At 69.6% G+C, this 115343-nt stretch carries 95 protein-coding genes, 1 tRNA gene and 9 pseudogenes (2 of these 105 cut by a window edge); 47 read left to right on the forward strand and 58 right to left on the reverse strand.

Annotated elements, in window-relative coordinates:
- Positions 1 to 822 carry the 3' portion of an NADP-dependent oxidoreductase gene (locus OG747_RS50830; RefSeq protein WP_331743622.1) on the forward strand. 129 nt of this gene lie to the left of the window's left edge, so only the last 822 of its 951 coding nucleotides appear in the window; the start codon falls outside the window, past its left edge; its stop codon occupies positions 820 to 822.
- Positions 823 to 1209: 387 nt separating this feature from the next.
- On the opposite strand, the gene OG747_RS50835 is transcribed toward OG747_RS50830, so the two are convergent.
- Positions 1210 to 1707, reverse strand: coding sequence for a MarR family transcriptional regulator (locus OG747_RS50835; RefSeq protein WP_331743619.1), 498 nt, complete (start codon positions 1705 to 1707; stop codon positions 1210 to 1212).
- Between the two features lie 207 nt (positions 1708 to 1914).
- Here OG747_RS50835 and OG747_RS50840 point away from each other — a divergent pair.
- Positions 1915 to 3399: pseudogene (locus OG747_RS50840) on the forward strand (FAD-dependent oxidoreductase); the annotation flags it as partial.
- A 731-nt stretch (positions 3400 to 4130) separates the two neighbouring features.
- Here OG747_RS50840 and murJ read toward each other — a convergent pair.
- Positions 4131 to 5807, reverse strand: a complete 1677-nt coding sequence (gene murJ, locus OG747_RS50845; protein WP_331765173.1) for a murein biosynthesis integral membrane protein MurJ — start codon at positions 5805 to 5807, stop codon at positions 4131 to 4133.
- Positions 5808 to 6083: 276 nt separating this feature from the next.
- Between murJ and OG747_RS50850 the strand changes: the two genes are divergently transcribed.
- On the forward strand, positions 6084 to 7259 hold the full coding sequence (locus OG747_RS50850; RefSeq protein WP_331765175.1) for an alpha/beta hydrolase: 1176 nt from the start codon (positions 6084 to 6086) through the stop codon (positions 7257 to 7259).
- A gap of 55 nt (positions 7260 to 7314) precedes the next feature.
- On the opposite strand, the gene OG747_RS50855 is transcribed toward OG747_RS50850, so the two are convergent.
- Both OG747_RS50855 and OG747_RS50860 read right to left on the reverse strand, forming a co-directional pair.
- Positions 7315 to 7890, reverse strand: coding sequence for an RICIN domain-containing protein (locus tag OG747_RS50855; RefSeq protein ID WP_331743613.1), 576 nt, complete (start codon positions 7888 to 7890; stop codon positions 7315 to 7317).
- A gap of 700 nt (positions 7891 to 8590) precedes the next feature.
- Complete coding sequence (locus OG747_RS50860; protein ID WP_331743610.1) at positions 8591 to 8989, reverse strand: hypothetical protein; 399 nt, start codon at positions 8987 to 8989, stop codon at positions 8591 to 8593.
- A 386-nt stretch (positions 8990 to 9375) separates the two neighbouring features.
- On the opposite strand from OG747_RS50860, the gene OG747_RS50865 reads away from it, so the two are divergent.
- From OG747_RS50865 to OG747_RS50890, 6 genes and pseudogenes are all read left to right on the forward strand, one after another.
- On the forward strand, positions 9376 to 10725 hold the full coding sequence (locus OG747_RS50865) for an NAD(P)/FAD-dependent oxidoreductase (RefSeq protein ID WP_405886372.1): 1350 nt from the start codon (positions 9376 to 9378) through the stop codon (positions 10723 to 10725).
- Between the two features lie 50 nt (positions 10726 to 10775).
- Positions 10776 to 12164 carry an IS1380 family transposase gene (locus OG747_RS50870; RefSeq protein ID WP_331743605.1) on the forward strand — a complete coding sequence of 463 codons (1389 nt, stop codon included), beginning with the start codon at positions 10776 to 10778 and terminating at the stop codon, positions 12162 to 12164.
- Between the two features lie 542 nt (positions 12165 to 12706).
- Positions 12707 to 13081, forward strand: a complete 375-nt coding sequence (locus OG747_RS50875) for a DUF317 domain-containing protein (RefSeq protein WP_331743598.1) — start codon at positions 12707 to 12709, stop codon at positions 13079 to 13081.
- A gap of 69 nt (positions 13082 to 13150) precedes the next feature.
- Complete coding sequence (locus tag OG747_RS50880) at positions 13151 to 13441, forward strand: hypothetical protein (RefSeq protein ID WP_331743596.1); 291 nt, start codon at positions 13151 to 13153, stop codon at positions 13439 to 13441.
- Positions 13442 to 13504: 63 nt separating this feature from the next.
- Positions 13505 to 14385, forward strand: a pseudogene (locus OG747_RS50885) (IS982 family transposase).
- A gap of 69 nt (positions 14386 to 14454) precedes the next feature.
- Positions 14455 to 14619, forward strand: a pseudogene (locus tag OG747_RS50890) (recombinase family protein); the annotation flags it as partial.
- A gap of 83 nt (positions 14620 to 14702) precedes the next feature.
- On the opposite strand, the gene OG747_RS50895 reads toward OG747_RS50890, so the two are convergent.
- The 3 genes from OG747_RS50895 to OG747_RS50905 form a co-directional block, all read right to left on the reverse strand.
- Positions 14703 to 15584, reverse strand: a complete 882-nt coding sequence (locus tag OG747_RS50895; RefSeq protein WP_331743594.1) for a recombinase family protein — start codon at positions 15582 to 15584, stop codon at positions 14703 to 14705.
- Positions 15585 to 15738: 154 nt separating this feature from the next.
- Complete coding sequence (locus tag OG747_RS50900; RefSeq protein ID WP_331743591.1) at positions 15739 to 16890, reverse strand: HAMP domain-containing sensor histidine kinase; 1152 nt, start codon at positions 16888 to 16890, stop codon at positions 15739 to 15741.
- Positions 16887 to 17549, reverse strand: a complete 663-nt coding sequence (locus tag OG747_RS50905; protein ID WP_331744987.1) for a response regulator transcription factor — start codon at positions 17547 to 17549, stop codon at positions 16887 to 16889. Before OG747_RS50905 ends, OG747_RS50900 begins: the two co-directional genes overlap by 4 nt.
- 184 nt (positions 17550 to 17733) lie before the next feature.
- Between OG747_RS50905 and OG747_RS50910 the strand changes: the two genes are divergently transcribed.
- Genes OG747_RS50910 through OG747_RS50920 form a run of 3 tightly spaced genes read left to right on the forward strand, consistent with a single transcriptional unit; the run spans position 17734 to position 20950 of the window.
- Entirely contained in the window at positions 17734 to 18669 is a 936-nt protein-coding gene (locus OG747_RS50910; protein ID WP_331743589.1) for an ATP-binding cassette domain-containing protein, read from the forward strand.
- Complete coding sequence (locus tag OG747_RS50915; protein ID WP_405886376.1) at positions 18666 to 20192, forward strand: ABC transporter permease subunit; 1527 nt, start codon at positions 18666 to 18668, stop codon at positions 20190 to 20192. Before OG747_RS50910 ends, OG747_RS50915 begins: the two co-directional genes overlap by 4 nt.
- Positions 20189 to 20950 (forward strand): ABC transporter permease, encoded by a 762-nt coding sequence (locus OG747_RS50920; protein ID WP_331743587.1) that lies wholly within the window; start codon positions 20189 to 20191, stop codon positions 20948 to 20950. The genes OG747_RS50915 and OG747_RS50920 overlap by 4 nt, the downstream gene beginning before the upstream one ends.
- Here the strand turns inward: OG747_RS50920 and OG747_RS50925 are convergent.
- The 3 genes and pseudogenes from OG747_RS50925 to OG747_RS50935 form a co-directional block, all read right to left on the reverse strand.
- Positions 20947 to 21141 carry a hypothetical protein gene (locus OG747_RS50925; protein WP_331743585.1) on the reverse strand — a complete coding sequence of 65 codons (195 nt, stop codon included), beginning with the start codon at positions 21139 to 21141 and terminating at the stop codon, positions 20947 to 20949. The genes OG747_RS50920 and OG747_RS50925 overlap by 4 nt on opposite strands.
- 16 nt (positions 21142 to 21157) lie before the next feature.
- Positions 21158 to 21286, reverse strand: a pseudogene (locus OG747_RS50930) (AAA family ATPase); the annotation flags it as partial.
- Positions 21287 to 21367: 81 nt separating this feature from the next.
- Positions 21368 to 22987 (reverse strand): amidohydrolase, encoded by a 1620-nt coding sequence (locus tag OG747_RS50935; RefSeq protein WP_331765180.1) that lies wholly within the window; start codon positions 22985 to 22987, stop codon positions 21368 to 21370.
- Between the two features lie 187 nt (positions 22988 to 23174).
- Between OG747_RS50935 and OG747_RS50940 the strand changes: the two genes are divergently transcribed.
- On the forward strand, positions 23175 to 24167 hold the full coding sequence (locus tag OG747_RS50940) for an Lrp/AsnC family transcriptional regulator (RefSeq protein WP_331743579.1): 993 nt from the start codon (positions 23175 to 23177) through the stop codon (positions 24165 to 24167).
- Between the two features lie 294 nt (positions 24168 to 24461).
- On the opposite strand, the gene OG747_RS50945 is transcribed toward OG747_RS50940, so the two are convergent.
- Both OG747_RS50945 and OG747_RS50950 read right to left on the reverse strand, forming a co-directional pair.
- A complete protein-coding gene (locus OG747_RS50945; protein WP_331743576.1) occupies positions 24462 to 25316 on the reverse strand; it encodes an ABC transporter permease in 855 nt (284 codons plus the stop codon).
- Positions 25313 to 26233 (reverse strand): ATP-binding cassette domain-containing protein, encoded by a 921-nt coding sequence (locus OG747_RS50950; RefSeq protein ID WP_331743573.1) that lies wholly within the window; start codon positions 26231 to 26233, stop codon positions 25313 to 25315. Before OG747_RS50950 ends, OG747_RS50945 begins: the two co-directional genes overlap by 4 nt.
- A gap of 207 nt (positions 26234 to 26440) precedes the next feature.
- Here OG747_RS50950 and OG747_RS50955 point away from each other — a divergent pair, with 207 nt between their 5' ends.
- From OG747_RS50955 to OG747_RS50970, 4 genes are all read left to right on the forward strand, one after another.
- Positions 26441 to 27616 carry a sensor histidine kinase gene (locus OG747_RS50955; protein WP_331743570.1) on the forward strand — a complete coding sequence of 392 codons (1176 nt, stop codon included), beginning with the start codon at positions 26441 to 26443 and terminating at the stop codon, positions 27614 to 27616.
- Complete coding sequence (locus OG747_RS50960; protein WP_331743567.1) at positions 27613 to 28275, forward strand: response regulator transcription factor; 663 nt, start codon at positions 27613 to 27615, stop codon at positions 28273 to 28275. The genes OG747_RS50955 and OG747_RS50960 overlap by 4 nt, the downstream gene beginning before the upstream one ends.
- A 341-nt stretch (positions 28276 to 28616) precedes the next feature.
- Positions 28617 to 29555 carry an ATP-binding cassette domain-containing protein gene (locus OG747_RS50965; RefSeq protein WP_331743563.1) on the forward strand — a complete coding sequence of 313 codons (939 nt, stop codon included), beginning with the start codon at positions 28617 to 28619 and terminating at the stop codon, positions 29553 to 29555.
- Between the two features lie 35 nt (positions 29556 to 29590).
- Positions 29591 to 30313 carry an ABC transporter permease gene (locus OG747_RS50970; protein ID WP_405886551.1) on the forward strand — a complete coding sequence of 241 codons (723 nt, stop codon included), beginning with the start codon at positions 29591 to 29593 and terminating at the stop codon, positions 30311 to 30313.
- Here OG747_RS50970 and OG747_RS50975 read toward each other — a convergent pair.
- Both OG747_RS50975 and OG747_RS50980 read right to left on the reverse strand, forming a co-directional pair.
- Positions 30297 to 33440, reverse strand: a complete 3144-nt coding sequence (locus OG747_RS50975) for a BTAD domain-containing putative transcriptional regulator (RefSeq protein ID WP_331743558.1) — start codon at positions 33438 to 33440, stop codon at positions 30297 to 30299. The genes OG747_RS50970 and OG747_RS50975 overlap by 17 nt on opposite strands.
- Positions 33441 to 33666: 226 nt before the next feature.
- Positions 33667 to 34950 (reverse strand): phosphatase PAP2 family protein, encoded by a 1284-nt coding sequence (locus OG747_RS50980; protein ID WP_331743555.1) that lies wholly within the window; start codon positions 34948 to 34950, stop codon positions 33667 to 33669.
- A 359-nt stretch (positions 34951 to 35309) separates the two neighbouring features.
- Between OG747_RS50980 and OG747_RS50985 the strand changes: the two genes are divergently transcribed.
- Positions 35310 to 35975, forward strand: coding sequence for a hypothetical protein (locus tag OG747_RS50985; protein ID WP_331765183.1), 666 nt, complete (start codon positions 35310 to 35312; stop codon positions 35973 to 35975).
- On the opposite strand, the gene OG747_RS50990 is transcribed toward OG747_RS50985, so the two are convergent.
- From OG747_RS50990 to OG747_RS51000, 3 genes are all read right to left on the reverse strand, one after another.
- The gene (locus OG747_RS50990) at positions 35972 to 36154 is read right to left on the reverse strand and encodes a hypothetical protein (RefSeq protein WP_405886379.1); all 183 of its coding nucleotides are present in this window, start codon (positions 36152 to 36154) and stop codon (positions 35972 to 35974) included. The two genes, OG747_RS50985 and OG747_RS50990, sit on opposite strands and share 4 nt — an antisense overlap.
- Before the next feature lie 96 nt (positions 36155 to 36250).
- Entirely contained in the window at positions 36251 to 36517 is a 267-nt protein-coding gene (locus OG747_RS50995) for a hypothetical protein (RefSeq protein WP_331743546.1), read from the reverse strand.
- Positions 36518 to 37043: 526 nt separating this feature from the next.
- Positions 37044 to 37139 (reverse strand) — tRNA-OTHER (locus tag OG747_RS51000).
- Between the two features lie 53 nt (positions 37140 to 37192).
- Here OG747_RS51000 and OG747_RS51005 point away from each other — a divergent pair.
- Genes OG747_RS51005 through OG747_RS51015 form a run of 3 tightly spaced genes read left to right on the forward strand, consistent with a single transcriptional unit; the run spans position 37193 to position 38295 of the window.
- Positions 37193 to 37492 carry a DUF1778 domain-containing protein gene (locus OG747_RS51005; RefSeq protein ID WP_331743543.1) on the forward strand — a complete coding sequence of 100 codons (300 nt, stop codon included), beginning with the start codon at positions 37193 to 37195 and terminating at the stop codon, positions 37490 to 37492.
- On the forward strand, positions 37489 to 37875 hold the full coding sequence (locus OG747_RS51010; protein ID WP_331765184.1) for a fic family toxin-antitoxin system, toxin component: 387 nt from the start codon (positions 37489 to 37491) through the stop codon (positions 37873 to 37875). The genes OG747_RS51005 and OG747_RS51010 overlap by 4 nt, the downstream gene beginning before the upstream one ends.
- A gap of 57 nt (positions 37876 to 37932) precedes the next feature.
- Complete coding sequence (locus OG747_RS51015) at positions 37933 to 38295, forward strand: hypothetical protein (RefSeq protein ID WP_405886564.1); 363 nt, start codon at positions 37933 to 37935, stop codon at positions 38293 to 38295.
- Here OG747_RS51015 and OG747_RS51020 read toward each other — a convergent pair.
- From OG747_RS51020 to OG747_RS51035, 4 genes and pseudogenes are all read right to left on the reverse strand, one after another.
- Positions 38240 to 38443: pseudogene (locus tag OG747_RS51020) on the reverse strand (RNA-guided endonuclease TnpB family protein); the annotation flags it as partial. The gene OG747_RS51015 and the pseudogene OG747_RS51020 overlap by 56 nt on opposite strands.
- A 208-nt stretch (positions 38444 to 38651) precedes the next feature.
- On the reverse strand, positions 38652 to 39227 hold the full coding sequence (locus OG747_RS51025; RefSeq protein ID WP_331744982.1) for an ABATE domain-containing protein: 576 nt from the start codon (positions 39225 to 39227) through the stop codon (positions 38652 to 38654).
- Between the two features lie 402 nt (positions 39228 to 39629).
- Entirely contained in the window at positions 39630 to 40394 is a 765-nt protein-coding gene (locus OG747_RS51030; protein WP_331743537.1) for an SDR family NAD(P)-dependent oxidoreductase, read from the reverse strand.
- An 881-nt stretch (positions 40395 to 41275) separates the two neighbouring features.
- Positions 41276 to 42334, reverse strand: coding sequence for an alpha/beta hydrolase (locus OG747_RS51035; protein WP_331765185.1), 1059 nt, complete (start codon positions 42332 to 42334; stop codon positions 41276 to 41278).
- A 460-nt stretch (positions 42335 to 42794) separates the two neighbouring features.
- Here OG747_RS51035 and OG747_RS51040 point away from each other — a divergent pair, with 460 nt between their 5' ends.
- A complete protein-coding gene (locus OG747_RS51040; protein WP_331743528.1) occupies positions 42795 to 43382 on the forward strand; it encodes a TetR/AcrR family transcriptional regulator in 588 nt (195 codons plus the stop codon).
- A gap of 36 nt (positions 43383 to 43418) precedes the next feature.
- Positions 43419 to 43574 (forward strand): annotated as a pseudogene (locus tag OG747_RS51045) (SAM-dependent methyltransferase); the annotation flags it as partial.
- Here the strand turns inward: OG747_RS51045 and OG747_RS51050 are convergent.
- Positions 43559 to 44521, reverse strand: coding sequence for a hypothetical protein (locus OG747_RS51050; protein WP_331765186.1), 963 nt, complete (start codon positions 44519 to 44521; stop codon positions 43559 to 43561). The pseudogene OG747_RS51045 and the gene OG747_RS51050 sit on opposite strands and share 16 nt — an antisense overlap.
- 327 nt (positions 44522 to 44848) lie before the next feature.
- On the opposite strand from OG747_RS51050, the gene OG747_RS51055 reads away from it, so the two are divergent.
- Positions 44849 to 46015, forward strand: a complete 1167-nt coding sequence (locus OG747_RS51055) for a trypsin-like serine protease (protein WP_405886381.1) — start codon at positions 44849 to 44851, stop codon at positions 46013 to 46015.
- Between the two features lie 157 nt (positions 46016 to 46172).
- Positions 46173 to 47405 (forward strand): FAD-dependent oxidoreductase, encoded by a 1233-nt coding sequence (locus OG747_RS51060; RefSeq protein WP_331743519.1) that lies wholly within the window; start codon positions 46173 to 46175, stop codon positions 47403 to 47405.
- Positions 47406 to 47602: 197 nt separating this feature from the next.
- Here OG747_RS51060 and OG747_RS51065 read toward each other — a convergent pair whose 3' ends face one another.
- The 7 genes from OG747_RS51065 to OG747_RS51095 form a co-directional block, all read right to left on the reverse strand.
- Positions 47603 to 49021, reverse strand: coding sequence for a DEAD/DEAH box helicase (locus tag OG747_RS51065; protein WP_331765188.1), 1419 nt, complete (start codon positions 49019 to 49021; stop codon positions 47603 to 47605).
- Positions 49022 to 49258: 237 nt separating this feature from the next.
- Positions 49259 to 50128: a carbohydrate ABC transporter permease gene (locus OG747_RS51070; protein ID WP_331765189.1), complete on the reverse strand. Its 870-nt coding sequence runs from the start codon at positions 50126 to 50128 to the stop codon at positions 49259 to 49261.
- Entirely contained in the window at positions 50125 to 51084 is a 960-nt protein-coding gene (locus OG747_RS51075) for a sugar ABC transporter permease (protein WP_331743510.1), read from the reverse strand. The genes OG747_RS51070 and OG747_RS51075 overlap by 4 nt, the downstream gene beginning before the upstream one ends.
- Positions 51078 to 52448, reverse strand: coding sequence for an ABC transporter substrate-binding protein (locus OG747_RS51080; RefSeq protein WP_331743506.1), 1371 nt, complete (start codon positions 52446 to 52448; stop codon positions 51078 to 51080). Before OG747_RS51080 ends, OG747_RS51075 begins: the two co-directional genes overlap by 7 nt.
- A complete protein-coding gene (locus OG747_RS51085) occupies positions 52445 to 53425 on the reverse strand; it encodes a GNAT family N-acetyltransferase (RefSeq protein WP_331765190.1) in 981 nt (326 codons plus the stop codon). The genes OG747_RS51080 and OG747_RS51085 overlap by 4 nt, the downstream gene beginning before the upstream one ends.
- Positions 53426 to 53593: 168 nt before the next feature.
- Positions 53594 to 54790, reverse strand: coding sequence for a DUF1343 domain-containing protein (locus OG747_RS51090; RefSeq protein WP_331743500.1), 1197 nt, complete (start codon positions 54788 to 54790; stop codon positions 53594 to 53596).
- A gap of 258 nt (positions 54791 to 55048) precedes the next feature.
- Entirely contained in the window at positions 55049 to 59131 is a 4083-nt protein-coding gene (locus OG747_RS51095; protein WP_331765191.1) for a discoidin domain-containing protein, read from the reverse strand.
- A 281-nt stretch (positions 59132 to 59412) separates the two neighbouring features.
- Between OG747_RS51095 and OG747_RS51100 the strand changes: the two genes are divergently transcribed.
- The 11 genes from OG747_RS51100 (at position 59413) to OG747_RS51150 (ending at position 72206) form a co-directional block, all read left to right on the forward strand.
- A complete protein-coding gene (locus OG747_RS51100; RefSeq protein ID WP_405886382.1) occupies positions 59413 to 61575 on the forward strand; it encodes a glycoside hydrolase family 27 protein in 2163 nt (720 codons plus the stop codon).
- A gap of 35 nt (positions 61576 to 61610) precedes the next feature.
- A complete protein-coding gene (locus tag OG747_RS51105) occupies positions 61611 to 62894 on the forward strand; it encodes an extracellular solute-binding protein (RefSeq protein ID WP_331743494.1) in 1284 nt (427 codons plus the stop codon).
- 1 nt (position 62895) lies between these two features.
- The gene (locus tag OG747_RS51110) at positions 62896 to 63831 is read left to right on the forward strand and encodes a sugar ABC transporter permease (protein WP_331743491.1); all 936 of its coding nucleotides are present in this window, start codon (positions 62896 to 62898) and stop codon (positions 63829 to 63831) included.
- The gene (locus OG747_RS51115) at positions 63831 to 64694 is read left to right on the forward strand and encodes a carbohydrate ABC transporter permease (RefSeq protein ID WP_331743488.1); all 864 of its coding nucleotides are present in this window, start codon (positions 63831 to 63833) and stop codon (positions 64692 to 64694) included. The genes OG747_RS51110 and OG747_RS51115 overlap by 1 nt, the downstream gene beginning before the upstream one ends.
- The gene (locus OG747_RS51120; protein WP_331743485.1) at positions 64691 to 66796 is read left to right on the forward strand and encodes an alpha-galactosidase; all 2106 of its coding nucleotides are present in this window, start codon (positions 64691 to 64693) and stop codon (positions 66794 to 66796) included. The genes OG747_RS51115 and OG747_RS51120 overlap by 4 nt, the downstream gene beginning before the upstream one ends.
- Positions 66797 to 66862: 66 nt before the next feature.
- Positions 66863 to 67636 (forward strand): glucose 1-dehydrogenase, encoded by a 774-nt coding sequence (locus tag OG747_RS51125; protein ID WP_331743483.1) that lies wholly within the window; start codon positions 66863 to 66865, stop codon positions 67634 to 67636.
- A gap of 31 nt (positions 67637 to 67667) precedes the next feature.
- Positions 67668 to 68405, forward strand: coding sequence for a FadR/GntR family transcriptional regulator (locus OG747_RS51130; RefSeq protein WP_331743480.1), 738 nt, complete (start codon positions 67668 to 67670; stop codon positions 68403 to 68405).
- Positions 68402 to 69547 carry a galactonate dehydratase gene (gene dgoD, locus OG747_RS51135; protein ID WP_331743478.1) on the forward strand — a complete coding sequence of 382 codons (1146 nt, stop codon included), beginning with the start codon at positions 68402 to 68404 and terminating at the stop codon, positions 69545 to 69547. Before OG747_RS51130 ends, dgoD begins: the two co-directional genes overlap by 4 nt.
- A complete protein-coding gene (locus tag OG747_RS51140) occupies positions 69544 to 70362 on the forward strand; it encodes a hypothetical protein (RefSeq protein WP_331744977.1) in 819 nt (272 codons plus the stop codon). The genes dgoD and OG747_RS51140 overlap by 4 nt, the downstream gene beginning before the upstream one ends.
- Positions 70363 to 70393: 31 nt before the next feature.
- Positions 70394 to 71026 carry a bifunctional 4-hydroxy-2-oxoglutarate aldolase/2-dehydro-3-deoxy-phosphogluconate aldolase gene (locus OG747_RS51145; RefSeq protein ID WP_331743474.1) on the forward strand — a complete coding sequence of 211 codons (633 nt, stop codon included), beginning with the start codon at positions 70394 to 70396 and terminating at the stop codon, positions 71024 to 71026.
- Between the two features lie 91 nt (positions 71027 to 71117).
- Positions 71118 to 72206 (forward strand): sugar kinase, encoded by a 1089-nt coding sequence (locus OG747_RS51150; RefSeq protein WP_331743471.1) that lies wholly within the window; start codon positions 71118 to 71120, stop codon positions 72204 to 72206.
- A gap of 420 nt (positions 72207 to 72626) precedes the next feature.
- Here OG747_RS51150 and OG747_RS51155 read toward each other — a convergent pair whose 3' ends face one another.
- The 7 genes from OG747_RS51155 to OG747_RS51185 all read right to left on the reverse strand — a co-directional run bounded on the left by OG747_RS51155 (position 72627) and on the right by OG747_RS51185 (position 81459).
- A complete protein-coding gene (locus OG747_RS51155; RefSeq protein WP_331743465.1) occupies positions 72627 to 73385 on the reverse strand; it encodes a PIG-L family deacetylase in 759 nt (252 codons plus the stop codon).
- A 441-nt stretch (positions 73386 to 73826) separates the two neighbouring features.
- Positions 73827 to 74534: a hypothetical protein gene (locus tag OG747_RS51160; protein WP_405886386.1), complete on the reverse strand. Its 708-nt coding sequence runs from the start codon at positions 74532 to 74534 to the stop codon at positions 73827 to 73829.
- Positions 74535 to 74962: 428 nt separating this feature from the next.
- A complete protein-coding gene (locus tag OG747_RS51165) occupies positions 74963 to 75580 on the reverse strand; it encodes a malonic semialdehyde reductase (RefSeq protein ID WP_331765405.1) in 618 nt (205 codons plus the stop codon).
- Between the two features lie 147 nt (positions 75581 to 75727).
- Positions 75728 to 77746, reverse strand: coding sequence for an acetoacetate--CoA ligase (locus OG747_RS51170; protein ID WP_331765193.1), 2019 nt, complete (start codon positions 77744 to 77746; stop codon positions 75728 to 75730).
- Positions 77747 to 77762: 16 nt separating this feature from the next.
- Positions 77763 to 79385 carry a bifunctional 3-(3-hydroxy-phenyl)propionate/3-hydroxycinnamic acid hydroxylase gene (locus tag OG747_RS51175; protein ID WP_331743456.1) on the reverse strand — a complete coding sequence of 541 codons (1623 nt, stop codon included), beginning with the start codon at positions 79383 to 79385 and terminating at the stop codon, positions 77763 to 77765.
- A complete protein-coding gene (locus OG747_RS51180) occupies positions 79382 to 80320 on the reverse strand; it encodes a fumarylacetoacetate hydrolase family protein (protein ID WP_331743453.1) in 939 nt (312 codons plus the stop codon). The genes OG747_RS51175 and OG747_RS51180 overlap by 4 nt, the downstream gene beginning before the upstream one ends.
- A complete protein-coding gene (locus OG747_RS51185; RefSeq protein ID WP_331744973.1) occupies positions 80317 to 81459 on the reverse strand; it encodes a VOC family protein in 1143 nt (380 codons plus the stop codon). The genes OG747_RS51180 and OG747_RS51185 overlap by 4 nt, the downstream gene beginning before the upstream one ends.
- 137 nt (positions 81460 to 81596) lie before the next feature.
- Between OG747_RS51185 and OG747_RS51190 the strand changes: the two genes are divergently transcribed.
- The gene (locus OG747_RS51190) at positions 81597 to 82232 is read left to right on the forward strand and encodes a TetR/AcrR family transcriptional regulator (RefSeq protein ID WP_331743450.1); all 636 of its coding nucleotides are present in this window, start codon (positions 81597 to 81599) and stop codon (positions 82230 to 82232) included.
- Between the two features lie 151 nt (positions 82233 to 82383).
- Complete coding sequence (locus OG747_RS51195) at positions 82384 to 83034, forward strand: TetR/AcrR family transcriptional regulator (RefSeq protein ID WP_331743447.1); 651 nt, start codon at positions 82384 to 82386, stop codon at positions 83032 to 83034.
- A gap of 254 nt (positions 83035 to 83288) precedes the next feature.
- Here OG747_RS51195 and OG747_RS51200 read toward each other — a convergent pair whose 3' ends face one another.
- Both OG747_RS51200 and OG747_RS51205 read right to left on the reverse strand, forming a co-directional pair.
- Entirely contained in the window at positions 83289 to 84335 is a 1047-nt protein-coding gene (locus OG747_RS51200) for a zinc-binding dehydrogenase (RefSeq protein WP_331743445.1), read from the reverse strand.
- Positions 84336 to 84468: 133 nt separating this feature from the next.
- Entirely contained in the window at positions 84469 to 87684 is a 3216-nt protein-coding gene (locus OG747_RS51205) for a cytochrome P450 (RefSeq protein ID WP_331743442.1), read from the reverse strand.
- Positions 87685 to 87929: 245 nt separating this feature from the next.
- Between OG747_RS51205 and OG747_RS51210 the strand changes: the two genes are divergently transcribed.
- On the forward strand, positions 87930 to 88643 hold the full coding sequence (locus OG747_RS51210; protein WP_331743439.1) for a TetR family transcriptional regulator: 714 nt from the start codon (positions 87930 to 87932) through the stop codon (positions 88641 to 88643).
- 865 nt (positions 88644 to 89508) lie between these two features.
- On the opposite strand, the gene OG747_RS51215 is transcribed toward OG747_RS51210, so the two are convergent.
- From OG747_RS51215 to OG747_RS51225, 3 genes are all read right to left on the reverse strand, one after another.
- Positions 89509 to 89838, reverse strand: coding sequence for an NIPSNAP family protein (locus OG747_RS51215; protein WP_331743436.1), 330 nt, complete (start codon positions 89836 to 89838; stop codon positions 89509 to 89511).
- Between the two features lie 144 nt (positions 89839 to 89982).
- Positions 89983 to 90384: an SsgA family sporulation/cell division regulator gene (locus OG747_RS51220; protein ID WP_405886390.1), complete on the reverse strand. Its 402-nt coding sequence runs from the start codon at positions 90382 to 90384 to the stop codon at positions 89983 to 89985.
- A gap of 432 nt (positions 90385 to 90816) precedes the next feature.
- Positions 90817 to 91119 carry a hypothetical protein gene (locus tag OG747_RS51225; RefSeq protein WP_331743429.1) on the reverse strand — a complete coding sequence of 101 codons (303 nt, stop codon included), beginning with the start codon at positions 91117 to 91119 and terminating at the stop codon, positions 90817 to 90819.
- A gap of 330 nt (positions 91120 to 91449) precedes the next feature.
- Between OG747_RS51225 and OG747_RS51230 the strand changes: the two are divergent.
- From OG747_RS51230 to OG747_RS51245, 4 genes and pseudogenes are all read left to right on the forward strand, one after another.
- Positions 91450 to 91593 (forward strand): annotated as a pseudogene (locus tag OG747_RS51230) (glycoside hydrolase family 15 protein); the annotation flags it as partial.
- Between the two features lie 122 nt (positions 91594 to 91715).
- Positions 91716 to 91925: a ferredoxin gene (locus OG747_RS51235; RefSeq protein WP_331743426.1), complete on the forward strand. Its 210-nt coding sequence runs from the start codon at positions 91716 to 91718 to the stop codon at positions 91923 to 91925.
- The gene (locus tag OG747_RS51240; protein ID WP_331743423.1) at positions 91915 to 93282 is read left to right on the forward strand and encodes an FAD-dependent oxidoreductase; all 1368 of its coding nucleotides are present in this window, start codon (positions 91915 to 91917) and stop codon (positions 93280 to 93282) included. The genes OG747_RS51235 and OG747_RS51240 overlap by 11 nt, the downstream gene beginning before the upstream one ends.
- A 31-nt stretch (positions 93283 to 93313) precedes the next feature.
- Positions 93314 to 94498 (forward strand): cytochrome P450, encoded by a 1185-nt coding sequence (locus OG747_RS51245; RefSeq protein WP_331743420.1) that lies wholly within the window; start codon positions 93314 to 93316, stop codon positions 94496 to 94498.
- A gap of 181 nt (positions 94499 to 94679) precedes the next feature.
- Here the strand turns inward: OG747_RS51245 and OG747_RS51250 are convergent, their stop codons facing one another.
- Together OG747_RS51250 and OG747_RS51255 are read right to left on the reverse strand one after the other, a co-directional pair.
- The gene (locus OG747_RS51250; RefSeq protein WP_331743417.1) at positions 94680 to 95885 is read right to left on the reverse strand and encodes a cytochrome P450; all 1206 of its coding nucleotides are present in this window, start codon (positions 95883 to 95885) and stop codon (positions 94680 to 94682) included.
- Complete coding sequence (locus tag OG747_RS51255) at positions 95885 to 96883, reverse strand: DUF1259 domain-containing protein (protein WP_331743414.1); 999 nt, start codon at positions 96881 to 96883, stop codon at positions 95885 to 95887. The genes OG747_RS51250 and OG747_RS51255 overlap by 1 nt, the downstream gene beginning before the upstream one ends.
- A 332-nt stretch (positions 96884 to 97215) precedes the next feature.
- Here OG747_RS51255 and OG747_RS51260 point away from each other — a divergent pair, with 332 nt between their 5' ends.
- Positions 97216 to 97548 (forward strand): transposase, encoded by a 333-nt coding sequence (locus OG747_RS51260; protein WP_331743411.1) that lies wholly within the window; start codon positions 97216 to 97218, stop codon positions 97546 to 97548.
- Positions 97549 to 97690: 142 nt separating this feature from the next.
- Here OG747_RS51260 and OG747_RS51265 read toward each other — a convergent pair whose 3' ends face one another.
- From OG747_RS51265 to OG747_RS51315, 11 genes are all read right to left on the reverse strand, one after another.
- Positions 97691 to 97945 (reverse strand): hypothetical protein, encoded by a 255-nt coding sequence (locus OG747_RS51265; RefSeq protein WP_331743409.1) that lies wholly within the window; start codon positions 97943 to 97945, stop codon positions 97691 to 97693.
- 98 nt (positions 97946 to 98043) lie between these two features.
- On the reverse strand, positions 98044 to 98181 hold the full coding sequence (locus OG747_RS51270; protein ID WP_331743406.1) for a hypothetical protein: 138 nt from the start codon (positions 98179 to 98181) through the stop codon (positions 98044 to 98046).
- Positions 98182 to 98559: 378 nt separating this feature from the next.
- Complete coding sequence (locus OG747_RS51275) at positions 98560 to 99765, reverse strand: transposase (RefSeq protein ID WP_331765194.1); 1206 nt, start codon at positions 99763 to 99765, stop codon at positions 98560 to 98562.
- Between the two features lie 304 nt (positions 99766 to 100069).
- Positions 100070 to 100645, reverse strand: a complete 576-nt coding sequence (locus OG747_RS51280; RefSeq protein ID WP_331765195.1) for a hypothetical protein — start codon at positions 100643 to 100645, stop codon at positions 100070 to 100072.
- 3 nt (positions 100646 to 100648) lie between these two features.
- Positions 100649 to 100846 carry a hypothetical protein gene (locus tag OG747_RS51285; RefSeq protein ID WP_405886394.1) on the reverse strand — a complete coding sequence of 66 codons (198 nt, stop codon included), beginning with the start codon at positions 100844 to 100846 and terminating at the stop codon, positions 100649 to 100651.
- 251 nt (positions 100847 to 101097) lie between these two features.
- Positions 101098 to 101352 carry a hypothetical protein gene (locus OG747_RS51290; RefSeq protein WP_331743393.1) on the reverse strand — a complete coding sequence of 85 codons (255 nt, stop codon included), beginning with the start codon at positions 101350 to 101352 and terminating at the stop codon, positions 101098 to 101100.
- 78 nt (positions 101353 to 101430) lie between these two features.
- Positions 101431 to 104787 (reverse strand): ALF repeat-containing protein, encoded by a 3357-nt coding sequence (locus OG747_RS51295; protein WP_331743390.1) that lies wholly within the window; start codon positions 104785 to 104787, stop codon positions 101431 to 101433.
- 16 nt (positions 104788 to 104803) lie between these two features.
- Positions 104804 to 105019: a hypothetical protein gene (locus OG747_RS51300; RefSeq protein ID WP_331743388.1), complete on the reverse strand. Its 216-nt coding sequence runs from the start codon at positions 105017 to 105019 to the stop codon at positions 104804 to 104806.
- A gap of 169 nt (positions 105020 to 105188) precedes the next feature.
- Entirely contained in the window at positions 105189 to 106769 is a 1581-nt protein-coding gene (locus OG747_RS51305; RefSeq protein WP_331743385.1) for a S1 family peptidase, read from the reverse strand.
- A 53-nt stretch (positions 106770 to 106822) separates the two neighbouring features.
- Positions 106823 to 107347: a hypothetical protein gene (locus OG747_RS51310; RefSeq protein ID WP_331743379.1), complete on the reverse strand. Its 525-nt coding sequence runs from the start codon at positions 107345 to 107347 to the stop codon at positions 106823 to 106825.
- A gap of 352 nt (positions 107348 to 107699) precedes the next feature.
- The gene (locus OG747_RS51315) at positions 107700 to 109373 is read right to left on the reverse strand and encodes a trypsin-like serine peptidase (protein ID WP_405886398.1); all 1674 of its coding nucleotides are present in this window, start codon (positions 109371 to 109373) and stop codon (positions 107700 to 107702) included.
- 1046 nt (positions 109374 to 110419) lie between these two features.
- On the opposite strand from OG747_RS51315, the gene OG747_RS51320 reads away from it, so the two are divergent.
- Together OG747_RS51320 and OG747_RS51325 are read left to right on the forward strand one after the other, a co-directional pair.
- A complete protein-coding gene (locus OG747_RS51320; RefSeq protein WP_331743373.1) occupies positions 110420 to 110581 on the forward strand; it encodes a hypothetical protein in 162 nt (53 codons plus the stop codon).
- A 120-nt stretch (positions 110582 to 110701) separates the two neighbouring features.
- On the forward strand, positions 110702 to 111418 hold the full coding sequence (locus OG747_RS51325) for a transposase domain-containing protein (RefSeq protein WP_331743370.1): 717 nt from the start codon (positions 110702 to 110704) through the stop codon (positions 111416 to 111418).
- A 173-nt stretch (positions 111419 to 111591) separates the two neighbouring features.
- Here the strand turns inward: OG747_RS51325 and OG747_RS51330 are convergent, their stop codons facing one another.
- From OG747_RS51330 to OG747_RS51345, 4 genes and pseudogenes are all read right to left on the reverse strand, one after another.
- Complete coding sequence (locus OG747_RS51330) at positions 111592 to 112434, reverse strand: alpha/beta hydrolase (RefSeq protein ID WP_331743367.1); 843 nt, start codon at positions 112432 to 112434, stop codon at positions 111592 to 111594.
- A 4-nt stretch (positions 112435 to 112438) separates the two neighbouring features.
- The gene (locus OG747_RS51335; RefSeq protein WP_331743364.1) at positions 112439 to 113050 is read right to left on the reverse strand and encodes a dihydrofolate reductase family protein; all 612 of its coding nucleotides are present in this window, start codon (positions 113048 to 113050) and stop codon (positions 112439 to 112441) included.
- A gap of 148 nt (positions 113051 to 113198) precedes the next feature.
- Positions 113199 to 113465 (reverse strand): annotated as a pseudogene (locus OG747_RS51340) (M23 family metallopeptidase); the annotation flags it as partial.
- A 266-nt stretch (positions 113466 to 113731) separates the two neighbouring features.
- Positions 113732 to 113863: pseudogene (locus tag OG747_RS51345) on the reverse strand (TetR/AcrR family transcriptional regulator); the annotation flags it as partial.
- 381 nt (positions 113864 to 114244) lie between these two features.
- Between OG747_RS51345 and OG747_RS51350 the strand changes: the two are divergent.
- A protein-coding gene (locus tag OG747_RS51350) for a SpoIIE family protein phosphatase (RefSeq protein WP_331743361.1) crosses the window boundary here: on the forward strand, positions 114245 to 115343 show its beginning. 1361 nt of this gene lie beyond the right edge of the window; the window shows 1099 of its 2460 coding nt (coding positions 1-1099); its start codon is at positions 114245 to 114247; its stop codon lies off the right edge, out of view.

The raw sequence follows: 115343 nt of genomic DNA on the forward strand, positions 1-115343 counted from the left end.
GTGATCGTCCGCGCCGGGGAGTTGAAGATGGTGTCGGGACGCCGGTTCCCGATCGGTGTGGGGCTGGACTTCGCCGGCACCGTCGCCGCGACCGGCACCGATGTCACGGGTTTCCGAGTCGGGGACCGGGTGTGGGGCATGGTGCACCCCCGGCAGCGGCACACCACCGGTGGCGCGGCCGAGTACGTCGTGGTGTCCGCGGACCGCATCGCGCCCGCCCCGGCCGGTCACTCCCCGGTCGACGCCGCCTCCCTGGTCGTCGCGGGCGCCACGGCCCTGATCGCGCTGCGCGACAGCGTGCACCTCACGAGCGGCGAACGGGTCCTGGTCCGGGGCGCGGCCGGCGGAGTCGGCACAGCCGCCGTGCAACTGGCACACGCGATGGGCGGCCATGTGACCGCGCTGGCCCGCGACCGCCACGCCCGGCTCCTTACCGGCCTCGGTGCCGACGAGGTCCTCGACTACGGCTCCACCACCTCGGACCGGATCGGACCCTTCGACGTCATCGTCGACACCGTCGGCTCGGAACTGAACTGCTACCGAAGCCGGTTGGCCAAGGGGGGCCGGATGGTCACCGTGGGACTGTCCGCGTCGGCCCTGGCCGCGATCGCCGCGTCGAGCGTGTACGGTGCCCGCCGCATCCGCACCTTCAGCGCCAACCCCGACACCGCCGTGCTCCGCGACCTGGCCGGCCATGTCACGTCGGGTGCGCTGCGCCCGGTGGTCGACAGCGTGTATCCGCTCGCGGACATCGCCGCAGCGCACGAGGCGTTCGAGCGCGGCGGCGTCGTGGGCAAGCATGTGGTCGCGGTGGCCGCGTAGCTCCGTCGTTCTCGTGAGTATCCGGTTTCACGGGCGATCGGGCAGCCCGTGATGCTGACGGCCGGCTGTCCGGGGCCTGCGAACGGACCTCCTCGATCTGCGGGGGCAGCAGCGACAGCACGATGAGCAGTCCGGTCGCCGGCTGAGAGAGGTGTCGGTGCTGCGCTCGATCATGGATCACGACGTAATCGGGCGAGCGGACATCACGAGTTCAACCTGAGTCATGGTGACGCGCGGGCCGGACGACCGTGCCCTCAGTCGATGTTCGGGTCCGGCGAGGTCCGGGACGAAGAGGCCGTGGGTTCACCTGCCGCCATCGCGACCGCGTTGCAGCGGGCCAACCCGTGACTCGCCGCCGTGGATCACGGTCTTGCGGAGGGGGTCCGGTCAGCGGGGAGTGGTGCGCAGGTCGATGCCGCGGCCATGGGCGTCGGCGGTCACGATCCGGGTCGCCAACCGTGACAGCCGCTTCCGGTCGGTTTCGGTCAGCGGCGCGGCAGACCTCTCGATCTGCTCGGCGAACTGTGCGGCGACCTGTTCGACGAGCTGCCGGCCGGCGTCGGTGATCGATACCTGAAACGAGCGGCGGTCGATGGCGCTGGTGGTGCGGGTGACCAGGCCGCGCCGCTGCGCGCGGTCGACCAGGCCCGTGATCGAGGACTTGTCGAGGCCGAGGTGTCGGCCGAGCTGGTTCATCGTCGGCTCCCGGTCCCGCAGTATCCCGAGCAGCCGTGTTTGCGTGACCGACAGGTCGTGCTGCCCTGCGATCTCGGCCAGGGTGTTCTGCACCAGAAACGACAGCTGGGCGAGGGCATCGACCAGCCCGAGATCCTCGCTTGTGGGTGACGGCGCCTGCGGGGGCGGCGCGTCATGGGGTGACGTCATATCCGGATTCTACTTGCAAAGGTACGTGGCACCCACTAATTTAATTTGTGCCACGTACCAAATCCTTTGCGTCACGTACCAAGTCCGACCGAGGTCCCGGGCGTGCGCACCGTCCTTGTGCCCTGACCCCGGCAGGGCCGTTTGTACACGATGACGTCCGGGTGCGATGAGCCGCTCGGACGGCTGTTACCGAAGGAGAGCTGAGTCATGACCCGTACCACGGACACTGACGTGATCATCTGCGGAACCGGTGCGGCGGGGTTAGCCCTTGCCATCGACCTCGCCCGCAGAAATGTCGGATTCCTGCTGATCGACAAGGCGCCGCATCCGTTCATCGGCTCCCGCGGCAAGGGCATTCAGCCCCGCAGCCAAGAGGTGTTCGAGGACCTCGGCGTGATCGACCGGATCGTCGCCTCCGGGGGTGAATACCCCGTCCAGCGCATTTACACCGACGACGGGCCGGTCGACAAGGCTGCCGTAGAGATGTCGGAGCCGACGCCGGACGAGCCGTACCAGATTCCGCTGCTCGTCCCGCAGTTCCTCACCGAGCGCCGACTGCGCGAACGGCTGGCCGAGTTCGGCCACGCCCCGCACTACAGCCACGAACTCGTCGGCTTCGACCAGGACGCCGACGGTGTGTCCACGCGGATCGCCACCCCGGACGGCGAACAGACCGTGCGGGCCGCGTATCTGATCGGCGCCGACGGCGGATCGAGCTTCGTCCGCAAGGCCCTCGGCATCGGCTTCCCCGGCAAGACCCTCGGCGTGCGGGCGATCGTGGCCGATGTACTGGTCGACGGTGTCTCGTCAGATGCCTGGCACCGCTGGGGCGAGGACACCGCGGCGCAGGTGTCGATGTGCCCGCTCTACGGCACCGACATGTTCCAGCTCCAAGCCCCCGTCCCCTTCGACGTCGACCTGGACCTTTCGGCCGAGGGGCTCACCGCGTTCCTCCGCGAACGCACGGGCCGGGCCGACGTCGTGATCCGCGCCGTGAACTGGGCGTCCGCGTTCAAGATGAACGCCCGGCTGGCCGACACCTACCAGCGTGGGCGCGTGTTCCTGACCGGGGACGCGGCGCACTGCCATCCGCCGACCGGCGGGCAGGGCCTGAACACGAGCGTCCAGGACGCCTACAATCTCGGCTGGAAGCTCGCCGCCGTGCTCGACGGCGCCCCGGAATCCTTGCTGTCGACCTACGAGAAGGAACGCCGGCCGATCGCCCAGGCCGTCCTCGGCCTGTCCGAAAGGCTGCTCGAAGCGGCCAGGAACCGCAACACCCACCGCGGCCGCGAGGTCAGCCAGCTCGATCTCGGCTACCTGGACTCGCCCTTGACGCTGACCAACCCGGAGCGCGACAACGGTGTCCTGGCCGGCGACCGCGCGCCCGACGCGCCCGTGACCGGCGCGGGCGGCCTCCCCACCCGGCTGTTCAGCCTGTTCCAAGGGCCCCACTGGACCCTGCTCGGCTATGACGTCGACGACGCCTCGGCCCCGGCGCCACGCCGCGGCCTGCGCATCCACACCATCGGCGCCCGAGGCGACATCCTCGACACCGGCGGCTACGTCCACAGCGCCTACGGGCTGTCCTCCGAGCAGTGGGTGCTCATCCGCCCGGACGGATACGTCGCGGCCGTGGTCAGCACAGACGATCTCGGCACCGTCGAAACCTATCTCGACACCGTCGGTATCCGCCCCCTCGCAGCGACGCGACCGCCCACCGCAGAACCGAGCACCGGCATGCCCACACCCAGTTCGTCCGACAGCACCGGCGCACCCCGCACCCGACGAGAGCACCGGCAGATCCGCACCGCCGCCGAGCAGCGACTCGCCACCGCCCAACGCGAGCTCCATCAACTCTCGCGCCAGGTCCAGCGCGACCTGCGCACCGTCCGCCGAGACGGCGAGACCACCGCCATCGTCGCCCGCTCGAACTTCGCCGAACTCGCGGTCCAGAGCATCACCCGGCTGGCGGCCAACCTCCGCACCGACCGCACCGACCAGTAGCACCTGCAAGAAGGATCGGCGGACGGCAGCCAGTCGGCCTTCCTCGGCAGGTTTGTCGGCTGCGGTGTGAACGCGTTCGAGCAGGTCGCGGTGACGACAGAGGAAGCGGCGGGCGGCTCGGGCGGCTCGGGCAAGACCGGAGACGGTGATGTCGCCTCCGGTCCGCAGGGCCCCATCCCAGGGCCTTGATCACTCGCTCCCGGCGCCGTGCGGAGTCGGCTCACCTTCCTTCGAGCATGCTGGAGATCATGCGGTCCTCCCGGGGCGGAGATCGGGCAGGGGCTGCCTCACCTTCGGGCTGCCGAGCGGGACAACGCCCGCCCGCGTTCCGCGGACGACAGTGATGGCCTGCTGGATCTGGGACCGGCCTCTTGCTGGAGCCGAGGGCAGCATGGTGTGGAGGGCGGGAGCCAGGTTCACCCCAGCCCCGGCAGGCTGCGCAACTCTCCGATCCGCAAGAGCCTCGCAAAGAGCAGGAACAGCAGGACCATCGCGATGCCGCCCGCAGCCAGCGAAAGCGCCGGCGTCCAAGAGGCTGCTACCAGGCTCTGGCCGCAGGCGCGGGCGATGAGCCACCCGGCACCCCCGGCAGCGATGGCGGCCGCAGTCAGTCTTGCGTAGGTGCGGCAGATCCGCCGGCCGTCGAGCAGCCCCTCTGTGCGGCGCCGCAGCCGCGGGGCCGTCAGCAGCAGGCCGATCGCGTAGGACAGAGCGTAGGCGGCGGCCATCCCCGTGACCGCCCAGCGCGGGGAGAGCAGAAGGTGGCAGGCCGTGGCGAGAGCGATGTTGATACTGCTGATCCACACCGCCATCCGGAACGGCGTGCGGGTGTCCTCGAAAGCGTAGAAGCCGCGCAGCAGGAGGTACTGGGCGGAGAACGGGATCAGTCCCAGGCCGAAGGCTTGCAGCATGTGGCCCAGGGGGACGGTGGCTGCGGCATCGGCGGCGCCGTGGGCGAACAGCAGCCGAGCTGTCTGCGGTCCGAAGGCGAGGAAGAAGAAAGCGGCTGGGACGATGATGACGCCGCTGACCCGCAGTGCGCGGGACAGGTCCGCGCGCAGGTCGTCGACACGGTGCTCCGTCACTGCCCGGCTCATGCGCGGGAGCAGGGCTGTCACAAGGGAGACGGTGACGATCGACTGGGGCAGCATCCAGATCTGCTGGGCGTAGCTGTAGGCGGTGTAGCCGACGCCGTCGTGAGGCAAGGCAGCGTCGGCGGCGGAGGCCATGCGGGTGACGACCGTGCTCGCCACGAGGTTGGCCAGCACGAACAGCAGGGTCCAGCGGGCTGCGTTCACGCTCTTGCGCAGGCCGGTGCCTCGCCAGTCGAAGCGCGGCCGGAAGCGGAAACCGGCTGCTCTGGCGTAGGGGATCAAGGCGAGTGCCTGGAGGGCCAGGGCGAGTGTGGTCCCGATCCCGAGCAGCCTGACCTGGGCGCCGGTGATGTCCGAGACCTGTTCGGGAGCGGTTATCAGGCCGAGGTAGAGGCCGAACATGGTGATCAGGACGAGATTGTTGAGGACCGGGGTCCACATCATCGCACCGAACCGGTTCCGGGCATTGAGGACTTGACCGAAGATGCTGAATACGCCGTAGAAGAAGATCTGCGGGAGCAGGAAGCGGGCGAAGACCACGGTCAGCTCGAACGCGTTGTGCGTGGCGGGTGTGTCGTGCTGGTAGATGCTGATGATCTCAGGGGCGGCCCAGGTGGCCAGCGCGGTCCCCACGCCGAGGACGCACAACACCAGGGTGACCAGGCGTTGCTCAAAGGCTGCGCCGCCGTCGGGGTATTCCGCGCGGGCCCGGACCAGTTGGGGGACCAGGACAGAGTTCAGCGCGCCGCCGATCAGCAGGAAGTACAGACTCGTCGGCACTGTGTTGGCCAGGTTGTAGGTGGTGGCCAGCAGCCCGGTGCCCAGCGCGGCGGCCTGCAGCACCTGCCGTACCAGTCCGGTGGCGCGCGAGACCACGGTGCCCGCCGCCATCAGCGCGGACGAACGCAGCAGTCCGCCCCCGCCTTTCGCTTTCTTTGGGGCGGCGTGCCTCCGTCTTGTGGACTGCTCTAACCGCTCGGGCGACGTCTCCTCAATCATGGGCACAATCTACGATCCAGACCTCACCTGCTTGGAGGGGCCTCGGCCTTCGAGGCCCAGGACGAACCACCCTGGGAGGTGCGGTGGGTGAACCGGTGCGGGTGTGAAGGCCGACCTGTCGCCGAACCGGCCCCCCGGGGCAAAACCCCCTGGCCAAAGCACCACCCCTAGGGCCCGTGTCCTCCTGCGAGATGATGGCCCGTAACTCCTCCGGGCGACAGCACGTCCTCCACTGAGGGGACGCCGGCTACGACGCCGCGTTCTAGCGTGGCCGCCATGACCAGAATCCGCCGCACTGCCGTTGCTGCAGTGCTCACACTCGTCCTGCCGCTGCCCGTGATCGCAGCGGGTACGGCATTAGCCGCACCCGTTTCCGAACACTCCGCCGCGGTCTCGGACCCGTACGGGCTCCATCCGGAGCTCCCCCGCCCGACCGGTCCGCACGCGGTCGGCCGCGAAATCCTGCACCTCGTCGACACGCACCGTCAGGACCCCTGGGTACCGTCGGCGGGGCTGCGGCAGCTGATGGTGTCGATGTACTACCCGGCCCGGCCCGGGACGGGCCGACCAGCTCCGTACATGACCGTCGAGGCAGCCCAGGACATGCTCCAGTTGAAGCTGCCGGGTACCACCATCCCGGCCGAGGCGGTCAGCGGGACCCGCACCTGGGCGCGCTCCGACGCACGCCCGGAGCACGGCCGCTTCCCGCTGGTCATGCTCTCACCCGGTTTCACCATGCCGCGCACCGAGCTCACCAGCCTCGCCGAGGACCTGGCCAGCCGCGGATACGTCGTCGCACTCGTCGACCACACCTACGAGAACTCCGGCACCACCTTCCCCGACGGGCAGACGCTCACCTGCACCATCTGCGACACACCCCCCGCCGGTGGTCCCGGGGTCATAGCGGAGAGCCGGGCGAAAGACATCTCCTTCGTGATCGACCAGCTGACCAGCCGCCACCACCCTGCCTGGCAGTACGCCCGCATGATCGACGCCAGGCGGATCGGAATGGCCGGGCACTCCCTCGGCGGCGACGCGGCCGTCACCACCATGGCAGCGGACAAAAGGGTGCGAGCCGGGGTGAACCTCGACGGCACCATGTTCGCGCCGGTACCCGCCACCGGCCTCGGCGGTCGCCCCTTCCTGCTGGTCAGCCACGACCAGGGCGGCGGGGAGGATCCCACCTGGACGAGCGGCTGGGCGAACCTGGACGGCTGGAAGCGCTGGCTGATCGTCTCCGGTTCCAACCACGCCAGCTTCACCGATGTGCCGGTCCTCGCCGAGGCGCTGGGCATTCCCGAGCCTCCCGGTACGACGATCTCCGCCCAGCGGTCGGTGCAGATCACCCGCACCTACGTCGGGGCGTTCTTCGATCTGCACCTGCGCGGCATCCCGGAGCCGGTCCTCGACGGGCCCTCCGCGGCAGACCCTGAGGTCAGCTTCCACCCCTGACGGCCCCGCACGCACCGACGCGGCTGACACTCCGTCTAGGGCGATGGGCGATGGGCTACGCGGCGGTGGCGGTGAAGTACTGGTTGTCGGCGCCGTTGGGGGTCCAGCCGTCGATGGGAGTGCCCTCGGAGCGGCCGTCGCCGTAGACGTCCATGACGAGCCCGGAGTTGGGGTTGGTGATCTTGTAGGCGTAGAGGCTGCCGGGGGTGAGGCCGGTGCTCCACACCTGGCTGACGTTGCCGACGCAGGCGAACTGGTACAGCGTGTGGCCGGCGACGCCGTCGGTGGTGAGGCACATGCCGCTGTTCTTGTTGATGATGTTGTAGCCGCCGCTGACCGGCGAGAAGGTCCAGATCTGGTTGGCTCCGCCGTTGCCCGACCACACGTCCACCGTGTCGCCCAGGCTCTTGCCCCCGCCCAGGACCTCGACGGTGAGGAACGGGTTGGTCAGCGGGATGATGCGCACGGTGAAGCCGGCGGCGTTCGCGGTGCCCGCCGTCGCGGCCAGCGCCCCGGCGGTCAGTGCCCCGGTGGCGAGGAGGGCGCCGAAGGCTCGGCGCACGCGTCGTGCGCCGAGCTTCCTGGTCGTCGTGCCGGCCCCGGCTGCCAAGCCTGCGGGGTTGAGGTTCATTGCGGCTCCTTCGGATTGTTCGTCCTGTGCTCAACCTGGCAGGTGGCGATCAATTTTCACTAAACATCCGCTTGTCGCTCACAGAAGGATCATCACGGGAGATGTTCCCGGGCGAGGACCAGTGGCGCGAGCGCGCAGTGTGGCCCGAAGACGGCCCGGAACGGGCGGAACTCGCGCGGCTGCGCGCCGAGTCGACGCGCTGATGGACCGGATCCGCGAGCACCCGACGATGGTGCAGGCCCGGGCTGAGGGCTGCGCGAATGAGACCGGCTACGCGCTGCAGAAGGCCGCCCGCCAGGCCATGGCCGCTGGGGACGGGACCGAGACCGCGCGGCCATAGCGCGCGGCGCGCCTGCAGGTGCGCGTGGCGCGCGGCTCCGCGCGGTGCGATGCGCGCGGGACCGCACCTGGTGCGCGCGAGCGCCTCGATTGGATGACAAATGTCCGCTGTCATCCAATCGAGGCGTTTGACAGCGAACCCAGCCGTTTCGTTGTGCGGGGTGAGCGCGCTGGGGGCGTTGCATGGCTGTACTGGCTGGGGTGGAAGGTGCCGGGCCGTACGTCGAGGTGTCGTACGCGGATGCTCTTCATCGAGCCAGTGCGGACGGCGCGGGCGGGCGGGGAGCGGTGCCGCCTTCCCCGGAACGGCCGTGTCGTTCTGGGGAAGGCGGTCGATCAGCGTGGGGTGCTCTTGCGTCGGCTAGCGGACGACGTGGACGGTCACTGGCGTGGAGGTGCGGTCCGTCTTCGCGTGCCGGTGGTGCTTGTCGGTCGAGTACAGCACTGAACGGAACTGCAGCTCGCCCGTGTGCGTGGCCTTGACGTTTGCGCGCGCATCGCCGTTGAAGCTCCGCGTGACGGCGTGCCAGTGGCCCCAGTGGCCGGGTTTGCCGGACCGCTCCTGTATGACGAGTATGGTGTACTGCTCGGCGTCGTCGTCACCCTGGCCGTGTACCTTCACGACGTGGCCAGCATGCACGGTGTGGGGGGTGGCCTGAATCGAGATGTCGCTCTTCGCGAACGCCGGGGATGCCGCCAGTGCTGCTGAGGCCACACCCAGCGCGCCGACTACCGCGAGCCGCTTCATACCAAGCTTCATGCTCAGGTCTCCTTGGATTTCTTCGTTCCCTTTGCATCAACTAGGGTTCATAGCTGCCTAATTGGCGCGCTTTCACCGAAGAAGAGCAGTTGGCGCGCTGAGAAGTTGGCCCCCGATTGTCACTACCTCGTAACTGGTGTCGGGTGACCACCGCGCTGCCTCACCGTGCACATACCGAGATGGGCTGTTTGACAGCCAACCCAGTCGTCCCAGGTCAGAGGCACTGCCTCCGACTAACTTCGTTGTCAAAGGACAACAAAACTGTCCTGTCTCAATGAAGTTAGTCGTCCGCATGCTGCTGACCTGCATGGACTGGATTGAGTGAGACACGTGGGCTCGGTTGGTTGAGACAGACTGCAGGGAGTGTCGCCGCGCCGTGTTCGCCGATGCCGCTCCAACTTGAAGCCGCTCGGCAGAGGTTGCGGCTGTGGACCGAGCCTGACATCGCCGCTCGACACACGCTCATCACCGAACGGGGCGAGGGCATGCTAAGGGTGGGAGTTGGGCCGCGACCCTGGAAGGGGGCGTTCGTGAGCGTCGGGTGCGTGCAGCGGTCTGAACGTGTTGCTGTCATCGGAGTGGGCATTCTCGGAGCCAGCGTGGGCTGGAACCTGTCGCAGCATGGAGCCGAGGTGGTCTTCATCGACGCCGGCCAGCCAGGCGAAGGGGTCACCAACTGGTCTTTCTCGTGGGTCAACGCCAGCAACAAGACCGGGCGCAGGTCCTACTTCGACCTGAACGTTGCGGGCATGGCGGCGTACCGTGAGCTTGCAGAGACCATCGGGCCAGACTCATGGTGGCATCCCAGCGGCCACCTGCGCTGGGCTGGGGACCCCGCAGCGGAGGCGAAGCTCCTGGAAACAGCCGAGCTGCTGGCTAGTTGGGACTACAGGGTCGAGGTGTGCACGGGGGCCGAGGTGCGCCGCCGCCTCGAACCTGCTCTCACGGTGCCCGGCAAGACTCCGGTCCTGTTCTATCCCGACGAGGCATGGGTGCACGGACGGCAACTCGTCGGCCGCCTGGTCGGCCGAGCCGTTGAGTCCGGCGCCGAACGCAGGTCCGGCACCGCGGTCTGCGACATCGGCATCGGCATCGGCATCGGCGCCGACGGGAGCATCCGGACCGTGACTCTGTCGGATGGGAGCTGTCTCGACGTCGATGCCGTCGTGAACGCGGCAGGGCCCAGCGCTTCCCGGGTCGCCGGGCTCATTGCTCGGCACTTGCCGATGCGCCGGGAACCCGGAGCCGTCACCCGGATCGACTGTGCTCGGGTCCCGGTTCGCCGAGCCATGCACGCGCCCCACGTCGAGATCCGTCCTGACGGAGATGCGTCGGTGGTCCTTCACAGCCGCGAGATCGACGCACTCATCGACACCGGTGAAGAGCCAGCGGAACTCGCACGGCTGCTCCACGAATCGGCGAAGCACGTCGTTCCGGAACTCGGCAACTCCCTCATCGCGCAGACACGGGTAGCCCACCGGCCCATCCCAGCCGACGGATTCCCCTCAGTGGGTGCGGTGCCTTCTGTGCCGGGCTACTACGAGGCTGTCTCCCACAGCGGCATCACGCTCGGGCCGGTGATCGGCCGGCTGCTTGCTTCGGAGATCCTCAGCGGGAAGAGGGACGAGATGCTTGCGGACTTCCGCCCGGAACGGTTCCCTCAGCCCGGATCCACCGGCTTGATGCCTGTGGATAGTTCTTCCGGAAACGAAGAAGTGCCCTGTGACCTGCGATGATGGGGTTTCTCTAGGACCACATCAGGCACGATCGACAAGGCACTTCCGAGATGCAATCCTCCCATGCCGCGGCGGCGGTCTCTTCCACGTTCGATGATCCGAACCTGGTCGCGTACGGCGGGCTGGAGCCGGTGGTGCGGCTGGCCGAACGGTGCGGTCTGCCCGCGCTGGCCGGGGAGCACATCAGGCTGCCGGTCTCGAAGGACGGCACCGGCGCCTTCCCCGCCGCGAAGCTGATGTCGCTGGTGGGCGGTATGGCCGCGGGCGCCGACAGCATCGAGGACATGGACCGGCTGCGGCACGGCGCGATGGGCCGCCTGTTCTCCGGAGTGCGGGCCCCGTCCACGCTGGGGTCGTTCCTGCGCTCCTTCACCCACGGGCATGTGAAGCAACTGCATGCCGTGGCCCGCCGGTTGTTGCCCGAACTGGCCCGTCACACCCCGTTGCTGCCCGGCGCGGACCAGGTGGCCTACGTGGACATCGACGACACCATCCGACGCACCTACGGTTACGCCAAACAGGGCGCCGGCTACGGATACAGCAAGGTCAAGGGCCTGAACGCACTGCTCGGCATCGTCTCCACACCCCTGGCCGCCCCCGTGATCGCCGCCACCAGGCTGCGTAAAGGGCCCTCGAACTCCGCGCGCGGGGCGGCAGCGTTCGTGGCCGAGACCATCCGCACCGCCCGCGCCTGCGGCGCGAGCGGCCTGCTGGTGATGCGGGCGGACTCCGCGTTCTACGGCGCCGACGTCATCAACACCTGCCGGGCGCTGGGCGCGCGCTTCTCCGTCACCGTGCGGATGAACGCCTCCGTCAAGGCCGCCATCGCCCACATCGACGAGACCGCCTGGACGCCGATCAAGTACCCCAAGGCTGTCTGGGACGAGGAGGGCCAGTGCTGGATCTCCGACGCCGAGATCGCCGAGGTCCCCTACACCGCGTTCACTTCCAAGCCGAAGAAGCAGCAGGTCACCGCCCGTCTGATCGTGCGCCGCGTCAAGCGCCTGAACCCTGACGCCGTCCCCGCCGGGCAGGGCACCCTCTTCGACACCTGGCGCCACCACGCCGCGTTCACCGACTCCCCGCTCGCCTTGAAGGACGCCGAGCGTGATCACCGCCGGCACGCTGTCGTCGAGCAGGTGATCGCCGATGTCAAGAACAGCGCCTTCGCCCACGCACCGTCCGGTCATTTCCAGGCCAATGCCGCATGGCTCGCCCTGGCGGCCCTGGCACACAACCTGACCCGCGCCGCCGGCGCCCTGGCCGGAACATTCCATGCCAGAGCAACCACCGCCACCATCCGTGACCACCTGATCAACGTGCCCGCCCGCCTGGCCCGATCCGCCCGCCGCCTCACCCTGCACCTGCCCGAACGCTGGCCCTGGAGCGAGGACTTCACCCAGCTCTTCAACACGGTGCATGCACCGCCAGTCCTCTGACTCCCTGACCGACCCGCCCGAAAGGGCCCGAGACCTGTGGAAAAAGTGGAAGAGCTGGGCAGACCAGCGGCCACCCCATGCCCGAATCCGCAACTCAGCCCCGACACGGCCTGCGCGACCCCGAAACGATCAACCGGGAATCAAGCCGGTGGATCCGGGCTCAGTGACAGCGTGGGGAGACGCCAGTACCGAACAGGCAGATGCGTCTCCGTGCGTCCGAATCATGCTCGTGACCTGCAGCGGATGCCGACGACGCCCGCCTGCCGCATCCACGTACGACGAGTCGACGCACAGCCCCGCCTGATTCACCCGAGCCGGTACAGCCATCCAGCGCCCCCAGCGCCCTCAACCGCGCGACTAGGTTCGCTGAGACAGAAGCCCGGAAGACTCGGTTCGTTGAGAAAGCCACTCGATTGTGTGAGACGGGACAAAAAACGCCGGGGGGCAGACAGGAAAGATCACGGAAAGACTGGCCAACGCGGGCGGGGCATGTCAACGTAGACGACCTTGCAAGAAACCCCAGGTCAGAGAGGTGATTGCCCGTGACCGTAGCGCCTGTGAGCCCCGGTTTCTCCACCGCGATCGAGTCCCTGCGGCTCCGGGAATGGCAACTCGGCCCCGGCCAGCCCACGCTCGTGACCGATCAGTTCTCCGCAGACGACTTCCACCTGATTGTGGACGACCACGCGGACGCGCACGTCAGCTCGAAGGATGGCCGCTTCTACCTCGGCTGGTTTCCGAACGGCCGTCCCGGCACGGAGGGTGAGGGATGGACGATCGCCGTCACCGGCACGGCCAAGGTTCCCGGCTACCGCCTGTCGTTCGACACCGAGACGCCGGCCGACATCGTCGCCGCCGCCGTGGCATGCGTACTGGAGACCTCACGTCACGTACGACAGCCGGACGCCCACGAGTAGTCCCCCCAGACGGCGGTCGGCTGGCTGCCGCTCACCGCTCACCGTTCCCCTCACCCCAGGAGGCTGCTCGTGACGTCCCAGGAGATGACCGTCGGCGATCTCATCGACTTGCTGTCCGCCTGCGACCGAGATGTTCCGGTCCGCCAAGCCGTGAACCCGTTCTTTCCGATGGCACGCCGCCTGGCGCAGGTCGTGCAGTCGGTGGACGAGACCGGCCGGACCGTCGTCTACCTCGCCGAAGGGCGGGACGAGGACGCGCAGCTTGGCCATTTGCCGCCCGAGGTCGCTGTCGCCCTGACGTGGCAGGGCCCCGTCCAGGCGCCCCCGCGCCGCCCCCGCCGCCGTGCCGGCGGCAACTAGACGAGTCATTCCGAATGCTGACGGTGTGTCCGGGAACGCAGACAGGGCGTCCAAGATCGTTGTGTGACGAACAACCTGGACGCCCTGCTGACCGCACTGTACGTGAAGATCGATGACGAGATCGGAGGTACCCGATGGCTGGGTCGGCCGCCGCAGCTGACCGATTCCGAGCTGGTCACCCTTGCCGTCGCGCAGGCTCTGCTGGGCTTCACCTCGGAGTCGCGCTGGCTGCGGTTCGTGGACTCCCGACTGGGAGCGATGTTCCCGTACGTGCCCAGGCAGCCGGGCTGGAACAAACGACTGCGGGCAGCGTTGCCGCTGGTCAAAAAGGCAATACGGCTGCTGACTTCTGGTTCGACAACCACTGGATCGTCGACTCCACGCCGGTGGAGTGCGGTCGCTCGCGGCCGACGGTGAAGCGGTCGGACATGGCCGGCTGGGCCGGATACGGGTACTGCGCCTCGCACTCCCGGTTCTTCCGGGGCCTGCGCCTGTTCCTGGTGTGTACTCCGACCGGCATGCCGATCCTGTGGGCCCTGGCGAACCCGAAGATCGGCGAACGTGAAGTGCTGACCGCAATGCTTGACCGTGAACCGGAGACAGTCACGGACCGGCCAGGGCTGCTGGTGATCTCGGACAAGGGCTTCGCCTCCAAGGAGTTCGAGGCCGATCTGGCCTTCCGGGGCGCGGAGTTGCTGCGACCGACGTTCAAACGCGAGAAGAAGCGCAAAGGCGAGAGCCTCCTGAAGTCGGTGCGGCAGTTGATCGAGTCGGTCAACGACACCCTCAAGGGCCGGCTCGACCTGGAACAGCACGGTGGCCGGACCTTCGAAGGTGTCGCCGTCCGCGTCGCCCAGCGCATCCTCGCGATGGCCGCCGCGATCTGGCACAACCACAAGACCGGCCAGCCCGTCACGCGGTCCTTGATCGCTTACGACCACTGACCACATCGGAATGACTCGTCTAGGGGCTTCAACAACCTCCGGACACCGTTTCCTGAAAGGATTCGGGGCATGCACACGCCCTCGGAGCCGTCCCAACTCCTCACCCCAGAGCCGCTGGTGCTCACCGACATCCGGATCGGGTACGCCCGGGTCTCGACCGGCGGCCAGAACCTCGACCGGCAGTACGACGCTCTCAAGGCCGCCGGGTGCCGCAAAATCTTCGCGGACAAGAAGGTGTCCGAGTAGGAACGGAACAGAAAACCGGCGTAGCTGTCAAATCTTTTGACGATTCGCGAGGCGGGCTTTCGCTTCTGTGCTCACGAGGCCGCCTCCGTCACCTGCTCGGCTTCGGCGAAGGCGCGGTACAGCGAGGCGACCGACGGGCTCGTGCCCGCGTTCTTGCCGGCCTTGATGGTGAGCTTCTTCGCGATGTCGGGGACGGGGACGCCCTTGCCCTTGAGTGCGAGGGCGAGGGCGAAGGCGAGCATGTCGTCGTCGATGACCTTGGGGCGTCCGCCGTGGTTGCCCTTCCTCGCGGCGGTGACCTGACCTTCAAGGGTCTTCTCCCGGATGTAGTTGCGCTCGATCTGCCCGGCGAAGAACATGGCGCCCATGCCGTTGGGGTCGTAGATGCCGGTGAGCGGGCCGGTGAGGAGTTCGAGCTGGATGCCGCCGGCCTGGAGCTCGGCCGACAGCGTCATCAGCTCGGCCGCGTTCCGCGCAAGCCGCTTGAGCTCGTGGACGGTGAAAATGACTGGGGTGTCCGGGGCAGCCTCCTTGAACTGGTGGGCCAGCGCGAGCGCCTTCTCCAGCTCGGGCCGCACCTTGACGCGAGTGCTGATCTGCTCCTGGAAGACCTTGTGGCAGTCCGCCGAATGGAGAGCTTCGAGCTGGCTCGCCAGCTCTTGGCGGGCAGTCGATGTACGGGCGTACCCGATTCTGATGGGCTTCTCGGTGCGCTGTGCAGGCATGGCGGCGGGCGCCGGTCCCTGCTTCCAGGGACGGCCGGGGCCGCGGTCAGCAGGGATGAGGACTTCGAGTTCCTCGCGCAGCGCGGCGATGAGGACGAAGCGGGGGGTGTGGTACTTCGTCGCGGTCTTCCCGCCGCGCGTGCGGCAGGCACTCCCGGCGGGTACTTCACACTTGGGGCAGTCGTTGTGTTCTACCGCGTTTGCGGCTTGATTGGGCGTCAGATCCACGCGATCAGTGGGTCAGAAGTTTCTCGCAGAACGCCCGGGTTTTGAGAGGACTTCTGCGAACAGTGACCTGGGGAAACGTGATCGCGTCCGGGGCTGTCGCAGAACTCGCACAGATGCGCGCATGCATGGGGGTTTGGCGAAGCCTCGATATGCGTTAGGTCGCGAGTTCTGCGTAGTTGTCCTTCTGGTGTGGGGGGTTTGGGTGAGATGGGTGTGCGAACCGTACGGTGATGGCCAGGCCCCCTTCGGGGCGGGCGCTGGTGGTGAGGGTGGCGTGGTGGGCTTGGGCGACGGCGTTGACGATGGCGAGGCCGAGACCGTAGCCGTCGCGGCGGCTGTGACGGTCGGGCGCCAGCCTTTGGAAGGGCTGGAAGAGGCGCCGGATCTGGTTGTCGGGGATGACTGGTCCGCTGTTGGTGATCGTCAGGGTCGCCTGCGTGCCGGAGGTCTGAGTGGTGATCTCTACGTGCCCGTCTGGGTGGTTGTGGCGGATGGCGTTGTCGATGAGGTTGGCGATGAGGCTTTCGACCAGCCTCGGGTCCCCGGCTGTCACTGCGGGCGCTAGGTGTTCGGCGAGGTCGATACCTCTCTGTGTTGCTTGGTCGCGGCGGGGGGCGAGCACTCCGGTGGCGACTTGGGCGAGGTCGAGGGTGTCCCTGCGGGTGAGGCCGCGCTCGCTGGTGGCCAGGGCGAGCAGTGCTTGGACGAGCCGTTCTTGGTGTCCGCCGAGGGCGAGGGCCTCCTGGCAGGCCGAGCGCAGGGTGTCGGCGTCGGCGTCGGGGTCGGCGAGGGTGACTTCGAGGAGGGTGCGCAGGCCGGCGAGGGGGGTGCGTAGCTCGTGGGAGGCGCTGGCGACGAAGTGTCGGTGGGCGTCGAAAGAGGCTTGGAGGCGGGCGAAGAGGTCGTCGAGGATGTAGCCCAGTTCAGTCAGCTCGTCGGCGGGTTCGCCGAGGTTGAGGCGCTGGTGGAGGTTTCCGGCGGAGATGGCGGTGGCGGTGGCGGTGATGGCCCGCAGGGGCCTGAGGAAGCGGCCGGCGACGAACCAGCCGGCAGCGAGGGCGATGGGGATGTGGATGGCGAGCGCGACGGCGGAGCCGACGAGGAGCTGGTGCGGGCCGATCCCGTCCCCGGTGCCGGTGACTGTGGCTGGCGCTGAGCTGTGGGCGGGAATGGTTGACTGGATGCCGGCCAGCGGGACGGTGACGATGGCGAGAACCACGATCCCGGCGACGTAGATGCCTGCGGCGTAGAAGAGCGCGAGCCGGGCCTGGAGGGATCGTCTGGGGAGCGGCTGGGGGTTGGTCATAGTGGCCCGATCCGGTAGCCGCCTTCGCGGATGGTCTCGATCGCCGGCGGGTCGCCGAGTTTGGCTCGCAGCCGGTGCATGGTGTGCTTGACCGCAGACGTGAAGGGGTCGGCCGCTTCGTCCCAGACTCGTTCGAGTAGTTCCTCGGCGGGCAGGACCAGGCCAGGCGAGCCCAGCAGGCATTCAAGGAGCGCGAACTCCTTCGGGCTGAGCTCAAGACGTCGGCCGGCGCGGAACGCCACCCGGCGAGCCGGGTCCAGGGTGATGTCCCCGCAGGAGAGGGTGGGAGGAAGCGGCGGGGTGGCCCGGCGGGCCAGGGCCCGGACACGGGCGACCAGTTCGGCGAAGGCGAACGGCTTGGGCAGGTAGTCATCCGCGCCGAGACCGAGCCCGTCGACGCGGTCTTCGATCGTGTCGGCCGCGGTCAGCATCAGCACGCGGGTGTCGCAGCGGTCGTTGGCGAGTCGTCGGCAGATCTCGTCCCCGTGGACGCCGGGCAGGTCGCGGTCGAGGATCACCACCTCGTAACGGGTGACGGCCAGGCGGTCGAGGGCGTCGGTTCCATCCAGGACGACGTCGACGGCCATTCCCTCGCGGCGCAGCCCGGTTCCGATGGAGCGGGCGAGGACTTCGAAGTCCTCGACGACGAGGACCCTCACCGCCACTCACCGCTGGTCGTTGTGCGGGCGGGCCGGCCGAGCCGGCCGCCGGGTCGAGGTGCCATGCGTTTAACGATGCCAGACTCCAGGTTGCAGCAGGGTCGCAGCCGCTGCGACCGGGCTGGAACCGGGTGCCGCGTACAACTGCCGGCATGAGTCCATTTCCAACCTTGAGCTCGCTGCGATGAGCGCCCCGGGGATCGTCGTCGCCGGACTGCGCAAGCGATACGGGGCCGCCCTGGCCCTCGACGGCATGTCCTTTACCGTCCGTCCGGGTGTGGTGACCGGCTTCGTGGGGCCGAACGGGGCCGGGAAGTCCACCACGATGCGGGTGATCCTGGGCCTGGACGCGGTCGAGGAGGGCACCGCGCTTATCGAGGGGAAGCCGTACCACAGACTTCGGCACCCGCTGAGCCACGTCGGTTCACTGCTGGACGCGGCGGCGCTGCACCCCAGCCGGAGTGCTCGTAACCACCTGCTCTGGCTGGCGCATTCACAGGGCCTGGCCGCGCGGCGGGTGGACCGGGTGCTCGATCTGGTCGGCCTGACCTCGGCGGCCCGGCGCAAGGCCGGCGGCTACTCGCTCGGCATGCGCCAGCGGCTCGGGATCGCCGCGGCCCTGTTGGGCGACCCGCCGGTCATCATGCTCGACGAGCCGTTCAACGGCATGGACCCCGACGGCATCATCTGGATGCGGGGATTCCTGCGGTCGCTGGCCGCTCAGGGCCGCGCCGTCCTGGTGTCCAGCCACCTGATGAGCGAGGTGCAGGACACCGTCGATCATCTCGTCGTGGTCGGGCGCGGCAAGGCCATCGCCGACGCCGACGTGGCCGACCTGATCGCGGCCGCCTCCTCGGGCAGGGTGGCCCTGCGGACCACGGCCGGCACGCACGCGATGACGGTGCTCGCGCACGCCGGCGCGACCGTGGCGGCCACCGGCCGCGACACCATCACCGTCTCCGGCCTGCCCGCGGATCGGATCGTGACGCTGCTCAGCGAGAGCGCGGTGCCGTTCTCCGAGGTATCAGCACACCGCGCCACCCTTGAGGACGTCTACCTGGAGCTCACCCGCGAGGCGGTCGAGTTCCGCGCCGCGACGCCCACGGAGGTATCACGGTGACCCCGATCGTTACGCCTTACCGATCCAGCCAACGGGTCGGGCGAGACGGCTTCCTCCAGTTGCTGCATGCGGAATGGACCAAGTTCCGGACGGTCCTGGGCTGGGTGACCGGCATGGTGGTGGCGGCACTGATGGTGGTGCTGGTCGCCCTGCTCGCCGGGGTCAGTAGCAATCAGAAGGGCTCACCGCCCGTTCCGATCGGGCCGGGCGGTGAGCCGGTTACCGACAGCTTCTACTTCGTGCACCAGCCGCTGACCGGAAACGGCAGCATCACTGTCTCCGTTTCCGCGCTCGAGAGCAGCATCCCCAAGGGCCTCGGGGACCTGCGGCCCGGCGTCGTGCCGTGGGCGAAGGCCGGGCTCATCGTCAAGGAGAGCACCCGCCAGGGATCACCCTACGCCGCGATCACGGTTACCAGCAGCCACGGCGTGCGGATGCAGGACAACTACGTCAACGACACCGCCGGCCTCCCCGGCCCTGTCTCCGCCGCGTCGGTTCGCTGGCTGCGGCTGGACCGCTCGGGCGACGCGATCACCGGCTACGCCTCCGCCGACGGCACGCACTGGACCAAGGTCGGCACCGTGCACGTGGAGCTCGGACCGATCGCGCAAGGCGGGCTGTTCGTCGCATCTCCGCAGGCCGTGGAGGGCCTGGGCACGACCGGCAGCGTGTCGACGGCCGCCTTCGGGGACCTTCGTTTCCAAGGGGGCTGGACCGGTGGCAACTGGACAGGCGATCAGGTGGGAGCCGAATCTCCCACCTTCGCCGGCTACCCGCCGCCCGCGTCGGGTTCGTTCACAGAATCCGACGGCAGCTTCACGGTGACCGGCGCCGGCGACATAGCGCCCGCCGTCCGCTATTCCTTGCCGGCCGCCGGCACCCTCAGCAACATCCTCACCGGCACGTTCGCCGCGCTGATCGCGGTGATCGTCGTGGGGGCGCTGTTCATCACCACGGAATACCGAAAGAAGCTGATCCACGTCACCCTGACCGCCGGCCCGAGACGGGGCCGGGTGCTGCTGGCCAAGTCGATCGTGCTGGGAGCCGTCACCTTCGTCGCCGGGCTGGCGGGAGCGGTCGTCGCGGTTCCGCTCGGCGTGCGGCTCTCCCGGGCCAACGGCGTGTACGTGTTCCCGGTGACGTCCTCGACCGAACTACGAGTGGCGCTCGGGACCGCGGCGCTGCTCGCGACCGCCTCGATCCTGGCCCTCTCCGTCGGCGCCATCTTCCGCAGCAGCGCCGGCGCGGTCACCACCGTCATCGTAGCCATCGTGCTGCCGTACCTCCTGGTCGCCAACCCGTTCATGCCCGCGAGCGTGGCGAACTGGCTGACCCGGGTAACGCCGGCCGCGGCCTTCGCCGTTCAGCAGACGCTTGTGCAGTACCCCCAGGCCGCAAGCCCTTACACGCCATACAACGACTACTACCCGCTGGCGCCGTGGGCCGGGCTCGCCGTTCTGGCCGGCTACGCGGTGGTAAGCCTGGTCGTAGCAGCCGTCCTTCTCCGCAGGAGGGACGCATGAGACCGGCCCTGCACGCGGAATGGACGAAGCTACGGACCGTCGCCAGCCCCCTGTGGCTGCTGCTCGGCATGATCGCGGCGACAGTGGCCCTGAGCGCCGGGGCGACCTCGGTGGTGACATGCACGTCCGCCGGCTGCGGCGGCGACGTGACCAGGCTCAGCCTCATTGGCGTCCAGCTCGGCCAGGCGCTGGTCGCCATCCTGGCGGTGCTGGTCATCAGCGGCGAGTACAGCTCGGGCATGATCCGCACCACACTCGCGGCGATGCCGCGTCGGGCCACCGTCTTCGCGGCCAAGGCCATCACTCTCGCCGGCGTCGTGGCTGCGGCTGGAAGCATCGCGGTTCTCGGGTCGCTGCTGGCTGGGCGGCTCATCCTGCCCGCCACCCGCGGCTACCCCGCCCTGTCCTTGTCCGCCGGGCCAACGCTACGCGCGACCGCCGGGTCGATCCTCTACCTGACCCTGATCGCCCTGCTCAGCCTCGGCATCGCTGCCATCGTGCGGGACTCCGCGACCAGCATCGGGGTCATCCTTGGCCTGCTCTACCTTCTCCCCACCCTCTCCCAGGCGATCGGCAATCCGCACTGGCAGCGCCTGCTCCAGCAGATCGGGCCGATGAGCGCCGGGCTCGCCATCCAGGCCACCACCAATCTCCACAGCCTGCCCCTCAGCCCTTGGGCTGGTCTTGGCATCACCGCCGGGTGGGCCGCCGCCGCGCTCGTGGCCGGCGGCCTACTGCTACGCAAACGCGACGCCTAGGTGTATTGGCCCTGCGACCGTCCGGTTCGCCGGGTTGGTGGTCGTCGCGGTTGGACGGAGTCCAGGCCCAGCTCGGCGGCGATGTCCCGGTAGACCTGGACGTCGGAGAGGCCCCGGCCGTCGACGTACCAGGCGCGCTGCATGGCGGCGGCTGCGTCGACGAGAACGCTCGCTCCGGGCTGGCCGGTCATTCATGCCGCGCCGGCGCCCCGCCGTCTCGATTTCGAGCAGGTCGACGCGGCCGTCGCGGGCGATGGTCTTGCCGAGCTGCTTGTCGTCGGCGGCTTCGACGAGGTCGTTCACCAGACTGGCTGCGGCGGTACGCGGTCTCCTACCGGGCGTCGTGCTCGCCCGGTCGCTGTGGTTGCTGCGTGCCGGGCGAGTCGCGCGTTTCTTCCATCTGCGGTACGCGGTCTCCTACCGGGCGTCTGCGGGTGTGACGAGGAGGCCGCCGACGATGGTGTGGGTGGGGTTGAGGTCGCGCAGGGCGTCGCTGGGGCAGTGTGCGGGGTCCTGGTCCCAGATGGTGAGGTCGGCGAAGCAGCCCGGGGTGAGGGTGCCGCGCAGGTTCTCCTCGCCGCACAGGCGGGCGGCGTTGATGGTGTGCAGGGCGAGGGCTTCGTGGTAGGTGATGGCGTGCTCGGGGCCCTTGACGCCGATGACGGTCTGCCGGGTGGTCATGCCCCAGACGGAGCGCATGGCGCCGAACTGGCCGACGGGAAAGTCGGATCCGGCGCTGACCTGAGCGCCCAGGTCGAGCCAGCCGCGGGCCGGGAAGAGGCGTGCGACGCGTTCCGGGCCCCAGAAGCCCTCCTCCACCTCGGCGGTGTCGTGCAGCAGCGGCTGCTGGATGGTGACGGGGATGCCCAGGGCGACGGCGCGGGCGCGCTGTTCGGGACCGGCCAGGCCGCCGTGCTCCATCACCAGCATGCCGGCGGGCAGGCCGGGGTTGCGGGCGAGGACGCGTTCGTAGACGTCCAGGAGGATGCGGACCGCACGGTCGCCGTAGGCGTGGGTGCCGACCCGCCAGCCGCGGCGGACCACGGCCTCGACGGCCTCGACCAGTGCGTCGGGCTCCCAGGTCAGCGTTCCGGAGAAGGCGTGGTCGCAGGCGTACGGCTCTTCGGTGGCCCCGGCCTCCAGGCCGCCGTCGAGCCCGAACTTCACTCCCCACACCCCGAGCCAGGGGTCGGAGCTGTGGCGCCAGTCCTCCATGACGTCGAGCAGGTCCTCCACCTGGGCCGCGCTGGTCATGCCGAGCGCTGAGATCAGGGCCCGCACCCGGGTGCTCAGCGCCCCCGCCTCGCGGGCGGCCAGGAGCATCGCGTAATCGTGCGGGGTGACCGCGCAGTCGCGCACGGTGCCGATACCGGTGGCGGCGTACTGGCTGCCGGCCAGACGCAGCCCGTCGATACGCCCGGCCTGGTCCGGCGCCGGGACCAGATGCTCAACCAGGCCCAGGGCGTTGTCGATCAGCCGGCCGTCGAGCCTGCCGTCGGCGTCGCGGCCGATGACGCCGCCCGGCGGTACGGGGGTGTCCTCGGTGATGCCCGCCAGGCGCAGCGCGTAGGTGTTGACGACGTCGTTGTGGCCGCCGCGCTTGACCAGGACCGGGTGCCGGTCGGTGGCCTGGTCGAGTTCGGCCGCGGTGGGCATGCGGCGCTCGGCCAGGTTGAGTTCCTGCCAGTTGGTGGTGGTGCGGATCCACTCGCCCTCGGGGGTGGCCTCGGCCCGTTGCCGGATCAGGTCCAGGAACTCGGGGATGTCGTGGGCCTGGTGGACGGGAACGTCGTGCGCGCCGAGCGCGGCGAAGATCTGGTGGGTGTGGGTGTCGTCGAACGCGGGCAGCACCGTGGCACCGGGCAGGTCGTGCACCGTGGTGCGCGGACTCACCCAGTCGTCGAGGCCGTTCGGGTCGGGGGACAGGGCCGCGATGCGGTCGCCTCGCACGGCCAGCGCCCGCTGCGGGGCCTGGCCGGGCGCCAGTGTGTGCACCGCGTCGGCCCGGATCACCAGATCGGCTCCGTGATCAGTCATGGTCTTCTCCACCACCATCTGAAAGTCGTCGTTCGGGGTGTGTCAGGGGCCTCGGGTGACCGGGTCCGCGCCCGGCAGACCGGTCGTCCACCACGTCCGCTGACCAGACCGTTGTACGGACTCTCCGCTGATTCACGTACATTCGAATGCCAGAAGCACAGGAAGTACGCCAATCCTGCGGTCTACCATGCCGATCATGCGCCACACTCTCGACGAGACGGACCGTCGGATCGCGGCTGCCCTTCTCGCCTCGCCACGTGCCTCCTGGCGCGAGGTGGCCCGCTGTCTGGGCCTGTCCGAGCGCACCGTCGTACGCCGCGCCACACCGCTGTACGCCGACGGCACCCTGCGCGCGACGGTCGTCCGCAACCCGGCGCGTTTCCCGCACCTGGTTCCCATCGCCCTGCGCATCCGCTGCCGACCCGACAAAATCCGTCAGGTCGCCGACGCACTGGCACGCCGCACGGACACCGTCTGGGTCGACATCCTCGGCGGCGGCGACGAGATCTCCACGATCTTCTTCCTCGACGGCCCCGACGCCCGCAACACCCTGCTTCTGCGCGACCTGCCCGCCACCCATGCCATCGGCTCCTGGACCTCCCACACACTGCTGCGCGTCTTCCCCACCGCGTTCCGCTGGACCGCCGGTCTGCTCTCACCCGAAGAGCTGGCCCAGCTCGCCCCCGACCCGGCGCCACCGACAGCGCCTCCCCCGCCCCTCGGCATCGACACCGCGCTGATCACGGCGCTCACCGAGGACGGCCGGACCACCTACACCGACCTCGCCCGCCGCGCCGACACCACCGCGCTCACCGCCCGCCGACGCCTCGACGCACTCGTGCGCGGCCAGGTCCTGCGCCCGGCGACCGAGCTCGACCTCGCACTGCTCGGCGCGTACGCCGAAGCCCTGCTGTGGATCGCCGTGCGGCCCGGCGCACTGCACCAGACCGCGCAGACTCTCAGCGGCCACCCGCACGTCCGCTTCTGCGCCGCCACCACCGGCCCCGCCAATCTCGTCGTCGCTCTCGCCGCAACGGACCTCGACGCCCTGTACGCCTTCCTCACCGACTCCATCGGCCCCCTCGACGGCATCGCCGCCATCGACACCACACCCCTCCTGGCGACCGTCAAACGCACGGGCCTCATCCGCCACGCCTCTCGGGCTCCCGGACCCCAGTAGCCGGTTCGCGGCCTGTCCTGTCGGCCCGGCAGGCCCCAGAGGCCACATCCGGTGTGGAATAGCGCAGGTTCGCAATACTGCCCCCCTTCACCAGTACAAAAAAGTGGGGAAAACGCCCGGGCCCGGCCGCCAGGTTGCCGCCGGCATCGCCGTCCTGGCCCGGGCAGCCCTGTCCAGCCCGGCGCTGCGCGGCCTGCGTTTCTCCCGCGGTCGCCTTCGTCCACGCTCGCGTGCACAACCAGGCACCCCCGCCCCTGAGGTGGCGGTCCGCGCGGAGATCCACATGCCGCGGGTTCACACGTCGCGGCGCCGCACGACGACCACCGCGAGCACGACCGCGACGAGCGGCCAGACAGCGTACACGATCCAGGAGCCGGCGACCGTGGCGGTGTAGCCGAGGGATCCGGGATCCGGCGGCCAGTTCTGGACCAGGCGCTTCCAGGCGGTGATGACCATCGCGTGGTTGACGTCGGCGGACCAGCGCTTGGTCTGCGAGAAGATCGTGGACAGCATCAGCAGCGTGAAGACGCTGGTGACCATGGTCGCGGCGCTGTGCCGGATCAGGACGCCGAGCCCCAGGCCGACCAGTGCGCAGACCGGGGCCAGCAGCGCGGATGCCGCCAGCGCCCGGAACACCCCGGGATGGGTGATCGAGACCCCTGCGTGCCGCCCGTTCAAGATGGCCTGGGAGACCAGGAAGGAACCGGTGGAGATGGCCGTGCCGACGGCGGTCCACACGCCGGCGGTGACGACCGCTTTGGCCAACACCACTGAACCGCGGGCAGGGACGGCCACGGTGGTGGTGCGGATCAGGCCGCTGCTGTATTCGCTGACGACGGTGATCGCGCCGATGCTGCCGGCGACGAGCATCAGCGTCATGTAGCCGGCCGCCGGATAGGCGTCGTAGGGCAGGAAGCCGGGGGGCTGTCGCATGCTCGCGCTGGAGGCTTCGAAGTTCTTGTAGTCCGCCAGTGCCGCCACGGCTGCGGACCCGATGACGAACAGGACAGTGAGTGCGATCGTCCACGGAGTGGAACGCAGGGACCGCATCTTGATCCACTCGGCCGCCAGGAGGTCGCGGAAGCGGGCGGGCGACTCGGCGACGGGCGCGTCCGAGGTGGTCGAGGGGACGGAGGTGATCGTGGTCATCGGGATTGTCCTGCCAGGTATTCGACGCTGTCGGCGGTGAGTTCCATGAACGCCTCCTCCAGTGAGGCGGTTCGGGTGGTCAGCTCGTTCAGCATGATCTTGTTCTCGAAGGCAAGCGCTCCGATCCGCTCCGCCGGCAGCCCGGTCACGGCGAGCTTCTCGGTGCCCGTCGAGCCCTGCGGCTCGACCGATGCGCCTGCGGCGGTCAGCACCGCTGCCAGCGCGGCAGCCTGCGGGCTGCCCACCACGACGCTGCGGCGGGTGCTGCGGGCCGCGAAGTCCCCTACCGACTCTGCGGCGATGAGCCGACCCCGGCCGATGACGACGAGCTGGTCGGCGGTGTTCTCCATCTCCGACATCAGGTGGCTGGAGAGGAAGACGGTGCGCCCTTCGGCGGCCAGGCGCCGGAACAGGCGGCGCACCCAGAGAACGCCTTCCGGGTCCATGCCGTTGATCGGCTCGTCGAACATCAGCACGGGCGGGTCGCCGAGCAGGGCGGTGGCGATACCGAGCCGCTGCTTCATCCCGAGCGAGAACCCGCCGATGCGGCGGGTCGCCGCATCGGCCAGCCCCACCTCCTGCAGCACCTCGTCCACCCGGCGCAGCGGAATGCCGTTGCTGCGGGCCAGAGCGGACAGGTGGGCGGCGGCGCTGCGTCCGCCGTGGACCTGGGTGGCGTCGAGGAGGGCGCCGACGTGCCGCAGTCCACGGGGGTGGCTGTGGAAGGGGACGTTGTTGACGGTGGCGGAGCCGGCGGTTGGCCCGTCCAGGCCGAGGATCATCCGCAGGGTGGTGGTCTTGCCGGCTCCGTTGGGGCCGAGGAATCCGGTGACCTGGCCCGGCCGCACGGTGAAGGACAGATGGTCGACGGCGGTTTTGCTGCCGTAGCGTTTGGTGAGTTCGTGGACTTCGATCACACGGCCCACCCTGCCGAGAAGTCCCCGGCCGGGCATGGGGCCCAGGGCGGCAATCGCGCCGACGGGTCAGCCCGCGGGCGTACGTCCCGGGGCCGATGTCGCGCGGGCAGCGGCTGGTTAGTCTCGCGGCATGGACGCCACATCGACCTCCCCGTCGCCTGCCTGGGTTTGGCATCGCAACCTCCCTCTCGAAAGGGCACACCGGCGGTGACGAGGACGAAGGTCACGGCCTGGGTCGGGGGTGTCCTGTACCTCTTCATGCTGCTTCTGCTGCTGGGGGGCGCGCCGCGCGCTTCGGGCACGGTCCACGGTGTGGGGTCGCTACTGGCGGTGAGCCTGCTGGCCGGTGTGCTGCCACGGATGCCGCTGCTGGCTCTGGCCATGACGCTCTTCGGCGCCACCGCCGTGGTGGTGATCCCACCCCGCCACCCGCATGCGAGCCTGGCGGTGTCGTATCAGGGCGAGTTCCTGTCGTATCTGGCGGTGGACCTTGTCCTGGGCTTCATCGTCGCCACCCGCACGCGACGGGCTTCGATCGTCGCCGTGGCCGTATCCCTCACCGTGCAGCTCCTGCTGGTCGGCGGTTTCGCGCACGGGGACAGCCTGACGGCCAACAGCGTGATCGCCCTGCTGGCGATGGCCGCATCCTGCACGGTGGGGCTGCTCGGTCGCGAGCGCCGCGAGCACGCGGTGGCGCTGCGCGCGCAGGAGGTGACCGAGGCCGTGACCGCCGAACGGCTGCGGATCGCAAGGGAGTTGCACGACATGGTCGCGCACAGCATCGGCATCATTGCCATCCAGGCCGGGGTGGGCAGCCGGGTCATCCGGACGCAGCCCGCGGAGGCCCGCGAGGCATTGCGAGCCATCGAGGCCACCAGCAGAGAGACCTTGTCGGGCCTTCGGCGCACGCTGGTGGCGCTTCGTCAGGCCGACCTGGAGTCAGCGTCCTCGGGGCAGGCATCTCTCGGGCCCTCGCCGGGTCTTGCGGACATCGAGCGGCTCACGGCGGCGACCGCGGACGCGGGGGTACGCGTCGACGTGCGCTTCAGCGGGGAGCAGCGGCCCTTGCCGGCCGACATCGACCTGTCCGCCTACCGTATCGTGCAGGAGGCGCTGACCAACGTGGTCCGTCACGCGGGCACCGGGCACTGCCGGGTGAGCGTCGACTACGGGAGCGAGGAGCTGTCCGTGGAGGTCGTCGACGACGGGTGCGGCGCCACCGAGAACGGCTTGGCCCATGGCTTCGGCCTCGTAGGCATGCGGGAGCGGGTCGGCCTGCTGCACGGCCGACTCAGCGCCGGGCCGCGTCCCGAGGGCGGCTTCCGGGTGGCGGCGCGCCTGCCGCTGCCCCGACCCATCGGAGTTCCGGTGGAGGCCCGGTGACTGTCCGCGTCGTCCTCGCCGACGACCAGCCGCTGGTGCGGTCCGGTCTGCGCGTGCTCATGGCCGATCACCCCGACCTGGAGGTCGTCGGTGAGGCCGCCACCGGCGCCGAGGCGGTCCAACTGGTCAGGGATGTCAGCCCCGACGTCGTGGTGATGGACATCAGGATGCCCGGCATGGACGGGATCGAGGCCACGCGCCAGATCACGGCCGGTCCGGCGACAACCCGCGTCCTCGTGCTGACCACCTTCGACGAGGACGACCATGTCTACGGCGCGCTCCGGGCCGGCGCGAGCGGCTTCGTGGTGAAGGACATGGCGTTGGACGACATCCTCGCGGCGATCCGCGTGGTCGCCGTCGGCGACGCACTGATCGCGCCGGGTGTGACACGCCGTCTGATCGCGGACTTCGTCAGGCGCCCCGCCGCTGCACCCGAGCGCTCCCCACGGCCCGTCGAGGGCATCACCGAGCGGGAACGTGAAGTGCTGACCCTGGTCGGACGCGGCCGGTCGAACACGGAGATCGCGGAGGATCTCTTCATCACGGTGGCCACCGCCAAGTCGCACGTGTCCCGGCTGTTCGCCAAACTGGGCGCCCGGGACCGGGTTCAGCTCGTGATCACCGCCTATGAGACGGGGCTGGTCAAGCCGCCTCGCTGAGCACGTCGCCGGGCCCATCGCGAAGTCGCAAAGCACGTGTACCCCCGCATCAGCGTCCTTGGGCGCTTCGCCCCCGTCGCCTCCCACCCCGTCTGCCCGCCCATGCTCGGAGTCGGACGCGCGCGTCGGAGATGAATAGCGCACGGTTGGAATACTGACTCTTCACCAGCAGTTCGGAGTGGCCGCTCGGACGCCGGCCTCCGCGCATCGGCCTCGGGGAAGGTGTCCGCCCTGCGGGCTGTGCGCTGCTCCGACCAGGGGCGATGTGGTGGAACGCCGTGTCAGTGGTCGTGTCAGGGGCGTGACAGGTGGGTGACAGGCCCGGTGGGGACGGTGGGGGCATGAGAAGTACGGGAATTGCAGTTTCAGGGCTGCGCAAGGCATATGGCGACAAAGTCGTGCTCGACGGCATCGACTTCGAAGTTGCCGCGGGATCGGTCTTTTCCATGCTCGGCCCGAACGGGGCGGGCAAGACCACGACGGTGAACATCCTGACGACGCTGATGAAAGCCGACGCCGGGACGGTGCGCGTCGGCGGGCACGACGTGATGACCGGGACCAAGGAGATACGCGCGGTCATCGGCGTGACCGGCCAGTTCGCCGCGGTGGACGAGCTGCTGTCGGGCCGGGAGAACCTGCAGCTGATGGCGGACCTGAAGCGCGTGCGCTCCGGTGACCAGGTGGTCACGCGGCTGCTGGAGCGGTTCGAACTGGCCGAGTCGGCGGACAAGTTGGCGTCGACCTACTCCGGCGGTATGCGCCGGAAGCTGGACCTGGCGATGACGCTGGTCGGCAACCCGCAGATCATCTTCCTGGACGAGCCGACGACGGGGCTGGACCCGCGCAGCCGGCGCACGATGTGGGGGATCGTCCGCGAGTTGGTGGCCGACGGCACCACCATCTTCCTCACCACCCAGTACCTTGAGGAAGCCGACCAGCTCGCCGACCGGATCGCGGTGCTCGACCAGGGCCACCTGGTCGCCCAGGGCACCCCCGAGGAGCTCAAGCGCCAGGCCCCCGGCACCCACGTCCGGCTCCGGTTCGCCGACGGCGCCGAACTCGACGCGGCGGCGCGGGTCCTGACCGGGTCCACGCGGGACGACCAGGAGCTGACCCTGCGGGTGCCCAGCGACGGTGCGTCGAGGTCGCTGCGGGCCCTGCTGGACCGGCTCGACGAGCACATGATCAATGCCCAGGAGTTCTCCGTGCACACACCGGACCTCGACGACGTATTCCTCGCCCTGACCGGGCGCACGAACAGGGAGGCGGTCGCACAGTGAGCAGTGTCTCGACGTCGTTCGGCGACTCGGCGATCATGCTGCGTCGCAACTTCAGGCACACGGTCCGGAATCCGGTCACGGTGTTCAACGCGGTCCTGTTTCCCGTCGTGATGATGCTCATGTTCGTCTACGTGTTCGGTGGCGCCTTCAACGTCAAGGGCAGGTACATCGATTACGCGGTGCCGGGCCTGATCGTGATGGCCATCAGTTACGGGCTGGGGGCCACCGCGACGGCCGTGAACGACGACATGACGAAGGGCATCATCAACCGGTTCAAGGTCATGGACGTCTCCCGCGGCGCCGTGCTGACCGGTCATGTCGTCTCCACGACGGTGCGCAGTCTGATCGCCGATGCGGTCATCATCGGCGTCGGCTTCGCGATGGGATTCCGTCCGCATGCGAGCTTCCTCGACTGGCTCGCCGCGATCGGCATCATGCTGTTGCTCGGTTTCGGGGCCAGCTGGCTCACGGTCGCCATGGGGTTGGCCGCGAAGACCGTGGAGTCGGCGGGCTTGGGCACCGTGCCGCTGATCATGCTGCCGTTCCTGAGCAGCGCGTTCGTCCCCGCGGACACGATGGGGACCGGCATGCGGCAGTTCGCGGAGTACCAGCCCTTCACCCCGATCATCGAGACGCTGCGCGGGCTGCTGGAGGGCAGCCCGTCGAGCGGCGACACGATCGCGGCCGTCGCCTGGTGCGTCGGGCTCGCGCTCGTCGGATACGTGTGGGCGGTCTCCACGTTCAAGAAGCGAGCGTGACCTCGACCAGCTGAGACCAGCCGGCCCGCGTCCCCTCCCGAGTCGCCTCGGCGAACCGCGCGTCGCCGAGGCGGCGGCGCGCGGTCTGCTCGATCCGAGCCACGTCCGGATGGGAGCGGTCCTGCAGCCCCCGCACGCCCGTGCTCGCCGCGAGCAGCCGCGCGGCCTGCTCGTGCTCGTCGCGGCGCAGGGCCAGGTCCGCCACCCCGACGAGCACCTGAGCGATCAGCGGCGCGTATCCCGCCTCGGACGCCGCCTCGCAGGCCGCCGCGCGGTGCGCCCGGGCCTCGCCGAGGTCGTCGGCGAGGTAGCCGAGCAGGTCGTGCGTCAACCCGCGGATGGTCGCCTGCTCCGCTTCGTCGCCCAGTACGGCCGTCACGACGCCGAGTTGCCTGTATGCCTCCTCGATGTCGCCGCCCCACCGGGCGAGTTCCGCCTTCGCGAGGGCCAGCTCGGCCAGCGCGTCCGGCCAGGCGACCCGTTCCGCGTACCGCTGTGCCTCGGCGATGGCGACCGCGCTGGCGTCCTCGTCGCCAAGGAGCCAGTACAGCTGCGCCTGCAGCGACCGCATCCGGATGACATCCTCGGTGGCACCGACCTCGGTGACGACCGCGATCGCCTGCTCGTAGTACGCGCACGCACCGGCGAACTCGCCGCGCACGGCGATCCGGTCCGCCAGCTCGGTCAGGGCGAACGAGATCCCGAACCGCTCGCCGAGCGCCCGGAACTCGGCAAGCGCCCTCTCCAGGTACGCGTCCGCGTCCCGCCCCTCGTGGCCGAGCGTGATCCGCGTCTTGCCCAGGTGCAGCCGGGCCAGCGCGCGCACCCACGGATCCTCGGAGTCGAGCAGCGATTCGAACGCGGGCAGGAACGCGTCGGGCCCCTGCAGCATGCGTTCCATCGCGGCGACGAGCCCCAGCAGCGGGTTACGGCGCCGGCTGCGCTGACCGAACCGGTGCGCCTCGCGGATCCAAGCCTCCGCCTGGTGCGCGTCGCCCCGCCCGGAACTCACGAACAGCACGACCATCGCGTACGCCATGGCCCGGACCTCGTCGGTCGCCTCGCCGGGCGCCCTGGTGGCCGCGGTGAGCAGCTCGAAGCCCTCAGTCCTGTGCCCGCCGAGCCACCAGTACCAGCCCGCGCCCGCCGCGAGCCGCATCACCGCCTGCGCCTCGCCCGCCGCGAGTGCGCCGCGCATCGCCGCACCGATGTTGTCGTGCTCGGCCTCGAGCTTGGCCAGCCAGTCCAGCTGCTCCGCGCGGCGCAGGTGCGGCTCCGCGGTCTCGATGAGCTCGGTGAAGTAGGCCAGGTGCGCGTGGCGCGCCCGCTCCGATTCCCCCGCCGCCGCGAGCCGGTGCCCGGCGTACTCCTTGATCGTGCCGATCATGCGGTAGCGCGGGGCGCTGTCGCCCTCGGCGAGCAGCAGCGACTTCTCGGTCAGCGCGGTGAGCAGGTCGAGCACCTGCTCCTGCCCGACCGCGTCGCCCGCGCAGACCCGTTCGGCCGCTTCCAGGCTCGCCCCGCCGGAGAACACCGAGAGCCTGCGCAGGACCATCCGCTCGGCGTCGGTGAGCAGCTCCCAGCTCCAGTCGACCACCGCGCGCAGCGTCTTGTGCCGCGGCAGCGCGGTCCGGCTGCCGCTGGTCAGCAGGCGGAACCGGTCGTCGAGCCGGCCCGCGAGCTGGTCGACGGACATGGTGCGCAACCGGGCCGCGGCCAGTTCGATCGCCAGCGGCATCCCGTCCAACGCCCGGCAGACGCGCACCATCGTCGCCAGCGTGCGGGCGTCGACCGCCAGATCCCGGCGCACCGCCCTGGCCCGGTCCCGCAGCAGCTGGACGGCGGGTGAGGACTCGATCTCGCCTGGGCCCGCGTCCTCCTCCGGCAGGGCCAGCGGCTCGACCGGCCACAGCGCCTCCCCGGTGATGCCGAGCGGTTCCCGGCTCGTCGCCAGGATCCGCAGCCGCCGGCACTCCCCGAGCACCCGGTGGGCGAACACCGCCGCCGACTCGATCACGTGCTCGCAGTTGTCCAGGATCAGCAGCGCCTCCCGCTCGCGGATCGCGGCGATGAGCCGGTCCGTCAGCTCCGCGTTCGGGGCCCCGCCGAGCAGGGCGTCCCGCAGGCCCAGCCCGGCGAGCGCCGACTGCGCCACGTCGCCGTCCGCGCCGACGGCGGCAAACTCCACCAGCCAGGCCCCGTCCGGCAGGTCGCCGAGCAGAGTGCGCGCGGTCTCCGTGGCCAGCCTGGTCTTCCCCGAGCCGCCCGGCCCGATCACGGTGGTGAGCCGGTGCTCGGCTATGAGCTCACGGACCGCGGCGACATCGGCGCCCCTGCCGACGAAGGTGGTCAGCTCGGCGCGCAGGTTGGTCTTGCGGCTCGCTTCCCCCCGCCCCAGTTCGCCGCGCAGCAGCGCAACATGTAAAGCGGACAGCTCCGGCGAGGGGTCGACGCCCAGCGCGTCGGCCAGGGCCTCCCTCGCGCGCTGGTACACCAGCAGCGCCTCGCTGTCGCGACCGGCCGCGACGAGGGCGCGCATCAGCGCGGCGACGAGCCGTTCCCGTACCGGGTGCGCGGCCACCAGGTCGGTCAGCTCCGTGACCACCTCCGCACCGCGCCCGAGGGTGACCTCCGCGTCGAACCGCTCCTCGGTGGCGGTCAGGCGCAACCCCTCGAGCCGGACGACCACGGCGTCGAACGCGGCGCTGTCCTGCAGACCGACGTCCTGCATGGCCGCACCGCGCCACAGCTCGAAGGCCTCGCGCAGCAGCCGCACCCGCCGGGAAGCATCCTCGGTGCGGGCCTGGCCCGCGATGACGAGGCGTTCGAACCGCACGGCGTCGACGGCGTCGGGCTCCACCGTCAACCGGTAGCCGTCCGTCTGCCCCTCGACCACCCCGTCCGGCAGTGCCTTTCGGAGCCGGGAAACCAAGCGCTGCAGGGCGTTCGTCGCATCGGCGGGCGGGTGCTCCCCCCAGATCCAGTCGACGAGCGACGCCTTCGGGACCGCGTGACCCGGCTTGAGCGCGAGGGCGACCAGCAGTCCGCGCAACCGCGCGCCCGGCACGTCGGCCAAGCCGCCGTCGTCCGTGCGAACCTCCAATGGACCCAGCATCCCGATCTGCACCCGCTGATTCTGTCATGGGCGTTCGGCAGCATCTTCGGGTCGATAACGCCTCGCCGACCGGTAGTTGAGCACCGATGCGGGTGCGGGTGAAGATCGAGGTCGCGCCGTGGGAACCGGTCGTGCCGCGCTCCGACGCGCGGGCGCAGCTGCTGGGCGGTCTCGGCGGCCTGAACGGCTCGGCCAGCCGGTAACCACGCGGAGCGCCCACAACCTGATGCAACAGGACTCAAACCAGTTCGGGTTGCGGTTCCGGTTGCCGCGCTGGTGCGGCCTTCGGCTCCCACGCTCCGGTGGTCCGTACGTAGCCGTGGACCACTGAGGTCATCGCCAGAATGAGAAGTGGTCCAAACACCCACGGATGTGCGGCCATCTCCATCGGCAGATAGCGATATGACACCAAGAGCGCAGCGAAGACCGTTGCGCCGTAAGCGACCAGCTGGATTCCTGACCGATCCCAGCCACGTTCGAGCGAGCGCAGCGCTGCCTCGATCGTCAGCGTGAACACCACGCCGGCAACGAGATCCGCGCCGTAGTGGTAGCCGAAGCCCAGCGTCGCGCCGAGCGTGGCAATCAGCCAGAACGCGCCTGCGAATCGCAGAATCCGTGGGCCCCTGCGGGAATGAATGAAGATCGCGGTAGCCCACGCTGTGTGCAGGCTGGGCATGCAGTTGCGTGGGGTGATCTCGTCGAACGGCATCTGGTGCGGGGCATTGATCGGCGGCGGCGTGTCCGGCCACAGGTTGGCCACCGCCCAGTGCCCGCCGTCGGTGCCGTAGGCGAAGACCGGTCCGACCACCGGGAAGATCATGTAGATGCCCGGCCCGAGGAGGCCGATGACCAGAAAGGTGCGTACCAGATGATGGCGCGGGAAGCGGCGCTCGACGGCCACGTTACGCAGCTGGTACAGCGCGACGATGACCGCGGCCACCGCAAGCTGAATGTAGACGTAGTCGAGAACATGGGCGCCGATCGGACCGGTGGCCTTGACAATCCGGCCTACCAGCCACGACGGGTTGCCCAGCGCGTGATCGGCGGTTGCCACGTACTGGTCGAGCACCGCCGGGCGGGTCTTCGACGTGATGAGTAGCCAGATATCGCCGGTCTTGCGGCCGGTCACCAGCAGCAGGCCCAGCCCGACGCCCTTCAGCAGCAGGACACGTTCCTGGCCGGTGCGGCGCGTGAGAGCGATGACCGCATAGCCCAAAATCACCCACAACGCGCCGTTGCCGAAGGTGTGGCCGCCGGCCGTCTTGGCGTCGACCGCCCACCGCACCAGCAAGAAGGCGACGTCGATGCCGATCGCGGCACCAGCCGCGAAGAACCGTTGCCGCCAGGTGAGCACCACCATCATCAACGCCATGCTGGCGTACAACAGCGGCCCCGATTTGGGGGCGAATATCACCTCTCGCGCCTGGTTGGTGATCGGCCCCGGTAGGCCGTAGCGACGCGCGGCGATCTCCAGCGTGATGAGGAATCCGAGGGCCACCACACCGGCCGTGGCCCACAGCATCGCCCGTGGTTGACGCCATGTGGCGAACGTAATTCTGCAGTTTATTCGCGAAAATACCCGTGATGCTATAGATATCAATTGTCTGGCCGATTTGTTAGTTATTAGTCGAATAGGGCACTCTTTGTGCCGGATAGCATGGTTTTCCGGTTGAAGGGCAGGCGATAAGGGCGATCGTCGTGAGTTCGATCATGCTATCGGAGCGGCGCGGGTGGGTTTCACTGGTCACCGGTGGTGCGAAGGTAAGTCGATCCTGGCTCGATGATCCAGCGTCTCGGGGATACCCATGAAACTCTCGACGCCCGGCGGGCATCGAGAGTTTCATGGGTTGCCCCGCGGCTCTACAGCGTGTGCACAAGCCCGTGAACTGGAAGCCTGGGCGGGGATGCTGGCATACCGTCAACACGCCGACCGAGCTGATCGAACAGCGGCTGGCGGCGGTCGGCCCGGCATCGCGTACCGCTCTGGAACTGCTGGCGCTGTGTGCGCCGGTTCCGCTGGCCGACCTCGACGAAACCGCGCCCCTGGAAGTCCTGGCCTCCTTGGAGGCCGCAGGGCTCATCACGGTCGTCCAGGACGGCCGGCGTACCCGGGTGTCGCTGGCCCATCCCTTGTACGGTGAAGTGCTGCGCGCCAAAGTTCCCGCCCTGCGCAGCCGTTCGGTCCTGCTGCGCCAGACGCAACGGACCCTGGCCAGAGGCCGGCGGCGCGCGGACGACGCGTTACGCATGGCCGTCTGGCAGCTGACCGCGACCGGCCGCGCCGATGCCGCACTGCTGCGCGAAGGCGCGGCGACTGCCCTGAGGGCATACGACTACTGTCAGGCCCTGCCCCTGCTGACCACCGATTGCAGAGCACCGGGCGACGCCGACGCCGACGCTCGCTGCTCGGGCGCCTGGAGTCACTGCTGCGGAGTCAGGTGCCGCGATCCGGAAATCGCGCCACCAGGTGCGACCTGGCCTGGCGGAACGCTGACCTGCGTGTTCTCCGAATCCTCGCTCAAGCTCCCATGGTCCCCGTGGGGTTAGGGACGGTAGTGGTCGGTCATGGTGGGCAAAGAGCTGTTCACTGAGGCCGCGTTGTAGAAGACCCTGTCGTTGTGCGCCTGCAGCCGCCGTGCTTGCTCGATCAGGCGACCGTCGACGTTCTCCGTGTTGCCGTTCCTTCGGCGCAGGAGCACGAAGACCAGGACCAGTACCGCTGCCACCAACAGACCAAATAGCACGCCGAGCTCGATCACAGACGATCCCCCCGAGTGAGTGTGTGATGCTCCACGACAACGATCAGCCTGAAAGGTGCCTAGCTAGGCGTGCTCGGAGGATTGGGTAGTTGTCCCACTCGCCTCGCCTGCGCGCTCGAAGGTCATCACCCAGCGCTCTTTGGGGCGTGAGGGATCTTCATGGATCCCGGCCAGTTTCCAGCCCTCTGACTCGATCACCGAGGTGTACCGGTCCTGGATCTGCTGATTCGAACTGGCCAGTCTGTGAACGTAGGTGGTTTCACCCCGTTCCCGTGCTGCGACAGCGCCTTGAGTCATGCGCTTGCGCGCCCACTTCTGCAATATCCCCATGGCTGACCCCTCCCTGCCAAGTCGGTCCCCATGGCCCAACCATGGGGACGATAACGGCAGGCCGGCCCCGCTCCTGGCCCGGGGTGGGGCCGGCGTTTTTGCTGGGCCGTACCTGTTGTGGCCGCCGACGCCGAGACGAGGCCAGGTGGTGCGACCTGGCCCGCACCCTATGGACGGTCTTGCCTGAAACTCCGTGCCCTGTGATGTGCCGGTCCTGTCGTGAAGCGCGTGCGTCTGAAGGGAACAGCGTTGATACTCCGTAACACTGCCTGGGCGGCCGATCGTGCGAGGTCGGCCGTGACGGCAGCCGGACACCTGAGATCTGGAACGCTGGTGTCGTGGGCCGACCGTCCGGGAGTCAACGTTTTCTCAGGTTCACCTGCGGCAATGCCCCAAGATCCCGTCCACGCCTCGTCCACAGACCTCGGCATACGCCCGCTCTGAGCGGCACACGCCTGCACATACGCGAAGACCCCACCCTCAGCGTTTCCGCTGGTGACGGGGTCTTTGGGCACCTCATGCAGGGTGCCCCCGGCAGGATTCGAACCTGCGCGCACGGCTCCGGCGACCGTGCCCAGTGAGCGGTCACTCCTCGTCGGGGGCATCCGACTCGCGCAGGGGCCGCAGGCCACCGGGTCTGGTCCGACCCGTGGTATCGGCGGTACCATCGGTACCATGTCGCAACCCAAAGCCATGAACCTACGTTTTCCCGATCCGGCCCAGCGCGCCGCGATCGAGGCCGCCGCGCGGCAGGAGGGCGTCAGCCTGCAGGAGTACATCCTGTCCGCCGCCTACGCTCGCGCCACCGCTGTGGAAGAGCGCTTCATCGACGCGTTCCAGGCGTCGATGAAGCGCAGCAGCGACGCGTTTACCGAGGGGGCCGGCACTGTCGATCCCAGCGCGCAGCAGCGCACGGCGGAGCTGGAGGCGCGGCGCGATCTTGAGGAGCAGCAGGAGCGGGGCCACGCCGCGTGACGCAGAACGAACCGCTCCACCCGCTTGATGTGACCTTCTTGCTGCACGCCGCCGAGTTGCTGCCCGGTGATCCGCAGGTGGACGACTATGGCCCGCTCTACGCGGCAGTCGCCCGGGTCAATGCCCGGGCCCTGGAGCGCGACATCTACGGCTCCCTGTATCTCAAGGCGGCCGCGCTGCTCCAGACACTGGTGAAGCTGCCATGTCTGGAGCACTCCAACGAGGCCTTCGCCTGGCACTCCGCAGAGGCGTACCTGGCCCTGAACGGGTGCCGGCTCGACTACCCGCCGAAGGAGGCGGTCTCTCTGGTGCGGGACGCTGCTTCTGACGCGATGGGCGTTGGTCTGATCGGCCGCCGGCTGCGCGCATGGAGCGTTTCCTGATCCGGCTGGTGTCTTGAGCGCCCCTTGGGTCTCGCCGTCCGCCGTACCCCGCCCCCAGTGCATGAGGTCGATGCCGGATACGCCACCGCCGCCCACATCCTCGACGCCCGCGACGAGCATGGCATCGACCTGGTCGGCCCTGTGGGAGCGGACGCCCATCAGACCCGCCATGGCCTGGAATTCCTGTCCCAGAGCGCGTTCCTGGTCGAGTGGGAGATACGCCAGGTCACCTGCCCTCAGGGAGCAATCAGCTCGGTGTGGTCCACCTGGCGCAAACCAGCAACGGGACTCAACCTGATCCGCCTCGACGCCTGGTGGACCGGCACACCCATCGGCTCCACCCGCACAAGCCACTTCGCCCGACGGCGAGGAACGTCGGCCGGAAGTCCTCCTCGGCGACGACGTCGTGATCACGCATGACCTTCTTCGCCCACTTGCGCCCGGTGTCCTGCCGCTGCCGGTCCACCTTCTTGTACGCCTTCGCGCGCAGGCGTTTCGCTTCGCGGTAGCCCTTCGCCGCGGGCTGTCCCCCGGCAGGTCTGCGGCGGGCCGTCATCCGGTCGTACCGAACAGGAACGCCCGTACGACGCCCACAACCGTCACGGATGGCGGCCGCCCTCACCGAACAGCACTCGCTGCTCAGCGAACGCGTCGCTCGTCGGTGTTGCAGGTGTTCTTCGTCGGGTCCGCCGCCGTGACCGTTCGCTCTTCGAGAAAGGCTCGGGGCGGATCCGCTCCGGTTGCCGTAGCGCGAAGTTGCGCTCCCGGACCGGGCCCTACCGGCTCGTCGGTGCCGCCGCGGCCGAACGCGGCTCACTCGTCCGCTTACGCGCACGATAGGCGGCCGCCTTTACCCTGTTTCCGCACGGATCCATGGCGCACCACTCCCGGCGGCCTCCATGCGACCGGTCGAGGTAGATCTGGGTGCACTCCGGCCTGCTGCACTCCTTGAGCAGCGCCGCTTCCGGTCCGCCGAGGAGTTGGACGACCTGTCGGGCGATCGAGGACAAAGCCTGCTGCCCAGTCGCCTCGATTCGGCGCCCCGCCTGGGTGAGCTGCGGGATCGCGGACGGTGTACGCGCCCTGTCGTTGACCAGCGCGAGTGCATCGGCGTCATAGGTGTCACCCGCCAGTCCGGCGGCGACGAGCAGGTAGATCGCCTCGCGCAGAGCCACCGCATCCTCCACGTCGGACGGCTCGCAGTGCGTGTCTGCGTCGACGACACCGGACTCACGGAACCAGGCGTCGAGACTCTCCGGGGACGTGAGCATCTCCATGGGCACGGCGTTGCGCCGTGCGCGCAGGGTTCCGGCGAAGTCCAGCACTGGGGCGCCGCACTTGAAGACATGCATCATGTCACCATTTTGAGCGGTGACGAACGAAGGGGCAACAAGCGTTGCCTTTCGGCCGACGAAGCCGTGGCACCGGCGGCGGGGACCGCGCGCATTTCGAGCACGCGGCGGGCACGCCAGGTAGAAACGGCAGGCGACTCATATGGTTACGCCCCGGCCCTGCCTCAGCCTCAGCCTCATCGAGTCTCCTGAGGCCAATCCCGTGCTGCCGAGTACCCTGCGCTTCGCGCAAACGGATCGGGAAGTTTGGTGCGCCGGTGAGCAAACCGACACGCGTCGGATCGGCTCACCGGCGCACCACTCGCACTTCCCCGAGCAGCTCGGCGAAGGATTTCGGCAGCTCGAAGGGGTCCTTGACGACCGGTGAGTCCCGGCCGTCACCTCACGAGCCGGCTCGTCGCGTCACCAGGTCTGCTCGCCGGCGCGCACGAGGATCTCGTTGACGGCCACTCGGCGGTCCCGGGTGACGATGTAGGAGACCGCGTCGGCGATGTCCTCGGGGCGCAGCAGCTCCATGCCATCGATCTGGCGTTCGATCGCCTCCCGCGCGCCGTCGCGGAGGTGCGAGCTCAGCTCCGTGGCCACGGTGCCGGGCTCGACCACGCTCACCCGCACGCGCTTTTGCATGACCTCCTGCCGCAGCGCCTCGGTGAATCCGTTGACGCCGAACTTCGTCAGGTTGTAGACGGCCGTCCCGGGCCGGGCCACCCGGCCCGCGGTCGAGCTGATGTTGACCAGGTCCGCCACCCGCCGCGGGGAGTCCTCGGCGGCTCGGAGGAGGTGCGGCAGCGCGGCGTGGGTGATGTACAGCAGGCCCTGGACATTGATCTCGAGCATGCGCTCCCACTCCTCGAGCGGAGAGTCCACCGCCTGCCCGACACCCATGAAGCCGGCGTTGTTGACAACCGTGTCCAGGCGGCCCAACTCTGCGACCACACTCTCTATGGCCGCCGATGCCTGCTGCTGGTCGGTGATATCGGCCTCGACCACCAGGGCGGTCCCGCCCTCGGCCCGGATCTTGTCCGCCAACCGCTCCAGCCGTTCACGCCGCCGCGCGAGCACGGTGACCGCCGCTCCCTCCGCGGCGAGGCTGCGGGCGGTCGCCTCGCCGATACCGCTGCTGGCGCCGGTCACCAGCGCCACTGTGCCCTGCAGTCGTCCGGTCATGTTGTCATCCTCCGTGTGGGGTGTTCGCGGCCTGACAGGACGCGGTTTGTCGCGGCTCTGCAGCCGGCGGTGGTTCGCGTCGGAATGCGATTCGCCTACCTCGCGGATCCGGATCCCGAAGGCAACCCCATGGCCGCCGGGCCGGCGCCGGCGGGTGTGCAGCTCATGTGTGCTGCCCGTGGGTTTGGGCAACGTGGGCGATGGTCGTTTCGGCGACTCCATGACACGGGAGCCAGGCCGATCGGCATCGGCCGGTTCCCGGCAGCGGGTGTCCCGGTCCGAAGGCGGTGAGGCGTCGATCATGGACATCCACCGGCAGACGGTCCGAGTGCGAACCTGGCGACGAAGCCCGGAGCTGCGACAGCCCCATATCCGGAACCAGTTCCGGTTAACCGTAAGCGGAACCAGTTCCGGTTGCAAGGGCGGTGGAGATGACACAGGTGCCGGCCGACAACGACAAGGGCGGTGCAGGCCGCTTCGAGCCGATGCACAGCGCAAATGGGGGCCGAGGTCAAGGACGTCAACGACGACGCCGACGTCCGTAGCGGTACGCCGTATCGAGACTTCCTCCCCAGGGGCCGCGCCGCCCCTGGCGGACGACCCGACGGCATGGACGGAGCACTTCCCGGACCCCATGGCCACCCGCGCCCGGCCGGGTTCCACCTGCCAAGGGGCCACGGTCGCCTCAGCTCACGCCGTCGCGGCACCGGTCGCGGAGGCCCCCTCGACCGCCCACGCCGTGCCGAGGCCCAGAGGGTCCCGGCACCGCACGGCCACCGACTTCCCTGCCGTCGCCGCCTGATCCCGCACTGCATGCGCCACAGCGGCCGAAGGGCCGGTACGAGAGAGGTCGGTACCGGCCCTTCGGACGGGGGTCCGGGTCAGAGGCGGTCGGCGTCCAGGACTGCCCGGGCGAAGGCTTCGGGTGCCTCCTGCGGCACGTTGTGCCCGATGCCCTCCAGCGTGTGGTGGGCGTACGGGCCGGTGAACTTGGCGCGGTACGCGGCCCCGTCGCCCGCCGGAGTGAAGGGATCCAACGCGCCGTCAAGGGTGATCGTGGGCACGGCGACGCCCGGGCCCGCAGCGAGTTTGGCCTCGATGCCGTCGAAGCGCGGGTCACCCTGCGCGAGGCCGAGCCGCCAGCGGTAGTTGTGGATCACAATGCCGACGTAGTCCGGGTTCTCGAAGGCCGCCGCAGTGCGGTCGAATGTGGCGTCGTCGAAGTGCCAGGTCGGGGAGACGTTGTGCCAGATCAGCCTGGCGAAGTCGTGCCGGTTCTCGGCCAGGCCCAACTCCCCCCGCTCGGTGGCGAAGTAGTACTGGTACCACCATGCCCACTCGGCTGCCGGGGGCAGCGGCTGCCTGTTCTTCTCCCGGTTGGTGATGAGGTAGCCGGTCACCGAGACCAGGGCCTTGCAGCGCTCGGGCCAGAGCGCCGCGATGATGTCGGCCGTCCGCGCTCCCCAGTCGAAGCCGCCGAGCAGCGCCTTCTTGATCCGCAGGGCATCCATCAGGGCAATGATGTCCAGGGCGACCACCGCCTGCTGGGCGTTGCGGAAGGTCTTCGACGACAGGAACGTCGTGCTGCCGTAGCCGCGCAGGTAGGGAACGATGACGCGGTAGCCCTCGGCGGCCAGCAGCGGGGCGACGTCCACGTAGCTGTGGATGTCGTACGGCCATCCGTGCAGCAGGATCACCACCGGGCCCCGCTCCGGGCCGACTTCGGCGTAGCCGATGCTCAACTCACCGGCCCTGACCTGTTTCACCGAGTCGAAGGATGTATGTCCCCTCGCCCGGCCGACCGTTGGCGCCTTTCCCCCGGCAGGGGCCGCCGCCGAGGCCGACGCGGCCGAGGGGTTCAGCCAGCCGGCCAGCGACGCCGCCGCCGTCCCCGCGGTGCCTGCGCCGAGGGCCTTGCCGAAAGTCCGCCTGTTGATCACGAGAACCGTCCTGCCTGTGAGCATGTTGGAAGGTGCCGCCCCTGGAGCGCGGCCATGATCAGGCTGTGCCGCCAAGCGGCCCGGCGCCACGACAGGTTTCCTCTCTCGTGAGAGGCGCAGCCTTCTACGCCCGAGACAGGGTCTGTGGTCAGCGCCGACCCGTGAGACACGGTATCGGGGAATCCGCCGGCCGTCGCTGGTGTGCTAGGTGTGCTAGGTGTACGTGTACTCGAGGACCAACCGAATGGACGGCAACCCTCCCAGCCCTTCGGGTCGCCGAAAGCAACTGCGGCCAGGCTCCTGTCAGAAGGTTCCAGGCGGTTCCGGACGGTCAGGGCACGCCGGTGGCCATCGCTCCGAAGATCGCCGTACCCTGGTAACCGGAATCAGTTCCGTTTCAGGGCAACCGGAGCCAGTTCCGCTTCGCAAAGGTGGATGGAGCAGTGCGGAAGGACTGGTTTTGGCGGACACCACGGACGGCGCGGCACCGCAGCAGCGGCGGTTGCGCGCGGACGCGCAGCGCAACGAGGACCGGTTGCTCGAGGCGGCTGCCGCGGCCTTCGCCCTGGACGGAGCCAACGCCTCGGTCAAAGACATCGCACGCCAGGCCGGTGTCGGAATCGGCACCCTCTATCGCCGATTCCCCTCCAAGGAACTGCTCATCGAGGCCACCTACCGCCACGAGGTGCAGCGCCTGTGCCAGGCGGCGCCCGAGCTCGCCGCGTCGCTGCCACCGGTCGAGGCGCTACGGACCTGGATGGAGCGGTTCGTGGTCTTCATGGCCACCAAGCAGGGCATGGCCGAAGCCCTGCGCGTGGTGCTCACCGATGACAGCCGGCGGCTGCACACCCGTGCCCTCCTTGTCGAAGCGATCGACCACCTGCTCACGGCTGGGACGCAGCAGGGTGCGTTCCGCTCCGGCACCAGCGCCTACGACGTCTTGATGGCACTGGGCGGCATCAGCCTCATCGCCGACTATGACAACCAGCCCGAACTCGCCCACCGGCTGATCGGCCTGCTGCTGCACGGCGTGGCGACCGGAACCTGACCCGAACCAGCGGCCTGCGCGGCGACCGTGCGAGAAGCGGCGCGCCGTGAGCTGGACGACTACGAATGGGCCTGCTGGGGGTCACTGGCCTCATGGGCCCTGGACCACCCAGCCGATCCCGACAGTTCGCACGCCCTCGAGACAGCCACCACCCGACGCTCCGAATGGCTTCGGGTCTACCGGGACACCTGAGGATTCGTCTGCCTAGTCCTGCGTCGGACGTCTGATTGACCTGCGCGTGGCGGCGTCCCGGCGGTGTCCGCACGGCGGGACCGGAAGCGCTTGAGGAGGAGCGCCGTGCCCGCCGCCGCAGCAGCGAGGAGTACGCCACCCGCGGCCCAGCCCGCCACTTCGGTGAGGGATGTCCTGGAGGGACGCGCCGCCTGCTGCGCGGGGCAGGTGCTCGTTCTGGAGGCAGGGGCGATGCGCAGCCGGGCCCATGGCTGGTTCGGGTGGCTCTTGCCCTGGTCGGGAGCGTGCCGGTAGACGGGATAGAGGCCTGGCGCAGCGTCGCATCTGAGGGTGGCGGTGGCGGTCAGGACCGCTCGTGCGCCGCGCAGGACGGGCTGGTCGGCGAAGGAGGGGGACGAGAGGGTGATGACCCCGTCCAGTCCCTCGTCGTCGTTGTCGGTGATCGTGATGCGGCTGCCGGCGCGGAAAGACCGGACGTCCCATTCCGACTGGGGCCAGGTGGTGTTCGCCGCCCAGTGTTCCTCCCGGTCGGGCGGGGGCATCTTCTTGACCTTGTCCCGGCAGGCGCGACGCGCGGCCTCGTCGGCCGGTTCAACGCGTACGCGTGCCCACGGGGCCCCGTGCTCGGCCGGGCGTGCGGCTCCGGCGCTGGTCAGCGTGACAGGGTAGGTGCCGGGCCGGGCGTCGCAGGCGATGGTGACGGTGGCCGTCAGCCCGGGTGCCGTCATCCGCATCCGTCCGGCTTTCAGCAATGCCGGGGAGGTAATGGTGTCGCCGTTCGCGGCCTGTCCGCTCGCCGCGGTGACGGCCAGCGTGTCGCCGGGACGCACGGACCGGACACTGCCGAGCGGCAGCGGTGCCGGTTCGGCGGCGGAGGCGGGTGCGGCGGCCAGGAGGGGCAGCAGGAGCGGCAGTGCCACCACTGCCGCGGTGCGGAATCGGTCCATTGCCTCGCCTGTCTGTCTTGTGACGCCGCGTCAAGCCGCGTGTGACGCTACGCTGCCAACCGTCATATCGAATATGTGTGCGATTACGTGAGATCGGTATCGCCCGCCGTTCGGCTTTCTCCAAGACGGAAAGACACCTCGTTGAGTTCCAGTTCCAGATGGATTCCGGCGCTCGCGCTCGGTCTGTGCGCGGGCGTACTCGGCACGGGCCAGGCGCTTGCCGCGACCGGTACTCCGGTGCCATCGGCCCCCGCTGCACCGACGCCCCGTCCGACAGGGCCCGGGGTGGCGGCAGTGTCGCCTGCCCCCTCGGCGACACCGACACCCGTGCAGCCGAGCCGGCCGCCTGTCTCCCCGACCGCCTCCGGCGGGCCGAGCCTGAGCGAGGAGGAGAAGTACTGGACAGCCAACCGCATGGACAACGCGGTCCCCCTCGACAGCCCACCCGGCCGGGCCCCTGCAACCTCGGCGCCCGGCATCAGCGCGCGCGGCACGCCGCCGGCCGGCACGCCCGGTCCCGAGCACTTCGGCGGCCACCCGATGGTGGGCACGTTCTTCTTCGACGGCAAGCCATTGGGCGGCAAGAGCACGTACTGCACGGGCAGCGTGGTGCACACGGCCGCCCATGACATCGTCCTGACCGCCGGGCACTGCGGCCGCGGTCTGGAGAGGGCCACCCACCGCATCTTCGTACCGCAGTACCGCGACGGGCTGTCCGCCGCGAACCAGCCGCACGGCGTCTTCCCCGTGTCGCAGATGTACATCGATCCGCGCTACGCGGCGAACACCAAGAAGCCCACCTCCGACCTGGACCTGGCCTTCGCGCAGGTCGATCCCGGCAGCCGGGGCAAAGTGGAGGACGTCACGGGCGCTCTGACGTTCACGCCCACCACCAACTACACCCACAACGCCACGGTCATCGGGTATCCGAGCTCCAAAAGCGTCAATTCGAAGCACCAGGCGATCCGCTGCCCCGTCACCACCTCGCGCCTGCCCGGTTACCGGCAGATCCGCATGACCTGCACCGGCTTCTACGGAGGGGTCTCCGGCGGCCCCTGGATCGAGAACTACAACCGCACCACCGGCACCGGCAAGGTCATCGGCAACACCGGCGGGTACAACGGAGGCGGCAACGACGCCAACGACGACTGGGTGACGTACGCGCCCATCTACGGCAAGGACGCCCAGAACCTGTTCAACGACGCCGCCGCCCATCGCACCGTGGGCGCGAGACCGCCCTACCGGCCGTCGAAGGACAGCCCGGCTCTGCGGGCACCTGGCAGCATGCCAGGCTCCTGGCCTCCGGCGACTTCCGCCACGCCGGGCACAGCGACACGATCGTGGTGTGGACCGACGGCGAGGTCACGCTCCACCCCGGCAACGGACAGGGCGGCTTTGCCCCCGACCGGCAACTGCCGGCCTCCAACAGCACCTGGACACACGCACAAACCCTCACGGCCGGCGACTTCACCGGGTCCAACCAGTTCGACCTGATGGTGCGCTGGTCCGACGGCGAACTCAGCATGGTGCGCAGCATCGACTCGCGCTCCGTGACGGGCAGCCGATCGAGGAGCCTTTTTTGATGCTATATATCCCATTGGCTATATCCCATTGGCTCGGGTCGTGGATGTCACCGAAGGGAAGGGCCGCGATGGAGCGGACAACGTGCTGCGTGGTGGGCGGCGGCCCGGCGGGAATGGTCCTCGGCCTGCTGCTGGCCCGGGCCGGCGTGGTCGTCACGGTCCTGGAGAAGCACGGCGACTTTCTGCGCGACTTCCGCGGCGACACGGTGCATCCCTCGACTCTGGCGCTGCTGGACGACCTCGGTCTGGCCGAGCGCTTCGCCCGTCTGCCGCAACGTCGGGTGACCAGGGTCCAGCTGCCGCTCGGCGCGGACGGTTCGCTGATCACCGTCTCGGACATCAGCGCGCTGCCGGGCCCGTACAACTACGTGGCGATGGTGCCGCAGTGGGACCTGCTCGACCTTCTCGCCGACGAGGCCCGAAAGGAGCCGTCCTTCTCCGTGCGGATGAGCACCGAGGCGACGTCCTTCCTGGTGGAGCGCGGACGGGTCACCGGGGTGCGGTACCGCACGTCCGACGGCCGTACGGGCGAACTGCGGGCCACCCTCACGGTGGCCTGCGACGGTCGGGGCTCGCTGGCCCGGTCGCGGCCCGAACTGCGGCTGCGGCAGTTCACCTGCCCCATGGACGCCTGGTGGTTCAGGCTGCCACGGCGGGAAGGCGACCCGCACGGGCTTGTGGGAGGCGCCGGCGACCGGTTCCTCACCGCGATGATCGACCGTGGGGAGTACTGGCAGTGCGCCGCGCTGATTCCCAAGGGGACCGACGCCGAGCGCCGCGCCGCCGGTCTCGAGCGGTTCATGGCCGACTTCTCGGCCGCCGTGCCCTGGCTCGCGGACCGGGCGCATGCGCTGCGGTCGTGGGAGGAGGTGAAGATGCTCGACGTACGGCTCGACCGCCTCCGGCGCTGGCACCGCCCGGGACTGCTGTGCATCGGCGACGCGGCGCACGCGATGTCACCGGTCTTCGGCATCGGCATCAACCTCGCCGTCGAAGACGCAGTGGCCGCCGCGCGGCATCTCGTCGGACCGCTGCGCAGGGGTGTGGTCGGCCTGCGGGACGTACGCGGCGTCCAGCGGCGCCGCTGGCCGACCACGGCGGCGACACAGGCGCTGCAGCGGTTCGCTCACGCGCGGATCATCGCGCCCGTGCTCGCGGGACACCCGCCCTTCGGCGACGCCAGGCGGGCGGAGCGGGTGAGCGACCTGCTCACCGCCGCACCGTGGCTGAGGCGCGTGCCGGCGTACTTCATCGGCTACGGCGCTGTACGCGAGCGTCCGCCCGCCGAGTCGGTGCGGTGATCCGCGGCGCACGGCTCGCTGCACCGACCTGAAGCACCGTTCACACGGTTGATCGGTGGCCGGCCCGCGAGTGCGGTGCGGCAGCGGCGAGCGTTCCCCCGCCCCTCAGCCCACCCACCCGCCGCGCGCAGCGCGAGGCGGTCCCTGGGTCGACGCGGCGCGCGCGACACGTCCCGCTCCGGCGGGTCCGTCCGGCGTCAGCGGCCCTTGCGTACCCGGGCCGCCGCGCGGGCTTCCGCGATCTTTCGGGACTCGGCGGCTTTGCGGGACTCCTTGACGGGACGGCCCGGACGGGTGCCGAGGCCGCGGAAGGGGGCGTTGCCGCCGCTGGTCTTCGTCCCGACCGGCGGGCGTTTTGCCCCGGTGATGGTGGTCAGCGTTTCCTCACCGGAACGCACTTGTGTGACGGTCGGCCGGATACCGGCGTCGGACATCATCCGGTTCACATCGCGCCGCTCGCTGTGGGTGACCAGGGTGACCACGTTCCCGGACTCCCCGGCGCGCGCCGTGCGCCCGCCCCGGTGCAGGTAGTCCTTGGCGTCGGCCGGGGGGTCGACATTGACGACGAGGTCGAGCGCGTCGATGTGAATGCCCCGCGCGGCGACGTTGGTGGCCACCAGCACGGTGATCTCACCGTCCTTGAACTGGGCGAGCGTGTGCGTGCGTTGCGGCTGCGACTTCCCGCTGTGCAGGGCAGCAGCCCGTATGCCGCTGGCCCGCAGGTGACGGGTGAACTGGTCCACGCCGGCCTTGGTGTCCAGGAACATCAATACCCGGCCGTCCCGCGCGGCGATCTCGGTCGCCGTCGCGTACTTGTCGGCGGCGTGAATGTTCAGCACGTGGTGTTCCATCGTGGTGACCGAGCCTGCCACCCGGTCGACCGATGCGAGAACCGGGTCGTGAAGGTAGCTCCGTACCAACTGGTCGACGTTGTGGTCGAGCGTGGCCGAAAACAGAAGCCGCTGCCCGTCGGAGCGGACCTGGTCCAGGATTTCCGAGACCTGCGGCAGGAACCCCAGGTCGCACATCTGGTCCGCCTCGTCCAGCACCGTGATCCGCACGTGATTCAGGTGGCAGTCCCGGCGCGACACCAGGTCGGCCAGCCGCCCCGGCGTCGCGATGACCACCTCGGCGCCGGTCCGCAGCAGCGCCGACTGCCGGTTGATCGACAGGCCACCGACCACCGTCGCCAGTCGTACGTTCAACGTCTGCGCGTACGGCGCCAGCGCGTCGCTCACCTGCTGTGCGAGCTCCCGGGTCGGCACCAGGACCAGTGCGAGCGGCCGCTTGGACTCCGCTCGCATGCCTGCCGTCCGGGTGAGCAGTGCAAGCCCGAAAGCCAGCGTCTTGCCGGAACCGGTCCGCGCTCGGCCGAGGACATCACGGCCGGCCAGCGCGCCCGGCAGAGTCGCCGCCTGGATCGGGAAAGGCTCCGTCACCCCGAGGCCGGTCATCGTCTTCACCAGCTCCGGCGGCAGCCCGAGTGCGTCGAAGGACGCGGCCGGCGGCAGGTCCGTGGAGACCGCCTGCGGCGTCGAGAGTTCGCCCTGCGGCGCTGTCGCCGGCTGGTGCTCGTCGGCACGGGAGAGTCCAGGGGCTGGCGGCTTCGCGTTCATGGGGAACCTTCCTCGGTCTGGCGCCCGGAACGCGCCGGGGCCCGTACCCCTTCGGTACGGGCCCCGGCGGCGTCGAAGCGTGCCCTCATTTTACCAGCGGGCACCCGGATGCCCGCCGGTCCGGTCGGCCCGTGCGGGACGCGATACCGGGCCGTCGGCCCGCCGTGGGGCCATATCGCCGATGTGGCCGCCCGGCGAGGAGCGTCTTCGTTCTCGTGCAGGTCACGGATTCGCTTTTTACTTGAGGCCGCTGAGCATGACGCCGCGGATGTAGTACTTCTGCAGCAGCAGGAAGAGGATCAGGACCGGCAGGATGCTCAGGACGAGGCCGGCCATGACGATGGGCATCGTGCGGGTCGGGTCGACGTAGTCCTGCAGGAGCTGGATGCCGACGGGCAGGGTCATCACGTCCGGGTCGGCGGTCGAGACGAGCAGCGCCCAGATGTACTCGTTCCAGGCGTCGACGAAGGTCAGCAGCCCGAGCGTCACCATGACCGGCTTGGTCTGCGGCACCACGATCCGCCACCACACGGCGAACTCGCCGGCCCCGTCGATGCGCGCGGCCTCCAGGACCTCGTCCGGGATCGAGACCATGAACTGGCGCATCAGGAAGATCCCGAAGCCGTTGACGAGGAACGGCATGGCGAGCGCCACGATGCTGACGGTCAGGCCCGCGCCGCCGCGCCCGAACAGGTCGTTGCCGCCCGCCAGCGGCCAGTGCACCAGGATCAGGAAGTGCGGGACGAAGAAGAGGAACGGGGGGAACATCATCGTCGACAGCACAAGGCGGAAGATGAAGTTCCGGCCGGGGAAGCGGAGTTTGGCGAGCGCGTAGCCGGCGAGTGACGACGTGAGCAGCACCGACCCGGTGATCACGGCGGTGGCAATGACGCTGTTGCGGAAGAGCACCGGCAGATCGAGCTGGTCGATCGCCGCCCGGTAGTTGGACAGGTCGAACGCCTCGGGCAGGAACCGGTACGGCAGCGTGCCGGACTCGCCGGGCCCCTTGAAGGACGTCATCACCATGTCGAGGAACGGCACCACCGTGAGCACGGCGCCGGTCACGACCACCAGATACGACAACCACGGGAAACGGCGGCGGGTCATGCGTCCTCCCCCTTGCGTCGGAAGATCCACAACTGCACCAGGGTGACCACGAGGACCACCACGAACAGCACGAAGGCGGCGGCGCTCGCAGTGCCCCAGTCGCCGTAACTGAAGGCCTGCCGGTACATCTCCAGCGCGGCCACATCGGTCGCGTCACCCGGCCCGCCCTTGGTCATCACGATGATCAGCGCGAACGACTGCAGGCCGGTGATGAGCTGGGTGATGCACACGAGCAGCAGGGACGGCCGCAGCAGCGGCAGTGTGATCTTCCAGAAGACGGTGACGGGCCCGGCGCCGTCGAGTGCGGCGGCCTCGTAGTACGAGTCGGGAACGGACTTCAGCCCGGCGGTCAGGATGAGGATCGCCGTGCCGACCGAGGCCCAGGCCTGTACGACCACGACCGAGGGCAGCGCGGTGTCCGGGTCCTGGAGGAACGCCACCGAGCCGAGCCCGAGGGCGTTGAGGACGCCGTTGACAAGGCCGCCCGGCTCGTACATGTACTTCCATACGTTGCCGACGGCGACGACGGTCGTGACGATCGGCAGGAAGTACAGGGTGCGCCACAGCCCCTGGAACCGCAGGTTGTCGATGCAGGTGGCGACGAGCACGGCGCCGGCGAGCGCGAGGGCCACGGTGCCCAGGGCGAACAGCAGCGTGTTGGTGAGGATCGGCGCCAGGAACGTCGATCCGTCCGCGAAGAGGCGGGTGAAGTTGTCCGGGCCGACCGGCTCGATGTCGCCGAGGTCGAACCCGGCCCAGCGGGACATCGACAGCAGCAGCGCGAAGCCGAGCGGCAGGATCAGGAAGACCGCGAAGAACAGCAAGGTCGGCGCCAGGAAGAGATAGGCGACGACGGCCTGGCGGCGCCGGGCCCGGCTGCGGCCGCGGGCGGCGGGCCCGGCGGGCCGCGGGCTGTGCGCCCGCTCGGTCGTCGCCGGGGTCAGGGTGTTCACCATGAGCGCGACACCTCCTGATCGACCTGACGGCGGGTGGTGCGCAGCGCCTCGTCGACCGACTGCTGACCGGTCCACAACGCCTCGATGTTCTTGCGCAGCAGCGACTTGGCCTGCTGCGCGCCCGGCACGTTCGGCTCCGGCACCGCGTACGCCAGCGCGTCCAGGAACGGGCGCAGGTTCGGATCGGTGCCCTCGCCCAGGAGTGTCCGCATGTCGTCGGCGCGGCCGGTCAGGGAGCCGACCGACACCTGCAGGGAGCTCATCCGGGTCGCTGCCGCGCCCTTCCCCGCGCCCTTCCCAGCGCTCTTCCCAGCGCTCTTCACGCTCACCTTCTCGGTGTTGAGCCAGCGCAGGAACTCCCAGGCCTCGCGCGGGTGCTCACTGGCCGCGTTGACCCCCAGCATGAAGCCGGTGGAGAGCGTGGCGCGCTTGTCGTCCGCCTCGGGGACGGGCAGCGGCGCGACGCCGACATCGCCGTAGTCCTTGCCCATCAGGGTCTTCAGGCTCCCGGTCCACCAGCCGGCGCTGACCACCATGGCCACCTGCCCGGACGGGAACGCCTTGTAGACGTTGACGCCGGGGGCGCTCGCACCTTTGACGACGAGGCGGTGCTCCAGATCGAACACGGCCCGGCCGGCCGGCGAGTCGATGGCGGTGCTCCTGCCGTCCGCGGAGACGAACGTTCCGCCGGCGGCGTTGAGCAGGGCGAGCGTCTGGCCGACGGTGGTGGAGTCGTCGTAGGTCGACAGCCCGAACCCCTGGACCAGCGTGTTGCCGTACCGGTCCCGCTCGGCGGTGCGGTAGGCCGTCTCCTCCAGCTCCCGCCAGGTGCGCGCAGGGCCGTCGATGCCGGCCTCGCGCAGCAGCCGCTTGTTGTAGTAAAGGGCGTACGTCTGCACCTCGGTGGGGTAGCCGTAGACCTTGCCCCCCACCGACGAGGAGGCGACCGCGGCCTTGCCGTAGCCGTGCGTGATCTCCTCGGCGTGCTCGGAGGGAGCGGGCCGCAGGACGCCGGCCTGGACGAGCTGGCCGTTCCACAGGCAGTACGGGTGGATGATGTCGGCGCCCTGGCCCGCGGCCTGCCGAACCATGAACGTGGTCAGCAGATCCGTGAACTCGACGGCCTTCGTCCGCACCTTGACCCGGTCGTGCGTGGCGTTCCACTCGTCGACCGGGACCTGCAGCGCCACCTTGAGCGCCCCGCTCGCATAGTGGGAGAGCAGGGTGAGGACGATCGGATCCCCGGGCCGCCCGGTGCCCTGGTGCGGCGCGGCGCATCCGGAGGCGAGCAGCGCCGAGGGGAGCGCGAGCGCGAAGTGACGGCGACTCAGGCTGCCGGTGCGGCGCGACGGCGTCAGCGTCATCGGGTCGCCTCCCGGCGCATCACGCGGAACACCCGGGTCGTGGTGAAACCGGTCTTGCGGTACAGGTGGCCCGCCGGGGACTGCTCACCGGTCCACAGGAACCACGCGGAGTGCGCACGGCGCGCCCGCATCCGCTCCAGGACCAGGTGGAGGAGGACTTCGCCGAGTCCGGTGCCGCGCATCTCCTCCAGCACACCGATCGGGCCGAACCGCTCGTCCACCGAATCGAACGTGCCGTGCATCGCCCAGCCGACCAGGCGGCCCGAGGGGTCCCGGGCGACGACGATCCGGTCGAGCGGCGTGCCCGCGGCCAGACAGTCCCGGATCATGCACGCCCAGTCCGGGCCGAAGTGGTTCCCGGCGAGCGCGAACAGGTCCACCAGGTCGTCGTCGCGCGGGGTGGCGAACCGGTAGCCCCGCGCCGTCAGTTCGTCCAAGCGGCGCGCGACATCCTCCGGAATGCGATAGCCGACCAGGCCGCGGTCCATCGCCGCCGCCTCGTACAGAGTGCGAAAGCCCAGGGACTCGAGGAGCCCGGCCGCTTCCGGGTACGCCTCGGCGTCCAGGCCGGGGAGGACGTAGTTCGGGGTGTACGAGGAGAAGTCCACCCGGGTGCGGCCGTGGCCCTGCAGCCAGTCGAGGGCGTCGGTCAGCAGCCGGCGGCCGAGGCCGCGCCCGCGGGCGGCCGGGTCGACGAAGAAGAACGGGATCCAGCCCTGCTCCGGCTCCAGGTCGATGCCGGCCATAGGTGTCAGACGGCGCACCGCGTAGGCCGCCCCGACGACGCGGTCGCCGTCGACGGCGACCCGAAGCCCCTCCGGATCGAAGTTGGCGTCGAGCAGCACCAGGGAGCGGAAGCGGTCCGGGGTGATGGGGTCGGCCGGCGCACTCCGGCGCCACGCCTCCACCAACCGCGGTCCGTCGCCCGCGCGAAAGCCACGCATCTCGGCCCGGGATTTCGTCGTGCGATCGGTCATCGACGGGGTTGTCCTTCCATACGCAGGTCGCGGACGGCGTCGCACGTCGCCCGCGGCGCTGCCTCGGTCCGGTACGGAGTGCGCTGCGCCACGGCGATCAGGACGCGGTCCACGAGGGTCAGGGGCAGAGCAGCAGGTCGCAGCGGTGGGCAGGAGGGCTCAGGGATCTCAGAGGTAGAGCAGCACGTCGTCGCCGGCCCACCGGCCGGGCGGCGCCGGCGGATCGCACAGCGCCAGCGGGTCGTCGCCCGCGTCGACGGCACGCCGCAACCGGTCGGACCCCCACAGCAGGTCGACGAAGTGACGGTGGCCGGTCCCCTCCACGCCGCCGTCCGCGGTGCGCCAGGCGAAGTTGTCCGGGTACAGCCGCCGCAGCGTGGCGAGCATCGCGACGGCGGTACGTACGGGAGCGAACACCTCGCGGTCGGTGATGTGGAGCTGGACCCCGCGCAGCGGCCGTCCGGCGTGTTTGTGGAAGGTCGGTACGTACCGCAGATCACGGAAGTGCACTCCGGGCAGGGCGAGCTCGGCGAGCGAGGGCGCGAACCGCGCGTCGATGTACGGGGCCCCGACGATCTCGAAGGGCTGCGTGGTGCCACGGCCCTCGGAGAGGTTCGTGCCCTCGAACAGGCAGGTGCCGGGGTAGAAGGTGGCAGTGGCGGGCGTCGGGATGTTCGGCGAGGGTGCGACCCACGGCAGGCCGGTGGCCTCCGCGTCCATGGCGCGCTGCCAGCCGACGGCCTCGATCACCGTCAAGTCAGCGGCACTGCCCGCCACTTGGGGCACGGCCGAGGCGTTGAGATGCCGGGCGAGTTCGCCGCAGGTGAGGCCGTGCCGGACGGGTACCGCGGCGCGCCCGACGAAGCTGGCCCACGCCGGGTCGAGCAGCGGGCCCTCGCTGACGAGTCCACCGAGGGGATTCGGCCGGTCGGCGACCACGAACCGTACGCCCGTACGGGCCGCCGAGACCATCAGGTCGAACATGGTCCACACGTAGGTGTAGAACCTGGCCCCGATGTCCTGCAGGTCGTACACCAGGGCGTCGACGCCGCTGTCGAGCAGCAGTTCGTCGAGGCGCTCGCCGCCGCACCGGTATGTGTCGTGGACCGGCAGGCCGGTGGTGTGGTCCGCCTGAGCGGCCTCGCCCTCGCCGGCCTGGCCGGTCCCGTGCAGCCCGTGCTCGGGACCGAACAGGGCGACCAGCCGCGCGCCGGCCTCGAGCAGCGCGGGCGCGGCCGGGCGCAGGTCGGGGAGGACGCCGGTGTGGTTGGTCACCAGCCCGAGCCGGCCGGGCCCGGCGAGTCCGGGCGACGCGTGCAGTCGTGCGATCCCGGTCGTCACCGCGACGCGGTCGTCCGTGCTCATCCCTTACCCCCGTCTGCCGGTGACACCTCGAAGCAGCTGACGGAAATTTACTTGTATGTCCTGGAATTTCGCAATGAAGGCGCGACGAACGCCGCAACGCCTCTGGAGGAGTTCGAGCGGGACGCGATCGCGTCGGCCCGCTCCTCCGACAACAGCGGCTGCGCAGGCACACTCCGAGAGCATCCGTCCGATGGCGAAGCCGATGACCATGTCCCGCGCAGGCCCCTCGGCGTCCGCGGGCCCCGCGAACTCCACCGGTCAGTGCCGTGCGACCGCGGACACCACAGGCGCGTTGTAGGCCTCCACCCGCAGCTTCGGCTTGCCCGAGTGGAGCGCCTTTGCCGGCCAGGACAGCGTGAGCGTGCGGGACTCCCCGGGAAGCAGCCACAGGTAGTTGTCGCTGTACAGGGTCGGCAGCACCCGCTCACCGGTCGCGGAGTCGACGAGCGAGACGCGCACCATCGCCGCGACCGCCCCGCCCTTGTTACGCACTCGCGCGGTGAGTTCGCCGCGGCTGCCGGAGCGGTCCGTGTCGGTGACCTCGGCGGACAGTCTGGTCCGGTCGGCGCGGTTCAGCGCCTGCATGGCCTGGGCGTCGCGGTGGCGCCAGTAGGTGTTCTCGGCCAGCAAGCTGCCGCTGGAGTCCTCCAGGCGCAGCCGCAGCAGATGGAAGTCCGGCAGGTCGTCCGTCCAGCCCGCGGTGAACGCGTCCGCCGTGGCCGACGGAGCGATGTCGACGGACTTCCGCTGCTGCGCCGCCACCTCGCGCCCGGACAGGTCGAGGAACGTCGCGGTCACCGTGGCGCGGCTGACCCGGTTCGGGGTGTGGTTGACCGCGATCACCCGGCCGTCCCGCAGATCGGCCTGGACATGCAGGGCCTCGTTGGCCTTGCGAGCACCGTAGTACGCGCCGTTGACGTCGAAGTCGTAGTCGTACGTCTGCCAGACGGTGCTGTACCAGGCGGGGTGGGACATCCACAGCATCAGACCGGTCGCGTCGTCCCACAGCTTCGCGTTCCAGGCCTCGAACATGGCCCGGAAGTTCTCGTAGTTGACGAACTGCGCCTTGCGGCAGAAGTCGTCGAGGTCCTTGGCCGTGCCGAGCCGCGCCTCGACGGCCGCCATGTAGTTCTGCGGAGCCTGGTTACCCCGCGTGCTCCAGTCGTGGTAGTACCAGGCGCCGCCCACGGGCCACTCGGGTTCGTCGCCGACGAGCCGGCGCATGGTCTCCGCCGTCGGGAGGACGGGCATGCCTATTTCGGTGTGGAAGCCGAAGTTGCCGCTGCCGTAGGTCCCCGGCGAGTAGTACTTCTCCGGCTCCACCCAGCCGTAGGGACCGCCACCGGTGACGATGCCGCCTGCCGAGTTGTTCTGGTACAGCACGTCCGGCGCTTCGGCCCGCACCGCCTTGCGCATGCCCTCGTCGACCGGGCCGGGTGGGTTGCCCTCGTTGGCGCCGCACCACACCACGACGCAGGGGTGGATGCGGTAGCGCCGCACCGTGTCCTGCGCGGCGTCGAGGAACAGCTGGTGGTTCGGCGGGTCCATCCCCCAGGCGTTGGGGAAGTCGTTCCACACGAGCAGGCCGTGCTCGTCACAACTCGCGAAGAACTCCTCGCGGTTGCTGCACCCGACCCAGTTGCGGATCATGGTGAAGTTCATGTCGCGGTGCATCCGCACGGCCGCGTCCATCCGCTCGGCGGGCATCCGGCGCAGCAGTTCGTCCCAGCCCCAGTTGCCGCCGCGGCAGAAGACGCGGACGCCGTTGACGCTGATCTTGAGCGGTTCGATGGAGTTGTCGACGGAGGTGACGTCCGTCCACTTCTCGCCGTCGTCCGACACCTGGATGGTGAACGTCCGCGCGTACGCCTGTTCCCAGGTGATCGCCACCCGGTCGAACCCGACCGGCGAACCGAGGTCGACCTGGATCCACTGCTCGTCCTCGTAGGCCGAGGACCAGCGGGTGTCGGGGTTGCCGTCGACGGCGTTCGCCGGCCCGTTGGAGTCCTGCTCGACGGACGACGCGGTGGCCTTCTTGCGCAGGGCGAGGTCGGTGCCGGCGGCGGTGCTGTCCACGACCGACAGGCCCCACATCGACGAACCCCAGCTGCTGGCCCGCGTGTGGCAGAGCACCCGCACGTAGCGCGCGGTCCGCGCGTCGAAGTCCACGTTCTGCAGGCTCGCGGCGCCCGAGGTGTGGAACGGCAGCGGAACCGCCGTGTTGTCCACGGCCTTCGCGTCGGTCCAGGTGGAGCCGTCCTCGGACACCTGGACCGTGTACGTCTTCGCGTACGCCTGCTCCCAGGTGAGGATCACACGGTCGAACGAGAGGGAGGAGCCCAGGTCGACCTGGACCCACTGCTCGTCCTGGAACGCGGAGGACCAGCGGGTGCCGGGGTCGCCGTCCGTGACGTTGCCGGCGCCGTTGGAGTCGGTGTCGACCGTGGAGGCGGTGGCCGGCTTGTGCAGCGCGAGGTCGGTGTCGGGCGCCGCGCTGTCGGCGACGCTCAGGCTCCACAGGGAGGAACCCCAGTCCGTGGCCCGGGTGTGGCATGCGACGCGCACGTAACGGGCCTTCAGCCGAGTGAAGTCCACGGTCTGCGCGTATGCGTCGCTGCCCGTCTGGAAGACCAGCGGGACCTGGTACTCGTAGCCGAACTGGCGGATGCCGAACCGCGTGGTGCGCCGGTCGCTCTCCTCGCCGTCGACCGTTGCGGCCAGTGTCAGCCTGTGCAGCGCCGCCTCGCCGTAGCCGTTGGGCCACCACAGCCTCGGGTTGCGCAGCCGGAGTTGGGAATAGTCCGCCGGGCTGAAGACGACGTCGGCGCTCTGCCCGCCGGGGACCGTGACCGTCCTGGTCACGCGCACGTCGCCGAAGGCGGCGGAGACGGTGACGCGCCTGCTGTCCGCGTCGGCGTTGCGCACCGGCACGGTGACCGTCAGCTCGGCCGTCCGGGTGTCCGGCAGGTCCGGGAGCCGGGACTCCACACGCGGGTCGCCGATCACGGCCGCGCCGGTGGAGCGCAGCCGTACGTGGTTCCAGATGCCGGCCGCCCGGTCCCGCACCGCGGGCATCCAGTCCCAGCCCGAAGAGGCCAGATACGTGGGCGAGTTGCGGTTCATGGTGTTCGCGCCGGCGTCGACGAAGGCAAGGCCCTGCGGGCCCTTGTCGCCCGGGCTGCCGGGCACCGGCATCGGACTGATCTTCACGGCGAGGGCCTGGTCGCCGTCCGTGAGCAGCTTCGTCACGTCGAAGGCACCCCGGGCGAACGGGCTCGTGACGGTGCCCACCTCGGAGCCGTTGAGCCAGACCTCGGCCTCGTGGTTGATGCCGTCGAACTCCAGCCAGACGTGTCGGCCGGGTCCCGTGCGCAGGCCCCCCGGCAGCTTGAACGCGCGGCGGTACCACCAGGAGTGGCGGGAGAGGGCCTCGGGGACGTGCAGGTTGTTGAACCCGGCCACGGGATCGGGCAGGTGGCCGCCGTCCACGAGGGAGGTGAGGACGGTGCCGGGGACCGTCGCGGGCAGCCATCTGCTGGTGTCCACCGACGGACGGGACAGCTCGGCGCCGTCCTTGCCCGCCCAGTCGTCCATCGTCAGGTCCCAGCCGGACTCCAGTGGCACGGTGCCGTCCGCGCCGGCCGTCAGCGCCGGCGGCGTGCCGTGGTGGGTGCCCCAGTCGGTCCAGCCGGTGACGGACGGCCGCGCGGTGCGGCAGGTCCCGTACACCTGGAGACCGTTGAGCCCTACGGGGTTCGCGTTGGACCGCTTGTTGACGGTCATCCGTACCCAGCGGGCGGTGACGGGCTTCTGGAACGGGATCTCCATCACCCCGCCCTTGCCCGAGCCGGTGCGGAACGCGGCCGTCCAGGTGCGGTTGTCGCGGGACGTCTCGACGACGAAGTCGGTCGCGCAACTGGACAGGATCTCCTGGCCGGTGGTGTCCAGGCGCGGGTTGCCGCTGGTCGAGTCGGTGTACGGGGGATCGTCGAGGGTGGCCTCGAAGGTGAGCCGCAGCGATTCCACCTCGCACAGCGCCTGGAGGTCGACGGAGATCCACTGGGGGTCGCCGACCGCGGCGCGCCAGCCCGAGTTCTTCACGCCGGCGCCGGTCAGGCCGTCGACGGCGAACGCGGCCGGGGTGGGGGCGTAGTCGGTGGAGGACACCGACACCGGGCGGTTCGCCGCGAGTTCACCGTGGCTGGAAGCAGTGCCCGGCTGCCCCGCTGCGGCCGCGGCCGCCGCTGAGGGCAGGGCCATGCCGACGCCGAATCCGGCGAGCAGGGTGGACCCGGCGGAGAGAACGGCACGCCGAGAAGGAGAGGAGGACTGATTCGACATGAACCTTGGCTCCGATCAGGGATGTCGAAAGACGGGGCGCTCGACTCGATGGGGGGGTGACAACGTTGCCAATGCCCATGACAACGTTGCCGAACACTGCCCCCGTGTACGCGCCCTGTCAAGGTTTCCAGCAGATGACGAACGACTGCTTCTACTAAATTAGTAATTAATATTGACACGGTTTCGGCCGCGGTCCAGAGTCGTCGCCGTGACACCGAGGCCCCCTGCCCCGTGCGGCCCGCGTCACGCCCCTACTGCTTCCCAACCCCCGGGAGTGGCACGTGACTTCGCAAGCACCCGCACCGAGGCCCGGACTCCGCCGCCTCACCCGCCGTGGCGTCGCCGCCGCCGTCATGGTGGTCGTCGCGGCGACCACGGCACCCTCCGCCTCCGCCACCGCCTCCGCCACCGCTTCCGCCTCGCAGGACCAGGGCGCGCCCGCCTTCTACGACAGCGGACTCTCCCCCACTCCGTACATGGGCTGGAACACCTACTACGGCCTGGGAGCGCCCACCGAGAAGGAGGTACGCTCCGTCGCCGACAAGCTGGTCAGCAGCGGCCTGCGGGACAGCGGCTACGACATCGTCTGGCTCGACGGCGGCTGGCAGGCCGACAACCCCCGTGACGCGCAGGGCCGGTTGGTCGCCAGCCCCGAGCGCTTCCCCTCCGGCATCCCCGCCCTCGTCTCGTATCTGCACCAGCGCGGCCTGCGCGCGGGCATCTACACCGACGCCGGCACATACGACGGCGGGAAGAGCTGCGGACTGGGCAGCCGCGGCCACTACGACGCCGACGCACGGCAGTTCGCCGGCTGGAAGATCGACGCCATCAAGGTCGACTTCCTCTGCGGCATCGGCGCGAAGCTCGACCCGGGCCCCGCGTTCAAGGAACTCAGCGACGCGGTCGCGAAGTCCGGCCGCCGCATGCTGCTCAACCTGTGCAACCCGCTCACCGACGACTGGGGCCTGCCCCACACCCCCGAGCAGGACGCCCACAACACGTTCGTCTACGCACCGGCCATCGCCGACTCCTGGCGCACCGGCACCGACATCGCCTGGGGCACGCCGACCCCGGGCGAGTGGCCCAACATCCTGCGCAACATGGACGCCAACGCCTGGCACCCCGAGGCGCAGGGCCCCGGCCACTGGAACGACCCCGACTACCTCATCCCCATGCGCCCGACGTCCGACGGCACACCGGAGCTGACCGAGGAGGAGTCCACCACCCAGTTCGTGATGTGGGCCGAGATGGCCTCCCCGCTCGTCCTCGGCTCCGACCCGCGCACCCTGAACGCGTCGATGCTCGCCACCCTGCGCAACCCGGAGATCATCGCCGTCGACCAGGACCCCCTCGGTATCCAGGGCGTCCGGGTCGCCGCCGACGACACCGGCGACGTGTACAGCAAGGTCCTCTCGGGCCGGGGCAAGCGGGCGGTCGTCCTGCTCAACCGGTCCGACAAGCCGGCCCAGCGCACCGTACGCTTCGCCGACACCGCCCTCGGCGGACCCGTCGCCGTGCGCGACCTGCGCGCCCGCGCCGACCGCGGCGTCCACACCGACTCCTACACGGTCGAAGTGCCCGCCCACGGCACCGCGTTCCTCAAGCTCACCGGCGCGGACGCCCTGCCCGGTACCGGCCTGGGAGCGCGGACCACCGCCGACCCCGCGGTCGCGCGCTCCGGCGACACCGTGCACACCTTCCTGCGCGGGCCCCACGGCACGCTGGTCCAGCACACGGACACCGGCCGCGGCGCACCGCGCACCCGGGACCTCGGCGGTCCGGTGAAGGGCGGCATCCTCGGCCAGCCCGCCGCCCACGCCTCCGCCGACGGCCGTATCGACGTCTTCGTGCGCGGCGCCGACTCCCGTGCCTACCGGCGGGTCTACACCGATGGCCACTGGGGCGACTGGCAGAGCCTGGGCGGACGGCTCAGCGACGCGCCGTCGGTGGCGTTCACCGACCCCGGCCACTGGACGCTCGTCGCACGTGACGGCGAAGGCCGGATCGTACAGCGCGGCCCGTCCGCCGACTGGTCCTCGCTCGGCACCCCCGACGGCCGTGTGACGTACGGCAGACCGTCCGCGGCGGTCGACTCCACCGGCCGGGTGCACGTCGCCGTGCGGACCGCGTCGGACGACATCTGGACCCTCTCCCGGGACACCTCGGGCCAGTGGTCGGTGTGGAGCGCGCTCGGCGGCACGGTCAGCGGCAGCCCCACCCTCGTCACCGTCGGCGACCAGGTGCTCCTGTACGCGCGGGCCGGCGACTACACCCTCTGGCAGCAGCGGTACGAGGCGGGCGCCTGGCAGGGCTGGTCGAAGCGGCAGGAGTTCCCCAGCGCCGCGTTCGACGGAGCGCTCGGAGCCGTCGCGGGTGCGAACGAGGCGGTCGACGCGGTCTACCGCGGAGTCGACGGCACCGTGCACCGCATCACCTTCAAGTAGCTCATCCAATCGTCCTGACCTGGCAGGAGCCTTCCATGACCTCTCCACAGACCAGCCGCCGGCGCTTGCTCGCGGGAGCCGGCGCCGCCGGAACCGCGGCGTTGCTCAGCGGTTGCGTGACCTCCACCTCGTCCTCGTCCAAGACCTCCTCCAAGGGCGCGGTCTCCCTGCAGTCCAACCTCTCCGCGCCGCAGGCCAAGGCCGCGATGCAGGACCTGGTCGCCGCGTACAAGAAGAAGGGGAGCGTCGACCTCAACACCGTCGCCGCCGAGACGTTCCGCACCCAGCTGCCGACGTACCTCACCTCTGCCAACCCGCCGGACGTCTACACCTGGTACCCCGGCTCGGTGGCGGACGCGTACGCCCGCAAGAACCTCCTGCTCGGACTGGACGAGGTGTGGACCTCGCCCGACCTGCAGCGCTACTCCAAGGCCCTGCACACCCTGTGCACCTCCAGCAGCGGCAAGAAGGTCTTCGTGCCGACCACGTACTACTGGTGGGGCATGTTCTACCGCAAGTCGAACTTCGCGAAGTGGGGCGTGAGCCCGCCCACCGACTGGAACGGCTTCCTCGACCTGTGCGACAAGCTCAAGTCCAAGGGCGTCGCCCCGATCGGCCTCGGCGCGGGAGGCAACACCGCCTGGGTCGCCTCCGCCTGGTTCGACTACCTCGACATCCGCATCAACGGCGCCCAGTACCACCGTGAACTCCTCGCCGGCAAGCACCGCTTCGACGACCCGGAGGTCCACAAGGTCTTCGACCACTGGAAGGAGGTGCTCCCGTACTTCGACCCCAACGGCACCGCCGTCGCCTTCCAGGACGCCACCACCGCCCTGCTCAACGGCCGTTCGGGAATGATGCTGATCGGCACGTTCTTCGCCGACGCGGCACCGAAGAACGCCCTGGACGACATCGACTTCTTCCGCTTCCCCGTCATCGACCCCAAGATCCCGCTCGCCGAAGAGGCCCCCACCGACGGGTACTTCGCCAGCGCCCGCACCGGCCACCGCGAGCAGGTCTTCGACCTGCTGCGCTACCTGGCCGGCGCCGAGGCCCAGGAGATCTACCTCAAGGGCTCCTCCGGCACCGCGCTGCCGTGCCACCCCGACGCCAAGGACACCGGGACCCCGTTGGTGAAGAAGGGCCGCAAGCACATCGAGGAGGCCGTCGAGATCACCCAGTTCTTCAACCGCGACTCCAGCGACGCCCTTCAGCCCACCGCGGACACCGCCCTGACCAAGTTCATCGCCAAGCCCAAGGAGATCAACAGCATCCTGACGGACTGGCAGCGCGACGCCCAGAAGATCTGGGGAGCGTGACGTGGCCGCCTTGACCACGGTCGCACGCAAGGCCCCGACCCCGACGCCGCCCCGCGGCCGAAGGGCCGGGGGCCCGCGCCGCACCCCTCCCCTGGTCCTGGCGTTCGTGCTCGTCCCGCTGCTGGCCGAGGCACTCTGGGTGTTCTGGCCGGCCCTGCAGGGCTTCTACCTGGCCCTCACCAGCTGGGACGGGATCTCCGCACCGCGCTTCGTCGGCCTCGGCAACTTCCGCGAGATGATCCACGACGACACCTTCCGCACCGCGGCCGTCGACACCGTGCTGTGGCTGCTGCTGTTCGGCGGGCTGTCCGCGCTGCTCGGCCTCGCCACCGCCCTGCTGCTCCAGCAGGAACGCCGCGGGGTCGGCTTCTACCGCGCCGCCCTGTTCCTGCCGGTGGTGTTCTCCCTGGTCGCCACCGCCCTCGTCTGGCAGGCGATCTACCAGCCCGACGGCGTCCTCAACCAGCTCCTCCAGGCGGTCGGCCTCGGCAGCCTGCAGCACGCCTGGCTCGCCGACCAGGACACCGCCCTGTACGCCGTCATCGTGCCCGCCCTGTGGCGGCAGATCGGCTACGTCATGGTGCTGTACCTGGCCGGCCTCAAGGGCATCGACCCGGCCCTGTACGAAGCGGCCAAGGTCGACGGGGCCGGACGCCGGCAGCGCTTCCGCCATGTGACGCTGCCCCAGCTGCGCGGCGTCAACGCGGTCGTCCTGTCCGTCATCGTCATCGACTCGCTGCGCTCCTTCGACGTGGTGTGGTCCCTCACCCGCGGCGGTCCCTACCACTCCTCGGAACTGCTGAGCACCTACATGTACTCCACCGCGTTCCAGTCCCTGCGGCTCGGTTACGGCTCCGCCCTGGCCGTCGTCATCTTCCTGCTGGCCTTCGGAGTGATCGCCTCCTACCTCGTGCGCGCCTTCCGGGAGGCGGACTGATGACGACGTCGCACAGCTCCTCCTCCGCTGCCGCCCTGCGCCGGCGCCGCCTGTCGACCGCCGGCTTCCACGCCGGCGCCGGGGCCCTGTCCCTGCTGTGGCTGCTGCCGATCGCCCTGGTCCTGGTCACCAGCCTGCGGTCCTTCGACGACATCGCCGCGCACGGGCTGGGCAGTTGGCCCCGGTCCTTCACCCTCGGCAACTTCAAGCAGGCCTGGGTCGACGGCGGCCAGCAGCGCGCCCTCATCAACAGCCTGCTCGTGACGATCCCGTGCGTCGTGGTGACCCTCACACTGGCCGCGATGGCCGCGTTCGCGCTCAGCCGCTACGAGATGCCCTTGCGCCGCTCCCTGCTCCTGCTCATGCTCGGCGGCAACCTGCTCCCGCCGCAGATCCTGCTCATCCCGGTGTCCAGGCTGAGCGAACTCATGGGTGTGTACGACACACTGCCCGCGCTGATCGGTGTGCAGGTCGGCTTCGGCGTCGGCTTCTACGTCTTCGTCCTGCACGGCTTCATGCGGTCCATCCCCGCCGAGATCCAGCAGGCCGCGGTGGTCGACGGAGCCGGCCCCTGGCAGATCTTCTGGCGGATCATCCTCCCCCTCACCCGTCCCGCCCTCGCCGCGCTCAGCGCCCTGTCCTTCACCTGGATCTTCAACGACCTGCTGTGGGCGATCACCGTCCTGCGCAGCGACAGCAGGATGCCCATCACCGCCGCCCTCATCGGACTCCAGGGACAGTACGTGTCCATGTGGAACGTGATCGCCGCCGGGTCCGTCATCGCCGCCGCCCCGACCGTCGCCGTCTTCCTGCGCTTCCAGCGTCACTTCGTGGCCGGACTGAACCTCGGAGCTGTGAAGTGACGCCGTACGAGCGCTGGACCCTGCGCACCGAGAACACCAGCTACACCGTGCGGCTGTCCCCGGACGGGCCCTGGGCCGAACTGGACGCCTGGGGCCCGCACGGGGTCGAGGAGGGACCGTCGGCCCTCGACTGGTCGCACCGCACCCACTTCATCACTCCCGCCGACGCCGCCCCCGCCGAGTACCTGCCCCAGGGGCAGCGGCCCTTCACCGGCGCCGACCTGATCGCCGGCCGTCCCGGACAGGAACGCGGCGTCTGGTGGGAGTTCACCGGGGCCAAGGAGGACACCGGCGGTCTCCGGCTGACCTTCACCGACGATCTCCTCGGCCTGCGCACCACCCTGTGCTACGCCGTCGTCCCCGGCACCGACGTCCTGCACCGCTGGACCGAACTGGCCTGCACCGGCGGGCAGGAACTGCGCCTGGAACGGTTCGACTCCGGCGCCGTCAACGTACCGGTCACCGCGGGGGCCCGGCTGACCTACCTCACCGGCCAGTGGTCCCAGGAGTTCCAGCGCACCCGACTCGCCCTCACCCGGGGCACCTTCACCATGGGCAGCACCCAGGGCACCCCCGGGCACGCCTACGCGCCCTGGCTCGCCGTCCAGGACCTCGCCTCGGACGACGCGCCCGCCTACGGCATCGCCCTGGAGTGGCCCGGCAACTGGCACATCACCGCGCAGGCCGAAGCCGGCGGCGCCGTCCGGGTCCGCGCCGGGCGCGTGCCCCACGAGGGCGCCGTCCTCCTCGCGCCCGGCGAGACCCTCACCACACCACGCCTCGCCTGCGCGTTCAGCGCGGACGGACTCGACGGCCTGTCCCGCGTATGGCACCGCTACGAGCGCCACCTCGCCGGAGCGCGCCTGCACCGCCCCCGCAAGGTCCTCTACAACTCCTGGGAGGCGACCGGCTTCGACGTCGACGCGGCCGGACAGCTCGAACTCGCCAAGTCCGCGGCCGACATCGGCATCGAGCTGTTCGTCGTGGACGACGGCTGGTTCACGGGCCGCGCGGACGACACCGCCGGCCTCGGCGACTGGCACCCCGATCCGGCCGCCTTCCCGGGGGGCTTCGGCCGGTTCGTCGAGGACGTCCGCGCCCTCGGCATGGACTTCGGCCTGTGGATCGAACCCGAGGCCGTCAGCCCCGGCAGCCGGCTGCTGGCCGAACACCCCGACTGGGCCTACCGGATCGACGGCCGCCCCGCCCGCCTGGTCCGCAACCAGCTGCTCCTGGACCTCGGCCGCGCGGACGTCCAGGACTTCGTCATCGCCACCCTGGACCGGCTGCTCACCGAGCACCGCGTCGACTACCTCAAGTGGGACATGAACCGGCCCCCCACCGAACGAGGCCGGCCCGGCGACACCCCCGCCGAACGCCTCGACCTGGACGCCGCCCACGTCCACGGATACCTGCGCGTCCTCGACCACCTGCGCACCGCCCACCCCCACGTGAGTGTCGAGGGCTGCGCCGGCGGCGGAGGCCGGATCGACCACACGACCCTCGCCCGTACCGACGTCGTCTGGCCCAGCGACAACACCGCGCCCCTGGACCGGCTCGCCGTCCAGTACGGCTTCCTGCACGCCCACGCCCCGCACGTGATGAGCTCCTGGGTCACCGACGCCCCCGGAATCTTCGATCCCCGCCCGCGCAGCCTCGCCTTCCGCTTCGTCACCGCGATGTGCGGAGTCCTCGGCGTCGGCGCCGACCTGCGCGCCTGGTCCCCGCAGCGCCGCGCCGAGGCCGGCGGGTGGATCGCCCGCTACAAGGACGTACGGGACGTGATCCACCATGGCGAGGCCCACCTGCTCGGCAGCCCGGACGACGCCACCTGCGGAGTCCAGTACGACGGCGCGGACGGCCGGACCGTCGTCGCCGCCCTGAACACCGGACGCCTCGACGGCGCGCCCCTCGTACCCGGACGTCCCGCCCGCCTGCGCCCGCGCGGCCTCGACCCCGGCGCCCGCTACCGCGACGAGGCCTCCGGCACCACCTACGGCGGCGCCCACCTCCTGCACTACGGGCTGCCGTTCGCGTGGACCGCAGACCACGACGCCGAACTGGTCGTGCTGACCCGTCACCCGGGCCCGCGACCGGCATAGATTCGACCCACCCAGCCCCACGGACCCGCACTCCGTGCCCGACCCGCGAAGGAGCCGTACCCCACGATGGACCAGCCCGCACGACGCGGCGGTGCCCGCTTCACCGGCCGCACGGCCGTGGTCACCGGAGCCGCCTCCGGCATCGGAGCCGCCACCGCCGCACGCCTCGCCCAGGAGGGAGCCGCCGTCGTGCTCGCCGACATCGACGAGGAGAGGGGCCGTGGCGTGACGGAAGGGATCACCGGCGACGGGGGCCGGGCCCGCTTCGTCACGGCCGACGTCGCCGCGGAGGACGACTGGCACCGCATCGTCGCCGCCGCCCACTCCTTCGGACCGGTCGACGTCCTGGTCTCCAACGCCTACACCGTCGACGTCCACCCCGCCCACGAACTCTCCCTCGCCTCCTGGCGCCGCCAGCTCGACGTCAACCTCACCGCCGGCTTCCTCGGCGTCCGCGCCGTCCTGCCCGACCTGCGCGACCGGGGCGGCGCGATCGTTCTCACCTCGTCCGTCCACGCCCACAAGGGCATCCCCGGACATCCCGCCTACGCCGCGTCCAAGGGTGCCCTGCTGTCCCTGTGCGGCCAGCTCGCCGTCGAGTACGGGCCCGAGGTCCGCGTCAACGCCGTCCTGCCGGGGCCGATCCTCACGGCCGCCTGGGACCGCGTGCCGCCCGAGGACCGCGCGCGCAGCGTCGCCGAGACGGCGGCCCGCCGCTTCGGCACTCCCGCCGAAGTGGCCGCGGCCATCGCGTTCCTCGGCTCCGACGATGCCTCCTACATCACCGGGTCGCACCTCCTCGTCGACGGCGGCTGGAGCGTCCTGAAGGCCTCCGCATGACCGCGCCCCGTTCACCGAAAGGCTGTACGACATGACGCCCTACGCCCGCCGCGGCGTGCACGGTCAGACCGTGGAGTTCCTCGCCCGCCGCATCCTCGGCGGCGAGATCCCCGAGGGAGCCACGCTCGACCTCGTGGCGCTGCAGCGGGAGCTGGACGTCAGCCTCACCGCGCTGCGCGAGTCCCTCAAGGTCCTCGCCGCCAAGGGCATGGTCGACGCCCGTCAGAAACGCGGCACGTTCGTCCGCGACCGCTCCGACTGGAACCTGCTCGACGCCGACGTGCTGCGCTGGCAGATCCAGGGCGCCGGCTCCGCCGAGGCCGACCGCGGCCTGCTGCGCAACCTCGCCGAGGTGCGCGCCATCGTCGAACCGGCCGCGGTCCGGCTGGCCGCCGAACGCCGCACCGACGCCGACCTCGCGGCCCTGGAGGACGCCCTGACGGCGATGGGGGAACACGGCACCGGCGCCGCCCACGCCGTCGAGTCCGACCTCGCCTTCCACCGTGCCCTGCTCGCCGCCACCCACAACGAACTCCTGGAACGCATGGAGGTGGTGATCGAGTCGGGACTCGCCCACCGCGACCGCATCGTGCACAGCTCCCCACACAGCGAGGACCCCGTACCCGCCCACCGCGCCGTCCTGGACGCCGTACGCGACCGGGACCCGCGTGCCGCCGAGGCGGCCATGCGCGCCCTGCTCGACCAGGCCGGACGCGACCTGGACCGGATCGACGGGCCCGACGACACGAAAGGCACCGGTGGCCGGTGAAGATCACACGCGTCGAAACCTTCCTCGTACCGCCGCGCTGGCTGTTCTGCCGGGTGGAGACCGACGAGGGTGTGGCCGGCTGGGGCGAACCCGTCGTCGAGGGCCGCGCCGAGGTGGTCAGGGCCGCCGTCGACGTCCTCGCCGAATACCTGATCGGCCAGGACCCGCTTCGTATCCAGGACCACTGGCAGGTCCTCACCAAGGGCGGCTTCTACCGCGGCGGCCCGGTCCTCTCCAGCGCCGTCGCCGGACTCGACCAGGCCCTGTGGGACATCGCGGGCAAGACCTACGGCGCCCCCGTGCACGCCCTGCTCGGCGGCCCCGTGCGCGACCGGGTCCGCGTCTACGCCTGGGTCGGCGGCGACGAACCCGCCGAACTCACCGAGCAGATCACCGCGCAGGTGGAGGCGGGCTTCACCGCCGTGAAGATGAACGGCGCCGGCCCACTCCCGCCGGCTGCGACCGCGGCCGAGACCGCGGGGGTCGTCGCCCGCGTGGCGGCCGCCCGCGACGTCCTCGGGCCCGATCGCGACGTCGCCGTCGACTTCCACGGCCGGTTCACCGCCGCCAACGCCCGCCGCGTCCTGAACGAACTCGCCCCCCTGCACCCCCTGTTCGTCGAGGAGCCGGTCGTCCCCGAGCAGAACCACCTGCTGCCCGGCCTCGTCGCCACGAGCCCGGTGCCGCTGGCCACCGGCGAACGCCTCTACTCCCGCGCCGAGTTCCTCGCCCCACTGACCGCCGGAATCGCCGTCGCCCAGCCCGACCTGTCCCACGCCGGAGGCATCTCCGAGGTCCACCGCATCGCCTCCCTCGCCGAGACCTACGGCGCCCACCTCGCCCCGCACTGTCCGCTCGGGCCGATCGCCCTCGCGGCCAGCCTGCAAGTCGCCTTCGCCACACCGAACTTCCTCATCCAGGAGCAGAGCCGGGGCATCCACTACAACAAGGACGCCGACCTGCTCTCCTACGTCGTCGACCCCGAACCCTTCCGGTTCGTCGACGGGTACGCACCGCGCGGGACCGCGCCCGGCCTCGGCGTCACCGTCGACGAGGCCGCCGTCCGCGCCGCCGACCGCGTCGGGCACGCCTGGCGCAACCCCGTGTGGCGGCACCCCGACGGCACGTTCGCGGAGTGGTGAGCGTGCCGCTGGACATCGTCACCGACCCAGTCCACGGCGGCCGTTGGACCTCCCTCGCGGCACCCGGCCGCGAGTGGCTCTGGCACCGCCCCGACCCCAAGCGCCACCAGGTCGCCCCCGGTGCGGCGTTCGTGGACGCGGGCGGGCTGGAGGAGTGCGTCCCCACCGTCCGCGGCGACCCGGACCACGGGGACGTCTGGTCCCGGCCCTGGACCCGGGACGGCGCCGCCGAGTCCGTGCGCTGCGCGGACTTCACCCTCCGTCGTACGATCCGCGCCACGGCCTGCGGAGCCGAGGCCGACTACGTCCTTGCCGCCGAGCCGGGATTCCGCTTCGTCTGGGCCGCACACGCCCTGCTCGACCTGTCGGCCGACGCCACCCTGCATCTGCCCGACGGCGCGCCCACCCGTCTGTTCCCGGAGGCCGCCGCACTCGTCGACCGGCCCTGGCCGGACGGCGCCCCCTGGATCAGCGGCGCCTGGCCCGCTCCCTGCGGAGTGCCGTTGGACCGGCTCGGTCCCGACGACGGCACCGCGGTGGGGGCCGTCGTCGACGCCCGGCAGGCCTGCGTCCACGACGGCCCCCACCGCCTGAACCTGGCCGTGCACGCCGAAGGGCAGCCGGTCTCGGTCGCCCTGTGGCGCAACCTCGGCGGCTTCCCCCAGCACGGCCCCTATCGGAGCACCGGCGTCGAACCGATGCTCGGCCGGGTCTTCGACCTGGCCGAGGCCGGCCCCGGCGACGCCGCCCGCGTCCCCGCCTCCGGCGAGGTGCGCTGGCGCCTCACCCTCACCTCCGCCTGCCGTGGCCACTGAACACCCCTGCCGAGACAAGGAGTTGCCTTCCGTGGATCTGCAAGCCGCCCTGGCCGCCCGCCGATTGCTGGCCATCGTGCGCGGAGGCGACGCGGACGCCGCGCTGCGCACTGTGGTGACCCTCGCCGAGGAGGGCGTCGACCTCATCGAGGTGTCCCTGAGCGGAGCGGACGCCCTCACCGTCATCGAGCGGGCCCGGCACGCCCTCGGCCCGGACGCACTGCTGGGCGCCGGGACCGTACTGAGCGCCGACGACGCCCGCGCCGCACACCGCGCGGGAGCCGCCTTCGTGGTGACACCCGGACTCGGCGACGGCGTCCGCGCGGCCCGGGACCTGGGTCTGCCCGTCCTCGCCGGAGTCCTGACCCCGACCGACGTCATCGCCGCCCGCACGCTCGGAGCCGAGGCCCTGAAACTCTTCCCTGCCGCGCCCTTCGGGGGAGCGGACTATCTGAAGGCGCTGCGCGGCCCCTTCCCGGACGCGCCCTTCGTTCCCGTCGGCGGAATCGACGCATTCGCCGCTCACGCCTGCCTCACGGCCGGCGCGATCGCGGTCGGTGTCGGCTCGCCCCTGGTCGGCGACGCCGCCGACGGAGGCAGCCTCGCCGCGCTCCGCGACCGGGCCCGCGCCTACCGTGCCATCGCGGAGGAGTCCGGACGATGAGCACCCCGCGCACACCACCCGCCCCGCCGACGCCGGTGTTCCGCCTCCACGACATGGCGCCCGTGCCGCCGCTTTTGCCCGGGGAGCCCGCATGAGCGTGGAATGGCGGCCCGCCCCCGGCCCCGTCGTGTGCGTCGGGGAGACGATGGCGGCCCTGGCCCCCTGCCCGTCCGGCCCGCTGGAGGACGCCGAACTCCTGCGCCTGACGGTGGCCGGGGCCGAGTCGAACGTCGCGATGTACCTGGCCGACCACGGCATACCGGTGGCCTGGCTCTCCGCCCTCGGCGACGACGCGCCCGGCCGGCGCGTCCGCGCCGCCGTCGCGGCCGCCGGCGTCGACGTCACCCACGTCCGCACCGACCCGGACCGCCCCACCGGCCTGCTCCTCAAGGACCCCCACCGGACCGGAACCCGCGTCCACTACTACCGGTCCGGGTCCGCGGCCTCCGCCCTCGGCCCCGGCCTGTTGGACACCGAACCCGTACGCACCGCCTCCGTCCTGCACATCAGCGGGATCACCCCGGCCCTGTCCCCCTCCTGCCGGGACCTGGTGACCCGGGCGCTCGGCCCCCCGCCCGCCGAACGGCCGTACGCCGTCAGCTTCGACGTCAACCACCGCCCCGCCCTGTGGCGTGACGGCACGGCAGGTACCGTCCTGCGCGACCTCGCCGACCGCGCGGACGTCGTCTTCGTCGGCCTGGACGAGGCGCAGAACCTGTGGGGCGCCGGCCTCACGGCCATCGGTGTGCGGGAGTTGCTGCCGCATCCGCGGATCGTCGTCGTCAAGGACGGCGCCGACTCCGCGACGGCCGCCGTACGCGACGGGGGCGTCGTCGCGGTTCCGGCGCTGCGCACGCTGGTGGTCGAACCCGTCGGCGCCGGCGACGCCTTCGCCGCGGGCTTCCTGGCCGGTCTGCTCCGCGGCGGGACCACGACGCGCGCCCTGCGCCTCGGCCACATCACGGCCGTCTCCGCCCTGAAGGTGACGGGGGACCACGGGCCACTGCCCGACGCCGGGGCCGTACGGCGGCTCCTCGCACTGTCCGCCGAGGAGTGGACACGGGTGGCCCGCGTCGAGGACGGCCACCGCGAGGAGGCCCGCCCGGTCGGCGAGCCACCGGCTTCGGGACGAGGTCCCGGGTGGCGCCCTCCTCCCGCTCCGCGACGGCGGCCTGGTTGATGACCGCGTCCAGGCGCTCCCGCAAGGCCGGCGCGCGGCGCAACCGGTCGCCCGCCGGGGCGGCGGGATCGAGCGGGATCAGGTCGTAGGCGAGATCGCCGAGCTTCCGGGCGCACAGCGCGAGGCAGACGCGGACCTCGTCGCGCGATCGTGCCGATCGGCGCGGTGCAGCCGAACCGAGCCGTCGTCTCCACGGTGCTGCCCGTGGCGGTGGCGGCTCGCTTCTCGGTCATGTCCCCGGCCCCGACCGGCCTCGGACCCAGGCCCGCCCAGGAGATGTGAACGGCGGCGGACCGTCCGCGCGCTCGCCCTGGTCCCGGGCCGGAACACTGTTCAAGCGTCAAGGAAGTGAGGCAAGGAGCGTCGCTGCTGCCGAGCTCGAATGTCGATGAGTTCGGGAGTCACTGCGGCCCGTCATGCTCAGGGTGTCAGTTCGCTTTGAGCTGCCACTGGGGAGACGGTGTCCTGGCGGATGTACCACTCGGTGGAGAGAATCCGCTCCCGGACGGCTGCCGGGAGGCCGGCAAGCAGACCCGGTGCGGCCCCTCGCTCCACCTCGGTGCGATGGGCCTGCACGGCAGCCCATTTCTGCTCCAGCCAGGGGCTGACATCGACCGTCGCGGTGATCCGTTCGTCCGGAACACTGTTCATGGCCTTGCCGGCACGGGCCAGGTCGCTCAGCGTCCGTACAGCCGAATGCGGGTGCGTGGCCAGGTAGAGGGCGCTCGGCTGCCAGGGGTCACCTGCACCCGGATAGAGCCGTTCAAGCCCCGCTGCCTGGACTGCGAGCGTGGTCACCCGGTGGGTGTGCACATGGTCTGGATGACCGGTCAGCCCACCGTAGGCGTCGTGGGTGACCACGACGTCCGGGCGAAACTCCCGCAGCTGCGCGACCAGTCGTCCCACCGTCTCGTCGAGCGGCGCTTCGCAAAACCGCACGCTGCCCGAAGCTGACTGCGGTGCCCAAGCATCGGCGTAACCGAGCATGCGCGGCTCGTCCGTGCCGAGGATCCGAAGTGCTTCGGCCAGTTCCGCGCCGCGTTGAGTGTCCGCCGCCCAGGTCGCCGTGACAACCGCGGTTCGAGCTCCTGCGGCCGCATGCCGGGCAAGCACTCCGCCCGACCACAGGGACTCGTCGTCCGGGTGAGCGAAAACCGCGAGCAGACTCGGCACCGGCATCGACAGATCACCTTCCAGAATGAGGAGAGCGTCTCTGGAACTCTCCGGGCCGGGCGCACCCTGGGATTGCCGCCCCGCCGGACGCTGGGCCGGTCACCTCGGCTAAGCCGTGGCTCCCGAAGTCGCGTACCTGCGGTAATCGCGTGCGAGTGCGACTCCCAATTCTCACGTCGAAACGACGTCGCAGCTCGCTCGCGTACTATAACCAGCCGTCTGCGGCACGAGCATTACCCTCATCAGCGTCAGCTTCGCCATCACCATCGCCGCGGCGTTCACCGGCTACGACAAGTACCGCGAGCGCACCTACTTCCTTCAGCAGACCGCTGACGACATCGAGAAGCTGCCGGCGGCGGCGCCGGACGGGCGCAACGGTCAGGACGTGCCGTACGTGCAGTGCGCCAACACGTCCGCCCTTGCCGATCTCATGACCATCTTCCCGGCCTACAGGTCGGTACCGGCGTTGCCATCGTCGCTCGAAGAGTCTCGCTGCTTGGTCCCACCCTGAGCGGAAGCGTCCTTCTCCTGCTTGTCCAAGAGCTCCAGGAGCGCAGCGTCTGCCTTTTGCCGATCCTCCTTCGTCAGTTCAAGAGGTGCGTTGTTGCAGACGGCGTACCGGTCGGGATCAATGATGTTGGTGGTCCTCAACGTGAACGTCAGAAGCGGGCGCCACCCCTTGCGGTGGCCAACCCTCACTTGAATCTGGACCTTGTAGTCACGGGCCTCCGGAAGGAGCCCGGGAAACGGTGCCTCGAGCTCGATGAAAAGTTGTTGAGCTTCTCTGCCGGCCACAACGAATCCGGCCGGCAACTTCAGTTCCTCGTCCGGTCCGGGTTGGAGACGAGACGGCGAAGACATCCACAAGAGTGGTAGATGAGAGGCGGGCTCATCAGGGAAGGTGAGCCTGAGATCCTGCACGACTATCGGCTTGGCGCCGGTGTTGTGAAGGACGAGCGGAAGCCGCAGGCGAACCAGAGAGTAGTTGAAAATCGCCGCAAAGGAGTGAGGCTCCCATGTCTTCAGGCGCCCTTGTCTGGCATTGATCCACCAGAATGAGGAGACCGTGAAGACCAATGCGCAGACCGACACGACGGCGGCGCCGGTCATCGATGAGGACGCATTCTGATCAGCAACGGTCATCAACGGGGACACACATTCAGTGTGCCAGCATCAAGATGGCCACGCTAAACGTCGCCACCGAGCACAGACAGCTGGTCAGGGCGGTCTCGGCCTGCAACGGTACGTTTTGCTGCAATCACAGCCAGAGTCGTGGTCGCGGCCCGACCGGCGGTCGTCGCTCCGGTCCCAGTTGTGCTCATGGCCGCCGCCCGAGCGGTGGTTGTCGGCCGCGACACCGACAGCCGGGCGCTGGACATGCTGGGACGCCGCAGCCGACGCGGTCGGGCGCTGTTGGCCGCTCTGTGCGGGCCCGGTCGGCTCTGCACTGCGTCACCGAGCGCGAGAGAAGTCGCTTTCGCAGCAAGGCCCCAAGATTCCATACGCCGTATGGAACTATCCTTCGAGTAAACCATACGATGTACGGAAACGTGAGTGCGAAGAACCAGGTGGCGGCAGTGCCGTCAGGCCCAGGCGACGGCGTCCTCGACGGGCACGCGGGGCAGCCGCGGGAACCACGGGTCGGCACCGGGGTGACCGATGTTGACCACCAGATGCGAGCGCCAGCTGGTACCGGCGAAGAACTCTCCGTCCACGCCGGCCTTGTCGAAGCCCGCCATGGGACCGGCCGCGAACCCCGCCGCGCGCACCGCGAGCAGGAAGACCCCGGTCTGCAGTGCCGAGTTGTAGGCCGCGATGCTCTCCCGCGTCTCCATCTGACCGGCGAACGCCGCTCGCAGCATGTCGCCGCGGGCCGGGAAGACTGTCGGCATCTGCTCGTGGAAGTCGACGTCGTACGCCAGGACCGCCACGGCCGGCGCACTGAGCGTCTTGGCCCTGTTGCCCTCGTCGAGATGCCGGACGAGTCGCTCCTTGCCCTCGCGGGTGCGCACGAAGAGCGCGCGCAGAGGCTGGCCGTTGGCGGCGCTCGGCGACCAGCGGGCGAGTTCCCAGATCATGGCCAGTTCGTCGTCGGCAACGGCCACCTCGGCGAAGGTGTTCGCGGTGCGGGCCTCGGAGAACAGCACCTTTCGTCCGGCGTCGTCGAGGACATCGAGGGCCTGCGGTTCGCGGTCGGTCATGCTCATGATTTCTCTCTTACTTCGGTTGTGTGTGGTGCCGGGGCGGGTTGACCGCCCCGGCACCACCCCGTGGGGACGGGTTTGCGGAGCCGGGCGGGGCACAAGGACCCGGTGCTGTCACGTGCGCCTGTGGTCCCCTGGCCGACGTCATGTGTCGTGTGCTGACCGCTTGTTCCGCTCCGCGCCCAGGCGGGCGAAGTAGGCGATCAGGTCGGGATTGTCGACCGCCTCGGGGTTCAGGACTTCCTCGGCGGGGGCACCCTGGAGCAGGCGCTTGACGGGAACCTCGAGCTTCTTGCCGGTCTTCGTGTGCGGGAGGGCCCGTACGGCGAGGATCTCGTCGGGGACGTGGCGGGGGGAGGCGCCGGTGCGGATCGCGTCGCGGATCCGGACGCGCAGGGAGTCGTCCAGGCCGACCCCGTCGGCGAGGACCACGAAGAGCGGCATCCAGTAGCGGCCGTCGGGTTCCTCCGCGCCGATGACGAGAGCCTCGGTGATCTCGGGGAGGCGTTCGACGACGTCATGGATGTCGGCACTGCCCAGGCGCACGCCGTTGCGGTTGAGGGTGGCGTCGGAGCGGCCGTGGACGATCACCGAGCCGTGCGAGGTGAGTGTGATCCAGTCGCCGTGCCGCCACACACCGGGGTAGGCGCCGAAGTAGGCGTCGCGGTAGCGGCTGCCGTCGGGGTCGTTCCAGAAGTACAGCGGCATGGACGGCATGGGCCGGGTGACGACCAGTTCGCCGACCTGGTCGAGGACAGGGGTGCCCGTCGCGTCGTAGGCGGCCAGGGCCACGCCGAGGCTGGGGGCGGACAGCTCCCCCGCCCAGACGGGGGTCGTGGAGGCGCTGCCGGCGAAGCCGGAGACGATGTCCGTACCGCCGCTGGTGGAGGCCAACTGGACGCCGGCGCCCACGTGGTCGCGGACCCAGGGGTAGGCGGAGGCGGGCAGAGCGGAGCCGGTGCAGCCGACGACGCGGATGGCCGACAGGTCGTGCACGGAGGGTTCGATGCCCAGCTTGGCCATGGTCAGCAGGTACTGAGGACTGGTGCCGAAGACGGTGACTTTGTGACGGGCCGCCAGCTCCCACAGGACGTCCGGACGCGCCTGCGGTGCCGGGCTGCCGTCGTAGGTGCAGGTGGTGGCACCGGTCAGCAGGGTGGAGACGACCAGGTTCCACATCATCCAGTGGGTGGTGGTATACCACAGCAGGCGGTCCCCGGTGCCCAGATCGGTGTGCAGGCCGAGAGTCTTGAGGTGTTCGAGCAGGACCCCGCCGTGCCCGTGGACGATGCCCTTGGGCAGTCCGGTGGTGCCGGAGGAGAAGACGACCCACAGGGGGTGGTCGAACGGCACCGGGGCGATGGTGAGGTACTCGACGCGGGTGGCCGCGTCCTCCCAGGGAACCCTCAGCACCGAGTCCCCGCCCTCGGGCCACGCAAGGCCCACGTGGTCCACGAGCACCGTGGCCTTCAGCGTCGGCAGGGCGGCGGCGAGTTCGAGCGAGGCGGCGCGGCGGTCGTGGGTGGTGCCGTTGAAGAGGTAGCCGTCAGCGGTGATGAGCACCGTGGGTTCGAGCTGCGCGAAGCGGTCGGCGGCGGCCTTGGGTGCGTAGTCCTGGCCGCACACCGACCACACCGCGCCCAGGCTTGCGGTGGCGAGGAAGGCGATGACGGCGTGGGGGGTGTTGGGCAGATAGCCCACCACCCGGTCGCCCTGTCCGACGCCCAGGTCGCGCAGGCCGGCAGCGACGGAGGCGACCCGGGCGCGCAGCTCCCGGCCGGTGATCTCATAGCCGGCTCCGGTCTCGTCCAGGGCGGTGATCGCGGGAGCGTCCGGCTGCAGGTTGCGCAGCGCGTGATGGGCGTAGTTGAGGGTGGCGCCGGGGAACCAGCGGGCGCCGGGCATGGTCTCCTCCGCCAGCACCCGCTCGTACTCAGTCGTCGCGTCGATGTCGAAGTACTCCCACATCGCGGCCCAGAATCCTTCGAGGTCGGTGACGGACCACTGGTACAGGGCTGGGTAGTCCGTGGGGTCCTGGATCCCTTCGGCGCCCCGGTGCCGGGCCGCCCATCGGGCGAAGTCCGCGATGCGGCTGTGGGCGGCCGACTTCGGGTCGGGAGTGAAGAAGGGTTCCGGATACGGCTCAGGGCGCGGGGTGGTCATGGTGTGGTGCTCCTCGTCAGGCGGGCCGGGCGTCGGCGGTACGGCGGGCCGTGTGCAGCAGGGGGGCCCAGGCGACGGTGTCCGTGAAGTCGCCGGTGCCGGCCGGGACGGTGTCCATCACGACGCGGTCGGGGCGCAGCAGGACGGCGTCGGCACGGCCGCGTGCCAGCCAGCCGGCCAGGGTGCCGTCGTCGCCCAGGTCGTCGACGCGGATCGTCGGGGCGCCGAGTGCCGTGGCCACGGCCGTCATCTGCGCCGTGGGTGGCACAGCGGTCAGGACGGCGAAGGAGTCCCCGAGGACGTCATCGAGGCGTACTCGCCTGCCGTCGTGCCGTACCCAGGGCTGCGGGCAGAAGGTGCCGGCCAGCACGCGGCCGGTCAGTCTGGGGCGGCGCCGTACGAGTGGACCGGCGGTCAGGGCGGGACTGAGGTCACGGCTCACCGCCGCGGTCACGCCGGGGATGCGACAGGCGGTGCCCACGACGGCCCGGCGGAACGCCGCACCGCGGTCCTGTCCGCCGGTCATGGCCCAGCCGACGGCGACCGCGATCCGGATCACCTGGCGGGCGTGCGGCTTGCGCTCGCGTTCGTAGGTGTCCAGCAGCCCCTCGGGTGCGCTCTGTTGGAGGACGCGGGCGAGTTTCCAGGTGACGTTTTGGGCGTCGCGCAGGCCCGCGCACAGACCCTGCCCGACGAAGGGCGGGGTGAGATGGGCGGCGTCGCCCAGCAGGAAGACACGCCCCCTGCGCCACCGGTCGGCGAGACGGGCTCGGAAGGTGTACTGCGCCTGCCGCACCACCTCGAAGTCGTCGCCCTGCGAGGCGTCGGGCGGCAGGTCCACCCAGGGGGCGACCAGCTCGCGCAGGCGCTCCCATCCGTCCGGGCCGTCCAGGTTCTGGTCGTCGGCCAGCCGGAACTCCCAGCGGTAGCGGTCCTCGCTGACGCGCATGAAGGTGGCCGGCTGGGTGGGAGAGCAGATCTGCTCGGCGCCTTCCCAGGTGCGCACAGGGCGGCTGGTGCGCACGTCGATGACCCGCCAGCTCTCCTCGAAGTGCAGGTCCTCCCACACGGCGCCGATGGCGTCACGGGTGAGACTGCCCGCACCGTCGCAGCCGAGGACGGCATCGGCCCACAGGTGCTCGTCCTCGTCGCTGCCGTCGCGACGAAGGGTGACCCGGACCGGACCCGTCGGATCGTTCGGTCCGTCGGTGTCCCGTGCGACGGACTGGGTGACGGACACGACCTCCACTCCGCTCCACAGCTCGCACTCCGGGCGGCGCGCCAGGGCGTCACGCAGCAGGCGTTCCAGATCGGGCTGGTCGAACATGCTGGTCTGCGGGAAGCCGTGGTGTCCGTGCATGGACCGCGGGAATTCGGCGATCACGCGGCGCCCGGCGTCCAGCAGCCGCAGTCCGGGCGCCGGGCGGGCGAGGGAGGCGAACTCCTCGTGGACACCGGCGCTCTGCAGGATCCGGCGGATCTCGTCGTCCACGACGACGGCGCGCGGCAGGGGGTAGATGTCCCGGTGACGTTCGAGGAGCAAGCTGCGCACTCCGTGCCGGGCGAGCAGCAGGGCGGCCGTGACCCCGACGGGTCCGGCACCGATGATCACCACCGGTCTACGGGCTGTGGCCTTCATGGTGCGTCCGTAATGGGGGTCCGCTGCTCGCCGAGGTCGATCCGTCCGTCCGGGGTGGCGATCGTGGCGGTGATGAGGTCACCGTTGCGCAGGTACTTGGGGTTCTTGGCCTGGCCCTTGAAGAACGCCTTCCACTTCAGTGCGGGCGGCAGCAGCGCAGCGATCTTCTCGGCCGGCTTGGGCGGGGCCTTCAGGGCCGTGCCGCCGGGTGTGCCGGTCAGCAGCAGGTCGCCCGGGGCGAGGGTCTGGAAGCGGGCGAGCAGGGTGAGCGCCTGTGCGGGCCGCACGATCATGTCGGTCAGCGTGCGGTCCTGGCGTGACACGCCGTTGACCGACAGCCGCAGTCGCAGGTTCAGCAGATGGGTGAAGTCCTCGGGCTCCAGCAGGGCCAGGTACGGACCCGTCGGTGTGAAGGTCGGATAGGACTTGCTCTCGTAGAACTGGGTCTTGGTCAGCTGGACGTCGCGGGCGCTGACGTCGTTGGTCAGGACGAGGCCGGCGACATAGCGCGGCAGGTCCTGCTCCTCGACGACGGTGCCCACGGGCAGGGTGGCGCCCATGACGAGGCCGAGTTCCACCTCGTAGTCGAGGAACTTCACGTGTGCGGGGCGGATGATCGTGTCGTGGGGGCCGCTGACCGAGCCGGACGCTTTACGGAAGAAGGTGGGCGGGATGTCGCCGGTGAAGCCCGAATCCTTGGCGTGGCTGCGGTAGTTGACCATCTGGGCGACCACCCGGCACGGGGTGGTGACCGGAGGCAGCGCCACCAGGTCGGCGACGGGCGTGCCGCTCTCGGCGGAGGCGGCAGCTTCGCGGACCGCGTCGCGGTCCGCGAGCAGTTCGGCGGTGGTGACGGCCTTGGTCTCGATGCGGACGGCGCGTTCGTCCCGGACGACCCACCAACTGTCGGTGGTGCGCAGAACGTTGGTACTCATGAGCTCATCGCTTTCATCAGGCCCAGCAGGCGTGCGGGGTCGAGTTCGTTGTCGTCGCGCAGGGCCGTCATGACCTCGCGCAGCTTGGCCGGGGAAGGGTTGGTGCCCAGGAAGTCGCGGGTGACCGGCGGGCCCCACTGGGCCAGGCCGCTCGCCGACATCGGTGCCCAGCCGGGCTCCAGGTCGCAGGAGAAGAGGTCGCCGTCGGCGAAGTGCTCCAGCATGAAGTGGTCGGGGTCGCGCCAGTAGTCGAACAGCTGGCTGCCCTGGATGTGCCGGCCGATGCCCCAGCTGCGCTGGTAGCCGCGCTCGGCCAGGTACTCCCCACCGACGGCGATCGCATCGAGGTCGGTGACCTGGTAGGCCGAGTGGACGTAGCCGGTTCCGGGCCCCAGGTGCAGGGCCAGCGTGTGGTGATCGACGGCCACGCTCCCCCGGTCGCACCGGATGAACGTCATCGTCGGCCCGCGCCCGCGCTGCCCGTCCAGGAACAGGAAGTCGGACACGATCATCCCGAGGGTGTCCAGGTACCAGTCCAAGGTGCGGGCGAACACCCGTGTTTCCAGCACCACATGGCCCAGCCGCTGGATACGGGACGGCTCACGGGGCGGGCGCTGAGTGGCGTTCGTACGACGGTGATCTGTACCGAAGTTGAGGATCAGCGGCTCCTGCTCGGGCAGCGCGGGCAGCTGCTCGGCGCAGTGCACGACCCGGACCGGCAGGCCCGAGGGATCGAGCAGGGCGACCGACTGCCCGCCCGGTACGCCGATGGCCCGGACGGTACTGCCGGTGGCGCGGGCCAGCCGGTCCAGGTCGGCCCGCTCGGCCGCGCGGAACGCCGGCCCGATGAACCGGGACGCACGCCCCCGCCGGATGACCATGCAGGGTGAGCCCGCGAAGGTGCCGCGCAGCCACAACTCCCCCTCGGTGCGGGCGGCGACCGCGAACCCGAAGTCACGCGCGAAGACCTCAGCCCGGTCCAGGTCCGGCTTCTCGAACTCGAGCCAGGCCAGATCCGCCACCTTGATCACGGGATTCCGGGAACGTCCGGGGTGCTCTCCGCGCAGGGCGCCCTGCTCACTGTGGAGGTCTTGGTGGGGCGTCTGGGGAGCGGCCCTGTTAACGGGGGTGTGGGACATGGTGTCCTCCAAGCAACACTGCTGTAATGAGGAAATCATCAACTTTGCCGTTACCCATCGTCAATAGGGTGGACTCAAATAATTGATGATCTCATCACTAATGGCAGACTCATCGCGACGGTTGTTAGACTCGCCGTATGCCGACGTCAGCCCCGCCCAAGAACCGCTTCGAGCGGCGCCGTGCCGAGACCCGTCAGGCGCTCGTCCGCGCGGCCCGGCAGATCCTCGCGGAGACCGGGGACACCAGCGCCAGCATCCAGGCCATCGCCGAGCGCGCCGACGTCGGCTTCGGCTCCTTCTACAACCACTTCGAGTCCAAGACGGAGCTCTTCGACGCCGCGGTGACGGACGCCCTGGAGGAGTTCGGTCAGGCCATCGACGAGCGTGTCGAAGGGATCGAGGACCCGGCCGAACTCGTCGCGGCGGGCTTCCGGCTCACCGCCCGGATGGCCGACTCCCATCCGGAACTCATGCGGATCCTGCGTGATCGCGGTCTGGCCCACATTCACGCCCAGAGCGGCCTGTCCCCACGAGCGCTCCGCGACCTGGAGATCGGCATCGCCACGGGCCGCTTCACCTGCACCAACCCGACCACCGCCCTGTCCGCCCTCGGCGGGACCCTGCTGTCCCTCGTGGCGCTGAGGCTGGCCCGCCCCGACCTCGACGGCGACGAGGCCGCCTCGGACCTGGCTGAGATGGTCCTGCGCATGCTGGGTGTCCCCGCCGACGACGCCCGTGAGGTCACCCGGCGCACCCTGCCCGGCCTCACCTGATTCCCCCGCCCGAGGCGACCTCTGACTTGCCCCTTTGTGCGGCGAGAGGGCGAGAGCAACGACGCCGTTCGATGCGAGGAAGCCGCCGTTGCAGCGGCGCCCCAGATTTCCATACAACGTATGGAACTGCTTCACTGATACCATACAACGTATGGAAAAGAAGGCTCCCCGGGGAACCAGGAAGAGGGACGTCCCGCTCACCAAGGACGGCATCTACGCCATGGCGCTGCAGCTCATCGACGCCGACGGGGTCGAGGCGCTCAGCATGCGCAAACTCGCGACCGCGCTGGATGCGAACCCGATGTCGCTGTACCACCACGTGCCGAACAAGGACGCCGTGCTGCGTGGTCTGGCCGAGCGCGTCGGCTCGCAGTTCCGCGCGGGGGCGCGGGAAGATCTCCCCTGGCAGGACCGCCTGCGCCAACTGGCTCTGGACTTCCGTAAACTGTCACACAGCCATCCGAAACTGATGGCGTACTCCTTCGCGCGAGCCGACTACGTCCAGCCGGAGGACCCCTTTTGGCAGGGGCTCATCAACATCCTGTCTGCCGCGGAACTGCCGGCCTCGGAGATCCCGCGCGTCGCTGCCTCCCTGTGCGCGGTTTTCACGGGGCTGCTGGTCAGCGAACTGACCGGAGCGCTGCAGCGGTGGACCACCCTGCCGCCGGCACCAGCCGGCCCCGACGGGGAAGACGTCCCCTCACCCGCGAAGGATGTGATCGACGCGATGTTCAACTGTGCGCTGGACGCGACGATCGCCGGCTTGGAGAGCCACATCGCACGAACCCGCAAGGAGCCGTGACGGAGCGGAGCGGCTGCCGCGGGCTCGACGCACACTTCTTCGTTGCCTCGGTGACTGCGCGCTGAGGCGGCGAAGCGGCGAACGTCAGAACGCCGTTCATGCCCCTCCGACTCATGCAGGACGTCCCGCACGCGGAGCGCAGCCGGCGCGTGCCAGGCCGGCAGATACCGGAAAGCCGTGGGCGCCGGTGCTCCCTCAAGCACCGGCGCCCACTCACCCCTGCCCGAGGTGGCTTTGATGTCCCGCTGGACGTGTCAGGGGACGAGGATGAGGCGGATCGGGTCGCCGATCTTGTTCTCCAGTCGGTGGATCGCGTCGGCGGCGTCGGCGAGCGGGATGTGGTCCGTGATGGAGGGGGCGAGGTCGAGGCGGCCGGCTGCGGTCAGCTGCACGAGCTCGGTGACGGACTCGGGGTAGCCGCCGTAGTGGCCACGCACCTGCTTCTGCATGTAGTTGAAGGTCAGGCCCTCGGTGATGGTGAGGGGCCTGGGCGTGATGCCGACCAGGATGAGGGAGCCGCCCAGGCCGAGTGCGGAGGCGGCCTGCTCGCGGACGGCGGGCACGCCGGCGCAGTCGAAGGCGAAGTCGAGGCCCCGTCCGGCGGTGGCGGCACGTACCTGGTCGGCGAAGTCGTCGGCGGCCGGGTCGAGTGCGATGTCCGCGCCGAAGGCCAGGGCGCGTTCCCGGGCGCTGGGCAGCGGGTCGACGGCGATGATCGGTGCGGCGCCGACCAGGCGGGCGAGGCGTACGTTGTGTGCGCCGACTCCGCCCACACCCCACACGCCGACGGACTGTGCGGGGCGTACCCCGGCGGTGGCGACGACGGCGGCGTAGGGGGTGGAGACCGCGTCGGGGATGATCGCGGCCTGGTCGAAGGGGAGGCTGTCGGGGATGGCGATGAGGGTGTCCTCGCGGGCGAGGGTGTACTGGGCCCAGCCGCCGTCGTAGTCGATGCCGGCGGTGAGCATCTGGGTGCAGGGGCGGCGGCGCACGCAGCCGGCGCACTGGCCGCAGGTCTTGCCGGCCTCCAGGGTGACGCGGGTGCCCACGGTCAGGCCGCGCTTGAGGTCGGGGCCGAGGGTGTGGATCACGCCCGAAACCTCGTGGCCGACGGTGACCACGTCTGAGGTGGCGAACAGCGGGACGAGGGAGCCGTCGATCAGGTGGACGTCCGAAAGGCAGACGCCTGCGGCCTTCACCTCGATGAGGATCTCGCCCGGACCCGGCACGGGGACGGGGACCTCCTCCACGACGAACTTCTTGCTGTCCAGGTGGAAGCGTCCGGCGAGCATGGTGTCCATGGTGATCTTCCTTCTGTGAGCGGCACTCCCGGCGATTCGGGCCGATCGGTGCCGTGTGGTGTCGGGCGGGCTTGTGGTGGCCGGGAGGCGTGCGGGGTGGCTGGACGGCCGCACGCCTCCCGGCGTCCGGGGGTCAGGCGAAGACGTCCTGCTGGTAGCGCTCGTCGGCTTCGAGCTGGGCGAGCCACTGCTGGGCGGTTTCGTCGTCGCTGCCGGTCCGCTGGCGGTGAATCGCGGCGAGGGCCTCGCGGACGGCGGGTGCCATGCGGCGGCCGTCACCGCAGACGTAGATGTACGCGCCGTCTTCGATGGCCTGCCACACCGTGTCGGCGGCGTTGGCGATGGCGTTCTGCACGAACCGGGCCGGGTGGCCGCTCACCGCGGAGAAGGCGGTGTGGACCTGGGCGATGCCGGACAGCGCCCACATCTCCATCTCGTCCCGGTAGAAGTAGTCGTGCTCCGGGTGGCGGCAGCCCACGAAGACCTGCGACAGGCCGACCTGGGTGCCGTTCGCGTGCTGCGAGGCGCGCTCCTCCAGGAATCCGCGCAGCGGCGCGATGCCGGTGCCGGGGCCGATGAGGATCAGCGGCGTGGCGGGGTCGGCCGGCGGGGCGAAGGTCGGGGAGGGCACGCGCACGTAGCCGTAGAAGACGTCTCCGGGCTCGAGTCCGGCGATGTAGGAGGAGCAGGTGCCGCGGTACTGGCCGTCACCGGACAGGGCCGGGCCTTCCAGCAGGCCCACAGTCAGGCGCACGTGGCGCGGGTTGGCCAGCGGGGCGGAGGAGATGGAGTAGAAGCGGGGACGGATCGGCCCCGTCATCTCCAGGAAAACGGCCAGCGGCAGTTCGACCGCGGGGAAGCGCTCCAGCAGGCCCAGCACGGAGACGCGCTTGCCGAGGATCTCGTTCTGGTAGCGCTCCTCGGCTTCCTCGGTGTCGGCGGTGTAGGCCTGCAGCTGCGGCCGGGTCCACGGGCACTCGGTGTGCTCGGCCAGGATGCGCACCTGGGTGCGGGTCGCCACGTCCTGCAGCTCCAGGAACTCGGTGAGGAGCAGGCCTGCGGGGACGGGGGTGCCCACCGGCAGGTGGGTGCGGCCGCCGGCCGGCTGGTCCAGCCGCAGGACCTGGTCGCGGTCGACGCCGAGGCGGGCGAGAGCGCGGCCCACCAGTGCCGGCTCGTTCTTGGCGAAGACGGCCAGGTGGTTGCCGGTGTGGTAGGTGACACCCTCGGGGAGCTCGATGGTGATGGACTTCGCCGACGGGCGCGGCGGCTCGAGGCTGAAGTCCCACAGGCCGGTCGCGTCGGCCACGAGTTCGTCGTTGGCCACGACCGTGAGGGGGTAGGCCTGCTCGGAGACGATCGCGGGGCGCACGTCCGCCTCGGTGAGCAGCTGGACCTGGTAGCGCGGGCCGCTCGCGTCGGAGGTGTCGGCGGCGTACTCCTCGGCCAGGGTGGTCCACAGGGTGTCCATCCAGCGAGTGGCCATGCCGTCGAAGTCACCGGCGGCGTCGGCGATGCCGCGCTCGATGACGGGGGTGGCGCCGGCGGCCAGCAGGCCTTCCTCGATCCGCTTGGGGAAGGCCTGGTAGGTGGCCACCCACTGGGTGTTACCGGCGCCCAGCAGCGCGTACCGCACGTTCGACAGCGAGCCCTCGGGCAGTCCTGCGGCGAGCAGGTCGTCGAAACGCTGGGCGTTGTCGGGGGCCTTGCCGTTGTAGCTGGCGGCGACGACCACGAGCAGGCCCTCGGTGGGCAGGTTGTCGCCCAGCTCGTCCAGGCTCGTCAGCGTGGTGCCGAAGCCGGAGCGCTCACCGCGGTCGGCGATGGTGCGCGCCAGGTCCTCGCAGGAGCCGAGGCTGGAGGCGTAGGCGACGGTCAGGTTCACGCCGACGCCGCTGACCGCTGTCTGCGCCTGCGTGTCGCCGGCCTGCGGGTCGGCGGCGCCGAAGACGGTCCGCTGGTGCTCCTGACGCCTGCGGACGACCAGTTGGAAGTCGCCGGGCTTGCGCGTCAGCGCCTCGCGGACGTCCATCTTGTAGTCGGTGGTGTCGGAGAACCTGAACTTCTGCAGTACCAGCGCCAGCGCCAGGCGGGCCTCGGTGAGCGCGAACTGGCGGCCGATGCAGGCACGCACACCGTTGCCGAACGGCTTGTAGGCGTGCGGGTGCTGTTCCACACGGTTCTCCGGCAGCCACCGGTCGATGTCGAACTCCTCCGGCCGGTCCCAGGCCTTGGGGTGGGAGTGCAGCGCGCCCATGAGGATGTTGGCCCTGGTCCCCTTCTTCAGCTCGTACCCGTCACCGATGACGGTGCCGTCGATGGGCGCCTTGGCGATCAGCGGGATGGGAGCCCACAGGCGCAGGGTCTCCTCCAGGATCCGCGGGATCACGTCGAGCTGCATGATCGTGTCGTAGTCCGGGACCGTGTCACCGGGCAGCAGGCGGTCGACCTCGGCGTACGCCTGCGCCAGGACGTGCGGGTTGCGCATCAGCGAGTACGTGGCGAACGACAGCAGGCCACTGGTGGTCTCGTGACCGGCGATCAGGAAGGTCACCACCTGGTCGCGGACGTTGTCGTCCGCCAGCAGCTTGCCGGTCTCCGGGTCGGTGGCCTCCAGCATCAGGCCGAGCAGGTCCTCCTCGCCGGTGCCCTTCCCCTCACGGCGCTCCTTGATCACGTTCTCGACCAGGTCGCGCATCAGCTGGATGTTCTCGCGGTACTTCCTGTCGTCCGCCTTCCGGAGCCTGGTCATCATCGGCAGCTCCTGGGAGCGCCGCAGCGACTCGATCAGCGCCTCCAGCAGCGCGTTGAGGAAGGGGTGCAGTTCCTCCTCGGCGAAGGAGTCGAACCGGTAGCCGAAACCCGACAGAGCGATGGTGTCCAGAGTGAGCCGGGTGTAGTCGTCGGTGATGGCGACCGGCTGCCCCTCCCGGCTCTCCCACTTGCCGACCAGGTTCTGGGCGATCTCCAGCATCTGACCGAAGTAGGTCTTCATCGCCCGCTGGCTGAAGGCCGGCAGGAGGATCCGGTGGGCCATGGCCCATTCCTCTTCGTGCTGGTGGGCCGTGAACAGGCCCGCCCCCGTGTAGTCCCGCACATGGCTCAGCGGCGTCTTCTCGATCTGCTTGAAGAACCGGGTCTCGTCGCAGACCTCGGCCACCAGGTCCGGGTCGTAGACGAAGACCTGCTCGATGCCGGCGATGTCCATGCCGTAGATGCCCTCGGGGAACTGCTTGGACAGCTCGTTGAAGTACTCCACCGGGTTGGTGTCGGGGATCTGCGGCGTGTGGCCGAGCAGGGGTATCCCGCGCGGGGACCGAATGGGGCGAAGGTCGTTCGACGTGGTCATGGCTTGCTCCTTTGTGTGGAGAGGGATGGGCAAGGGTGCCGGTCGATGCCGCGGTGCACCACAGAAACATACGCCGTATGGAAGAGAAACATACGCCGTATGGAACGTCGAGCGCAATCCGGGTCACGGAAGTGTCTGCTCGGTCACTGTGTGGCCCAGCTCATTTCCGTACGCCGTACGAAACCGCTACCGTACGGCGTATGACAAAGGCGAAGCTTCCCCCGCGGGGAACAAGGAAGAGAGACGTGCCTCTGACCGAGACCGGGATCTATGCAGCCGCCCTGCGGCTCATCGACGCGGACGGGGTCGACGCGCTCACCATGCGCAAACTCGCGACCGCGCTGGACGCGAACCCGATGTCGCTGTACCACCACGTACCGAACAAGGGCGCCCTGCTGCGCGGCGTGGCGAGGACGGTCGGCGCCCAGTTCCGCACCGTGACGCTGGAGGACGCTCCCTGGCAGGAGCGCACCCGCCTGCTCGCCACAGATTTCCGGACGCTGGCGCACCGCCACCCCAACCTCATGGCCTACTCGTTCAGCCAGCCGGACTTCATCCAGCCCGAAGACCCGTTCTGGACTGCGCTCACCGCGACACTGGACGCCGCAGGGGTACCGCACTCAGAGATCCGGCCGACCGCAGCTCTCATGTGCGCGGTCGTCATCGGTGTCCTCACCGCCGAACTCAACGGCGCGCTTCACCAGTGGTCGAACCTCGAGCCCACCGCCCCCGCTGCCGGCGAAGACGGGGCCGCGGACGCAGGCCCTGAGGAGGACCGCATGTTCCGCCTGGTGCTGGACACGATCATCACGGGCCTGGAAAGCCGACTCATCACCGATGGTGACGGCCAGGGCGCCGGCCGAGGCATTGCGACTGAGGCAGGCCCCTGGCCGAGCGAGCCGAGCTTTGTCCCAAGGCAGCAAACAGTGTCCAGCTCGCGATGGCCGGGCCCAGTCTGATCCTGCCGGCCGTGGGCCGAGTCGATCTGATGGTGTACACGTCGGCGGATCCACGTGCGCGCTCTACGGGCACTACCTGCCCTACTCTGCCCGCGCCCTGGCCTGTGTGGTGCTCGGCATGGTCGTGAGCGGGTGGGTCTGGCGACCGCGGCCACCACCCGCAGCACCGCGGTCCGGGGTGCTGTGACAGCCCTCTTTGCCGCTGCTCACAAGCTCGTGTGCGAGGCCACCCGGATCGGCGTTCCGGGCAACGTCGTCGTCATGTTCGTCGCCGCCGGCTGCGCCTGCTTTCCGCAGCGCCTCGCCGACATCCCAGGCCACCTCGCGCTCACCCTTGCCGCTGCTTCGCTCGCCTGGATGGCCTGCATGGCCCCCGGTCCCGTAAGGTCCCAAGAACCGCAGCCCTCTGGTGGTGGCCAGGGCCCTGGACGCTGCCGTACGGCTCGCTCGCACTCCGGACGACGACCCTGCCCATGCCCCGGCCTGCCGAGCTTCGGACGCGGCAGCAGCCGAAGCCTGGCGCACGGTGTCGCTGGTACGCGTCCACTCCCCGGAGCACCAGGTCCTGGCACCGCTGCCGGCCATGCCGAATCCGGCATGGCCGACCACCGGGAGCTCGCCTGCTCGGCGAGACTCCTGCGCACAACCGCGCCGCTACGGACGCGAAGGTCGCCGCAGTCGTCATCCTGCCGCCCGAGACCAGGTGAGACCGCCCGGTGTCGGCCGGCTCCGTCAGCCCATCGCCGTCCGCGCCGGTGGAACGTGTGCGCCAGGTGATGCAACGCCGGGCGACTTGATCACGACTGACCGCGGCATGCGGATCGACCCTCGACCGTGTGGGTCACTTCGATCGGCTCGGTCCCTGTCACCGCAAGGGTGAGTCGGCGGTGGGCGTCAGCACGGACTCGGCGACGTCGACGATCTGGCTGATGTCGAAGCCTTCCATGTCGGCGCGGAACTCAGGGCTGGACAGGTACGCCTGCAGCCGCTCCTGCACGTCGTCGGCGTCCCTGTAGGAAACGAGGGCGTACAGATGGGGCGCCTCGCTCCCGGGAGCCGCGGGCACCGTCCAGACGCCGTGTGTGGTGATCCGGTGCTTGGCCAGACCGGGAATGTGCTTGGACCAGATGTTCTCGTAGGCGACGAGCGCCTTAGGGCTGCACAGTGTGTAGACACGAAGCTGGTACTGGGACATGAACACTCGTTCCTTTTCTTCTGGGCATGGTTGTCAGTGGTCGGGCGTGACGCAGTGGAGGCCGTGTCCGGATCCTTCGTCCGGCGACAGCGGACGAAGGGGCGTGCAACGGATTTATTCCGCAAGCCAGTTGGCAGGCTTCTCTCAGCTTTCCGCGAGCAGGTTCGCCAGTTCGACATCCCAGTCGATGTGTCCGGACTCGGTGCCCTGTGGCACCAGAGCCTCCGTGTTCTCCAGGAAGGTCCTGACGTCCTGCACGGGAACCTCGAGCAAGGCGGTGCCCGCAGAAGACCCGAGGGCGATGTACATCGCTTGGTCACCGCGGGCAACGGCCGACCAGATCCGGATGTCCCCATCGCCTGCGGAACCGCTCAGGCCGTCAGCCAGAAGATCACGCCCCAGGACCCAATCAACCGGATCGTCGCTGTGGGCGAAAAAGGTGGCACGGACGACGTAGGGATCACTGGGCTCGTACCGCAGGCGCATACACATGGACAGCGAGTAGTCGCGCGAGACAACAAGCTGCACGGCCACCCCCTGCACCACGGTCCTCAAAGACTCCATCGTTCACTCCACGGCGCCTCTGCCTCGGCTGCGCCCCGCCGCTGGGCGGTCTTCAACGAAGGGAGAGGGGTTACAGCAGGGCCCGGGCGCCGGACGGCATCAGCGGACCCCACGATTCGTGACGTCGCGGCAGCCGGGCGAGCGAGCCTGCGACACATGGTTGGCGTGCGCAGGCAGGTGTGAGAGGGGCAGGGCCTCACCCGGCCGACCGCCTGGGCTGCGGTCAGGACCGCTGACCCCCGGACCAGCGGTCGCGTCCCTGCCGCCGACAGGCATGACGGCGAGGCGCACAGGCTGGGCCCACGGGCACAAGCGGAATCTGTCTCACCGGCCACCGTGGTTCCGGTCGCGATGCCGGTCCCGGCCGTCGTGCTCGTAGCGGTTCCAGTCGTGCCGGTGCGACCTGTCGCACTCTCAGCCACGTCCCTCGCCGTCCCAGCGGCAGGAGTGACCATCGCGGCCATGCCGAGCCGAATCGGTGACGCGGTCGTCGTGGTGCCAGCCACGGATTTCGTCCCAGGAGTAACCCTGCTCGAGCAGGTAGCCGACACCGTGGTCCCAGCGGTAGTCGTCGGCACTGACGTCGACGGCCGGGCGCTGGACGTACGCGGAGGCAGGAGTCGCGGCCGAAGCGGTGCCCCCGGCACAGAGAAGGGCGGCACCCGCGACCGCCACGGAGGAGGCAGCGACAGCGATGCACTTCGCGAGCTTCTTCATGGTCTTTCCTTCCCGGTTGGTGCGATCTGCACCGACGGTTGCTTGTGCAGGCGATGTGAGGCGCCTGGCGTTGTCCGAGCAATCCTTTCCATACGACGTATGGAAGGCCCTCCCCAGTGCTACCATACGTCGTATGGAAATGTCGAGGCGGCGAAGGTGGCCCGCACGGCCGGCAGCGACCGGGAGAACACCGGGTCGGGACTGTCCGGACGACCCTGACCGAAGGTCCGCGCCACTGCTTCGTCGACGTGTCCCCGCTGAACAGCTGGACGTCCTCGCCGAGATCAGCCACAGCATCTGCGGTGCTGGGTCTCCATCGAACGCGCCATCCGCATGCTCACCTACGCCAACCATCTCGGCCCGTACGCCGAGGAGATCAGCCACACCGGAGAGCAACTGGGCAATTTTCCCCAGGCCTTCACCCACCTCGCCCTCATCAGCGCCGCCTTCGACCTCGACCCCGCCCTGGGCTGACCGCCGCCCTCCCGCGGCGGGAGCCACACACGACCGCCGTCCTCGCAGCTGCGGCCGTGCGGGCGTCCGGGTCTGCCCCCATGCTGGAAACGAGGGGGCGAGACACGGAGGAAGTGGTGAGGATGCGGACCGTTGTCGACCTCACGCGCTGCCAGGGCTACGCGCAGTGCGTGTTCCTCGCGCCGGAGGTGTTCGAGCTGCACGGTGAGGAGGGGCTGCTATACGCCACCGCCGTCTCCGACGACCAGGTCGAGCGCGTGCGCCAGGCCGCGGCGGCGTGCCCGGTCCAGGCCATCCTCCTCGGGGAAGAGGTGAGCGGCGGTGCCCGATGACCTCAAGGACGGCCGTATCGTCATCGTCGGCGCGTCGCTGGCCGGGCTACGGGCCGCGGAGGCGCTGCGCGAGGAGGGCTTCACCGGCTCACTGACCGTGGTCGGAGACGAGCCCCACCCGCCCTACGACCGGCCGCCGCTGTCCAAGCAGGTGCTGCTCGGCCAGGCGACGGCGGACACCACGGGGCTGCCGATGCGCCGGGACCCGGATGCCGAGTGGAGGCTGGGCGTCCGCGCCACCGGCCTGGACCCTCTCGAAAAACGGGTGCTGCTGGAGGACGGCGAGTCGCTGCCGTACGACCGGCTGCTGATCGCCACCGGGACCCGGGCGCGGCCCTGGCCCAACCCGGAGGAGGGCGCCCTGGACGGGGTGTTCACTCTGCGCACCCGCGAGGACGCCGGGGGACTGGCCGAGCGGCTGGCCGCCGGGCCCGAGCGGGTGCTGGTGATCGGCGGCGGTTTCACCGGCTCGGAGATCGCCTCGGCCTGCCGGGAACGAGGGCTGGAGGTCACGGTCGCCGAACGCGGCCCCGCACCCCTGGTGGGCGCGCTCGGCGGCACACTGGCGAAGCTCGCGGCCGCCATGCAGCGCAACCACGGCGTGGACCTGCGCACCGGGGTGACGGTCACCGCCCTGCGCGGGAACGGCAGCTTCACCCGTGCGGAGCTGTCCGACGGCAGCCGCGTCGACGCCGACGTCTGCGTCGTGGCGCTGGGTGCGGTCCGCAACGTCGAGTGGCTGGCGGAGTCCGGACTGGCGGCGGGCCCGCGCGGGATCGCCTGCGACGCCGGATGCCGCGCCTTCAACATGTACGGAATCGTCACCGACGACATCTTCGTGGCCGGTGACGTCTCCCGCTTCCCCCACCCGCTGTTCGGCTACCAGATGCTCTCCCTGGAGCACTGGGGCAACGCGGTCGAGCAGGCCGAGGTGGCGGCCCACAACATGGTCAGTCCGGGGCCCCTGCGGCGCCCGCACCTGGCCATCCCGACGTTCTGGTCGACCCAGTTCGGGCTCAACATCAAATCGGTGGGCGTGCCCACCTACTCCGACCACGTGATCATCGCCCAGGGCTCCCTGGAGGCGCGCCGCCTGGCCATGGTCTACGGCTACCGGGGACGGGTCACCGCCGCGGTCACCGTCGACATGGCCAAGTCGCTCGACTACTACCGGCACCTGATCGAGACCGCCGCTCCCTTCCCGCCCCCACCCGGCGCGCAGGACCGTGCGATCGCGGCCGACATCCCGATTCCATCCGACGTGCCGGACCCGAGTGGGCTGTCCCACGGCCCCACCGTGGCGCTCACCGGATACCTCCCCGACCGCCGGCTGACCGTGGTGCAGCCCACGGGCTGACCCAGGTCCCGCCCAACCACGAGGAGCCACCATGGACTCCGACACCCTGCTGGCGCGGATCACCGACTACGCCAACCGCCCCAACCCCTACCCGCTGTACGAGGAACTCCGCGAGGCCGGTCCCGTGGTGCGGCAGGCAGACGGCAGCTACCTGATCGGCACCTATCACGAGATCGCCGCTCTGCTCCACGACCCACGGATCAGTGTCGATCCCCACACCCGTGGCGAGGCGACCCACAAGCCGCCGTTCCTGCGGCTCGACGACCCCGAGCACCACAGGCTGCGCACCCTGGCCATGCGGCCGTTCGGCCCGCCGCACAGCCCGGGCCGGGTCGATGCCATGCGCGGTGAGATCGACCGGATCACCAAGGAACTGCTGGAGCCCTTCGAGGCGGGCCGGCAGATCGACGTCGTCGACGCCTTCGCCTACCCGCTGCCCGTCACGGTGATCTGCCGCTTGCTCGGCGTACCGCGCGAGGACGAACCGCTGTTCCGGGCCTGGTCCGACGCTCTGGTCGCAGCCGCCGACGTCAGGCCCGAAGAGGACACCACCGAGACGGACAAGGCCGGCAACCAGGCGCGGATCGAGCTGGGCGGGTACCTGGTGAACCTCGCCGAGCAGCGCCGTGGCCACCCGACCGACGACATGCTCTCCGCCTTCGTCAACGAGCCGGACCCGGCCCTGCGGCTCACCGAGGAGGAACTCGCGGAAACCGCCATCCTGCTGCTCATCGCCGGACACGAGACCACGGTCAACCTGATCACCAACGGGGTCCTCACCCTGCTGCGCCAGCCCGAGCACCTGGACCAGCTGCGTCGCGAACCCGACCTGCTGCCGCGAACGGTGGAGGAACTGCTGCGCTACGAACCCCCGGTCCACATCCGCGGGCGCATCCCGCTCGCCGACATCGACGTCGCCGGCACCACGATCCCCGAAGGCACCTCCGTCGTACTGGCGCTGGCCTCGGGCAACCGCGACCCCAAGCGGTTCCACGAGCCCGACCGGTTCGACCCCACCCGCCCGGACAACCAGCACCTCGGCTTCGGCAGCGGCATCCACCTGTGCTACGGGGCACCCCTCGCCCGCATCGAGGCCCAGGCCGCACTGGGCGCGCTGCTCCCCCAACTCGGCACGGCACGCCTGGTCCAGGACCCGCCGCCCTACCGGCAGAACGCCATGCTCCGCGGGCCGCGCCACCTGCCCGTCCAACTCTGAGCTGAGCTTGATCTTTATGGTCTGACCAATCCCCCAGGTTCTGCACGGACTCGGCAAGGCAGGCCAACCGCTTGGTCGCCCTGCCTTGGCGCCGTGACTTCACTGAGGCTGTTCCAACCTCATCGTGAGGCTGCGAGGTTGGAACAGCTCAGGGTGTGCGGCCGGCGCGATTCAGGCGTTCCTACCAAGCCACCGGCAGCTCCAGCGGGAACCGCCGGATCGTCTCCGTGTCCCACCGCACTTCCTCCGGCGACACCGCAAGCCGCAGCCCGGGGAAGCGCTCCAAGAGGCGCCCGATCGCCACTTCCAGCTCCGCCATGGCCAAGGGCACCGCGATGCACCGGTGTCCGCCCCAGCCGAACGTCATGTGCGGCTGGTACGGCCGGTCGGGGTCGAGGACGTGGGAGGCTGGGAAGCGCTCCGGGTCACGGTTGGCCGTCAGGTACGACACGTGGACGAAGTCGCCCGCCCGGATCCGTACGCCGTCCAGCTCCACGTCCTCAAGGGCCACCCGGGGGATACCGACCCCCTTGCGGAACGGGATGTGGCGGAGCATCTCCTGCAGGACGTCAGTCAGGGTCTCCGGCCGGCGCCTGAGGTGTTCCATCAGCTCGGGACGAGTCAGGAGCAGGTACGCGATGTCGCTGATCTGGCATGTCGCCGTGTCCTGGCCGCTGAGTGTCAGCGTCAGTGCCATGACCGCCAGTTCCCTGTCGTCAAGCTGGTCCTCGCCGTCCCGCGCTGCGGCCATCGCGCTGATGAGGTCCTTGCCGGGTGAGTTGCGGCGCTGCTCGATGAGTTTGGCGAAGTAGGCCGTCAGATCGGACTTGGCGCTCGCCGCGGCCTCCTTGTTGTCCGCGCCGACGACGAGCAGCTGGCGCACGGACTCCTGCATTCGGGGCCATTCCTCCCGTTCGACGCCGAGGAGGTCCAGGATGGTGTGCTGGGGAAGCGGGTCGGAGAGGTGCTGAACCAGGTCCGCCGGCGGGCCGTCCTCCTCCATCTTGTCCAGCAGGACGTCCGCGAGCCAGGTGATCCGGCTCCGCATCCCGTCGACCTGCTGCTGGGTAAAGGCCTGCGAGGCCAGCCGGCGGACGCGGCTGCTGTGCGGCGGGTCCATCACGTTGATCGATTCGGGCGAGACGATGGGCTCCGGCGTCAGCCGGGGGTAGTCGTGGCCGATGATGGCGGCCCGGCTGAGCCGGTGGTCGGTGGTCACCTGCTTGACGGAGTCGAAGCCGGTGACCAGCCAGACGTCCGCATCGCCGTAGGGAAGCCGGATGCGTGCGGGGGAATCGCGCTGCATCAGGTCCGCGAGCGCAGGGTCGAACTCCAGGGCTTCGCTGAAGTCGAACGGGCAGATGGTTGTCTCGTCGTCCGCGGTCATCAGGCGGTTCCTCCGGGCATGGGTACGACATTGGTGGTGTCCACAGCCCGGCGAATGGCCTTGGCGAGGCAGACGGCATCGCCGACGGCCCAGTAGTGGACGAAGAACAGGCGTGGTTCGTCGGTGAGGTTGTGGTGGTGCACCTCGACGAGTTCGACGCCACCGTGCCGCAGGGCCACGAGGACGGGTTGGACCTCCTCGGCGATCATGACCAGGTCACCGCTGAGGGCGGCCCTTCCGCCGCCGAGCGGCTGGAAGTTGACGGAGGTGGTGGTGCCCAGTCCCGGAGGCAGGATCACAGGGCCGTCGGCGACGGTCTCGCGGCGGACATAGGTGCACTTGTAGATCTCGCCGTCGGTGGCGCCCTTGACGCCCATGACGGCGTCGATCGCGGCGGTGTCCAGGTCGACGGGCGGCGAGGTGGTGGTGGGTTCGGCGGGCGGGGTGCCGGTGCAGTCGAATGCGGCGCGCAGACCGCGGGCGACGGTGACCGGATCGTGGCCGTGGGCATGCAGGTGAACCCACCAGACATCCGGCTCGTGGGCGAGCAGGTGCTTGTGGATGGCGGTCTGCATGATCCCGTGCTCCTGCAGGACGTCACTGAAGTGCTGCAGTTCGCGCTCGGTGACCACGGCGTCGCCCATCAAAAGCGTGCTGTGGTCTGCGTACCGGACGAAGGACACGTGTGTGCCCAGGGCGAGCGCGGGGTTGATCCGGATGCCGCGGGAGAAGACCGTGAGGTCCCAGCGCGGCAAGCCCGTGTGGTACATGAACCGCCTTATGTCACCGGGTCGGCCGAGAGCCTCGCCCACGTCCGCCCAGTCCGCCAGCTTGGTCATCACCGGTTCGACCAGGGCGCGGTCCTGCGGTCCGGCGGACAGGGCGCGGGCCCCGGCAGGCACACCGGTGAGTAGGGGCGCAAGGGCGGCCGCGGCCAGCACACGGCGCCGGGACGCGGTGAGCCGGGAGCGGGTGCCCTGCTGTCGCTCGTCATCCATGTCATATGCCTCCTGCCGTGATGCAAGCACGGGAGACCGCGTGGACCGCTGATCGGCACACTTACATCCCGCCAGGTGGGCTAACTGACTGCCTCCTTTGGACCGCGGCTGTACAGCAACTCGCCGCGCGAGCCATCGAGGTCATCCCAACCAGCGTCTGCCGGACATGCCGTGGCGGCCGAAGGACGACGCCTCGCCGAGTCGTGCGGTCATGCGGACCGCGCGGATCCGCTTAGGATCGTGGCGGAAGACGCCTGTCGGCCCGCGTCCAGGCTGTCCGTGCTGCCCGCAGCCGTCAGCAGCACGATCCGGACCGCTACCGGCAGGCCGCCTTGTGCGGCATCGCCGCCAACCCGAACCCGGGCAAGGGACCAAAGTCCAAGGTCAGAGCGCTGGCCGAACGACTACGAGACCGCACCGGTGACTACCAGCAGTACATGACCGACTTCGCGGTCCCCTTCGACAACAACCAGGCCGAGCGCGACCTCAGAATGGTCAAAGCGCAACAGAAGATCTCCGGATCCTGGCGGACCCTGACCGGCGCGAAGCGCTTCGCCCGGATCCGCTCCTACATCTCCACTGTACGCAAACACGGCATCAACCCCCTCACCGCCCTACGCGACCTCTTCGCAGGACGGCCATGGACGCTGCCCACAACCAGCTGAAAGTCCTGAACAGTTACCAGGAGTCGCCTCGGTCGTACTGCACCAAGGCGACTCCCTGGGGTAGGTCATTGCCGTATGGGACTCGACCCAGGCACCCGTTCGGCACCTTGAGCTGTTTTCCTGGTCAGCCGAACGGACTGACTCACGCCCGTTCGAGGATCAGGTCGTGGTCGGACTCGATCTCCTGGTCTGCCGTCAGGTGAACGTGGGCTCCTTCGTGTACCTGGTCCTGTGCCAGGGTGAGGAGGTGACGAGCGAGCGAGACCAGGCCCGCACGGTTGGCCTTGATAGAGACCTCTGACCCGCTGACCGAGACGGCGATTTCGAAATCCTCGTCCCCGGAAAGCAGTAGACCGCCTCCAGGGCGATAATCGGGGACCTGGACAATGTGCTCCACCTTGGGGCTCCTTTGCATCTTGTGGTGATGTCCGGCGCGGGAGTCGCCTCGGGCGTACTGCACCAAGGCGACTCCCGTCCCAGGTAACGGTCACACGCTCACCCGAGGTAGATGTGCCTGTTTTCCACGACCATGGACTTGCCGGGCTTCTTCGGGTTCGGGGCCAGTCGCTCGAAGTTCATGTGCGGGCCCCCGCCATGCTGTCCCGTGATGTCCGACTCACCCATCCTGGCCACACGTGTTCCGTCCTTGGAGACAAACCGGCCACTCCCCGCAACGGGCTCCGTATACCCAGGTCCGACCCACTTTTCCGCTGCGGACAGCGCATCGTCTTTGCGGTGATCCCCAAGGACGCCGCGGAGATGGTGGCCGCAACCATCCGCACGACAGCTCACGACGGGTGGGCGGGCGATCGCGCCACTTGTAGAACCACGACTCGCTCACGCCCAGGGCGCGGCAGGAGACGGTGTGCGGGATGTCGTGCTCGGTCCTGTTGTCGCTGATCACCCCGGCCACGGTGGCCGGGTCCGCCGCAGCTATCTCACGCCCCACGAAACACGCCTGCGCTACCGGCAAGACCAAGCCCTCGCGGCGTAACAACAACGTGCCCAAGATCACGGGGAAACTTCAAACTGAAGGTATTGGTGGCCCTGGATGCGGAGCGTCCCCGGCTGGGAGCTGGTCTTGCCGCGGGGGCACGTCGCCTGCTGTAAGTCCCAGTCGATGGTGAAGGCGGACTTCCCGAAGCCCTCGCCGCTCTTGGCCTGGCGGCTGTGGTCGGCGACGATCGGGCCGAGCAGCGTAATACCGTGGACCTGCTGGGCGCGTTGGACGCGGGCCGGGGTGATGTAGGCGGCATCGACCACGTGCTCGGCCGGGACCAGGGCGGCCTGGGCCAGGTCGTCGTGGATCTGCTCGGTGAGCTGACCGTCCTGGACCGGGGCGATCGTGGTGGCCACGTGCACCACGATCTCGGGCCGCTGTTCCTCGCAGGTCTCGGTGTAGTGCACGCGATAGCCGCTCCACTCGGTGCCGTTCTTGGTGCAGTAGTGCGCGTCGGTGTCGTAGGGGGAATCGAAGCGCAGGCTCGCCGGTGGCAGCGCGTGCCCGTCACGCCAGCGGAGCTGTCCTTCCTCGTCCCAGTAGTAGTGGTGAACCCACACCTGTCGCAGAACCTCCACCTGGGGCAGAGTCCGCAGCCGGCCCGGTGCGTCGGGGGACCACAGGGCGGCCAGCACCTTCTGCCCGTCCCGTCCGAAAGTCTCCGCCCGCGCGATCACGGCCTCCGGTCCACCGGGCACCTTCCGGATCTCGATCTTCCGCCCGTACCGCTTGTCCCACTCGGGTTCGATCAGCGGCTGCAGCCACTCCGGCGCGATCTCGGCCAGTTCCTCAAGGGCGGCCCGCAAGCTCTCCCCGGCCAGCTCCAGACGGCTGAGCCGTCGCACCGCGGCCAGGACATACGTCGCGTCGGTACGCCGCCGCCCGCCGGCCTTCAGCAATCCCGCCTCGGTCAGCCGCGTGAGCATCACACGCAACATCCGGTCCACCGCGTCGCCTTGCACCAGGCGGGCGCGGAAATCGCTCAGCAGCGAGTAGCCGAACCCGGTGTCCTCCAACTCCAGCCCCAGAGCGTACTTCCAGTCGATCCGAGTGCGAACCGCCTGAGCAGCCGCCCGGTCCGACAGATCCTCGGCGAACTGCAGCACCGACACCAGCGCGAGCTGCCCCGGCGAGAAACCCGGCCGCCCATCAGCGGGATAGAGATCCGCGAACTCCTCATCCCCGAACAGCACATCGAGGCGATCCCGCACCAGCATCGCGGGGGTTCCCTTCGGGCACGCCGCCCACACCGTGCGCACCGTCCGCGCCGGAATCCGCTGGTAATCCCCTGGCTGCAACGACATCAGGCCCGCCCCGACCTCGGCACCGCCCCGCTGCCTCCACTGAAGCACCGACCGGAACAGCTGTCAGCACCCGCTGAAGATCACCAACAGAGTCACGGTGTTGACTTCAACAGCCGGGCGCTCAACCTGCCCGGACGCCGAAAACACCAGCCGCCACATGCGAAAGAGGGTCCGTCAGCAAGCTGACGGACCCTCACGCAAGATCGAGGCTAAGCCGTCAGGTCGCGGTCACTCTCGTCAGAGAGTCTCCTACCGCTGCGCCGCGGAGTTGTGTCGAATTCGAGAGGATCCGCCTCGAAGGCTCTGGGCCCAGGAGTAGGGAGTCAACGACCCCTGGAATTTCTACGCCACCGTACAAGATTGCCGAATCCCAGTCGCCAGCGTCAGTGATTCCCCGGTAATCGGACACGAGAGCGCGCGTCGGCGTCGCGACTCGAGACATGGTCGACACGACAGCGGAATTGAATGCTCGCGCCTCTTCGGTCGTCAAGCCATCCACCCAGAACGTCTGGATTTCACAGCCGAGCGGCTCGTGTGTATACGAGCCTACGACATTGATATCTGCCGACTTCCACCAATTGATACTGATGGATGCAGCCCTGAGCCCGATGAGCAGGTTGAGTACCTCGAACCCGACGGGAACATCGTCGCCATCGACGTTGACCACGGTCGCGACACCGGTCCTGGGGTGGGCGAGAGTGAAGCCGTGTTGCTCAAACACGGCAACCTGGTCGCAAAAAAAAACTGACTCCGCACCCGTCTCGCGGTACCATCGAATGAATCCGTCTCCCACTTTTCACCCCTTAGGCATGTTGAAAGTGTGGACGTTATCGGGACCGAACACCTTGCGCGCTTGGTTGATTGCCGATTCGGGGGTGTTGGACGCGTCCAGGTAGTAGATGGCTGGCACGCCCGCCTCGTCAGCGGCATATTTGTTGATTTTGAGCGCCTTTCCGAACTTCGAAGGATTGGCCGCTTCCACCCCTCCGCCCACGTATACATACTCTCCATTCGGGCCTATTGCATCTATTCCACTGGATCCAACGTTAGGCATGACAATCTTGATGTCTTGCCCCTTTGCATCCTTAGCGACCCTGCCGCCAATTAGATCTGCTACATATTCTTCCCTTCGGTCCCCCAGAGCACCTGCCTCAGCACCCTTGGAAGCTCCACCGCCCACAAAGCCGGTCGGCCTGTTCGCCAGGCGTATCGCCTGGCGAACAGGCCGAGGCCGCTGTGTTTATCTCAGGCGGCCGGACGGTTCGAGAATTCCTCGATAAGGTCAAGTGTCAGGTCTGCCAGGTAGGCCTCCACCTCGGGGGGAACGCGGTCGATGGGCCTGTTCCCGTCGAGGATTTCGGACACTCTGGTTGAGGCGATCACGTACGCCCAGTGGACACTCGAGCGTCTACCAAGGATCCTTTCGCAAACCCAGTCCTGAAATCCACTCAGCGGGGAGCTCCCAAGAGCGGTGCAGAACCCTTCGATGAATGCCACCATCGTTGAGAATCGGTCGTCCAGTAGATACATTCGGCGTCGATTCCGCAGGTGGAAGCAGAGTTCTTGGATTTCCATCATCTACCCCAGGTCAGGTCGCCAGTCGAGGCGAATATATTGCCAGTAATCCCATTGTTGGCGATATGCGTCCAGTTCCATGCCTCCCGAACCGGTGAACGCGTCGTACGCTCGACCATCTTTGATCACCAGGAAGTGGTTGTGCCACTTCCCAAAGGGGTCGCGTTTGGACGGGCCCAGTTTTGCTCCCAGGGAGTCCTTCATTTCGTAGATCTCGCCACCGGCCTTGCCCTTGATCACCTCGGCACACTCCAAGCAGTTGCTCTGGGTGGGAACAGGCCAGCCGTTTGAGTCGACCTGGGGCTCTCCCGAAGCGGGCGTGCCCTCAGCCTCGCGCAGGGCTTGTCCGAGGCCGTTGTTGAATCGACTGATGCCGTCGGTAATTCCGTAGATCCCCGTGCCTGCTATCCCGGTGCCGACGACGATCGCCGGTGCTCCCTCAAGACAGCCGATGATTGTCAGGCACAGGCCTCCACCCCCGACGTCGATCGTGGCGCCTACCCCGACGCCGAAGACGCCGGCACCCGTCTCGAACAAACCCTTCCAGATGTCGGAGTTTCCGAGGATTGCCTGCCCGTAGTCGCCGATCGTATTGACGGTGTCCTTGAGCCAGCTCGGTACCCAGCTGCCGTCGTCATCCTGTTGGCTATTTTGCCTCTGCTGCTCATACCACTGCCGCAACTGCGCCTGGGCCTGCTGCCGCTTGACGACTGCTGTATGGAACGCCTCGTTTGCCGCTTGGTTGGCGGCGGTGGCGTCCTTGCCTGCGGCCGTGGCCGAGGCGCGTGCCTGCTGGGCGTCTGTCCAGGCCGAGTCTGCGGAGCCGCGTGCCGCGGTGGCCGAGTAGTGGGCCTGGGCGGCGGAGGTGACGGCTGCGGCGGCCGCGTTTTCGGCGTCTTGCTGGGCTGTGCGGGCGGTCTTGGCCGAGGCTGCGGCGTCCTTGGCCGACTGTTCGGCCTGGGTGGCGTAGCTGTTGGCCTGGGTTGCGTACTTCTGGGCGTCCTTGGCCGACTGGTCGGCCTGTTTGGCGTAACCGGCGGCTTCGGCCGCGGCCTTGGCGGCGGTGGCTGCTGCCTTGCCCGCTTCGGCCGCGTTCTTCTGGGCGGTGGCGGCCACGCCGGCGGCCTGCGCGATGAGTTGCTGGATCTGGGACTCGTGGGTGGCGGCGAGCTGGTCCTGCCGCTGGGCCTTGTACTGGCCGACGGTGATGAAGGCGTGGAGCAGGCCGGAGGGCCCTTCGAGGGCGATGCGGGCTGCGGCCTTCACCTCCGGGCCGCTCCTTTTGTTGTTGCTGTCGGCGAGTTGGGCGGCGCGGACGCGTTCGTCCTGGGTGCGCGCTTGGGCGTCGTCGGTGGTGATGAACTGGCGGAGAGCGCCCGCCGTGTCCATGTCCAGCGCGGTGCGGCCTGCCTGCTGCTCGATCGAGCCCGCGTTGGCGATCGTCCGGGCGATGTACAGGCGCATGTCCTGCTTCATGGCCTCGTACTGGCCGGTGGCGAGGAATGCGCTCACCGTGGCAGCGTCGCCTTCGAGGGCCTTGGAGGCGGCGGCACGTACGTCGGCGGAGCCGGCGGCTTCCGCCAGGTGTTCGACGTCTTCGCGGTCGTCTTGGGCGCTGGCGTCCTGGCGGCCGGTGCGGATGTATGCGGTCATGTCCTGGTCGGAGCCGGCCAGGGCCACGAGGGCGGCGGACTGGCTCCAGGAGCGGCGGGTCTTCGCTGTCGCCAGGGCTACTTTGCGGGCTTCGGGGGCGATCTGCGCGGGATCCGCGCCGGGCTGGGCGGCCTGGTCGGCGAGCTTGACCGCCTCGGCCTGCAGGTCCTTCGCCTGCTGCGCGGCCGTCTGCTGTGCCGCGGTGCGCTGATCCTCCGCGGCCTTCAGGTCTTTGGCCCGGTCGATGGCCTCGTTGGTACGGGCGGTCAGCTGCTCGGTGTCGATGCGGACTGCCAGGTCATGGACCTTCTGGGCCTTGGTCACCGCCGCACTGGCGGCGGCGGCGTCCTTCTTGGCCTCCGCGGCGTGCGCAGCGGACTGAGCGGCGGCGGTCGCCGCCTCCCCGGCGTGGGCGGCTGCGTCGTCGGCCGCCTTGGCCGCGTTCTCTGCATGGGTGGCCGCGTCGTTCGCGGCGTCACGGGACTCGCCGGCAGCGGATGCGGCCTCCTGCGCCAGCGCCGAGGCGGCGTCGGCGGCACGGCTTGCTTCCTGGGCGTGGCGGTGAGCGGCGGCGGCGGCGTTCTGTGCCTCGGCGGAGTGGGCGCCGGCCTGGTCGGCGTAGGAGTTGGCCTGGTCGGCCGCGTTGGCGGCGTCGTTGGCGTTGCTGCCGGCACCGCTCGCCGCCTGGGCTGCGTCGGCAGCCGACGCGGCAGCGGTCCGGGCCGAGTCGGCGGCCTGGGCGGCGGCGTGAGCGCCCGCGGCTGCGTCCCGCGCTTGCTGTGCCGCCTGGCGTGCGGCGCCTGCCTGGCCGGCGTCGATGGCCGCGTTCGCCGCGGCGTCGCGGGCTTGGGAGGCTGCCTCGGCGGCACCGCTGGCGGCAGCGGCGGCAGCCGAGGCGGCGTTGGCGGCGACGTGGGCCGCATCGGTGGCGGCCTGGGCGGCATCGATCGCCGTCTGCGCGGCGGTGGCGGCCTGCTGGGCGGCGCTCGCCGCACGGGCTGCGGCTGCGGCCGCGTGCTGGGTGTCCTGCTGGGCGGCCTGGGTTTCGGCAGCGGCCTTCTGGGCTGCTGCCTTGGCCAGTTGCGCCGCGGCCACCGCACGGGCGGAGGCGTCCTTGGCGGCCTGGGTCTGCTGCCCGGCGAGCTTGCCCGCCTTCGTGGCCTGATCGGCGAGTTGGGCGATCGTGGCGTGTTCCTCGTCGTGCGAGCGGGCCACGTACTGGCCGACCTGGAGGAACTCGTGGATGTCGTCGGCCGTGCCATTCAGCGCGATCCGGCCCGCCGCCACCACATTCGGGCCTGCCACACTGAGGATCTGCGCGACCTGGACACGCTCGTCCTGCTCCCGCCGGTCGAACTGCCCGTCAGCGAGAAAGTCCCGGATCTTCTCAGGCGAGTCGCTGTCGAGCGCGGCCCGGCCCGCTTTCTGGACCTCGGGGCCGCCCGCGTCAATGATCTGCGCGACGCGCACCCGCTGATCCTGGAGCAGCGGCGCCTTCCACCCGTCCTTCAAAAACGCCTTCAGGCCGTCCGGCGAGTTGCTGTCGAGGGCCTTGCGGGCGGCGTCCTGGAGGCTGAGGCCGCCGATGCTGGCGACCTGAGCGGTCGCGACGCGGTCATCCTGGAACTGGAGATCGGAAGCCTGGGCCAGGAACTTTTTGACATCGTCGTCACCGCCGACGAGAGCGGCCTCTGCGGCAGCTCTCACACCGGGTCCGCCCGTCTCACAGGCGGACCACCTTGGCCCGGTCGGTGTCCGGGAGCGCGGTACTGATACCGGTGCCGGCCGGTGCGGGGCCGTCGGCTCTGGCAGGGGTGGGGGCGGGTCCCAGCAGGCCCAGTACCAGCGCGCTGGGCAGCAGACCCAGACACAGCACACGGACCGCGTGCTGTCTGCCTGCCTCGACGCGTCGTGGGCGTCGTAGTCGTAAACGTGTCACTGCGGACTCGATTCGTCTGTTGTGTCTTTTTTGGGGGTGAGCGCACTGGCTTGCCGCGCGCTGGCGGGGCCTTTGGTCATGGGCCCTGCGCGGCGGCAGTTCCCGAGGGGCGGTCCATCGCTTCCATGGGGGCCGCCCCTCGAACGCCATGTGTTGGGGTGCTGGTCGGTCAGCCGGCGGGTGCGAGTTGCACCTCGTCGTGCAGGCCCTTGGCGTCCACGCCGGGGAAGAGGCTGACGTGGCCGTCACTCCAGCGGACGAGGATGTCGTCGGCGGTGGTGTTGGTGGTGGTGGTGGTGAAGGCGCCGGCTGTGACCACGGTGGCGTTGGCCCAGTTCGACTTCGGCGGCCGGATGGTGATCTCGGCGGGCAGACCCTTGCTGGTCAGGCCCGGGTAGACGGTGGTCTCGCCGTCGATCCAGCGCACCAGCAGGTCATCAGTGCCGCTGCCGGTGAACGAGCCCGTGCTGATCTGCTCGGCGGAGGGCCACGTGGTGTTCTTGGCGACGATCTGTGCCTGCTTGTTCAGCCCGTTGGCCGCCAGGTCGCTGAAGAGGGAGACGTGGCCGTCTTTCCAGGCGACCAGCAGGTCGTCGCGGTGACCTGCGGGGGTGAAGCGGCCGCCGGTCAGCAGCCGCGCGTCGTTCTTCCAGACGGCAGTGTTCGGCGCGGCGAGCTGCTTCTCGCCGTGGAAGCCCTTGGCATCGACGGTCGTGTACTGGGTCATCTCGCCGTCGATCCAGCGCACGACCAGCCCGTCCGTGCCGCCGCCGGCGTTGACACTGGTGAGCGAGAGAGCCTTGGCCCAGATGCTCTTCGGGGCTGCCAGCTGGTATTCGGCGGCGAAGGGGTGGGCGGGGTCATTGCCGTCGCCTCCCTGATACAGGGTGACCTCGCCGTCGTCCCAGCGGACGATCAGGTCCATACGACGGGTGCCGCCGGCCGAGCCGCCGGTGTAGTAACCGGAGGTCATCTGCACGGCGTCCTTCCACGGGGCGGCGGCGAAGGCGGGGCTGTAGGCGACCTGCTGCACCCAGGCGGCGAGGTCGTCGACCCGGGCGTCCACCGCTCCCGTGCGGGTCTCGGCCGGGTCGGTGCCCAGGCAACCGCCCTGCCAGGACAGGCTGTTGACGCCGATGATCTGGGTGTGGCCGCCTGCAGTACTCAGCGCGGGGCCGCCGGTGTCGCCCTTGCAGATCGCGGCACCATCGGACTTCGCCGCCAGGTCCACGGTGGTGGCGCCCACAGTCTGGACGGTGAAGGTGGCCGCGTGCACCTGGTCGGGCACCCACTCCTCGTGTGCACGCCCGTACCCGGCGGCCTGGACCTCGTCCCCGGCACCGGGCGCGGTGCCGGCCACCGGGATCGGGGTGACGCCGCTGACGGGCTTGGCCAGTTGGGCCATGACCACGTCACGGTCGGTGCGGGGAACGAGATTAACCACCTGCTGGGCGCTGCCGCCGAGGGTGGCCGTCGTCTTCAGCTTCGGCGCGCCGGACGATACGGCTGCGCCCGGGGCGTCGGCGAAGCAGCTCGCCGCCGTCAGCACCCACTGCGGGGCGACGAGCGTGGCCGAGCAGCCGCGTACTCCCCCGATGTCGAGCCTTGCGGTGGCGGCGGATATGGCGTCGGGGGCCTGCGGCCCGGACAGGGCGGTCGCGGGTGCCGCCGTCAGGCCGGTGGCAGCAGTCAGCGTCGCGGCGGCGATCAGGCCGCTGGTCCACGCGGTGCGCGGACGGTAGCCAGACATGAAGATCCTTGTGATCGTGTCGAATTGGGGGTGATGGGAGCAAGGTGGGCCGGTCAGCCGGTGACGCGCAGTTCCAGCAGGACGGAGGGTGCGCCACCGGCGGTCCCCTCACCGACGCTCTTGTAGCCGTTCTTGTCCACGTTCACCGTCGTCGCCGGCGCCGAGGGGTCAGCCTGCGGCCGGAGGTCGGCGCTGATCGGGTGGTCGGCGGTCTCCAGCGCGATGACACGCGGGAGTTCAAGAGCGAGGTAGCCGCTCTTCGCGGTGGCCTTGAAGCAGTAGGCGCCCTGCACGTCGCCGCCCTGACCCTGCACGGTCTGGACCTTGATCTGCTGGACCGAGGCATCACACGCGGCAAGGGTGATGTGTCCGTCGCCCTTGATCAGCTTGATGCCCTGGTCCCGCTGGATCTGGTCCGCGTTCGGATAGGCGAAGTCCTCCACCGCGGACGGCGGCGTGGCCCCCGCCGACCCTCCCGGCGGCTGCGGATCGGCAGAAGCCAGCACCGGTACGCCCACAAGCGCCATGAGTGCAGCAGCCCCCGCAACGGCGAGCATCCCACGCATACGAGAAGTCACCCGAATTCCTTTCCAGGCATGGGTGACGGCATGACGGAACATCTGCAGCCCCCCACACACACAGACGTAAAGCAAAAATAAAGGTCGCCCGTGAGCCTAAATACGCGCCACGAAGAAGAGCAACGTGACCATGCTCACAGACAATTCACAGAGACCGGCCAGAGCATTCACGGCAAGACGAAAACACGCCACGCCGCTGACCCGCAATGGCCGGTAATCAGAGTCCGTCGGCGCCATGCCGCATGACGTCACCCAGTCTGCAGGTGCGGTTAATTCGCTTGACAGTGATGAATGACCGACGCGAAGGGAAATCAGGGCGTTACAAGTCGGCGAGTGTCGGGTCAAGGGGAGGTCAGGAGGCCGGTGCGACGAGCACGTGTTCCGTGCCGAGTGCGGTGGAGCTGGTGTCCGAGTACAGGGTGGTTCCGCCGTCGGGCCGTCGAACGACGAGGTCGTCGCTGCGGCCATTGGCGGTGAAGTTCCCGGCGGTCATGGCCAGGTCGCCGGTCCACAAAGGAGTGGGACCCTGAAGGCGGGTGGCGCTTCCCAGGCCGGAGGCGGTGATACTCGGGTACGTGTCGATTGCGCCGTTGGACCAGCGGACCATGAGATTCCGTCTCCCGCTGCCCGAGAAATCAACGCCGACGAGACCAGCGGAATCCTGCCAGCTCGGGTTGGGCGCCTTCAATTTGTTTTCCTTGCCGAAAGTACCGGCACTCACGTTGGTGTAAAGGGTCAGTTCACCGTCCGACCAGCGCACGATGAGATCCCTGGCACCTGCGCCCGCGGTGAAGGGCCCGGCCGTAATCTGCGTGGCATGCGGCCATGTCTGATTAGGGGCGATCATCTGGGTGCCGGCAGTGTTCAGCCCGTTCTTTCCGACATCGCCATAGAGGGTGACCTCGCCGTCGGACCAGCGCACCATCAAATCGGACTGTTTCGATCCCGTGAAGTCTCCCGCGGTGATGGTCTGCGCGTGGGTCCACGTGCCGTTGGGAGCCACGAGCTGCTGCTCGGAGACGAAACCTCCCTTGCCGTCACCGAGGTAGAGGGTGGCCCGGCCGTCATTCCGCACCGCGATCATGTCGCTGTGTCCGGTACCCCAGAAGTCTCCGGAAGCCAGGAGCCGTGCGTTGCGCCAGGTGTCCCAGGTGCCCATGGAGTAGGGAAGCGTGGGCTGCTGGTAGGGGCCGTGATCGGTGTGGTCACCGAGTTCGGCGTCGCTGTACAGCTGGAAGAAGCGGTCACCGTACACGGGGCTGTACGTAATCCGGTTGTACAGCGGATCACTGGCCGGCACATCAGGACCGCCGCCGTTCCAGCCGCCGACGTTGCCCACGATCTCCCCGGTACCCGAGCCGCTCAGGTCGACCCTGGAAAACCACGGGCCGCCGGAGACGCCTCCCCACATGCCGGCACAGTCGATGCGCATCTGGTTGAACCCCGCCAGCGCGCCGGTCAGGGTCGGGCAGTTCACCGCCTGGTCCGACGTGTCGTATTTGCTCATCGGATAGCCGATGACCGTGACGTTGCCGGTGAATCCCGGCGTGCGGGCCACCGTGTTCGCCCCGACCACGTCCTGGACGTTCTTGCCCTGGTAGGTGCCGACCCGCGCAAAGGCGAAGTCGAGGTCGGAGTTGACGCTCTTGTCCGCCGCCCACTGGGAGTCGCGGAACCACTCCTGCACGGGATAGACCCCGAACGGCTGGGCGTCAGCGGACTTCCCTCCGACGTACTGCGGGACGAACATGCCATGGGCGCTCTCGCAGTGCCCGGCGGTGAGGATCAGGTCGTGCCCAGGGCTGTCGACGACACTGGCAGTGCAGGAGTGCGTCTGTGGCCCGCTTCCCGTGTAGAGAACCCCAACGGACTTGATCCCGGCAAAATGCTGACCGGTGTCACCGCCCGGCTTGACGCCCGGCTTGACGGCCGGACCTCCCCGAGCCGACGCGCGTCCCACCGGTTCGGCAAGGCGGCCGGAAGGATCGGTTGCCGCCGCCATACGGTCACGCGTCCAGAACCGCATGGCGTCCTCGGCCGTCCAGTCCGGATCCCCGCCCGGATCAGCGGGCCGTATCGCCCCGGACGACGCCGACGGCACCGGCCCATGGCCCAAGGAGCGCTGTCGACCCTTGTCCGCCGCGCCGCCAGTGCTCTGGTGGTCGCGCGACGCATTCCGGGCCGCTGTCGGGACAGGCGCGGAAACGCCTCTCGCCTGACTCGTAATGGAAGAAGACGCGGCGGCCACGCCGGGGTCGACGGCCAGCAGGAGGCCGCACAACATGGCAGTGACCGCACTCAGCGTGCGTAATCGGGGCACAGCAAGACTCCACTAGGTGATGCGTGCAAGCGAGAGGCGCCTGTAACGGCTCACGACCGCCGGGCCGGGCGCGGCGCGGCAGACGGGAGGGCAGGCGTAAGAGCAGAAGGAAGCCACGGTGTTCGGCGCGGTGTCCGAGGCAGCGGCCGTACCAGTGGTGCGTCAGGGGCAGCGGTCGCCGCTACCGCGGCTCGCGCTCAACCGATGGGCACGGCGAACCCGCACCACCGTCACGGGCGGAAAGCAGTCGCTTCCGCTGCTGCCCAACCCGGAGCACCCGTGGCACTCAGCGAACAGGCGACGGACGGACTGCCGTCAAGCCGCGGTGACGCCTTCGCGGACTGATCTGCCTGCGGACTGTCGTTGATGGACAAGTCGTTCCCCCAGCGGCGTCCGCCGCTCACTCGCCGCCATAAGCGGGCCCCGAATCCGGTAGCGGCTGCTCCCGGATCGTGTTCAACCAGGCCCTGGTCAGGGGCAGTTCGAACACGTGCGCCAATACTGTAGATCGTAGATCGCCCAACGCGGTAGTGCATTAACCTGCATGAGAAGCCATGAGCGGACGGTCAACCACTTCGTGAACTGCGCGAACAACGGATCCACCAGCATCCGGGGGCTGTCGACGGCGTACGGGACCACGCCAGATCCTCACCACCTCATTACCCGCACACCGAAATCTCACAACGGTCCCGACTGTCCCGCAGAACTCCTCAACGACGGCCGAACGGTGATGCAACCGCCGTCGACAGAACTTGAGCCTGCGGCCAAGCACAGACCGGTTCAACCACAACCGGTACTCCGTCCGCCTGATCTCGTGCACGGACAACCGCGCCGGCGGCAACCGGCTCGACGAGATGTACACCCTCAACCGCGTCTTGGACAACGACCCCTTCTACGTGAAGATCACCGACTGACAGAGAGGACAACACCGTTGCGTTTGAGTCTTGAGTCGCAGGTCAAGCCCTGGTGAATGACGCAACGGGACGTCCTGATAGATCAGCTTGTGTCGAGCAAGAAGATCATCGGGAGTCCCGTTGCAGGAGACGTCTGTCATCACGTGCACGGCCGAGGCGGCCGGGGGTGTGTACGCGCCCGGCCACTTGGGCGAGTTGACCCAGATCGTGGACTTCGTGCTGGTGGACGCGGTGATCGAGGAGACCGGGTCACGTGAGAAGCGGCTGCGGCTGCTGCCGTCTCGGGTGGTGGTCTACTTCGTCCTCGCGCTGGCCCTGTTCGAGGACTGCTCCTATCGGGGCGTGTGGGGCAAGTTGACGGCGGGGCTGGAGGGACTGCCGTTGGTGCGGCCTGCGGCCTCCTCACTCTCCAGAGCTCGGCGGCGGGTCGGGGCAGCACCGCTGCGGCGGCTGTTCGAGATCCTCGCCGGGCCCGTCGCCCACCTCGGACAGGCCGGTTCATTCTATCGAGGGTTGCGGACCGTGGCCGTGGACGGGACCTTGCTGCACGTGCCCGATGAGGAGACGCTCACCTGGCGCTATCCCAAGCGGGCGGGCGGGGGCGTGGAGTTCGGCTACCCGCTGCTGCGACTCGTGGTCCTGGCCGAGTGTGGCACCCGTGTCCCGCCGCCTGACCCGCACCCGCCGCCAGACCGAGGCGCCTGCCACTCTCGCAGCCATCTGAAGACAGCGCGCTGCCGTCGCCGTTCGGAACGGCGACCATCGACGCCCAACCGAACGGCAAGCGGGATCACTACCACCCTTCACACCTCCGTGACCTGCGAAAAGAGGATGTGACACAGCTTCTGATCTTGTTCCTTGACTTCGGCCTTGATCATCGGCGTTCAGGTGGTCACTCGCTGGAGTGATCGCAGGGTATAGCGCGGGCGCGGGCGCGGGCGCGCGGCCGTGTCGAGTCTCCGACGCCCGCTGCTGCGCGGATGCCGTACCCGCGCGGCACGCGCCGTCCTCTACCCGAGCGTGAGCATCGCCTCGGCGACCTCGCCGACCGCCGCATCGGGGATCGCAGTGGCGGTCTTCTTGAGGACGAGCAGCCGCGCCCCGGGGATCTCGCGCGCGATCGCCTCGCCGTTGCCGACAGGGAAGAACCGGTCGCGGCGGCCGTGGACGACGAGCGTGGGGACCTCGATCTCGGGCAGGCGCTCGCGCCAGCGGGGTTTGCAGTCAAGCTTGGAGAACACCATGCCCATCTGGTTGGCCATCTGGACCGGGGGTGCGGTGCCGGGCGTGCGGTCCCAGATGCGCGCGGCGATCGCGCGCGCGGCGACGGGGTCGTCGCCGAGGATCTCCGCGCCGACGGCGGCGAACTCCGCCACCGCCTCGCGGTCGGTCCAGTCGGGCATCGGATGCGCGAACAGCCGGCTCATCGTCGCCTGGTCATGGTCGGGGAGGTCATCGTCGGGCGGGCCGGGCGCAACCGCGCGGGTGCCGGCCAGGGTGAGCGCCGAGAACGCGTCTGGATGGTCGAGCACGGCCACCTGGGCGACCATCCCGCCGACGCCGATCCCCGCGAGGTGCGCGGGCCCGCCGCCGAGCGCGTCGGCAAGGGCCGCCGCATCGGCGGCGAGGTCGCGCAGGGTGTAGGCGGGCGCCTGTGGGTCCGCCGTCGTCGACTCCCCGCTATCGCGCAGGTCGTAGCGCACCACGCGGCGCCCGCCGGCGGCGAGGCGCTCGCACAGCGCGTCGGGCCAGGAGAGCATCGTCGTCCCGCCCGCGAGCAGGACGAGTGGCGCGTCGTCGTCACCGAACGACTCGATGCCCAAGGTGATCTCATTGGCGTTGACGGTGGTCATCGGATCACCGGAGGAGGTCGTAGGTCAGGTGCGTCGCCGTCGATGTCGAGCTCCGCTGCACCAGCGTGCGCGGCGCTTCGCCGGTGAACAGTGGCGTCCCGGCACCCAGCACGACGGGCGCGAGGTGCAGCGTCAGCGCGTCGACCAGGTCGGCGTCGAGCGCCGAGCCGATCGTGGCGCCGCCGCCCATGAGGACGACGTCGAGGTCCTTGCCGCTGTCCGACGACGCCGCCTCGGCGCGCTCGCGCGCGGCGGTGACGGCGTCGGGCAGACCGGTGGTGACGAACGTCCAGTCGAGGTCGGTGAGCCGCACCGACTCCGGCGGCGAGCTCGTCACGACGACGAACGCGGGCTTGCCGACCTCGCCGACACCGTAGCCGGACTTGTCGTCCCAGCCGTTCGGCCCGTCGACCACGTCGAAGAGCCGGCGGCCGAGGACGACGGCGCCCGAGCGGGCGGTCGCCTCGCGCAGGACCCGGCGGTCGTCGGGGTCGTCGGAAAATGCCCAGGTTTGCAGGGCCTCGCCGCCGGTGCCCAGACCGTTGTCCGGGCCGGGGTCGGGCCCGGTGACGAAGCCGTCGAGGGAGACCGAGATGTCAGCGATGATTCGAGTCATGCCAGGGCAGACCCGATCCTCCGCCCAAACTCATCGCTCACGCATGAAGCGTGTGGCGGATGTGAACCCGATAGCACCCATAGCCCACCGGAGGGTCGTCGACCGGAGCTGTGCGGTGGCCGTTGGCGAGCTCGCTGTTCCCGAGCGTTCACGGTGTGGCGCCGTGGAAGCGGAGGTAGGCCAGCGGGTCGATGTCGGATCTGCAGTTCGGGCCGGTGCGCACTTCGAAGTGCAGGTGGGGTCCGGTGGAGTTGTTGCCGCTGGTGCCGCAGCGGGCGATGGCCTGCCCGGCGCGCACCTGTTGCCTGGCTTTGGCAGAGAGCTTCGAGAGATGTGCGTACTGGCCGTAGTGGCCGCCTGGGTGTTTGATGACGATCTCGTATCCGTAGGCGCCGCCCCAGCCGGCGGTGATGATCTTGATCCTTAACCTCGACCTTGATCGATAAGGATCGTGTGGTCACTCGTTGGAGTGATCCCCTGGGTACGAGGGCGGCCTTCCTCGTGACCCTGAACTCTGGGACGAGATCCAGGAGTTCACAAGAAAAGCCGTGGGGATGAGTGTGCTGACGCAGGTCGGCGAACGGAACGATTTCGCGGAACTGTCACGCTTTCGGACGGCCTTCCACGGGTGCTTGCCCACCCGGGCGGACGCGTTCTTCGAGGTCACCGACGCACTGCTGTCGCAATGGCACGGATGCTGGCGCTGGTGTCGCCGGACTCGGCCAGGATCTGCCGCTCGGCGCGGGCGAGTGCCTGCCGGGTCTCGGAACGACGGCGTTCGAATCGGTTACTGCGTGAGGCTGACATCGGCATGCGCCGCGAACAATAGTAGCAGTTCTGATGAACTCATCATCATACTACCAGCCTCGATTGTCCGCCCTGGGACGCCACCCCCCGACGAGTCGGTAACCCCCACGGCAGGCATTGCAGGGCGCGACGATGCCGATCAGTGCCGCCCGGATTTGCACCTTGCGCCGGTGAGGTGCCGGGGTGCTCGGCCTGCCGGTCCCGCGTGAGCTCATGTCTGATTATTCGATCAATCTTGGCGGTCTTGACGATTGAGCAATCGTCATTGATGCTTTCATCAGAAATCGGGACAAAGTGGCCTCGGTCTGCGAGGTGCCGCGCATGTGGCCGCTCAACCACTCGGCCGTCGCGCTCTTACACCGCACCCCCATAGGAGGAATCGCAAGGATGAACACTGACCACACGCCACTCGCCGAGCCCATGAGCCCCCTTGAGATACCCGACGCAGCGATAGCGGTGATCGATACGCACGGCACGTTGGTGGGGTGGACGCAGGCCGCTCAGCACCTTGTCGGGTACTCGGCCGGGGAGGTGGTGGGCCGGTCCGCCGCTCACGTGCTGGCGTCCCCTGAGGACGCCCTGAGTGCTTCGGCGTTCGCCGAGCGGTGCCGTGCACAGGGTGGCTGGTCCGGCACCGTGACAGTCCGCCACCGCGCCGGCCACACGCTCAAAATGACTCTGCGGGTCTCGTTGCTGTGGGGACAGGACGCCACCACCCGGTGGCTGGTATCCGTGACCGACATAGGCACCCTGTCCTCGGGGGCGACCAACGGACCGGTGCGGGAGTCGCTCCTTGCCCACGCACCGATCGGCATCGTCGTCTATGACCCGCAGCTGCGCTGCACCTGGGTGAACGACGCCATGGAGCGCCACGACGGCATTCCCCGTGACCGACGCTTCGGACGCCGCCTGAAGGACTCGCTGCCCGCCGTCGAGGCCGAAGCGCTCGAGGTGGTGATGCGGCAGGTGCTGGAGAGCGGCATAACCGTGGTCCACGAGTACCGGGCGTGGCCGTCGGCGGACACGCGCCGGGAACACGCATTCTCCGCCTCGTTCTTCTGCCTCCAGGACGCGAGCGGCCAGGCGATGGGCGTGTGCTCCATGAGCGTGGACGTCACCGGCAATCGGCGGGCCCGGGAGCGCCTGGCCATCCTCAGCGAAGCCAGCACGCGCATCGGCAGCACCCTCGATTTCATGCAGACCGGTCAGGAACTGGCCGACCTTGCCGTGCCCCTGCTGGCCGACATCGCCGTCGTCGACCTGGTGGAGTCGGTTCCGTTCGGACTCGAGCCCTCCGCACGGATCGGCACGACGAGCGGCCGCCGCCCTGTGTTGCGCCGTGCCGGGGTGGCCTCCATCGACCTGGATGTCCTGGAGTTGCCGGCGGTGCGCGAAGAGGTGATCCACGTCCCCCCCACCTCGTCATTCGCCGCCGCCCTGCGCACGGGCAGGTCTCACCTGGAACCGGTGCTGGACACCGATGCCG

It is taken from the genome of Streptomyces sp. NBC_01384, assembly GCF_045040035.1.
GTDB lineage: Bacteria > Actinomycetota > Actinomycetes > Streptomycetales > Streptomycetaceae > Streptomyces.

What these genes read in the sequence shown, in the direction of transcription:
- OG747_RS50835 (WP_331743619.1), bottom strand. Translation starts at nt 1,707, where the DNA reads ATGACGTCACCCCATGACGCGCCGCCCCCGCAGGCGCCGTCACCCACA.
- murJ (WP_331765173.1), bottom strand. Translation starts at nt 5,807, where the DNA reads ATGATTGAGGAGACGTCGCCCGAGCGGTTAGAGCAGTCCACAAGACGG.
- OG747_RS50850 (WP_331765175.1), top strand. Translation starts at nt 6,084, where the DNA reads ATGACCAGAATCCGCCGCACTGCCGTTGCTGCAGTGCTCACACTCGTC.
- OG747_RS50855 (WP_331743613.1), bottom strand. Translation starts at nt 7,890, where the DNA reads ATGAACCTCAACCCCGCAGGCTTGGCAGCCGGGGCCGGCACGACGACC.
- OG747_RS50860 (WP_331743610.1), bottom strand. Translation starts at nt 8,989, where the DNA reads ATGAAGCTTGGTATGAAGCGGCTCGCGGTAGTCGGCGCGCTGGGTGTG.
- OG747_RS50865 (WP_405886372.1), top strand. Translation starts at nt 9,376, where the DNA reads ATGCCGCTCCAACTTGAAGCCGCTCGGCAGAGGTTGCGGCTGTGGACC.
- OG747_RS50870 (WP_331743605.1), top strand. Translation starts at nt 10,776, where the DNA reads ATGCAATCCTCCCATGCCGCGGCGGCGGTCTCTTCCACGTTCGATGAT.
- OG747_RS50900 (WP_331743591.1), bottom strand. Translation starts at nt 16,890, where the DNA reads ATGACCAACCCCCAGCCGCTCCCCAGACGATCCCTCCAGGCCCGGCTC.
- OG747_RS50910 (WP_331743589.1), top strand. Translation starts at nt 17,734, where the DNA reads ATGAGCGCCCCGGGGATCGTCGTCGCCGGACTGCGCAAGCGATACGGG.
- OG747_RS50920 (WP_331743587.1), top strand. Translation starts at nt 20,189, where the DNA reads ATGAGACCGGCCCTGCACGCGGAATGGACGAAGCTACGGACCGTCGCC.
- OG747_RS50925 (WP_331743585.1), bottom strand. Translation starts at nt 21,141, where the DNA reads ATGACCGGCCAGCCCGGAGCGAGCGTTCTCGTCGACGCAGCCGCCGCC.
- OG747_RS50935 (WP_331765180.1), bottom strand. Translation starts at nt 22,987, where the DNA reads ATGACTGATCACGGAGCCGATCTGGTGATCCGGGCCGACGCGGTGCAC.
- OG747_RS50940 (WP_331743579.1), top strand. Translation starts at nt 23,175, where the DNA reads ATGCCGATCATGCGCCACACTCTCGACGAGACGGACCGTCGGATCGCG.
- OG747_RS50945 (WP_331743576.1), bottom strand. Translation starts at nt 25,316, where the DNA reads ATGACCACGATCACCTCCGTCCCCTCGACCACCTCGGACGCGCCCGTC.
- OG747_RS50965 (WP_331743563.1), top strand. Translation starts at nt 28,617, where the DNA reads ATGAGAAGTACGGGAATTGCAGTTTCAGGGCTGCGCAAGGCATATGGC.
- OG747_RS50970 (WP_405886551.1), top strand. Translation starts at nt 29,591, where the DNA reads ATGCTGCGTCGCAACTTCAGGCACACGGTCCGGAATCCGGTCACGGTG.
- OG747_RS50980 (WP_331743555.1), bottom strand. Translation starts at nt 34,950, where the DNA reads ATGCTGTGGGCCACGGCCGGTGTGGTGGCCCTCGGATTCCTCATCACG.
- OG747_RS50995 (WP_331743546.1), bottom strand. Translation starts at nt 36,517, where the DNA reads ATGGGGATATTGCAGAAGTGGGCGCGCAAGCGCATGACTCAAGGCGCT.
- OG747_RS51005 (WP_331743543.1), top strand. Translation starts at nt 37,193, where the DNA reads ATGTCGCAACCCAAAGCCATGAACCTACGTTTTCCCGATCCGGCCCAG.
- OG747_RS51025 (WP_331744982.1), bottom strand. Translation starts at nt 39,227, where the DNA reads ATGCATGTCTTCAAGTGCGGCGCCCCAGTGCTGGACTTCGCCGGAACC.
- OG747_RS51030 (WP_331743537.1), bottom strand. Translation starts at nt 40,394, where the DNA reads ATGACCGGACGACTGCAGGGCACAGTGGCGCTGGTGACCGGCGCCAGC.
- OG747_RS51050 (WP_331765186.1), bottom strand. Translation starts at nt 44,521, where the DNA reads ATGGACCGATTCCGCACCGCGGCAGTGGTGGCACTGCCGCTCCTGCTG.
- OG747_RS51060 (WP_331743519.1), top strand. Translation starts at nt 46,173, where the DNA reads ATGGAGCGGACAACGTGCTGCGTGGTGGGCGGCGGCCCGGCGGGAATG.
- OG747_RS51065 (WP_331765188.1), bottom strand. Translation starts at nt 49,021, where the DNA reads ATGAACGCGAAGCCGCCAGCCCCTGGACTCTCCCGTGCCGACGAGCAC.
- OG747_RS51070 (WP_331765189.1), bottom strand. Translation starts at nt 50,128, where the DNA reads ATGACCCGCCGCCGTTTCCCGTGGTTGTCGTATCTGGTGGTCGTGACC.
- OG747_RS51075 (WP_331743510.1), bottom strand. Translation starts at nt 51,084, where the DNA reads ATGGTGAACACCCTGACCCCGGCGACGACCGAGCGGGCGCACAGCCCG.
- OG747_RS51080 (WP_331743506.1), bottom strand. Translation starts at nt 52,448, where the DNA reads ATGACGCTGACGCCGTCGCGCCGCACCGGCAGCCTGAGTCGCCGTCAC.
- OG747_RS51085 (WP_331765190.1), bottom strand. Translation starts at nt 53,425, where the DNA reads ATGACCGATCGCACGACGAAATCCCGGGCCGAGATGCGTGGCTTTCGC.
- OG747_RS51090 (WP_331743500.1), bottom strand. Translation starts at nt 54,790, where the DNA reads ATGAGCACGGACGACCGCGTCGCGGTGACGACCGGGATCGCACGACTG.
- OG747_RS51095 (WP_331765191.1), bottom strand. Translation starts at nt 59,131, where the DNA reads ATGTCGAATCAGTCCTCCTCTCCTTCTCGGCGTGCCGTTCTCTCCGCC.
- OG747_RS51105 (WP_331743494.1), top strand. Translation starts at nt 61,611, where the DNA reads ATGACCTCTCCACAGACCAGCCGCCGGCGCTTGCTCGCGGGAGCCGGC.
- OG747_RS51115 (WP_331743488.1), top strand. Translation starts at nt 63,831, where the DNA reads ATGACGACGTCGCACAGCTCCTCCTCCGCTGCCGCCCTGCGCCGGCGC.
- OG747_RS51125 (WP_331743483.1), top strand. Translation starts at nt 66,863, where the DNA reads ATGGACCAGCCCGCACGACGCGGCGGTGCCCGCTTCACCGGCCGCACG.
- OG747_RS51130 (WP_331743480.1), top strand. Translation starts at nt 67,668, where the DNA reads ATGACGCCCTACGCCCGCCGCGGCGTGCACGGTCAGACCGTGGAGTTC.
- OG747_RS51150 (WP_331743471.1), top strand. Translation starts at nt 71,118, where the DNA reads ATGAGCGTGGAATGGCGGCCCGCCCCCGGCCCCGTCGTGTGCGTCGGG.
- OG747_RS51155 (WP_331743465.1), bottom strand. Translation starts at nt 73,385, where the DNA reads ATGCCGGTGCCGAGTCTGCTCGCGGTTTTCGCTCACCCGGACGACGAG.
- OG747_RS51165 (WP_331765405.1), bottom strand. Translation starts at nt 75,580, where the DNA reads ATGACCGACCGCGAACCGCAGGCCCTCGATGTCCTCGACGACGCCGGA.
- OG747_RS51170 (WP_331765193.1), bottom strand. Translation starts at nt 77,746, where the DNA reads ATGACCACCCCGCGCCCTGAGCCGTATCCGGAACCCTTCTTCACTCCC.
- OG747_RS51175 (WP_331743456.1), bottom strand. Translation starts at nt 79,385, where the DNA reads ATGAAGGCCACAGCCCGTAGACCGGTGGTGATCATCGGTGCCGGACCC.
- OG747_RS51180 (WP_331743453.1), bottom strand. Translation starts at nt 80,320, where the DNA reads ATGAGTACCAACGTTCTGCGCACCACCGACAGTTGGTGGGTCGTCCGG.
- OG747_RS51185 (WP_331744973.1), bottom strand. Translation starts at nt 81,459, where the DNA reads ATGTCCCACACCCCCGTTAACAGGGCCGCTCCCCAGACGCCCCACCAA.
- OG747_RS51190 (WP_331743450.1), top strand. Translation starts at nt 81,597, where the DNA reads ATGCCGACGTCAGCCCCGCCCAAGAACCGCTTCGAGCGGCGCCGTGCC.
- OG747_RS51195 (WP_331743447.1), top strand. Translation starts at nt 82,384, where the DNA reads ATGGAAAAGAAGGCTCCCCGGGGAACCAGGAAGAGGGACGTCCCGCTC.
- OG747_RS51200 (WP_331743445.1), bottom strand. Translation starts at nt 84,335, where the DNA reads ATGGACACCATGCTCGCCGGACGCTTCCACCTGGACAGCAAGAAGTTC.
- OG747_RS51205 (WP_331743442.1), bottom strand. Translation starts at nt 87,684, where the DNA reads ATGACCACGTCGAACGACCTTCGCCCCATTCGGTCCCCGCGCGGGATA.
- OG747_RS51215 (WP_331743436.1), bottom strand. Translation starts at nt 89,838, where the DNA reads ATGTCCCAGTACCAGCTTCGTGTCTACACACTGTGCAGCCCTAAGGCG.
- OG747_RS51225 (WP_331743429.1), bottom strand. Translation starts at nt 91,119, where the DNA reads ATGAAGAAGCTCGCGAAGTGCATCGCTGTCGCTGCCTCCTCCGTGGCG.
- OG747_RS51235 (WP_331743426.1), top strand. Translation starts at nt 91,716, where the DNA reads ATGCGGACCGTTGTCGACCTCACGCGCTGCCAGGGCTACGCGCAGTGC.
- OG747_RS51245 (WP_331743420.1), top strand. Translation starts at nt 93,314, where the DNA reads ATGGACTCCGACACCCTGCTGGCGCGGATCACCGACTACGCCAACCGC.
- OG747_RS51250 (WP_331743417.1), bottom strand. Translation starts at nt 95,885, where the DNA reads ATGACCGCGGACGACGAGACAACCATCTGCCCGTTCGACTTCAGCGAA.
- OG747_RS51255 (WP_331743414.1), bottom strand. Translation starts at nt 96,883, where the DNA reads ATGGATGACGAGCGACAGCAGGGCACCCGCTCCCGGCTCACCGCGTCC.
- OG747_RS51275 (WP_331765194.1), bottom strand. Translation starts at nt 99,765, where the DNA reads ATGCTGGTGCGGGATCGCCTCGATGTGCTGTTCGGGGATGAGGAGTTC.
- OG747_RS51290 (WP_331743393.1), bottom strand. Translation starts at nt 101,352, where the DNA reads ATGGTGGCATTCATCGAAGGGTTCTGCACCGCTCTTGGGAGCTCCCCG.
- OG747_RS51305 (WP_331743385.1), bottom strand. Translation starts at nt 106,769, where the DNA reads ATGTCTGGCTACCGTCCGCGCACCGCGTGGACCAGCGGCCTGATCGCC.
- OG747_RS51315 (WP_405886398.1), bottom strand. Translation starts at nt 109,373, where the DNA reads ATGCGGTTCTGGACGCGTGACCGTATGGCGGCGGCAACCGATCCTTCC.
- OG747_RS51330 (WP_331743367.1), bottom strand. Translation starts at nt 112,434, where the DNA reads ATGACCACCGTCAACGCCAATGAGATCACCTTGGGCATCGAGTCGTTC.
- OG747_RS51335 (WP_331743364.1), bottom strand. Translation starts at nt 113,050, where the DNA reads ATGACTCGAATCATCGCTGACATCTCGGTCTCCCTCGACGGCTTCGTC.